The following is a 115,343-nucleotide window of genomic DNA, read 5'->3' as shown; positions in this document are numbered from 1 at the left end:
CGAATGTGGTCGTGTACGGTCCCCCGGACTCCGCCGCGGTCGGGAAGACCACCTCAGTTCGCGAGGTGCTCTCTTCAATCGATGCTGCCGAGGTCATCGAGGTCCCGGTCTATCACCAGCCGAACGATCGCCAACCGTAATCAGCGTGTTGAACCAGATACGAGCGGCCCGGGGTGGTGACCCTATTCGAAAGTCCACTGAGAAGACGGAGACCCTGTTCGATGATGCGATCGACGAGTTGGCGGCGATCGACCAACCGACGCATCTCGTGCTCGATTGCTCTACCTCCGGGGCGCCGCTTTCTTCCCCCGATTCCGACATCGATAAGACGGCTCGGCTTCCACCAATCTGGGAGTTCCTGGCCCGGAGTACGCGGGATCGACTCGACGGGGACCGTATCGGCGCGCCAGGCGCATACAGCATCACGGTCATCCTAACGGACGAAACCCAGTTCGACGAGTGCAGCCGCTTCGAGAAGTACGTCGACGCAACGGTCTATTTCGACGGCTACGACGCGGACGATCTCGAGGAGATTCTCTCGGACCGTGCAGAGGACGCATTCATCGATGGAGCCGTCGATACGGAGACGATTCGGCACTGTGCTGAGTCGACGCTCCCGTACGCCGCCAATGCGTCGCGGGCCCTCCGTCTCCTCAGAGAGGCTTGGCACTGTGCCGAGCGTGAGGATGCCGACGCCGTGCGCATGGAGCACGTCGATGCAGCCACCGAGCGGTGGGCCCTGCACGATCTCCGGGCAGTTGTCGACGGGAGTACCCCCCGACGCAGCTTCTCTTCTGGATACTCGCTACCCGTCAGAATGAGAGTGGAGAACCAGTTCGGACAGCCGAGATTCAGAACCATCGGAAGACGCTTGAAACAGACCTGGAGGGCGATCCCTGGTCCGACGCATACGTCCGGGAACGACTCAAAGAACTCGAGGAACGGTGGCCATTCCTTGAACGCGAGCAGATCGCTGGCGGCCGAGGGGAGGGGGTCTACTTCGAGTACCAGCTGCAGCCGGATTGCACGGCTGCTCTGGAGGCAATCGAGACGTACCTGAACGACCACCTCCGGAAATCCGTTACCAGCGCCGATTCCTCGGCGACTCCCAGCCACTGGCGTTCTGCCTCAGCGACGGCATCTACGGGTCCAGAGTCGGCACCATCCGGTATTGAACACGCGGAGCAACGGAAGCAAGAATCGACGAACGATCAAGGTCTGACCGACGACAAGGATGAAACCCGTTCGGTACGAGACCACCTGGAAATCCAGCACGCACTCGTCCAACTCGGACGGGCTCATCAGCACGACGTATTCGTCGCTCGGAACGACCGCAGTGAGTCGATCGACGGTAGGACGCTCGGCGAGGGTTGTGTCGACACCCTCCCGCTTCGAGGACTGCCCGAAAAGGCGGCCGAACTTATCGAGTATATCGACGTCATCTGGTTGGACGGCGATTCCATCGTCAAGATGTTCGAAGTCGAGAACTCGACGCAGATCTATTCTGGACTCCTCCGGATGGCCGATTTCGCGGCCAGTGTGCCGAATCTCATGGTCGACCTCTATGTCGTCGTTCCGGAGAACAGAGCGGAGACGGCTGAACAGCATCTGTCCCGACCGTCGTTTCAGCAACTGCTCCACGAACCGGAGCACATCACAGTCGACTACAAAACGTTCGCCGAAGTTCGACGGCTCCATGATTCGTCGTGCGAGGGTGACACCGACTTCCTTCGGTAGCGTTACCATCACTCTCTCGTGGACAGGGTCGACGTGATATCGAACTAGATGTATCAGAGGTTCCATGAGAATCTCTCGGCGCGGGTTCGCTCGACGCTGGCCGAGACGGAGATCCATTTCGCCCCCTACGATGCGGCCGAGCTCCGGGCGATTCTCGAGCAGCGGGCCACGGAGGCATTCGAGTCGGGAGCGCTTAGCGACGACGTGATTCCGCTGACGGCAGCCCTCGTGGCATCGAACACCGGGTCGGCGCGGCGAGCGATAGACATCCTTCGGACGGCTGGGGAAATGGCTCAGAAGGCAGACACTGACCAGGTGGCCGAGGAGCACGTCCGTGTCGCTCAGGAGGAGGTTGAGGAAGAGATCATCAAGTCGGAGTTGACCTCGCTCTCGAGTCATGCGCTGCTTTCTCTGTACGCGGTGGCGGTCCTCGAGATGGACGAGTCGGTCGATGAAGTCCGGACGAAGACCGTCGCGCAACTGTATCGGCGGTTCTGTGAGGCCGTCGAGATGGAGGCACGAACGACACGGACTGTCCAGAACCACCTTTCCAAGATGGCTTTGATGGGATTCCTGACCTCGACTGAGCGCAACGAGGGGAAGGGCGGTGGGAAGTTCCTCGTCCACGAACTGTCGGTCGACCCGCAGGCGGTGAAGTCGGCCATCAGCGAGGTCGATCGGTTCGAGGGGCTCGTCGAGTGAGGTGTGTTTGGCAGCCGGGTTGGGGGAGTGTCATTCAGGGGGATGTCGTTCGCGAAAGCTCTGTCAGGCGTGGTTGTCGATTTGATATGGTGCGTTCTTCGGCGACAGCGCCGGCGACGACCGATTGAAAGCCCCCGCTGGCTCGGGGTCCCGCGACTCGCTGTCGCCGAAAATCGAGGATTTTCGAGAGTGAGCGAATCGGAGATTCGCGAGCTTCGAGGGAACGAGGTTCCTCGGAATCACGAGAGAGCGTCGCTCTCTCGGACGACGGTCCTCGGTCGCTTCGCTCCCTGCGGTCCTTGCGTCGTCGGGGTGGTTCGATGAGCGAAGCTCATCGTCATCCCAGAAATCTCCGATTTCTGGAGAGGCCGCCGAGCCCGCGGCCCCTTTCAGGCCCGCCCGGGTCGGTGTTCCAGGGTCGAGTACACATCGTGCTGGCTCGGTGAGTGTGCTCCGTGGACTGGTCGCCTCGATCGTTCCCGGACGATGGCGAGGCTGAAAGCCGAGCAGTGGGAGTGGCAGCCAGAGCAAGACTCCCCCAGTCCCAGTCATCGCAGCGGCTCAGGGCGGACGCCCACGACTGCAGTCGTGGGTCGTATCGTAGATGTCGGGGACGTGCCTGCACCGTGGTCAATACCGGGTCCGCGATTCACAACAGGTGGGGTTTCTACCTCGCCGCGTCCGTGTATCACGTTTAGCTAAAAAACCAGATCGCCAGCGGACTGTTTCGTATATTCAGAAGGGGATTATTCATGATGTGCTCCTGCAGGGATAACGGCCGTGCGTGCAGGTCCGTGTCTCACACACGGCGGCGGGTTCCGTATAAAGGGCCCGCCGTTTCTCGATGTTGATATCGTGACGCTGCACCACACGCCCGTTCCCGTCTGGTGATTCGCTGTGTATACAGAATGACGGCGGAGTAATAAATCTGCGGGTGGCGTATCGAATATCATCTGACGGTTGCTCAAAACCTCTCTAACACCATGTTTGGGGCATCTGATAATAAGTAATATAAATTTCGACACTGTAGCTTCGCTAGACATGAAGTCGACGACTCCGTTATTTGGGTAGAAAGCGAAGAGACGAATCGGTGTGACATCCGAAACCTGTCTCTTCACGAGCGTGCGACCGGTTCGATGTCGAACCGCCCGAAATCTCTTCTTGTATCGGCGGCAGGAGCAGATTCCGAGTAAATTCGCTCACTGTGTGAACGGCATCTGCTGTTCTGACTGCATGACGTATCCTCGATTGTTCGGCAAGTTCGAGAGCATGAGTCGATAGTGTAGCGGGTATTTCGTGCTTACGTGCACATGAGTGTGGGCCAGCAACGGACGTGTGTAGCGTGCACAACGTCTGGCATGTATTCGTCGACGAAGGACCTGGTTTCTCGTTAGTGCGTGTTGTACACGAAACAGTGCGCTGCTAGTGCCTTCCTGGAGTGCAACTGCGATACGCCAGGTATCCAGTCATGCCAGATTATTCGGTATCTTTCGAGGCTGAGGTGGAGGACTTCGACTGAGTAGTCGGCAATGGGGAGTCCAGATTCGATATTCCGTGTGAAGGTCTGGATATCCCCTATGGGCGGGAGGTGCTCAGGGCGACAATCAGAACGGACATTCTCCGATCAATATCAGCTAAAGTCCGAAAGACCTGGCCTCCAATGTCTCTGAGTCGCGGAAGTACGCCTCTATATATGGGTGAAGGTTGTCCGGAAGCTCACTGAAAACTCGGACGGAACCATGTTGATCATCGCTAACCGTTGGTTTGTCTGTGGTCTCTACAACGAAACCGTTCGCTAAATAGTGCTTACCTCCACTGCCAGAAATCTCAGATTCGTCGTATAGGTGCTGGAAAGCCCCGAGCGATTCGACAATTTCAATTTTTATGCCGAACTCCTCATACGCAATCCGGTCTACGGCATCGTCAAGCATCTCTCCTTTATGAACTCTGCCACCCGGAACGAACCACTCCCCTTTTGCTGGATGATTCCGGCGCTTCGCGAGAGCAACTCCGCCATCAACAAGCACCACCAGATCTACTGAAACTATGGGAACATTCCGAACGATAGCTCTCCAAGTTTCCTCATCTATCCACTCTACGCGTTCGGGCTGGCCGATGGGTTCAGGCATCTAGTATTCGCTCACGATTTTGCTCGTACCATTCGATAGTTTCACGCAATCCGTCACGAAATTCTGTTGAAGCCTCCCAGTCAAATCGTTCCTTAGCACGGGAAGTATCCAGCTTGCGGCGAGGTTGGCCATCTGGCTTCGAGGTGTCCCACTCGATCTGCCCCTCAAATCCAGTGAGATTTACAATCAGTTCGATGAGATTCTGAATCGATATCTCTTCACCGCTCCCGAGATTGACCGGCTCGGAGGAATCGTATTGCTCGGTAGCGTCCAGTATCCCCTCGGCAGCATCCTTTACAAATAAAAATTCTCGTGTGGGACTACCGGTACCCCACGCAGTAATCGCGTCTTCACCGCTCTCTCGAGCCTCGATACACTTGCGGATTATTGCCGGGATAACGTGCGAAGTCTCCAGATCGAAGTCATCACGAGGGCCGTAGAGGTTGACGGGAAGGAGATAGATACTGTTGAATCCATATTGCTCCCGGTAGGCCCACGATTGTGTGTGTAGTGCCTTCTTGGCGATTCCGTAGGGTGCGTTCGTCTTCTCGGGGTACCCGTTGTACAGATCCTCCTCAGAAAATGGTACAGGTGTATGTTCAGGGTAGGCGCATATCGTGCCCAGGATGCTGAATTTCTCTATATCGTATCGACGAGCTTGTTCCATAAGCTCGATTCCCATTATCGCATTATCGTAGAAGTAGCGCCCAGGATTCTTGCGATTAGCTCCTATACCCCCTACCGTTGCAGCGAGGTGAATAACAGTATCCGCCTTTGACTCCTCGAAAGCCTGCTGAATAGCTTCACGATTGCGGAGATCGTATTCATCGCTGCGGGGGACGAAGATATCTACAGCGTCGTTCCTGCGTTCAAGTTCATCAACGAGGTGACTCCCCAGGAACCCGCTTCCACCAGTGACCATCACCGTCCGTCCGCTCCAGTAATCGTGTCCGGTCATCGCCAATCAACCCGGCCTGCCCACTTTTCTGGATTGCTCGCGTACCATTCGATTGTCCGGCTGGCACCTTCGCGCCAATCGACTTCAGGTTCCCAACCCGTCTCCTCATTAAGTTTCTCGTAGCCAACGAGTAGCTCTTCAACGTCGCTATCACCAGGACGGAATCGATCGTCGCGCTGGACGATTTCGGGGTTTTCCCAGTAGCCTTCCTCGCTACCCACCTCTAAGAGGAGATTCGCCCACTCTCGCATCGAAATGTTCTCGCCGTATCCATAGACATACTCCTCTCCGGGCTGTCCCTCAAGTGCAACGTGGAGATGTCCGCGAACACCATCGGAGACGAAACACATGTCTCGCTTTGGCGTGAGATTCCCGAGTTCGACGATATCACGTTTTAGTGCCTGAGTGATGATCGTTCCCGTAATGTAGCGAGGATTCTGCCTGGGGCCGTAGTTGTTGAACATCCGGGTTGTGACCCCCGGGACATCATACGCGTCGTGATAGTTCATTGTCAGGAAGTCCGACGCGAGTTTCGAGGTGGCGTACACTGAGGTGGGATTAACCGGTGACCGTTCACTCAGAATAACCCGTCCGTCCTCTTCGTACTCGTGCTTGTCCTCCATCTGCTGGTCGATATTCCCGTACTCCTCGCTCGTACCAGCCGTATCGAACTTGTACAGATCGAGGTCGAGGTCGACTGCAGCCTGCAACAGATTCAGTGTCCCGTTGACGTTCGTGTCGATTGTCTCGTATGGACGCTCCCATGATTCCCCAACATGGGCTTGCGCAGCCAGATGGAAGACGATGATATCGGAATACCCCGTCATCGCCTTCAGAGCCTCCGTGACCGAATGTTTGTCCCGGAGATCTCCTCGGTGAACAGTAATCTCCTCCTGGAGATGTCGAATATTCCTGAGCTCCCCACTCGAGGTTGCGCGAACGAAGACATGGACATCCGCTCCGAAATCGACCAATGTCTCGGTTAGGTGAGAGCCGACGAAACCATCTGCGCCAGTGACGAAAATCGGCCTATCATTGAGACGGGCTTCCAAGTTCATCGGATAAATAATCCACACCACTGCCAGGGCTTGTAATGTTCGGTATCAGTAACTCATGGCCTTTGGTGAAATCGTAGGATGGCAGTTATGCCAGAAAACGCTCGCCTCACCGGTTGTTTGGACGAGATCCAGGTAGACTTTGTGGAGCGTAAAGCAACACCGCGACTGTTGACGAAGCTTGGTATTCAGCTCCATCTTGCTGAACTATCACTTTTAAATACAATTTTGATACTTGAGGTATCTGGTGTTGAACGAGCGCGCTCCACCGTCCACAACTGGGTTCACAATGCCGAGTTACAGCCCGGGTCGGGCCGCTCGCCAGATCACGTCGCGGTCGACGAGACGGATATCTGGCTCGATAGCGATAAGTACTGGCTGTACGCTGCTGTCGATCCCGAAATGAACGATCTCCTCCACAAGGATCTGAAACACGTCACGACCGGCGGTCTCGCGTGGCTGTTCCTCCGCAAGCTGCGCGGCAAACATGACATATAAACCGCCGCCTTCCTCGTTGACGACAGCGATTCACTCCAACTTGCCTGCCGACGCCACCAACTCGATCTCAGATACAAGTCCGATGGAAATCGGAACATAGTGATCGCCAGAAGTATCTACTCACACTCTTCTCTGTATCTCTGAGAGACGACAGGTAACACCGGCTTTCGGCTGGTTACTCTTCAAAGACTTCCGGATTCTATTACAGCACGAACGTGTCTCCAGAAAAGTAAAACAACCAATCAATGCGTTCTCGAATATTTTCACCCAAGCTACCGCAACAACCGCAGATGAGTGGTTGCGCTCGTTCGCTTCGCATGGAATCAGCTTATCTGAACACCACCATACTACAAATTGCTAAGGACTTATACGCAAAGAGGGACCATACGTGATGAAGGTAACTTAGAATGGCGAGTTTGATAAAGAAAGGTATAAAAAATCCGGGAAGGTTCCAGGATATATAAAACGAAAGACTATTGCAAAGGCTATCGGACCGATCAGAGGTGAAGTATATCGAAATATTAACCATATAGATAAGCAAAAGCCCAAAATTGAACACTTTGTAAGTGAGAATGAATTTGTATTGATCGTTCTTGACGCATGTAGATATGATTACTTTTGCCAATACTATTCCGACTTTCTAAGCGGGGATCTTGAAGCTGTCTGGAGTTCCGCATCTTGGACCGCTGATTATGTGGAGCGAACTTGGACCGGAAATTACGATTTGACATATACCAGTGCTGCACCGCATGTATCAGACTTCTCGTTCCAGAGTCGAGACAAAGATTATCGTCCTTCTGAACACTTAGATTCGATTGTGGATGTTTGGGACACCCATTGGAACCCCTTACTTGGAACTACACCTGCAAAGGATGTTACAGATGTCTCTTTAGCTCTGGCCGCACAGTCGGATAATACTCGATTAGTAGTCCATTATATGCAACCACATTCGCCGTATATTGGGGATTCAAAAATACTTCCTTGGGGACTGGATAGTAATGAATTGGAGGAACTAGACCTCAAAAACATCCGAGAGAGCGAAGAAATCCCCGATGCTATCGATAGCGAGATGTTGTCCAGAATATTTGAAGAAGATTTGGGCGCCCGGGAATTAGAAGAAGAGGAAATGACACTTCCGACCCACACAATCAAAAATCGAATTGAAACCGGAGATATTTCGACACAAGAACTTAGAGCGGCATACCGTGACAATCTACTGTATGTATTAGAAGAGGTAAAACGTCTTGTTGAAAGGGTTAACTGTTCTGTTATTGTGACTGCTGATCATGGAGAATTTCTTGGTGAGCATAATCTGTTCTTTCACCCCCAGACCCATTATCCAGAAGGAAGACAAGTCCCTTGGTTCACGGTTGACGAATCAGTTATTGGAACTATACCTATCGAAGAGAGGTTTTATGAAAAAGCACCATTTAAGCATCAGGACAATTCTGAAGAAAATATAGAAGATAAACTGGCCGCTCTTGGGTATATTGATACAAAATAAGTAGCATTCAATGAATGTCATACGCTAATACCGATTAGTTAAAACGGCATTGTCTAGTTAGCGCAGATCGAGGAAAGAGCAAGTCGTTGAGTAGTCTGCCCAGGAAGCTCGCAGACCCTCTCAGTAGGCTGTATGATGGAGAGTTATATGAATATTGGGAGCCTGAGCGGACGGCGAAGCCCGTCAGAGCTTTCGCCGTCCGGCTCCACGCGACTGAATGTTCGCTTAGAGAAAATAGAATCGATTCTTGCATTTCTCGGCATTGAACGTTCGAACCAGGCGTTCTTTCATTGGGTACCTCGGATAACTGATATCAGTCTCGACCCACCGTGGCGACACCGTCGGCGGGTCGCGGTTGACGTGACTGCTGTCCGGATCAACGGTGAGTTGTGTTGGGGTATATGCTGCAATTGACCTCGATACAAAACTGATTCTCGATGCGCAAATTTTTGGACGTCACGGCACCAATCCAACTGCTCCGTTCCTCCACCGACTCACAGAAAACCACGATTGCTCGAAAACCACGTTTCTGACTCATTCGTTCGGCTCTCGGACTGCCCTCAATCGATCAGGGCTGGGCGGTCGGGTGACCTACACCAACCGAAACCTCATCGAAACCTGGTTTCACACCCTCAAGCAACGCATCGACCGCTTCTATCGCTCGTGGGTGGGCAGTCGGCGGAGCCTCCGGCGATGTATTTCTCACTTCGTACAATACTACAACGAACAACTACTGCACCGATCGCTCGGCGGACGAACGCCAGCTGAGGGGTTCGTAACCAGACAGTGCCGGTGAAAACGACGCCTCTCGTGGATTGCTCGACAAGGGCCATCCTCGAGGCACACTGCTCGATGAGCCTTCTACACGACACACAAATCGCGTGGCAAGTCCTCACGAGAAATCTCGACCGCTTGAGAACTGTGGTCGCCGACAAAGGCTTCGACTGGGACAAAATGCGTCACATTCTGCGGGAAGAAGGCATTAGACCCGTGATCAAGCACCGTGAATTCTACTCGGGTGCTGGCGCTAACAATGTTCGGATGGATAATGAACCGTTCCATCGGGGGTATATCGTCGAATGGATATTTTTCACGCTTCGCAAGCGATTCGGCTTGACATTTAAACCCAGAACGTGGTTCGGTCAGTTTCGAGAGATCGTCCTAAAGACCGCTGTCAGAAACATCGAATGGTCTCTCACCATCTGGACCGCGTGAATTCGAGCGTCTAAACAAGGCCCATCCCTATATTCAGGTAGAGAGGCCTTCGACTAGATTCCTTACTGCTCTCTCGTTGACAGAGGCAACTGCTTCATGCGTATTCTGGGCATTATGGGTCCCAAGAACGACGTTATCTAATTCAGTCAGTGGACTATCTGCGGGTAATGGTTCCCGCTGAAAAACATCTAGGCCAGCGCCTGCGATCGTCCCTGACTCCAGGGCGCTAATGAGGGCATCCTGATCGATGAGTTCTCCCCGCGCGGTATTGATGAGGTAGCCATCGGAGCCAAGAGCAGCCAACTCGTCATGACTAACGAGATTCCGTGTTCCATCGACAAGTGCGCAATTGAGGCTGACGATGTCTGCCTCTTCAAATAGAGTGCTACGGTCAACAGGCTCGATACCAATATCCTCGACCAGATCATCCGGAAGCGGTTGCACGTCGTTACCAATTACTTTCATTCCATGTGCGGCAGCACGTCGTGCAACTGTGGAACCGATGTTACCAACCCCAACAACACCGAACCTCTTCCCCTGAAGTGACGTTCCTCTCGGACAGAACCATTTGCCTTGACGGACCGCATTGTCGATCTGGTGGAGTTGGCGCGTCAGGAGTATTGCGTATCCGATGACGATATCAGCAACCTCGTCGGTGAACGCTCCGGGGGTGTTATACACTTCCACTCCGTGTCGTTCGGCAGCATCGAAATCGATATTGTCAGTTCCGATACCCCATTTCGAGATCACCTTGAGTCGTGGGCACGACTCGATTACTTCGGCGGAGAGCTCGTCATCTCCTGCGAGAATCCCATCGTAAGCCGGCAGTGTTTCGAGAAGTTCGTGCTCATCAAGTTGCTGGTCCACGTCGGCAATAGTGTACGAGATACCGTTCTCGTTGAGTTGCGATTGGTATTTGTCGATATCATCAAGAATCAACGGGCAGGATATCAGAACACGGTAGTCTCTATCATCTCCGGACGTGTCTGTAGTCGACTCGGCCATTGGTGTGGCATAGCCGACCCCCAGTAGATACAAAACAGTTCTCCTCTATCCAGTCTCGCGCCAGTAATTTACTATTCATACTCTAATGCATTAGCTATCAACAGCCGTCTGAAGTTCTGGATCTTCCCCGTAGCGATCTTTGTGCAGGAATTCGGCAATGCGAAAATCGATCGGTTCATCGATATCAATCGCCTCCTCCTCTTCCATCGGGAACATCATCGGTCGGTCACCGATTCGGTTCTCGCGGCTCTCGACCGAGTCCTGTGTGAATAGATATATATTCGAGTTCTCCTCATAGACGGGGTCCAGATCTTGGGTGCGCTGGAGTTGATCGCGCTCGTGATTGATAGGTCTGCAGTTGTCATCCCAGAGACGCGTCTGAAGTGAAGTCACAGAAAAGACGGAGTCGCAACTCTCATTCTCTTCTAACATCGCCACTGCATCACGAATTGTCCCTGAGCGGAGGAGCGGGTTGGTGCAGTGAGTCTGAAGATACAGGTCCGCATCTACTCTCTCGACATCATAGAGGATGATATCGTTCATCGGTACGTAGTCTCCCTGTAATTGTTCAGGTCGGTCGATTACTGTGGCGTCGAATTCTTTCGCTTCAGAGCCGATTTCGGGAGAGTCGGTATTGACCACGATCTCATCCACCTCTGGCGTGACACGCAGTGTATTCAGAATCCAGTGACAGAGCGGTCGGCCGTTGAAGTCACGAAGATTCTTGTTCGGCACACGCTCGCTGTGGCCCTTCATCGGCACGAGTGCGGCTAACCGGGGCATTACGTTCGAACACTCAGGAAAAAGAAATCAACCTTTGGATTGTCCCTCATAGTTGATCCGCTGGTTTGGACTATCGTTGGGTTGGAAGAACCCGAGGATGGTTCAGGAGTTCTGGTATTGAGCCATCGTGTCGTCCTGCATGACAGCGCCCCGCCCACCGTCAACCAGAATCGAGCTACCGGTGACGAACGCAGCGTCATCGCTTGCGAGCCACAGGACCGTGCCCGCGATATCCTCCGGTTCTCCGATTCGTCCGACCGGATGGATATTCTGGAGGTGTTCCTCCTCCTCCTTCGACAGCTCTTGCTCCGTTCGGTCGACTCGAACCCAACCCGGAGTGACGGCGTTAGCCCGAATTCCGAGTTTTCCGAGGTCGAGTGCCATCGCGCGGGTCATTCCCTCGATACCTGCTTTGACCGCGTTGTAGGGGAACATGCGTGGCATGGTGTGGTGTGCGTGGTTAGACGAGACGTTTACCACACTGGAGCCTTCGGGCATGTGTTCGACTGCGTGCTTGACTGTCAGCCAGTAGGCGCGGAAATTGGTCTCAACTATGCGGGTCCAGTCTTCAATCGTGGCCTCAGTTACAGAGGTTTCCGTCTGTACTGCCGCATTGTTCACCAGTACATCGATACGGCCGAACTGATCAACGGTCTGGTGTACCAGTCTATGGATGTCATCAGGATTCCGTAGATCGGCCGACACGAAATCGGCCGTCCCACCTGCATCTTGGATGTCGGTAACAATCTTCTCCCCCTGGGAATCTGAACGGCCAGACACCACTACTGCCCCCCCTTCCACAGCGAACCTTCTAGCTATTTCTGCCCCAATTCCTCTAGTTGAGCCAGTGATTACGATTACTGCGTCGTCGAATTCTCCGTGAAGTATTGGGGACATACCAGTATCGGGGGATGGATATCGCATGAAGATTCCCCTTGAAGTAGATTAAGACTGCCCCCAACCCGAAGTGGTATTAACTGTCCCATCGGACTATCGTTATACGTGCACTCTGTGTTTCAAAAGGCTAAACCGGGAGGTAATTGTGTAACCATGTTAGATATACTATCGATTTGAATATGGGTTTACAAATGAAACTCCGAAAGCTGGCAAGAAGGGTTATTCCGGATAGTGAGACGACCTATCCCAAGGTCAGTTTAGTTGAGCTGGAGGATTATTCCTCAGAGCCTTGTTTAGACGCTTCTGAAGAGGTCGGTCAGTAGCGATGTCGGCCAAATAGAATCAATCCGTGAGGTCCTCTCTACTGGACTTCGTTGACCGGATAGCGGCCGTAGAAGACGATTTGCACCGCGTCTAAACAAGGCCATTCCTCAGTATTTGAGGTGACGAACCCGACCGAAGAATATCGAGCGGCACAGTGATGAACTGGGTGTAAATCGGATAGAGAGCGAATCCAATCGCTGCCGCTCCGATTTTCCCGACTGAGTAGATGCTGGTCAGCCGTAGTAGATTCTTGAGCCGGTCGATTTCGAGCATTAATTACAGGTCCTTCATCTCGTCGCCAGATAGGGGAATCAACCAGGGATTGTAGATTTTCCACCAACCTTCGTCAACCCTCGATTGACTTGCTTCCTGGCAGTTCGTCCCCTTTCGGATACTCGATACGCAGATCGTCATCTTCCGAACCCCCGCCAGAGTGTTCCTCACTCGGGTATCCGTTCCTATCGGGGTAGTAGAACCGTCGCCAGAGCCGATCTGAGACGGGCTTGTCTCGTGCAAACCCTCTGTACGTGCCCCAGAACTGCATGAGCCGGAACCGAGGAATCTCGACAATACTATCGAGGAGTTTCCCCTCACGAGCCGCAGCGATGTAGTCCATCACGGTATTCGACCCGAACATCTTGAGAAAATCTCCGAAGGTGAATTCCTGATCTGGGAAAATCTGCTTGTGTGCAATCGCCTCACGCCGATATCGGTTGTAGACCTCTCGGGGGGTTTCGTCGTGGACATGGATGATCTCAGCATCACTCGCATACGAGATGTGCCATCCCGTCTCCTGGACTCTCTTGGCCCAATCTAGGTCCTCGAGCCCCGTCAGGCTCTCGTCGTACCGGAACTCTTCCCACACCGAACGGCGAATGGCGGCGTTGGCGTTGTTACAGAAGGGGGAGGACTGGTAGTCCACATCCTCCTCGGGGAACCACCGTCGGAAGACCCGCTTCTCAGGGTACTTCGTCACGTGGTTCCCGCGCTGCTTGCCGTACACCAGGGCGATGTCCTCGTCGAACTTGTCGAGCAAATTTTCCAGCCAATCGACGCGAGTCGGGTAGACGTGGGCGCTCGCGAACACGCAGAACTCACCGTTGGCCTCTTTACAGCCGTAGTTGAGCGCCCGGCCGAACGAGAACTTGTCCGGGGGTATGTAGACGACCTCGTCGATCGGGTACTGCTTTGCGACTTCGATTGTTCCATCGGTCGATCCCGAGTCGACTAAGATGACCTCGAAATCGTTCATCCGTTGTTCGAAGATTCCGTGAAGCAGTTTCTCGATATGCTCTCGCTCGTTGTAACAGCGGATGATGATCGATGCCCGGGGCGATTCCATCAACGGGCCATAACGAATGTCCGGAATTAAGCACTCCGGTACCGATAACCCATGGCGTGATTACGTCTCGAGTTCGCTCGGATCGACTCTCCGTTCAGAGAGACAGGGAATATACGAATGGGTGAGGTTGTGAAACTGAATCCCATCTTGTTCCCCATACTCGATTATCTCGGTGAGAGTCTCAACGTGCTGGTCATAGTAGTCTTCATATATCCGATCTCGGAAAAACGAAGGATGGGTTTCGGCAACCGTTTTCATAAGCTCATCGTCGTACTGGGCGGTGTCGCTGTGTTCCCAAAAGTACGACTCATTTTCTTCTCTACCATCAGCACCGACGATTCGAACATCATCCGTTAGGGCCATCGCGATTGGGAGCATGAATAACGTCATAATATTGGCTGTACCCATAACTTCAAGCCGATTTGGAGTGGGAAAGACTGGTTTGTCTGCAGAAACGCTTCTAACTCCTATTAAATGGTCACGAAATTCCGGGTAGTGACCGGCAAGCAGACTGTGATACTCTTTTGGAATGACGGCCTTGCAGTTGTATTTCCTCAATACCTTGATTGCATCCTGTCTGAACTCATGTGCATATTTACTTGGACCGAAGTGAAAGACGGGGTCAGCGAATACTAATACATCCGGCTGGAGATGTTGAAGGAGCTCATCGTCACGGACGATACTGTTGCAGATTATAGACAGTGCGTCTTCTGGGATTTCAATATCAAAAACATCATCTAAACTTGGCCCGGTCGCAAATACGAAGGATGCGGGATATTCTTTTGATGAACTCAAATCCCGATAGTTTTTTTCGGAATTATGAGCAAAAGAATTGCGAATTTTCCTGGTGACATTCTCCCAGGTGGATGATTCAACGGTGGAAAAATACTCTGGATCCACTATTTCAGTTTTTCCAATATTTCTGAGAATAGGGGAACTCCAGAATCGTGAGTAATCCCAGAGCAAAATTAGTTCAGCAACGAGATCAAACTGGATATCTTCACATGAGGTATGAAAAACAAACGGCAAATGGTTCGTGTCATACGAAGCTTGTGATGGGGGTGCGCTAATTTGCTCGTCTATCTCCGAGGAAATCACTACGTGAATTTCGCAGTTATCAAAAGATTCTGCAGGGAGATACCATCCCAAGCGGTTAGCTATATCGTAAAACTGATTTTGGCACTTGAATGGTGGCCACAATAAAACTGATTCTACTGTACCTCCGCCCTCATCAAATAAATATTGCAACCCTTTTAATAATTTAGTTCTATAATATCTATATTTAATTGAAACATAGTTCTTTGAAGCCGTTGCAATTGTATCCTCCATATTCGGACTACCGTGTTTCAATTCAGCAAACCAGGAGTATAAGCTTGTATAATTGCTGAGCAGTAGGAAGCATCGGTGTTCGGTTAAGTATTAGACGGTGTAATGAAAGCTTCAACCACGCTTTCGCGCAGTAAGAGCCGGAATTTCTCTGGCTGACGGGCATCAGGCACTGTCTAGTTAGGCCAGTTTGAGAAGTGAGCAGGTCGTTGAGTGTCTTGTCCAAAGATGCTCGCAGACCTGCTCAGCGAGGAGTATGACGGGGAGTTAGATGAATAGTGGGGGCGCGAGCGGATGGCGACGCCCGTTAGGGCGTTCGCCGTCCGGCTCCACGCGACCGGTTGTTCTCTCAGGGAAACAGAAGCAATTCTCGCGTCACTCGGCGTGGAACACTCGCATCAGGCGAACTTTCAGTGGGTACATCGGCTGACTGACAGCAGTCCCGACCCGCCGACGGCTTCGCCGTCGCGGGTCGCAGTCGACGAAACTGCTGTCCGGGTCAACGGTGACCTGTATTGGGTGTGCGATACAATCGACCTCGATACAAAGTTGATTCTCGATGCCCAGATTTTCAAGCGTCATGGTACCGATCCAGCGGCTGCGTTCCTCCACCGATTCACAGAAAACCACGACTGCTCGAACACCTCGTTTCTGACTGATTCCTACGGCTATCGGACTGACTTCGCTCGGTTAGGCGTAAGCGGTCAGGTGGATTACACCGATCAAAACCTCATCGAAAAGTGGTTTCACACACTCAAGCAGCGCATCGACCGCTTCCATCACTCGTGGGTCGGCAGTCGGCGGAGCGTCCGCTGATAGACTTCGCTTTTTGTGCAATACTGCAACGAGCAGCGACCGTACCAATCGCTCGACGGACGAACGTCAGCTGAGGAAGTGCTAAACTAGACAGTGCCTTCGGATATAAAGTGTCACCAGGATAATCTTTTCCGCTGTAACAACAGCAGGTTTATGTCTCGCTTCGCCCCCTGTTTGTGACACCAGAATGTTCGCAAGACAGGGTTGTTGCGGGGAGGAGTCGTGACCGAGGAGATGCCGTCTTCGCGGGAGCAACTTCGGGCGCTGGTGGGTGTTGCGCGGTATCGGCCGAAGTTCACGGCGGGCATCGTCGGGCTTGGGGTCGTCGTTGCCGTCTTGGAAGGCCTGGGGGTGGGATTCATCCTCCCCATCATCCAGGTAACGCAGGGAAAAGCCGAGGCGAGTGGTGGACTCGTCGGGCTATTCGCCAGTGTGTACGAGTTTCTAGGTGTCCCCTTCAAGCTGCAGTACATTCTCCTCGGCGTCGGATTGATTCTCGCTGTTCGATACACCTGTGCGTTCGTCATCGACTGGCTGACCGCGAAGCTACGGATGGACTACATGCGCTATCTGCGTACGGAGGCCTTCGAGAACGCGCTGGATGCCCGAATCTCCTACTTCGACACGAAGGGTTCCGACGAGATGCTGAACGCCATCATCACGCAGACCCACTACGCGGGGAATACAATTCAGAAGGTGCGCCGGATTCTTGAGCTTTTCCTCATCAGTCTCGCGTACCTGCTCGTCGCGTTCGCTCTCGCGCCAATACTGATGCTGGTCAGCGTCGTTGCCCTCGGCGGACTCATGTACGGGATTAGGCGCGTAGTTGAGTCAGGATTCAGCGTCGGGAGCAAGGTCGCTAACGCGAACGAGCGTGTGCAGGAGTCCGTTCAGGCAGGGATGCAGGGGATTCGGGATGTGAAGGCGTTCAACCTCCACACGGAGCTCTTCGGTGACTTCCGGACTGCAGTGACACAGCACGTTGACTCGATGGTCCACCAGCGACGGAATCAGGCCATCATCAACAACTTCAACCAGTTCATGACGGCGGCGACGGTGTTCGCACTGCTCTTCGTCGGTATTGAGGTAGCGAACCTGTCACTGGGTGCGCTCGGGGTGTTCCTGTTCGCGATGTTCCGGCTCGGGCCGAAACTCAGCCATCTGAACGATGTCGTTTATGCCGCCGAGAACGACCTACCGCATCTCGTCCGCACGCAGTCGTTCGTCAAGCGGCTGGAACAGAATCAGGAGGACGATGGGGAGGAATCGGTTCCCGTTCCCGTCGATGAGGTTTGGTTCGATGATATCGAGTTCTCGTACGAGACGACCGACGAACAGGTGCTCAACGGCGTCTCGTTCAATGTGGACCGCGGCGAGTTCGTCGCATTCGCGGGACCGTCAGGGACTGGGAAGTCTACGATTGTCTCGTTGCTGATTCGGATGTACACACCCGACGGGGGAGAGATTACTGCCGACGGGACGCCGATCGGACAGTTCGACATCCACGAGTGGCGCTCCCGCGTCTCGCTGGTTCGGCAGCACCCATTCATCTTCAACGACACCCTCCGATACAACCTCACTATCGGAAACCGAGAGGCGACAGAGGAGGAAATCGACCGCGCGGTTCGCATCGCAAAGGTGGACGAGTTCTTCGACGAGTTGCCGCAGGGATACGATACGGTTCTCGGCGATAACGGAGTCAGACTATCGGGGGGGCAGAAGCAGCGAGTGGCGATTGCTCGGGCGCTGCTGAAGGATGCGGACTTCCTGATTCTGGACGAGGCGACGAGTGACCTCGATAGCCACCTAGAGGCAGATGTCCATCGGGGCATCGAATCGATGGACCGTGATTACGGAATCATCGCAATTGCGCACCGACTCTCAACGATTACGGATGCCGATAGGATTTACATGATGGAAGATGGCGAAATTATAGAGCGGGGTCAACATTTTGAGCTTGTGGAAGAGAACGGAAAGTACGCTGATTTTTATGCGACGCAGTAACAGCCGTTTCCGTTGTGTATAATCTCTCCATGATGGCTAATCAATACTAGGGGAGCAGAGAATAATAAAATGGACGATTTCAAAAACTTCCATTTAGTACCTATTGCCCCCAAGGAAAATGGTTGGTTTCCATATTCAAAACTGATTAACATAATTAAGGCCATAATGAACTATAAATAAATGAGGACATACATGTGCATTTTCATTCTCAAAGTTGCCCGTTATCGGAATTTACTGGTCGCAACTTTCCGCGTTTGTTGCACCAGTGGTGACCCAAGAGACACGTCTTAATTTTGGATGCAGACTTCCAGAGGGATGGCCGTTCGCTCTTGTGTAGCACATTGTTGATTTTAGAGAGTCACTCTGACAGCGTGTTTGAGCGCTTCTCGTCCGGGGTTGCGATAGAGTTCTCGTCTGAGTTGGAACGCTCGGGTATACTGTGTAAGGTAATCTTTTGAGATGCCTCGATGCGGCGAGAGCCACCGTCGCGCCAGCGACGCGTGGCTCTCGCAGGTGTTCACGTGGACCGTCTCGTTGGCGTACTCGCCGTCTCCGTAAACGACGTATCCGCGGTCGAATTGCTCGTCTTCCGCAAGCGGATCGTACACATAAAATCCGTCGGCAAGACGGGGCTCCTGCTGGCTGACCGCCAGCAGGAGCCGAATCGTCGATTCGTCTGCGGATTTCACTGGCACAACGGACCACTGCTCGGTGCCGCAATCCACGAGAACGAACGGGGTGTTTGTCTGGTTCTATAGGTTCCGCGTTCGCGTCGAGCGAGGCCGTGAGAGCGCAATCAGCTGTTGCGCTCGAGGCCTTTCAAGCCGGCAGAGACGTAGAACTCGTCAATTTTGACCGCGGTCCACGGAGATTGAGTGACGGCCCGTCGAGCGCTTCGGCGAAGCGCTCGACACGCCTGTGAATTGTTTTGTAGGTGACCTCTATTTCGCACTGTATCTGCCTGTGACTGGTGTTAAACCGCAAAAGCGCGTAGATTGAGCACAACCATTTGCGGAGTGCGATCTCCGAGTGAGCGAAAATCGTGCCGGTCTTATCGTTGAACGTCCGGTCGCAATCCTTACAGAGATGCCGCTGAAACTGTCCGTAGCTACCGTTTTTTGACCGTTCGGTCAGAACAGCAGTGGGGACTGGAAACACTGTCACGCCAGCGAACCTGTTGGGGCAGGTCCGCTGCGACCGATTCGGACCCAAACACATCGAGCGGAATCATTCGTGTCGGACACCGCGTCAGCGGTGTCTTTGTCCTCTTTGACTCGACAGCGCCAGCTCAGCAGTATCAACAATCTCCTACAAAAGAGCGTTCATCGATTGCCGCCTTACCCAAACGGCGGTTACAAAAATCTCACGACCATGCTTGATAAAAGTACACATCATCAACCAAGATATTGGTAGAACTTTCAGTATTTGAGAGGACGATTGTGTCAGCACAGTTGCGATAATGTACGCCCTCGGTTGTTGAAAAGTGCTCCCAGGGGCCTGTGATCGACTGTCGTTTCCGACCGAGAAACAATAAGCAGTTGACTCCGTCTTAGAGGCCCCAGATGTCCTTATTTAGCCACACTGGAAATCGTTCGCTGTTGCGCCTGACCCCTTCGCACGGCCGAACCCTTTGATCAGCAAGGTGGTCTGGTGGGCGGGTAGCCAAAACTTGAACTCGGCCTTGTCGTCTGCCGCTATCTCCAGCAATTTCGAATCATCTATTCTGACTGTATTCAAGATGACGATAATGGTGGCTTTTAAATGAGAGCCTTGTTGTTTAAATGTGGTGCGCATATCATACAGACAGTTATTTATTGGCGTTAGCAAACAAATGTATATCCCCTGTGCGGCAAAAGTACCAATAAGCAGTTATAGATGATGATGGAACCACGCTTGTACCTCCCGTACGTCGTCGGAACGGAATCCCCAATACCGTTCTTATTTGAGAAGACAGCTCCTTACTTCGCCAACAAGTATATTATTACAATTCACTCTCAAGACGGTAAGACATTTGGTTCTAATAGAATTAGCGAAATAAAGACTCACAATGAGAGTGTTCTTGATAAAATTCTAAAATTTGGAATAAGTAGTATCAACCAGTTTGATTTGATACATACCGGAGCTGGTGGACGCCTCCACTATCATAGCGCACAGCTCGGAACAATGAGAAACCGGAATGCAAAGCATATACACACATTCCGAGTCGATATAGATCCTGAACGCTGGAATCCCGAAATACGGCGTCGTACGGCCGAGATGGCCGACGTAGTTACTGCCGTCAGCGAACACACTGCGAGGACTGCTGAGCGTGAATTTGGAATCTCACCGAAGGTGATTTATAACGGGGTTGATTTGAACGAATTCGCCCCGGATAGGGGTCCATCAAAAGTTCTCGAGGATCTTGGTATCAATGAACCCGTCTTTCTCTTTGTCGGGGCTTTCCATACAAGAAAGCGACCGCTTGACTTTGTCAAAGTAGCTTCGAGAGTGCCTGATGCATCGTTCGTCATGGCGGGAGACGGACCGCAGTTCGATACCGCGAAGCGACGCGCTGAATCGATTGACAACCTCTATCTCCTCGGTAGAGTAGAAAAATCGAAACTTCCCCCAATATACGCGGAAGCCAGTGGGTTTATTTTCCCGAGTACGCAAGAGGGGTGTCCAAACGTTGTACTAGAATCACTGGCTTCGGGTACTCCAGTGCTAGGATACGAGGCCACATCAATGCCAGAGTTGGTTGAGACAGGCCGGACCGGAGAGCTAGTTGAACCTGAGGATATCGATAGACTTGTCGGGGCTGTGAATCGTCTATTAGAAACGGATATAGAGAGTATGGGACTGAAAGCACGAGAGTATGCTGTAGAAAATCACCGCTTCAAACACATAGCCAACCAGTATCTCGAAGTTTACGAGGATGTACTCACCCAGGAGTGACTACTTGTAGCCTAGGTTTCTGAGACGTTCGGTGATATCCTCATTTAGCTCAGCTTCACTATCGTTAGGTGCACCGTTGGAGATCGACTTTCGTTGATTACTGTCGAACTCCACCCACGGCACAAGCACCAAATCTCGGAGGAACTTACCTCTAGGATGACCGTAGATTCCGAACCGGCCAAATGAGTTCCCGTGGTCGGATGTCAGTACTGACTTTCCATTTAATGAGGTAACGAGATGCCTAACGTGAGGCATTGTGAGTTCAAGATTCTCCACGTAGGCCTTGTACACCGTTTCCTTATCGACTTCACCAATTTCTAGAAGACGCCAAATAGACATTTTATCATGATCGGTATCAATCTCACCTCCCCCTGACACGGTGCGATGGTTCAGTTGCCGGCCAGTTTCGCCGATGAATGGGTAGTGGGGTTGCAAAAGATGACATATTAGTCGCTTATCAGGGTACTCCTGTTCGGCTTCCAGACTTGCCTCAACTGCAGCTTGGGGAGGCACTGTGTTTAGTTCGTCATCCCAGTGGGTCTCCCAGAGCGGGAGAAAGTCGTAGAACTGCTCATGGAGACTAGTTGAGACGAGTTGAGGTGTCGCACTTACGTAAACGGTATCCCGAAACATTCGATTTGAAAAGTTTCGTTCAAGAAACTCCGTCGTGTGTGACCCCCTTGAAATCCGTTTTTCTACTTCGAACTGACCTCCAGCTACCTCAGTGAACACATCGTACCGGCAAGCGTCAATGATGATTAGGTTATCCCAATCGTGATCCATTACTGATACTCCGTCGTACCCTCGAATTTTCCGTGCCCAGTTCCGGTGGAGCCAGAACAAAACTTCTCGTGGGTTCCGCAATCCGTATACGACATCCGGGAACTGCATCTAAACCACTCTTCGGGCTAGAATCGGAAATAGCTGTCCGGAATGGGCACAGGGGACTCAGCATACCTAGTCCACAACCGCAATAGTTAGGCGGGAGTAGGTTCACACTTGGCTATGTCAGTTGCAGCGGGGGTCCCTGTACTACAACGGACATCCGATCTGAGGCGTTTCCTTTCGAGTGCAATAGAGAGTCCAATTGATACAGTGATTGTCGCAGACAACGGGAATAGCGGCGAACGTCAATCACTCTACCAAAAATCCTATCCGTTCGATTTGGAAATTTTAGACCTCCAATATGACATTGGTATAGGTGCCTGTAGACGAGCAGTTGCCGAGGCGTGCGACGATGAGTACCTACTCGTTGTCGATAATGATATGGAGGTTCCCCACAATATCGAAATATTAGTTGACATTCTCAAGGCAGCGCCGAATCTGGGGGCAGTAAGCGGTATTCTGCTGGAGAACGAAAGAGTGAGATCCGGTTGTCGCAATCTGTTCATTGAAGAACTGTTTGGTGACAGACAGGCTCTAACACTTGACATTCGAACTCCCCCAGAAGTAGAATCGGTCGTCGGTCATCCTATTGCCAAGTTCGACTTTCTGACAAATGCTGCAATCGTCAAGAGTGAGTGCTACGCTGACTACTGTTGGGATAACGAAATGATCGATAGAGAGCACCTAGACTTCTACACAGGCCACTATTTTGAGACGAACTGGGAGTTCGCGGTTTGTCCCGCAGTAACCTTTCCACATCACAAGCAATCCAACAACAAGTATAGGTGGCAGCATAGGGACGGAACATCAAAACAAGAGAGCGCCGACGTTCGATTCAAACGAAAGTGGGGGTTCGACAAAATCTGGGGCGGAACCCGTACCGAGTGGATTGATACGCGTGATGTACCGGAGAAGGCTCCAATTTGGTTCATAAGAAGGTATATACCAACGAGATACGAGGTGCAGTTAAGTAAACTAAAGTGGTTTTAGTTTAGGCTGTCCAAACTCAATGACGCAAATACATAAAAAACAGAGACGCACGAAAACCATTGCGACCATCGTTCTTTTACTCACATCTTTCGTAGGTTTTGGGATGACCCAATTCCATGGGTCTCTTTTCCCAACTGCTCCAGTGTTCATCACACTGTTCGGTGTCGGGATGTTCCTGCTGATTACTTATTCGAATACCGACAGTAGATACATTTTACTTCTAATAATCTCGGGGGCGGTACTGTGGCGTGTGTACTTATTTACATTCCCAGCATCTCTAATCGGAATAGATCCAGATTGGTTTGCTTGGCAGGTATTCCGAGTGAGTAATACAGGAACCATCGAGCCGATACTATCTCACTTCTACGGGCGAGCACCATTATTTATAGTTTTCAGTTCGATGTTCAATCACGTAGGAGAGGTAGGAGTGTCATGGAGTCTGATTATCTATCCGTTTATACTTGGCATCGGGTTCCCGATATTTGTATATTCGATAATTAGTCAGCTGTGGGGAAATCGAAATCATGCCCTGATGGGCGCTAGTTTAATCGCAGTAGAACCGACTTCCATAGCCTGGGGAATCTACCCGATAGCCCAGAGTTTGGCGACTTTCTTTTTTGTTGCGAGTATACTATCTGTAATGAGTTTGTATGACCATAATAAATCTAGATATTATCTGGTTTTTATCACGTTCGTGCTGGCGATGACTCTCACCCACAAGTTGCCGATATTGTACTTGGTGCTATTCTTTGGATTCATTTTGATATTAATAATGACTTATAGTGTGCTGTCTTACTTTGATATAAGATTAGAATCGGAAAGAGTCGTCCAAGGGACCAATATCATCAGGACTATTCAGCTAGCAATTTTCACATCAGTAATTTTAATTGTTCAGTTTGGAATAATCACTGTATTTTTAGCCAGTATATTGCCTATCGGAACATCAAAACCACCAGCGATATCACCCGTAGTTGAAACAAAGTGGGTAGTAAACCCGATCTCAGAATACTCAAGCATCTATCATTGGTTTTGGAAGTTGGAATACCATTTGATATTTTTCCCAGCGGCCGCGCTAGGAGGGGCTTTGACACTACTCGGACACACTAGTGACCGTATCGACATGCGAACTACGTGCGTGCTTGCAGCTGCGGGAATCACCACGTTCTTATTTTCGGTTTCATTCGCTCTTCCAGAACTCCTTCCTGGTGGCAATTCAAGATGGGAATTCTTTGCAGCACCATTTGCTGTCGTGCTTATTATCGGTTTATACAGGGGGGTTACAAGTAAAACCAAGAAATCCATTCTTATTTTCATTTTATTAATCATGGTAATTTCTCAGGTTTTTAGTGGAATTGCTATCAAAGAGGGGCCGGGAACACAGCGGTATTATCTCACCGAGCCTGAAGTTAGTGCTAAGGCATTCTCGAATACCTACGTCCAACAACCTGTTTCAACTGACTCCTATCTAGCTAAGGAGAGGATACCATCTCAAATCGATTATCAGACTTCCAATCAATATAGAAACTACAATTCGAACCTGTTCAATCGCAATATCGACGCAGATAGTTTTAAGTATCTACTCTACCGGTCAGATCAAGAAATATACCGAGGAGAGCACTCATCGTGGAGACTCCGTTACAATCCACAACCAGAGATAGAAGCAAACAAGAGGATATTCAAGGTATACACGAACCGAAACACCATACTCTACCATTAAGTTATTCTAAGTAACAAAATTTCTTTAATCGGGGAACTACATTCTTTGACATCTGATGAATCATCATAGGCCATTGGAATCAGCGAGCCACGTCCTGACCGATTTTGCCCACGCCGACGGCGCCGAACGTTTTCCCACGAAGCGACGTTCCTCGGGAGGAGACCAAGTCAGCCTTGCGTAGGGCTGGTCAATCAAGTGGAGGTCGCGGGTCAGGAGTATTGCGTAGGCGATGACGCCATCGGCAACCTCATTAATGAAGGCACCGGGCGTGTTGAACATCTCGACTCCGTTGTCCGCCGTGGTGTCGGACTCGATGTTATCCGTGCCGATACCCCACTTGGCGATGACCTTGAGTTTGACACCGAGGTCAAGACCATCAAGTAGACCAATAACCTCGGCGGGGACTCTGCCGGTGGTTTCGCCGTCTTCGAGACGTGGTTATATCTGCAGATACGCATTCCGTGCTTCACTTCCGACTGGTAGATACTGTCCGTTTCATCTTCGTCATCGTAATAGAGTCACAAGTGGCGGTCTGCGCAGATCTGCACCTGCTCGGGAAGCAGTTCGGCAATATCTCGACAAAGGGGTGTTATAGACTTGTTAGAGCCTTTCCGGCCTGAAATTCGTCCGTAGATGAGTAAGAATTGTGTTCAACGGTAACGAGTCTTTGATGGAGTTGCAGTGTTGAGACGGAGTCCCGTCCGCAATCAGGCCGCCGAGGATTGTAGATGTCCTCAATACCGATTTTCAGTGTTTTTGGCAAGTTTCAAGAGAGTTTTTCATAAAGTTTTTTGAATAGGATTAAATGTGTTTATTCTTCTGAATTTCATCAACTAATTTTTCCGCCTTGAACACATCTTCATCAACAGATGTCCTAACTAACTGGTTTGTGATATACTGAAATTGATTGCTCTCCCCTCACCGGAAACTGGGAGGATTGGATGAGTTATGCCTATACGATAGGAGATATTTTAAGCAATCACGACTGAACACTTGAGTAATGACATCTGTCGGAATCCTTGAGGTCAATACACATCAAAATCTATTGCGAACAAATATCCAAACCCTGATATCAGCAGGATTTGACGTAACCGTTTTTACTACAAATGACATAAGAAGTGATATAGTTGAGGAAAACCACATAACAAGCCAATGCGACTGGAACCTAATAAAGAATAGAGAATCAATTGCAGATTATTTAGAAAGGGTAGAAGACGTATGCTCAAATTCAATAGACAACTTATTTATACAATATATATCTTCTGAGATTGATGAGCTAAAGGCATATCTAAGATTTAATCCTGATTGTAATATCGCTTGTCAATTATATAACTTAAATAATTGGTTTTCTTTTCCCCACGTTCGCTTAACTGTCGCCCCCTATATTAGTTATTTGGCAAGAAGAGTTATTCTAAGAAAATTTGACCTTATCCTTGTAGAGTATGGACCAATGAAAGAATTCTTGTGCGAGAATATTGGTCTCGGGAAAAAGGTGAAAGTATGGAGTCCATCCATCTATAATTGCGAAGCTGAACATAATAATATCCGCTCAGATAATCAAATAACTATCACTATCCCTGGACACATCCGAGACGATCGCCGAGATTACCGGCCAATATTAGATATATTCAAATTAATGTCAGACAGTTTAAACAAAGAAATCCGTTTGGTTCTCTTAGGAAACCCCCGTGGCACTTACGGAAAGGATATTGTTGATTACGCAGAAAGTCTGCAAAATAGTGGTTATAACATAACCTATTATGAGAGATGGGTATCCACGGACGAATTTAATGGTCAACTGTTACACACCGACTTTTTAATAGCTCCATTAAAATACAAAATTAATAAAGGTGGCTGGTATGAGATTTATGGGAGAACAAAGGGGTGTGGTACTGTACTTGATGCAATAAAAACGGGAACGCCTGCATTTGTACCAAGCCATTTTAATATACCAACAAATATGGAGGGGTTGCTAAATAATTATTCAAGTACAGACCGTTTGGAAAATCGTTTAACCTCCATAATTACATGTGAAAAAACAACAAAGTTGAAGAATGAAGCCAAATATATTTCACAGAACTATACGCTCCCAAAGCAATCCAAAAGATTGCGCAGCATAATATCAGAACTCGAAAGTCATTAATGATAGAGCACGGTATAGTTTTGCACCTCTCTTGATTTCATCCATCGAGCACTTGATACCGTCAATGTTCGTTGTATTATTGCAGAATAGTGTGACCACTGATTTTCCCGGTTAGGTACACTTACAGTTTGGGCGAGCCTCAGGCGGCAGGGGGCTCTTGAAACAGCGTCGGCATCCTTCAACCGTAGAAACATAAGATACGGCAGGGTTCTGTATCAAGCTATTCTTTGAATACTCTTCGATTAGCTCGTTTACGTATTACTCATTACCCCAACGCCCACCATAATTAATAAATAGGCATCGGTTCAATACCGGCACGCTCTGACGGTGTCACCAATAATATCAAACGGGAGACAATTCCCACAGTATATATTTGTGTCCGTGGCTACAAGAATTGGATAATAGCAGTGTCCAGTCTCTCGGAAGCGCTCTCAGAGCTCACCGTCGACAACGTTTATGTTTACGCCTGCGATGCGGTCCGAAGGGACTACCTTCCGAACAACATCCTAGACCTCGGTACGACAGTAAAAAAGTCGGCGCGTCGACAATGAGCGCACCCTCGTTCTCCTCCATGCTCTCGGGGCTGTATCCGACCTCTAACCAGGTTACTCGTTCAAAAACAGGCTCGGTGACGAAGTACCGACTATGTCGGACTTGGACGAAGTATCGACGGGGTTTTTGAACTCAATTTTCGAGTACGCGGCGAAAAAGCATAATAGCCTCGGCCCAATCTATCAGATGCTCGGCGTCGACCACCCTACGAGAGTCCCTGTGATAGAGAGTCGCCGTTCGTGCTCTTCGAACACGCCCCTGGCGGACACCCCCCGTACGGCGATTTCGCTAGCGGTGCGACGGAGTACTCCGAACGCCACCGGAACCACGGCGAACACGAACTCAAAGCTGACTACGAACGGTCGATCGAACTCGATGTCGACCTGTTCGAGGACCGACTCGACCTGCTCGAATCGAAGGACGTGCTAGATGACACACTTGTCGTATACACATCCGACCACGGCGAACTTCTCGGAGAGAACGGCATGGTTGGGCACAACTCACCAATGACTCCTGAGACGGCGTACGTCCCAACCGTGTTCGTTCACCCAGACCTGCCCGACGGCGCGGTCACGGATGCCGTGATGAGCCATGTGGATCTGTTCCCGACCATCCTCGATATGCTCGGTCGCTACCACGACTCAGCGTTCGATGGGGAATCCCTGGTAAGGCCTGCTTCATCAGGACCGAAGTGCTGTATCTACAACAATCGGTTCGTGTCTGACAAGTTTCCGCTGACGGATGGCCACATCCAGTACTATGGCATCTGGGATGCAGATGGAGGTTACGTCTTCCCGCGCAGTAATCTCGCCAAGCGATTATTGGTGCTCGCCGGGAAGACCTACAAGAGCCCGAAGCGCCACTACCTTCGCCGGAACGTCGGTTCGTTGTTCAGTCAGTACAGCAGGGAATCCCGCAAGTACGGAGACCCAGCGTTTAGCATCGACGACGCGAAAACTACACTCCAGCGGTTGAACGAACGCTCACCGGTCGGATTGCGACAAGAACTTGAAGCGGCGAACGCCGAACAGCTCGAAAATCTCGGATACCTGTAATCGATGCGCGTACTTAATTCAATGATTGATCCGCGAATTGGTGGCCCACAACTTCGGAGTCTTGCTGTCGCCAAACGACTCCGAGAACACGATGTCGAAACTGAATTTCTCCTCCCTGACGGTGATGATGAGTTCGTCAAGCGTGCTCGAGAAGACGAGTTCAAAGTTCATCGTCCAGGATTTTCCCGTATCCATCCACCGAAGGATATCATAAATAATAGCAAATATCTCCTCAAATTTCCTCTCGCGGTCCATCGTATACAGAGGGTAATTCAGGACCGAGAGATTGATGTTGTCCACGCGAATATGTCTCTGAACTTCGACGCGAGCATTGCCACATGGCGAAGCGACGCAGCCCTTGTTTGGCACTTCAACGATGTTTTGGTGCCATGGCCACTCACTCGTATTGCTGGACTACTATCTGGTGCGATCGCTGACGAGAGGGTTGTAGCGTCGGGAAGTGTAGCTGACCACTATTTCGCCACAACAAATGGTGTGCAGAAGTTGTACGCCCCAGTCGATATTCAGGAATTCAATCCTGACAATGTCACGGGATCCGGATTACGTGAGGAACTCGGTGTTCCAGAAGACACAATTATCGTCGGTGGCGTTGGTAATCTGAACCCGATCAAGGGCCATGAGTACATCATCCGTGCTGCAGCGCAGGTGCAATCGAAAACCGAGCACGAGATTGTTGTTCCAATCGCAGGGGGTGTTCTTGATTCACGGATGGAATATTTCGAGCACCTGAAATCATTACGTAGCGAGCTGGGACTTGAGCAGACAGTTCACTTTCTCGGCAGACGCAGCGATATCCCTCAACTTCTGTCTCAGTTCGATATCTTCGTACTACCATCAATTGCTGAAGCATGTCCGATGGCAGTATTGGAAGCGATGGCAATGAGAAAACCAGTGGTCGCAACTTCGGTTGGGGGGGTCCCTGAACAAATCACCGACGGTGAATCCGGATGGCTCGTTCCTCCAAAAGATAGCCAGGAATTGGCCAACGCGATCGTCAAGGCTGTTGAGGATGAAGGCGAAAGACATCGGAGAGAGAAGAATGCCCGTCAAAAAGCAGTAGACGTTTTCTCATTAGAACGTTGCATTGAAAGACACCTCGAAACATATTCAAAAGCTATGGAGTAGATGCTGACCCGATAATACGTTATTGGAGGTAGCCATACCCAATTACTCCAATACATTGAACTGTACTTTCATGCCAATAAACAAATACAAAAACTCGAAGGAAGAGATTTACGGGTTCCTCACAAAGCATTACACATGAACTTCTCAGAGGCGCCGGAAACGGTAGTCGCTCATCAGGTCGATAAATCCACCTATCCTGAGGACCCGCCATTTCATCCAGACACCGATTACCCTGAATACCAATTCGACGCTCTGAGTGATAAGGGGAATCCCGTATATGATGCGGTCCGTGAATGTTTTAAACAGGCTAACCTGGACTCCGAACACGTTGGCACAGCAGACTGGAATCCACTCTCTGGATTGATAGAGTCCACCGACAGGGTTCTTCTGAAACCCAACTTCGTAAAAGAGGATCACCCTCGCGACCCCGACGGGTGGAGGTACGTTCTCACCCACGGAAGCGTCATAAGAGCAATCGCTGATTATGTTCTACTTGCTCTGGGAGGAGATGGGCAACTTATCTTGGGAGATGCCCCCCAAACGGACTCATCATTTGATAAGGTGTGTGAACGAGTCGGACTGTACCATATTCAGGATTTCTACCTCAGTGAAGGCAAGTGCCTCCAAACAGTCGATATGCGACAAGAGGAATGGGAGAGCGAGGGAGGTATAGTAACTGACCGAAGGAAACTTCGTGGCGACCCCTTCGGCTACACCGAATTCGATCTCGGTGACGCAAGCGAGTTCGCTGATCACCCTGGGCAAGGAGACTATTACGGAGCGGACTACGACACGGAACACGTCAACCACCACCACACCGGTGGGCGCCATGAGTACCTCATCGCTTCATCCGCGATCGAAGCAGACGTCGTCTTCAGCCTCCCGAAAGCGAAGACGCACAAGAAAGCCGGGGTGACGCTCAGTCTGAAGAACCTTGTCGGGATCAACGGTGATAAAAACTACTTACCACACCACACAGAGGGTGACGAGGTTAACGATGAGCACCCAGATCCGGATCCGACCCACCGAGTAGAACAGGCGATAATGCCGCTGGTCAGAAAGGGAATGACGACGTTTCCTAATCTGGTACCGAAGGCTGTCTCCACCGCCAGACCAGTGTGGGAAGGTATCTTTGGGAGTACCAGCGACACGATACGTAGCGGCAATTGGTGGGGTAATGATACTGTGTGGCGGATGTGTCTTGACCTCAACAAGTTGCTGTTCTACGGAAAACCTGATGGCGAACTCCGAGATGATAATTCGGAGAGCAGAAAGCGGCACTACTCTCTGTGTGACGGTATTGTTGCTGGCGAGTCCCGTGGTCCCATGGACCCGGATCCGAAAGAAGCCGGGTTATTGGTCTTCGGTACACATCCGGCGAGCGTTGACGCGGTCACCACATATCTGATGGGATTCGACCCGGAGCTGGTCCCTATCGTCCGTAACGCGTTCCGTTGCGAAAAATATCCACTCGCAGAATGCGCTCTCGAAGATATCGCGGTTGAGAGTAACCGCCCGGAGTGGGACGGGAACCTCACGAAAATCCCAGTGGAATCGACATTAGAATTCGAGCCACACTTCGGGTGGGTGGACCACATTGAACACGGTTCCGAGCATTCTGAAGCGGAGAGCCGTGCCCAGGCTACAGCACGAACGCGTCACTAGTGATACGTTTAGCGATCTGATTCTTCGATTCGCATCGTCTTGATATCCGAGACGACAAATTTCATTTTCCCGTTGTCAGTCCGATTGATTTCATCGACATAGGTGAATTCAATTCCAATTTCTTCGCCGAGGCGAGACCGTGCATTTTCACGAAGCGCCGACTCGATTTTATCGCCGTATTCATCACCAGCGACGATTCGGAACACAACGTGCTCTCGGTCGGGTTGGTATATCTGAGCTTCGTGGACGGACTCGAAGTCCTTGAAGATGTGATCCAGCCGCCCGACTCGGGCACCATTGGGCAATACGACGTAATCGTCCTGTCGGCCAAGTAAAGAGTCAATGACTCGGCCGGGCCGTCCACAGGAACAGCTTTCGTTGGCAAGCGTAGCGATGTCTCCTGTATCGTATCGTAACAGGGGGAATGCTGGATTCGTCCAGTTGGTTCCGACGATACGGTGGCCCTCTCCATTTTCAAGCGGAATGAACTCGACGTGGGCGAAATCCTCGTCCACATGGAGGTTGCCCTCTGGGCATTCCGAGATGTTAGCGACGGCTTCTGCGAGGCCGTAGTGCTGTCGCACAGGGATACCGAACGCTTCCGAGATTATCTCTCGCTGGTGGTCAAAGAGCGTTTCCGCTCCGATTGTCGCAATTCGTAGCGTAGGCGGAGCATCTAGACCCTCGTCCAGAATCTGACTTCCGAGCAGTGCCAGTGAGGAGGGATAGCCGTGTAGCCAGGGCAGTTCGTGGTCTCGTATTCCCTGTACGTAGTGTTGAGCGTTCCTCGGTTTCAGATGGAACGAACTGAACATCACTTGGTGGTAGGGGTAGTTCACTCGCCAGAAAGGTGGGGAAGACTGATTGATTGGAACGATAGGAATCCCACCGAAGTATCCGTGCCAGGTCTCGAGATCAAGCCCATGCCATTTTCGATACCGCCACCACACGGCCCACTGCTCCCGCATAGCTCGCTTAGTCTGTGCGAATCTCAGTCCACTTCCCGTCGTGCCGCTTGTGTGGCAGGGGATTAGGTCGTCATCGGGAATCGTTTCCGGCTGAATCTGTCCCCCCGCGTCTTTCACCTCTTGCTTGGTGAGGATCGGGAGCTTTTCCAGCTGTTCAAATGGCTTGTTGGAGTCTGGCTCGACCCCGTACTCTTCAAATCGCTTGCGCCAGTACGGACTTTCCGACGCCGTACGGAGGAATTGTTGAAGCCTATCAGTACGATATTGACGAAGTTCCTCGGTCGAATAGTTCTCTCGTCTGATAGCGTCTTGTAATAAATTATTGAAGGCCCCTCCACGGCGCTTCCGTTTTAGACGCCAGCCCTTCGCCGAGACGGCCACGTGCTGCAGAAGGCGCGGAGAGCGGTCATATATGGACTTGAGACGGTTATCAATCATCAGTATGTATCCAGGGATTTCTATTGCTTATAGCGAGGACATCTTACAGGTACTCAGTCACGTCAACCTCAACCGGATCGGAACTACGCAAGGACTCGTTGACTCCGAACGTTGCTGCGGTCACCTCAACTACTTCCTCAAGTGGAATCGGTGATTTCCCACCCGAAAGTATCGATTCGACGAATGCGTCGAACTCTCGGTCATGTCCTTTGTCCTGTCCGAGGCTCAATCTCCCTCCCTTGAAATTATCGACAGTCGTTGAGCGTCCGTCTCCGAAACCCTCCACGTACTCCTTTGGAAGAGAGCTATCTCCCAAGGTAGTGTAGGTAATAGCTGCGGTACTCCCGTCCACAAACGTTACATTGACCTGAACGTTCTCGGGGAGGCCGGGGCCGGTATCCGTGGAGGTCGAATACACACGTTGGATGGGTGACTCTGCAACGAATCGCACGAAGTCGATGAAGTGACACACCTCTCCGACCACCCGGCCGCCACCCTCCGCCGGATCATGCAGCCAGTGGTCATCGGGAATCTCATCAGCATTCACCCGATAGTTCAGCATGACTGGGCTATTACTCCCCGATATCGTCTCTTTCATCTGCTGAGTCGGACCTGCAAATCGCCGATTGAACCCGACCATCAGCCGCCCTTCAGATTCCTGGGCTGTCGTAGCTACTTCGTGGAGTCCTGCCTCATCTATCGCGAGTGGTTTCTCCACGTGAACGTCCCTGTCGTTCTTGAGCGCCGCAGTTGCGACCTCCGCGTGAAGGTCATGCCGGGTGGCCACAACTACGATATCGATATCGTCGTCAACAGTGATGTCTGAATAATCTGATGTCGAGTACGAACAGTCGTGTTCGTCTGCAACTTCGGAGGCCGATACCCCCGTACCCGAACATACTGCGTGTAAGTTGAGATCATCGTTGTCGGCGATAATCGGAACCAGTGTCCCTCTTGCGAAGGTTCCTGCCCCTATCAATCCGACCGAGAGAGGTGCAGAGCGACTTTTCAGCCTGGAGCCTGGGTTGTGCTCCCGCTTCGTCGGGTGTTCACGCTCTGGATCGTACTTGAGCAGAACTCCTGTGAAATCCTCATTGTTTGGATTCTCCAGAATCATCTCGTAGGCATCGGTCGCCTCGTCGATCGAAAACTGGTGTGTCTGGAGCGCGTCGAAGTCCAAACGATCATCAGCGAGCAATCGTAGACACTCGCGCATGTTTCGGTTCTCAGTCCAGCGGACGTATCCGATCGGATAATCTAACCCATTCTCCTCGTAGGTTCTATCATAACGTCCCGGACCGTACGAACGGGAAATCAGGAAGTCCAGTTCCTTCTCGTAGTACAGTTCACGGGGGATGTCCATACCGACCTGACCGACGATGGAGACGCGTCCCTGCTTTCGCGTGATCTCTCCTGCCAGCTCGACGGGGTCGTTGCTTTTTGTCGATGCAGCCACGAGCGTTGCGTCCACCCCGTGCCCTTCTGAGAACTCCTCTGCAACGGCTCCAATGTCATCTTCGCCGATGACTGCACCCTGTGCTGCCCCCATAGCAGTTCCCTTTTCGACCTGACCAGGGTCGATATCGATACCAAGCACCGGGAACCCATATGCGTCGAGAATCTGGGTTGCGGTTTGGCCTACTAACCCGAGCCCGAGCACTGCGACTCGCTCTCCAGGCGTCAGGTCCGCGCGCCGAATCCCTTGCATAGCAATCGACCCGATGGTAACGAATGCGGCTTCGGATAGGGCGACCCCTTCTGGAACTGGTGCACAGAGGTTAGCTGGAACTGAAACCACTTCCGCATGATTGGCATACCCAGCTCCAGCACAAGCGACCATATCTCCCCTCGAAAATTCGGTGACGTCATCCCCAACAGCAATCACTTCTCCACTACAGCTGTAACCGAGGGGAGTGGCCTCTTCGAGACGGGCCATGACCGACCTGTAGGTCGAGACTAAGCCGTCGTTTCGCGCTTTCTCGAATACTTTCTTGGCGAGATCGGGCCGCTCCTTGGCCTTGCCAAGGTAGCTCTTCTGGCCCAGTTCGATCATCGATTTCTCGGTTCCCGCACTCACACAGGAGTAGTGATTCTTGACGAGGATATTTCCAGCATCGACCTGTGGCCGGGGCACATCAGCCACGCGCACATCGCCATGTTTGAAATCCTGGATTACCTGCTTCATGAGCTATCCCCACCCTGGTGAACCTTCTCGATTACTTGTTGGATAAGATCCGGCCGTTCACGTTCGTTGCTAGGCACGTTCATCTGAGTCATCTGGTTCATCAGACTTTCGACCTTGCCTGTACACACGGGTAACGAAGTGTTGGCCAGTACCGAGTTATCAGTCACTTGTGATACTGGGACCATCCGAAGGTTACCATCGTCGAAGTTCCGTATACGGTGATTCATTGTATACAATTATCTGGTGACTGGTTTGTAGTGGGCTTAATATCCTCGCTAATCTGTTGTGATGAGATTGAAATACAAGTTCGTATCTCGCTACCTTTCTTGGCTGTTACTGAAATTCGTGGCCGCATCGTTTCGGTACCGTATCGTTCGAAGTACGGGCTTTCGGATTGCTCCACAGATTGATACCCCTCTACCTGAATTGTCGATAAAATACACTCTTCATTAGAAACAGTGAAGACACCGTGTCGGACCTCTTCTAACCCAATTGTCGGAGAAAAGTGGTATCGGACGGTGAAATGGCCCTCAGCTTCTGAGTCAACGCGATCCCTGATTTTCCATCCGTTGTTGGAGATTGAGACTTCTCGGTTATGAGAATATTCAGGGCCGATCCAGGACTGCTTTTTACACTCAGCTCGGACGAATTCTGAAGTATGGTTGTGGAGGTCAGTAGTGGCGCGTCTACCCATGAGATAGCTCCCCCCGATTGGAATTGGCTCTGCATCCTCAAACTGGGCCGTGTTGTGTGCGGCGATACTTCTTGAATATTGGCGTCGAGGTGTCGGAGCATAATCATATACGCCTGTATCGGTGAGGATCGGTGAGTTGCCAATCCAGAGTAGCACGCTCAACTGATCGTTATGTGAGTGTGCTGGGAGGTGGCGGGGACCGATGTCTCCCACATCAACGAGTACCGTACTATTTGTTGATGTCAACTTCAAATAGCCGGAGCCCTTGGGATTGTCAAGTGAGGTCTGTTGAGGAGCAATACCGCATTTCTCGGCATAGCTTCCACAGGCTCTCGCAGAAATCTGTTCTCCAAGCACAGCATCGTTCAGCAGAGGTATACGTCCTTCCGGCTCCGATATCGACTCAAGATGTCCGAGAGCCTGTTTGATAGTGCTCTGTAGCTGGTCTGTCGGGTAATTGAGATGCGCCAACAGTTGGTAGGCCGTGATGAATCGACGCAAAACCATTAGATGGTACATCGGACTCCGCTCAAAATGGCCTCCATCGGTCAAGAACTGTGTCTCACCGGCGTCTTCCAGAATGTCAAGCCCAATCTCCTTCCAACCGGTTTCGTGGGAATCGAAGAGCACACCAGCAACGACGAGCGCGATAGCGTTCTCTATCAGATGGTTTCCACCGACTTCAAACTCGATATGGTTCTCGAGGAACAGAGCGTTCTTGAAAATCTGGTGGTAGAGGCGGTCGTCAACCGATAGGTTCGCCTGCTCACACCATGCCGCGTACCGTGTCCAATTGAGGATTCGAAGTGACACGGAATGTGGTATCCACGATCGCCGGAGATACTTGGTATCGCCAATGGGATTAGTTTCCGCCCAAGAGAGAAGCCATCGCTGAAAGCGGTCATGGATGTCTCCAGCCTCAGACGGATCTTCGAATCCAAGTATGGCCCATTCAAGGAACTCGAAGGACTGCAACTTGAGACGCCAGAGTAACGGGAACTCATCTAACTGTTCATGATTCCAATCGATCTCGTCACCGAAGTTGATGGACCGGTTGAGAAAGGTCAGCTTTCCATCCGTTGCGTCATTCACCCGTTGCTGATACCGTTCACGCTCTGATTTACTCAGGCTATCTCGGAGGGTCCCTGAGTTTTCAGAAATCGGTCTGGGAGTGACGACCAGCTCATCTGGAATCCGTTGCTCGTATCGCTGGTCGAAGTCAATTGGTAGGCGTGGAATGATCGCATGACGAGCTTTTCGCTCAGCGATGCCTACCAACTGCCTCGCCTTCATATTCTTCGCAGTATGGTAGAACAGTGGCCAGTTGGACGGGTCAGTGAAGAACGAGAGGCGTCCCTCCTGAGTTTCTTCGTCCGACTGATTCACGCCGCGCCCACCTCTTGTAGGGTGGCACTCAACTTCTTTGCGACGACCCCTCTGTCGTAACGCTCAATCATATGCTGGCGGCTGTTCGTGCCGAATTCTGCCCGCTTTTCGTCGTCGGCAAGGAGCGTCTCGAACGCCGAAGCTATCGCATCCGGATCGTTTGCAACGTGATAGCCACCGCCCGATTGTTCGACGAGCGTCTCGATTTCTCCAATACCCGTTGTTACGACAGGTAGTTCGTACGACATGTATTCGTACGCTTTCGTCGGGACAGCATATTCGAGGGACTCGTCGGACTTGAGCGGAGCTATTCCGATTATTGCTTCGTCGAGAATCTTCGGTACTTCTTGTCGCTCCACGAGTCCGGTGAATTCGACGGATTCATTCAGTCCCTCTTCCTGGACTAGTTTCTCGAGATCTCCTTTGATATCACCGTCGCCGACGATTTTCAATTTCGCATCAGGATGGTCTATCCGGGACATCGCTCGGATACAGGATTCGAGGTCCTGGGCGTGTCCGACGTTACCGGTATAGACAATCGTTGGCTCTGAAACGGACCCGGTGGGCTCGAATTCGTCAGTATCGACTCCATTCGGCAGGTGGACAATTATGTCCCGGTCGAGACCGTACTGTTCGGCCAGTTTATCTCCCAGCACTGACGTGGTGACTGTGATTCGGTCAGCAGTTGACAGTACCCAACTTTCGTAGCGACGACTGATTCGTTCGGCGAGTCCACCTTCCTCAATGAATCCGAGGCCGACAGAAGCGTCGATCCAGAGGTCACGAACATCGACGAGCCACGAGGTCGAACTGAAAAGCCCGAACGGAAGACCAGTAATCCCGGTGAAAATCGGCGGTGAAGAAGTAATAATCGCATCTACCCCCCGATGATTCAATAGTAACCAGATGAGTGCATGGAGGGGGAAGAGAAGATAATACGCCATGCGACTAACGAACCCTGGGTCCTCCTCAGTGGGTTGCCAGGCCCAGAGATTATGCACTGTCACACCGTCGTTTTCTCTCGTCATCTTCCGTGACCAGGATCGATCGAACTGACCGTGGGGAAACGCTGGAGGGGGGGCTAGAACGGTCACGTCCCACCCCTCTGTTACCAGGTGTTTCGCAGTGTCGTGGATTCGAGATGCGTTGCCCGATTTATCAGGCGGATAGTGCTGTGAGACAATGACGACAGACTGGGAATCTTTCCTATCAATCATCAGATGGTCACGACATCGAACCCAGCTCTCTGCCACTGCGTATCATCAATCATCGCTCGTGCGTCAACTACGACTGCCTCATCGGTTTCAATCTGCGTCGGATCAAGCGTTTCGTACTCGTCGTGATCCGTCGCGATTACAATCCCGTCTGCTTCGTTGAGCACATCGTCAAGTGACTCTAGCTGGAGGGTCTGATCGATAACGTGCGGATCGTGCAACATCACCTCTACGTCGACGCCTCCATCAACGGCCACTGCTTCGGATTCTTCTCTAGGAATCGATTGTAACTCCCGTGCCAGTTTCAGTCCTGGGCTTTTTCTAGTATCACCGACATTCCCCTTGTAGGCAACTCCGAGAATGGCAATTTTCTTTCCAGCTACCGTCCCCAACCTCTCGTTAAGAATCTCGATTATGTACTGGGACATCCCATCGTTGACTTGCCGTGCTATTTCGATTAGTTCGAGCTCGTCGGAATTTTGCCCCAAGAACCAGGGATCGATTGGCAAGCAGTGACCACCGACTCCCGGCCCCGGTTGTAGGAGATCGACTCTCGGATGCTCGTTGGCGAGGTCGATGGCCTCTCGAGAATCAATGTCGTAGTCGTGTGCCAGCTTCGCGACTTCGTTGGCTAGGGCGATGTTCGTATCCCGGAACGTATTCTGAATTAGCTTCACGAACTCGGCTGTCGTCGCGTCCTGTGTCGTTCGGATATCGGCTTCTACGAAGGAATCGTACAGACGGACAGCTGCCTGTGTCGAGACGCCATTGACCCCACCGATAATTCGGTTATTCTGTCGAAGCTCTGTGATTATGTTACCTGGTAAAACCGTCTCAGGACAGTGAACTAAGGCGAAGTCATCTCCGGCTGTAAGCCCCGATTCTTCGAGAACCGGCTGAAGAACGTTGACAGTCGTTCCAGGAGGCACGGTCGATTCGAGAATGACCGTATCTCCTGCTACAAGGTTCGGGACGATAGCTTCGCCAGCTTGTTCGATGTAGTTCAGGTCAGCTTTCTTCTTTTCGTCATCGAAGGGCGTCGGCACACAGATGATGTGATACTTCGCCTCAACGACCTCCTCTACTATCTCCAACTGGCCCGACTCGAGGGCTTGCGTGACGAACGCTCGTAGGCCGGGCTCATCTAGGTGGACTTCACCACCACGAAGCTGTTCTGTGACCTCCTCGCTGGTGTCATACCCGTAGACCTCGTGGTCGTAGTTAGCGAGCATCGCCGCCGTGGGGAGGCCAATGTAGCCCAATCCGTGTACACACACTGAACTCATCGAGTCACCTGCTGTTGTTTTGCTGTCACTATTTCGAGTATCCGGTCTGCAGCTTTTCCATCACCGAAGGGATTCTCCCATTCAGTTGGCCTTGATAGCATCGTCTGTGACTTCTCCTGTATCGATTCAGTATCGGTTCCACTGAGCAGGTTCGCCCCAACATCTACTGTCTCAGGACGTTCTGTGTTGTCCCGAAGCGTCACACAGGGTACCCTGAGTACGCACGCTTCTTCCTGCACTCCTCCGGAATCGGTCAGTATCAGACTTGCGTCTGCCTCGAGCCTGAGAAAGTCCAGGTACTCCTGCGGTTCTGTCAGTTGAATCCGGTCGGGCACGTCGATCTCGAATTCCTCAATACGATTCTGCGCTCGGGGGTGAATCGGATAGATGACAGAGACGCCGTGTTCCGCTGCCGCCTTGGAGACACCTGCGAGAAGATCGCTGAATCGCGTCTGATTGTCGACGTTCTCGGCACGATGAGCCGTCATGAGGAAGTACTCCTCATCAAGCAGATCCAACTCAGAGAGGATGTCACTCTTCTCGCGTGCGAGTTCACGGTTTCGGTAGAGCGCATCGACTACCGTGTTACCGGTCACGTAGATATCTTCCTCGGGACGGCCCTCTTGGAGCAAGTATTCCTTGCTTTGCTCTGTCGGTGCGAAGAGATAATCAGACACGTGGTCAGACACCACCCGATTCGTCTCCTCGGGCATCTCCCGGTCGAAACTACGAAGACCAGCTTCCACGTGTCCCAGATCAGCGTCCAGCTTACTCGTCGCGATAGCTCCCGCCAGTACAGAGTTCGTATCTCCTTGCACCAGAACCGTATCTGGTTGTCGATCCATCAGATACTCCTCAATGCCTTCCAGCATCTCACCCGTTTGCTGTCCGTGTGAAGCTGATCCGACCTGAAGGTTTAGATCTGGAACTGGAAGCTCTAATTGGTCAAAGAACACCGAGTCCAACCCGTCGGAATAGTGCTGCCCGGTGTGCAGCACAGAGAACGGTATGTTGTGTTCTTGGCAAGCTCGAATAACGGGAGAGAGTTTGATAATCTCAGGTCTTGTGCCGAGGATTATCACTATTTGAGGGGCTTCTTCTCTCATTATTCGGACCCGATTTCGGCAATCATGTTTCCGATCCGGTTCAGCACCAGTCCTATGAAGAGTCCCAGGGTCCCTAGAATAGTCAAGAATCCACTCACGAGGACCTTAGCTGGGAAAAATTCACCCGTGGCTCTGTATACCAGAATTGCATCTACTCCATACAACGCACCAACCCCGAAGAAAACCAGTCCCGGTAGTCCGAAGAAGAGTAACGGGTGCCGGTCACGCACTAATGTCAGTAGGAACGTCACCACACTCAGGCCATGCCGGAGCGGGTTCTGGGTCTGCCCGTCGATCCCGTCGTATCGAACGTCGATGGACCGTTCCTCGATATCCAACCCCTTGCTTGACGCCTCGCTGATCATCTCGGACTCGACGCCGAACGACTGCGAGTTGAGTTCGAGTTCTTCGACGGCCTTCGGGGAGAACGCACGGAAGCCGCTCTGCGAGTCCGTGACGTTCGTTCGAGAGGACCCCATCGTCAGCATATCGAGCACGCGCTGTCCGAACCGGCGATACCGGGGGGTTTCGTCTTCCCCGGAGTCCTCCAGGTAACGACTTCCAACCACTAGGTCCGACTCTCCCTCCGATACCGGGCCAACCACCTGCGGAATATCGGACGGGACGTGTTGCCCGTCACCGTCGATGAGGACGAGTGCATCGAACGACTGTCCGGCCACATGGTCGAAGAGGGTCTGCACGGCAGCCCCCTTGCCGGAGTTCGACTCGTGTTCGATGACAGTCGCTCCAGCTTCGCGAGCGACCTCCACAGTCTGGTCTGTACTCCCATCGTCGACGACCACAACCTCGCTGGCGTACTCGCTCGCCCGGAGAATCACGCTCCCGATGCCGACCTCCTCGTTGTACGCCGGTATCCCAACAACAATTTCTCCTTCCTCGTCATGAGTGTTGGCACGGACACCTTCTACGAAGTAGTTCGCCTGTTCCCTGAGTGCTGCCTCGCTTGCTTTGAAGTCGACCTTCGTCCGGAGCTCATCCTGCACGATGACGCCTGGATAGCCGGTACTTCGACCGATTTCCACGAGACGCTCTGTTGGTGAGACATCCGTTTCTGACGCGTGTTTCAGGACCTGCGCATCCAATTGATTAGCAAACGAGAGTGACTCTTCGGTAACACCTGCCGTCGGAACAACGAGTACATCGTACTCGCTCTGTTGTGCTCGGAGCACTGCATGGGGCAGATGCTTCGAGTTCTCTGGGGTCACTACAACCCCGACTGCAGGCCGATCTGTTGCAAGATTCGACTCTACAGCGAGTGTAGACTCCTCAGTGCCCGACATCTACCGAGCCCCCCATTTCATCTCTCCCCACGGTTGTGGGTGAGCGCTCTTCAGCGTTTCATCCACCATGCAACACTCCCCCCGACATCAGCATATCTTCCCATACATGTGCGATTATTTAAATCACGCTGCCGTAATTCTGGGACGGCAGTTCCGCTCATTTGTCTGCTACTACTGTAATGGCATAAGGATATGGTTCGGCGCATACCCAATAACGGGTAGGTCCGCATCGAACGGGTGTTTCTGCAATCTTACCCTTATCTAGACCTTGCTAGCGGTTGTGGTACCCCGCTGGAATCGGTCACGTTCACCCACAGATGCACCTATCGATACGCTCCGTCTACGTCGGGGCAGGTGGTTCCTCCCCCTCGTACAGTAGCTACACCAACCGGGGATTGTTTCCCGTCATCGTCGGCTCCACCGAGTACTGCTGAATCCACGCCTCGGTACTCTCCAGCGACGTTTCCAGCGTCAAGAGCCGTTCCTCGTGAACCGTCGTGTGTACGACGATGCCATGGCTGTTCCCCGACTAGACATGCGAGACGTACGACGTGTACAACTCGTTCTGTCAAGACGGAGTCCGAGGCTAGCGAGAGGAACGTAGAACGGAACGAGTACCGAAAAATGGCGTCCCTTTTGAGGACTGTCGAACCGCCAGTACCTCACCTTCAGTCGGCGCCCGATGAGGGCTGTTTGCAATCGATTCCCCAACCCCCCCAATCAGCGAGTGTCCATGACTCCGCTTACACGGTGGTCGCTTCCGGGAGCGGGTTTCCGCAGTTCTCACAGAAGTCCTCCTGCCACGGGACCGTGGCCCTTGGGTCCCGCTCGTCGGGAGGACAGTCACATCTCACCATCGGGTGAATATCCGAATCAAATTGGAATGAAATTGGTGCCGGGTATTTAGGGCCATTTTTGTATCTCTCGGGAGAAAGTGATGACGCGTCCACGTATCGGATACCAGTACTTGCGGGCGTCGGGAACAATCCGCCACCCTAGTCGGCACTCGAAGCCCGGCTGAGAACTTCTCGGGAGTCGCTCGTCACGTTCACCCACAGGTGGACTTCCCGATACGCCTCATCCACACTCGGCTCCGGTGGCACTTCGCCCTTGTACAGCAGGTACGTCAACCGTAGGTCCTCACCAGCCATCGTCGGCTCCACGGAGTGGGGCTGGATCCACGTCTCGTTGTCCCCGAGCGTCGTCTCGAACGTGCGCAGGCGCTCCTCCTCCAGCACCCGCGTCTCATTGTACACGGGCGTCACCGTCCCGTTCGCCGAGCGCACCCGTGACTCATTCTGCACGAACGTCACGTTCTGCAACATCACCACGACGCTGTAATCCACGGTTTCGTGCTCGTGGTTCCCGATTCCGACCACCAACTCCCGAGGCTCCCCGCGCGTGAACTCCGTGGGATACTCGTCCGCAACCAGGTCGCCCGTCTCGTTCTGGGTCAGTAGATACAGCTCGGAGAACGACTCGCCCTGCTTCGGAACCGCAACGGCGTACCCCACGCTCGACACGGCCAGCACGATACTCAATACGAGCACCACGTTCAACACAGCATCAGCCCGGTCATCCGGCTCGAGCATCTCCTCGCGACCGGCCGCCCACCACTCGCGATACGGCACCGCGAACCGCTCCTCCTCGGGTAACTCCCACCGACGAACCGCCCCCACGGCCACGGCCACGAGCGTGAACCCGCTCACCGAGACCATAATCGGCGCCAGCCGGATGCCCCACGGCGTGAAGTTCAGCACCAGCCCGATCAACGGCACGACGGCGATACTCAGCCCGAACGAGAGCGCGACCCGCTCGATACCGTCGATGCCACCGTCACGCGACCCTTCGACGTCCAGGTCTCCCTTCTCGTCATCGTCTCCGACAGGCCCCTCCCCAGCCTCGGGGAACAGCGCCGCGATGAAGGCGTACCCCGGAATGAACAGTACGAACGGCAGTCCCAGCACCACCCGCAGCGGCGTCTCCCGGACGACCGGCGCGAACACGACGAACACTGTCAGCCCGACGAGCAGCGAGACGGCCGCCAGGTCCGCGGGCAGTCGCCGCAGGGGCGCCGGGAGCAACAGCCACGGGTCGCGCCGTTGACTCATCTACCGGTCGCAAGCGAGCGAGGACCAAAAGCCGGTCGGTCGCTCGGCAGCACAGCCGGGTCCGGATGTACGAGCTCGATTCTGGATTGATACACACGTACTCAGCAGATACACTCGTGGCCCTGTCGAGATCGGCCGACGATGTACGCATGGATTTCGCAGGCGAGCGCATACATCGCTTCGGCACGGTCCGCTGAGGCAAGGCCATCCTGATAGTAGGTCTTCGCTCGGTGTTCTCGCCAGAGGTCAGCAAGATCCTCTGCTATCGACTCAGCGAAAACGCCTGTGGCTGCCGCCTCCTGATAGACGCCGGGGTGCGTTCCGGGAAGACCGTCAGGCTGCATCGTCCCCCGTTCAAGCAACCGGAACTCGACTGTGCGTTCGATAGCGACGAACGAGGCCTCGATCACGAGCGTGTAGTAGTCGGCCTCTCGCAACGCCGCGGCCCCGGCGAGCAGTCGGCAGGCCTTCCGCAACTGGAGGAGTGCTGCATCCGCCACGTCGAGCCCGGGTTCGATCTCAGTCGGCCGCCGGTCGAACGCGGCCTGTACGTCGGCGATGAGTTGCTCGATTCGCGTACTACTCATCGGACATCACCGACTTTCGAAGGGAGTCGAGCTGTTCACTTCCGTACACCGTCACGCCCTCCGCGAAGATCTCGCGGAGTTTCGACCCCGCTCTGTGCGCACTCTCGATGGATTCGACGTATGGTTCGAACGCGAACCGGTCGCCATCGAACTGTTCCTGCTGGAGTTCGGCGACAACATCCGTGATACGACGGCGGGCTGTCGTCCGGTCGCCATCCACGACGACGAAGCAATCGATATCGCTCCGACGGTCGGCCTCACCGCGGGCAACACTGCCGAAGACGATGATACCGAGAAGTTCGTCGATATCATCAGCATCGGCAATCGCATCCTGAACACGCTCCACGAACGCTCGAATCGGTGCGTGGAACTCGGACTGTGGGACCGCGAGGATGGGGTCGTCTTTCTGAAGTCGGTCCGTATCGATAGCGACGTAGTTGCGTTGCGGTGTTTCCCGGATTCGTACGGCGCCGATATCGTCGAGGAGATCGACGGCCCGCCATACCGTCGACCGGGTAACGCCGGTTGCATCGACGAGCTCCGGGATCGTGAATTCCGTTTCGTGGGCGTCGGCTAACAGCCGGAGGATATCGTCTGCGGCTCCGACGCGAAAGACCTCGGCATCCCTCTCTGGATACGCATCGATACAGACTGTTATATCTCGTATCGTCATTGTTCACACTATCTGATTCTGTGCAACGAGGTATAAAGAAGTGGCGCCGGCCGAGCTGCTGTTCGAGTACCCCGTATCAGTCGTCTCGTCTAGACCCCGACGGGCGCGTCGACGGTACCGTTCGAGGCGGTGTACTACGCGAAGGCGCCACAGCCCATATCTGGCGGAGAGAGTCGGGTTTGCGGTTTCGATCGTCGTCGGTGTCTACACTTCCTTGAAACGCGTCCATCGATGCACCAGTCCCGAGCGAACCAGCCGACCCACCCAGTAACTATCACGCACGTAACATACGGATTCTTATACGATAGCTCGCTTGGTACCGTATGCCATTGCGAAGGCGTCCACGCGAGCGACCGGGGGGTCACGCAGCGCCGGGGGGCGATTCCGACGGCCCGCGCCAGCGGGACCGGAAACGGACGGGGCGACGACAGCCGTCGCCCGGGGGGCGGTGATGTCCAGCCGTCGCGTCGCCACCCTGCTTGTGGTGGCCCTGGTGCTGACCAGCGGCTGTTCGTTCCTCGGCGGTGACACCGTCGCGTTCACGGCGTCGCCGGCCAGCGTCTGTTCGGACACGCTCTCGGCGACGGGCTACTCGACCGAGGTGTCGCGCTGGGAGAACCAGTCACGGAACGTGACCGTGGCGGGACAGACGCGGACGCTGCAACTCGACAGCTACGTCTCTGGCTACGAGCGGATCAACGCGAGCGGGCAGACCAGGGGCGGGTTCGCGCTCCTCGCGACCCCGAAGGCGTCGGTCGCCGGGCAGGCGGCCAATCCCGTCGGCGGCATGTCCGCCCGCGATATGGTGTCGACCCTGTCCGCCGAACTCGACCAGTACGGCGAGCTGTCGGACATCCAGCGGCTCGGCACGGACCAGGTGCGCGTCCTCGGGAGCGAGACCACGCGGACCCGGTTCGGCGCGACCGGAACCGACGACAACGGCGACCCGGTCGACGTGGAGCTGTCGGTGCTGCGCGTCGAGCACGGCTCGGACTTCGTCGTCGTCGGGAGCATCCACGAGCAGTCGAACCCGGGCGAGCGCGAGCGCCTCGACCGGCTCCGCGGCTGCATCGAGCACGCGGACGCCCAGCCGACCGATGCGGGGCCCACGGCCACGACGACGACCGGCCCGGACGAGAAAACGCCGACCGACACCGAGACACCGGCTGAGGCACAGCTCGCGACGGGCTTCCACCCGCCGCAGGTCGACGGCATCCTCTACGGTCACTCCGGCCAGCAACTCGAAGAGGGGTCGGCCGCCGAGTGGGCCGACGGCTCGGTCCGGTCGGTCGCGCTCCGGTCGGCCGACGGCGAGCGGACACTGGAGGGGAAACTCTACGTCAAGGAGGTCCAGGACCGGCTCTACGTCGCCCTCTCGGCCCCGTCCGTTGTGGAGTCGACGCCCGGGCGAATCGCCGTGCAACTCGACCGCGACGGCGACGGGGAGCTGTCGGCCGGTGACGTTCGTCTCCTCCGTACCCCCAGCGACGGTGACGACGCCAGGGCCAAGGAGTCCGGCGCCGGGGTGCGTATCGAGGTGTTCCGCGATGGCGACTGGGTGGCCACCGACAGCGGCGCCGGGGCGCCCGTGGCCGCATCCGCGGCCGTGTCGAGCGGCGACATCGGGAGCGACACCGACACCGGATTCGTCCTGGAGGCCTCACTCGACCGGCGGCACCTCGAGGAGGTGGCTGGGGCGGTCGATGCGGAGAACGAGCGGACCGGCGTGTGGGTCGGCCTGGAACTCGAAGGGGAGACCTACGGCGTCGAGCAGATCGACCTCAGCGACGAACTCACCGGGAACGGCTACCTCGATTACCGGGTCAGGCCGCGCCTGCAGTTGCCCGAGGACGAGGTCGGCGTCGACCACATCGAGGTGACCCAGAGCGTGCAGACGGCCAGCAACTCGCTCCGGCTCGTCCGCGAGAAGGAGACGCTCGCCCGGGTGTTCGTCACGCACGACAACAGCGACGCGACGGAGGTGACGGTCCGGCTGACAGGGTACGATGTGGGCGGCGGGACGGTCCGCACGCTCGGGACGGAGACGACGACGTTCGATGCGCCGTCGGGAACGCCGGACCGCAACGACGGCGACGACAGCGCGAACGTCGAGTTGCCGGCGAGCTGGACCGACGTAGAGGACCTCCGGCTGGAGGCCCGGGTCTACCGGCTCGGCTACCTCGACCAGACGCCCGCGGACAACAGCCAGCAGACGACCGTCTCGTTCGTCGAGACGTTCGACCCGAACATCTACTACGTCCGCCCGGACGTGCAGAGCGGCGCCGGCACCTCGCGGACCACGACGGCGACCGCGGACGCGGCCACGGCATCGCTCGCGGATACGTATCCCGTCGCGGACCCCACGTTCATCGAGCTCGCGGCGTCGAACGCCGACTTCGAGGGCGCGAGCACGAGCGAGCGAATCAACGAGCTGAACCGCGTCACCTTCGGGCTCCTGTGGGCGTCGGCCGCAACCACCGGCCCGAACTCGCCCGCCCGGCCGACGCAGGTGTACGGCTTCACGCCCGACTTCGCCGGCATCAGCGACCCGGCCTGGGACAACGGCGCCTCGTACGCGTCCATCGGTGGCCCCACCGGGTCGGCCCACCGGCGGATGGTCATGGCCCACGAGATCAACCACAACCTCGGCGATAACGACTGGGGCAAGCACGTGGGCAACCGCTCGGCCAACCGGTTCGCGAACGGCTGTACGGCCGGTGCCGACGACGAGTGGTCGAGCATCAACCCGACGAACACCTACATCCAGGAGGTCGGGTGGGACCCGTCGGTCGGCATCATCCCGCAGCAGTTCCCGGAGTTCGAGAGTTACTGTCAGATCTGGGAGGTCCGGAGCACGGTTCCGGGCTGGTCCACGAACGACCCGCCGCAGTGGATCAGCGACTACCGCTGGAAACGCCTCGCCGACCGCTTCACCTCGTGGGACGACAACCCCGCGCACCCGAACCTCCGCAGTGACGGTGGCTCCGGGTCGGCCGAGACGGCCGCCGACAGCGCGTCCGGGCGCAAACTGCTCGGGCGCGAACGGCCGACCGCGCGGCTCATCTCGGGTGTCCTCTTCCGGGAGGGCGGCGGTGAGTTGCGCCCCACCTTCGAGCAACCCGGCCGCGTCGGGCCGGAGATTCCCGGTACCGGCGTCGGGGTCGGCGCCGGCGTCGAGGACCCCCACGCCGTCCTCGTCGTGCAGTACGATGACGGCAGCGAGCGCGAGATACCGCTCGCGGGCCGGTTCGAGGACGGGCTCGAGGAGTACGGCGACGAGCCCGCGCGGCCGTTCACGGTTCCGGTCGCCGACAACGGCACCGTCAGCAGTATCACGCTCGTCGACTCCGACACGGGTGAGCCACTCGACCGCCTCGCCCCGACGGACTTCCGACTCGAGGACGCGTCGTTCGACCTGCCCGAGCGCTTCGGCCGCGACCAGCCCACGCCGGTCGCGGTCGACCTCGCGGCAGAATCCGAGGGGCCACTGTACACGCAACTCCTGTACACGCCGGACGGCACCACGCTCTACCCGTTCAGTAGCGTCCGGACCGACGGCGAGTTCACGGCCGCGTTCGACGGCCTGCCGGGCGGCGAGCGGGCGCGGTTCGTCCTCCTCGTGAGCGACGGGGTCGACACCCGGTTCGTCACCAGCGACCCGTTCACCGTCGAGCCTGCTGCGCCGGACGTGCGCATCGCCCGGAACGAGCGCTACGTCGTCGAGGGGCCCGCTCCCGAGGACGAGCAACGGGAGCGCCGACAGCTGCGTGACGACGGCGGGTCGAGCGACCGAGCCGGCGAGGAGGTCGGCGACCAGGACCTGACGACCCGGCGGGTCGGCGGGCCGGTCCGTGCGGTCGCCGGCGAGTCGGTCTCGCTGTCGGCCTCGACGCGGGACGAGTGGGGCCGGTCGCTTCCGGCGTCGGCGGTCAGCTGGCAGGCGACCGACGAGAACGGACGGACCGTGGCCCGGCAGTCGGGCACCCCGTTCACGCACCGGTTCACCCGACCGGGGACCTACGAGGTGACCGTCACGGGCACCGACCCGGACACCGGGCTGTCGGACACCGACACGATCCAGGTGATCGTGTCGGCGCCGCCACTCCCGGACGCCGGACAGGTCGACGAGTTAAACGCGGCCAAGGAGGAGGCGGCCGACCAGGGCTGAGCCGCCGGCCCGCTCCCTCGGTCGTCCGCTCGCGACGCCACACTTCTCAATCGTCCGCAGGCTCCGTGACCGAGCCGCCCTCGCGCTCCCCGAGCGCGTTCCGGACGGCCTCGACGACGGATGCTGCCTCGCTCTCGTCGGGCGCCCGTCCCGCGAAGCTCACCTGCTCGAACGCCTCGGTCACGTCACGCAGTGCCTCGAGTTGCGCCTCGGACAGCCCGGCCTCGCTGGCTCGGCGGTAGAACTCCCAGTGCGTGACCGACGACCCCTCCGTGACGGGCAGCCCACGCCGGACGGCCGCGTAGCCCGACAGCACCGCCCGGGCATAGGCCCCATCCGAGAGTGCCTCCTGTACCGCCTCCACGCCAAGTCCGTGGCCCCCGCCGCCCACCGTGCCACCGTCGTCGCTGGATTCACCGGAGTAGCCCGCTCCCACGGCCGCGTCGTCGACCGTCTCGCCGCCGTCACGCCGGCGGAGGAGCACGAACACACCGGCGACCAGCAGGATGCTCAGGATGCCCCCAGCGGCCACCACGGCTGGGTTCGACTCGACGAATCCGACGGCCCGACCGAACGCACCCTCGGACGATGCCGTCCCCCCGCTCCGCATGGTGAGTTGCTGCCGGACGCGAGCAGCCTCCAGGTTCGTTCCGGCGCCGTCGAACGCGACGACGACGCCCACCTGCTCGCTCCCGGTCGCCGGGAACGACGCGTTCGGCACCGTCACCGTCCCGCGGTAGTACCCGGTCGCGTTCGTCTCGATGGTCCGTACCAGTCGCCCGTCGACACGGACCTCGAGCTCCTGCCCGGGGACGCCCTGGCCGTCGGCCTGCAACCGGCCGACCACCCGGACCAAGCGCTCGCCGACGGCCGTCTGTACGGCCCGCGCATCGAGGGCCGTCTCGGTCGGCGCCACCCGAACCGAGCGGCGGACGGCGTCGACGGTCACCGCCCGGTTCCGCGTCGCCCCCGCGACCGTCAGCGTCCGGTCACCCGGTGCGATTCCGGCCGGAAGCCGTGACTCCAGCACCGCGGCGCCCGTCGCGTTGGTCCGTGCCTCGCCGAGTGTCCGCCCGTCGACACGGAGCCGAAGGGGTACACCCTGCAGGTCGATGGGCTCGCTCCCGTCGGTCGTGACGCTCGCCACGGCCCGCACCCTGTCGCGGTATCGGAGCGACCCGGGTGTCTCCCCGACCGAGAGCGTCGCACGGACGCCTTCGACGGTGGCGTCGACGGTTTCGTTCGCCGGGAGATACACCGAGGTCGCGGGCGGCCGATACCACACCGACAGCGTCCGGTCGCCGGTTCGGATGGTCGTCGGCCGATAGGTCAGCCGGTACGATCCGGACTCGTCGACGGTGACTCGTGTCCGGTCGACGACCCGTGACCCACGCCCGGGGCCGGTCGCCAGCACGACGCTGCCGTTCCGGACCATCGTCCCGTTGGCCATCCGCACCTGCCCCGTCACGACGAGCCGGTCACGGGCCGAGACGTTCCCCTGGGTCTCGCGGGTGGCCGTCACCGTCGTCGGGACGAACACCGCCGTGACGACCGTGTTCGTCGTGTTGGTGACGTTCGCCGTCACGGCCGCCGTGTTCTGCCTGACGGCCACGAGCGAGACGCCGGTCTGGTTGCCGATGTCGTTCGATGTCCGGGAGACGTTCGTTCCGGTCCGCTGGATGCTCCCCTGCAACTCGAGCAGCTCCCGCGCCAGCCGCCGTGCCCGAGTCGTGTTGCCGTTCCGTCGGGCCTCGCGGTACTCACGGTAGGTCTGCCGGAACTGCTGTGTCTCGTTCGCGAACTCCTGTTGCTGTTCCTGGAGGTCGCGGTACGACTCGGCCGACTCCGAGTCGTTCTCGGTGCCACCGGCATCCCGCCCGGTCACGTCGACGTACTTCGACAGCGCGTCGCTGTAGCTCCCGTTCAACTCCTCGCACGCGTCGTAGTTCCCGATGCGGATGCCTTCCGAGCAGTCGACCGTGATCTCACCCATCCGGCCGGCGAGCTGCCCGCGGACCGCGGCGAGGTCCCCGTTCTGGTCGGTCTCTTCCGGGTCGCGATGCCGAACCGCCGTCGTGTTGTTCTCGGCCTGGAGCGCCCCGACATGCGAGTCGAGGGCAGCGACCTCGCCGGGACCAGCGCCACCCGAGGTGCTCGCTCCAGCGGCGCTGACGGGTGGGACGATACTCGCAAGCGCGAGCGCGAGCACCAGCACGAGGACGACACGACGGCGCACGTTCGTCCCGACCGTGGCCCCAGGGCATCAAAGAGGCTCCGCCTCGGACTGGACCCCTCGCGAGACCCGGAGAGGGAAGCTTTCAACTCCTCCACCCCTTACCACGACGGTATGCACGCCACGCGCCGTGCCTGGGCGGTCGCCGCGACCGCACTCGTGCTGGCCGCACTCGCGGTGGCCTTCGAGCGGCCGCTCCTCCTGTTCGCCGGCGCGACCGTCGGCGCGTGGCTCCTCGCACACCAGTATCTCTTCACACACCGTGCCGCGACACTCGACGAACGCCTGACCGTCGAGCAGTCGCTCGCTCCCGGCCGCGTCGCGACCGATGACCCCGCGACCGTCACCCTCTCGCTCACCGCTCCGGATGGCAGCCCGCTCGATGTCCACGCCGAGGGGCGGCGCCCCGTCGCGGGGCGCGCGGTCGATGACGCCGACACGACGCTCGAACTGAGTCGCGGACAGACGGACGCCAGCACGACGTTCGGCGTCACCGTCCCGGTCGCCGGGGCTCACGCCGTTCCCCAGCCCACGCTCCACCTCGCGGACGGTCGCGGGCTCTTCCACGAGTCCATCGAACGCGGCCCCACACCTCGCCTCACCGTCGAGCCCCGCGCCCCCCGGAACGTCCACGTCGGTGTCGGCGGCGACTCCGTCGCGGCCGCCTACGGCGAACACGACGCTGGCCGCATCGGCTCCGGCCTCGAACCCGCGGAGGTCCGCAAGTACATCGCCGGCGACGAGGCCAAACGCATCGACTGGAAGGCGACGGCTCGCCTGAACGAGCCCCACGTCCGCGAGTTCGAGGCCGAAACCGACCGGACGACGGTACTGCTCATCGACCACCGCGCCACAACGGGCCTCGGTCGCGACGGCCAGCGCGTCCTCGATTACCTCCGCGAGGTCGCCATCGCGTATCTCGAGAGCGCCCGCGAACTGGACGACCCCCTGGGTTGCTACGCGGTCGGCGACGAGGGAATCACTGTCTCGGAGCCGCCGAACGCCGATCTCGACACCTACACGACCATCCGCGAGGCCCTGACCGGCCTCGAACCGACCGAGGCGCCGAGCGGCCACGGCCGGGCCGACAGGCCGCGGCGAGAGGCACGAACGCCGGCCACCGCCCGACGAGACGCCGTCCGGCTCGCCGACGAGGAGACGCCGTTCGCGTCGACGCTCCGGCCCTTCCTGGAGACGGCCGACCCGTACGTCGAGCGGGTGGATGCGAACCCGCTGTTCGCGGCGACCCGGAGCCGCCTCACCCGACTCCGTGGCTCGACGTGGACGGTCATCCTCACCGACGACCGCGACCGCGCGGAGCTCCGGGAGGCCGTCAAGGTCGCCCGTCGGGGTGACGACCACGTCGTCGTCTTCGTCGCGCCGCGCGTGCTGTACGAACCGGACGCGATGAGCGACCTGGAAGCCGCCTACGACCGCTATCTCGACTTCGAGGAGTTCCGGCGGAGTCTCGCCGCGCTCGACAGGGTCGAGGCCTTCGAGGTCGCACCGGGCGACCGCATCGGCGCGCTCCTGGCTCAGCAACAGCGACGCCGGCAGGCGTCCGGCGGGGCGGCCGGAACGTCGGGCGGCGAGCCGACGGCGAAGATGGGACCACCACGAGACGGCTCCGATGGTGGTCCCACAGCCCCGGGCCCGGGTGATGGCCGATGAGCGCGGAAGGTGCGACCGGCCGTCGAACGAGTCGGATCCCGCTGTTCGGGCCCGTGTTCGCGGTGGTGCTCTACTTGGCGGCCGTCGGCATCCTGCCGGGTGCGCCTTCGCTCCCGGTGTTCGGTGCACTGGTTGGTGCCTCGCTTCTCATCCTCGCGTTCTCGTTCGCCGGCACAGGGAGCGCGCTCCGGACGACGGTCGCCTGCTGGGTGCTCGCACTCGCACTGTTCGCCGTCGTGTGGCTGGCCCAGCGCGGCACGGACAGTCTGTGGCTCGTCGCGGTGACGCTGGTGGCCGTTGGCCTGCTGGTGGGCTACGGGTTGCATCGATACGAACGGGTTCAGCTGGGGCTGGTTTCGGAGGAGCCCTGAGAAGAATCAGTCCTCGCAGTTGCACCTACTCTGCGCGTCTGCGAATTCGACCATGTACCGATGGACCTCTTCGGCGAGGTCGTGCATCCCGTGAGCGAAATCCCGTCCTGGCCGATCGATATCGTAGTAGAACCGTGACCGGTGCTCGGAGCGGAAGGCATCGATTCGCCCTGCAACAGTCCTCTCGGAGAATACGTTTCGTGCTTCGATGTCGTCGAACACGTCATCGTGCGTTCGGTAGTCGGACGACTTTGCTGAGGTCATCTCAACGAGATAGAACTGGAGGGATCGCTCGATAGCGTTGAACGACAGCTCGACGATACTGATGTAGTTGTTCGTCCCTTTGCGGAGTTGCCGACACGTCCCGAGCATGGCACAGGCCTTCCCGAGTTGGATATCTGCATCGTCGGTAGCCCGCTGCCACGAGAGCGAGTCCTGCGCTGGTCCCATCTCACCATCTTCGAGTAACTGTTCGACATGTTCCAGCGCTACGACGACATCGTCAAGCCCCATCGCCAAACACCTCGTCTTTCACGGCCGCTAGTGCGGCGTTTTCTCGCAGGGTCAGCCCCTCGGCGAGGATGTTCTCGATTCGGTCGTGGCCCGGAGCAGATTCCGAAGTCTCCACCACTATATGTGCTTCGTATCGATCTCCGTCGAACTGCTCATCCGCGAACTCCTGCTCGAGCCGATGTGCCGCACGCTGTGTTCGCATCCGGTCCTCGTCGACGACGACGAACAGGTCGATATCGCTTCTCCGATCTGCCCCACCCCGGGCGACGCTGCCGAAGAGAACAACTCCGATATCGTCCGCTATCAACGACTCGAGTCGCCTGAGGAGTTCTCTGATTGGTGCATGGTACTTGGATTGCGGAACGCTGGTCACCGGGTCGTCTGGCTTGAAGAGCATTCCAGACGCAGCCCGCACCGCGTTTGCCCTGCCGGATCGGTCTACCGTGACTACCCCGAGTGCTTCGAGTGTGTCCACGGCTGAATTGATGCCACTCATCCCACGCCCGGTTACTCGTCGAAGTTCCCGGTTCGTGAACGACCGGCCCGGATTGTCGACGAGCAGATGAAGCACGTCAGCCGTTGCGCCGTGTCGGAACGCCTCCCGATCGCCGAGGGGGACTGGGAGTCGCACGTATGCGCTCTGTCTGTCGGCAGTTTTCCGAACCGCATTGCGGTTCATGAACCGTTATACGGTTCGGAGATAAATAGTGGTATCGGCTGTCCGCTTGCCCGGCCATGTTTCTGGATGCCTGGGCCCGTCTCCCGGACAAGCGCTTCCGTGTGTACCGCTGGACGCTATCCATCGTCCTTGAGACGAGCGAGTCAGTATAGTTCAGCGAAGGGGCGACTTGCACCCACCCCTCCGCTATCGCGGTGTCGACGTGCGAGTCCTCGGTATCCGAGGCGGTCAGCTCATCGTAGATGCGTTCGGGGAGCATGAACACCACGCCGTTCCGCCGGGCGAAGGTCCGGACACGCCGGTATCGCTCGTTCTCCGGCCCGCCGAGGGCGGCGATGAATCCCGTGTCCGCGACGTGGGCCGCACTCACGGCTCGTCAACGCCCTCATCGTCGATTGCCGGCTCCTCGGCGGCAACCACGTTGTCGAGTGAGGCACCGGACGGTTCGATGTCGAAGTGCTCGTGGACGACCGGACGGAGCGCCTGGAGGATGATTTCGGCAGCAAGCGGCGAGATATCGAGGTCGCGGGCCATCAAGCGGTGGGTGACCGTCCCGCGCTCCCGGTCGAGAGCGTACTCGAGCGCCGTGGCGAGGCCGGCGATTCCGTGTCGGTCGATGTACGTATCGATGTCGGCGTCCGTCGTTCGCCGTCCCACCGCGTCGACGAGTGCCGGAGTGATGTGATACTCTCCCGCATCCGTCCCGGTCGTCACCGTCAGGTCGATCGGACGGGCAGTGTACGTTCGTGGCTGCCCCTCGTCGTCCACCTCGAGAACGCCAGCCTCGGTCAACCGGTCGACATAGGCGTATGCGGTTCCCTGCGGAAGTTCGAGTGCCTCCATCAGGTCCTGTACGCTGGTCGTATCCTCCCGATGGCAGTGGGCGTACACCTGCGCCAGCCGCGGCTCCTCTAGCAGTTGCGCGACCGAGAGGAACTCCCCGACGACCTCGCCCCCGGTCCGGTCGGTAGCTCGTGACATTGATGAGTCGTAGTTACAGATTACCGTGAAGCTGTAAAGATTTTGTGCCGCTGGCCAGCAGAAGGAGTCGCGGGGCGTTGGAGGTCGTGTCGATGCTGATGCTGTCCGGTGTCGTGAAGACAGCTCGCCCGGCTTCGGTGACATCCTCCCACGACTGCTCGTGGGCTTCTCGAGGTTCCTATTCCCGTCGATTCGGATGGGTGGGAATCTAAGGTTTCTGGACAGTCAACCAGTGGCTCTGCCACGAAGCCGTTACTCATACCCCGTAGAGGGCTTCGAGTTACCTGTTTGTTTAACGACTGTCGGCGTGGTCGGCTTACTTTTTGTTAAGGCAAACGCCGAGTCAACTGCCAGTTCCCCACGCACGAGCCACATACGGCACAGATTGGTACAAATTCGTCGGATTCACCCTACGACTGAAGTCGTGGGTTTTCTCCTCGATTCTCTATAAGTGGCATCTCCCACTCACGGACACTCCGACTGGGACTCGTTTCGGAGGAGCCATGAGTCAGGAGGCGGAGACGGGAGACGAACACGGCATGTCGGGTGCGCTGGACGAAAACGAGCGCGGTGAGGCCGATGACGACAGCGGTGCCTCCGACCAGACCCCAGCGGCACAGGACGACCAGCCCGACCGCGCCACGCTCGCCGCGCAACTCGACCTGCTGCAGGAGGAGAACCGACGGCTTCGCCGCGAGTACGCCCGTGCCCGACAGCAGAGCTATCGCCGGACGGCGCTCGGTCTCGCGCTCGTCGGCGTCGTCGCGGCCGGGGCGGGCGTCCTCTTCCCGGGTGCCCGGACGGTCCTGTTCGCCCTCGGCGCGACGGGCATCTTCGGCGCACTCCTGACCTACTATCTCACGCCGGAGCGGTTCATCTCGGTCAGCGTCGGGGAAGCCGTCTACGGCACCCTCGCTACCAACGGGACCGCATTGCGCGACGACCTCGGGCTCGGGGACCCGATATACGTCCCACGCGGGGCGAGCGACGACGTGCGGCTGTTCGCCTCGCAGGCCGACGGTGGCGGCGGTGACCCCGAACTTCCGGCCGGAGCCGCCCTCGAGCCCGGCTTCGTCATCACGGACACCACGCGCGGCCTCGCGCTCGTCCCGACGGGTGACGCGCTGTTCGACGAGTTCGAGCGCTCGCTGACGGGCCCGCTGGCGGACGCCCCGAGCGCGCTGGCCGAGCAACTCGCCGACGGCCTCGTCGAGCAGTTCGAACTCGTCGACGGGGCCGACGTGGATGCGAGCCACGAGCGCGTCACCGTCGGCATCTCCGGGTCCGCGTACGGCGACGTGGGACGCTTCGACCACCCGGTCGCCTCGTTCCTCGCGGCCGGCTTCGCCCGCGGCTTCGAGGTGCCGACCGCGGCCGAGGTCACGGAGGCGGATGGTCGGGCGGACGTGGCCGTGACTGTGCGACCCGCTCGGGAGGAGGAGGCGTTCGAGACGGACACTCCGCCCACAGACCAGTGAGGGTGGCCGTAGTCAGCGTCCAGTGAGGGATAATCTTCCCCGTATCCGCCGATTATCGCCAGTCCCGGCGGCCATTATCGTGATAATGATTATCCTGATAACGACCTGCTCGTACTGCGGTAAACTGGTGGTGACGTAGGGGAAGACAGCCCGGAAAAGTCGAAGCTCGTTGTGCGCGGCGTCGCTTACCTCTCGACACCTGACCCGCCGTCGCTGACCGCCTCCTCCTCGCCTCCCTCCGTCTCCTCCAGCATCCCCTCGGCACTCGGCGGTGCCACCGACGCGACCACGTCCTGCACCACCTCGCGTGCCGTCATGTCGCTCAGTTCCGCGTCCGTACTCAACACCAGCCGATGCGCGAGGATGGGCTCTGCCAGTGCCTTCACGTCGTCGGGGATGACGTACTCGCGCCCCTCGATGGCGGCCTGTGCCTTCCCGGCGTTGAGGAAGGCCAGCGTTGCCCGTGGCGAGGCACCGTGAGCCGTGTCCGGACTCTCACGGGTCGCCGCGACGAGGTCGAGGATGTACTCCTTGACCGGCTGCTCGACGTGGATGTCGGTCACGGTCTCGCGGGCTTCCTGGAGGCCCTCGGGGTCGATGACCTGCTCGACAGCGTCCGGGCCGAGCCCCGGCTCGCTGTCGAACCGGTCGAGGATGGCCGACTCCGTCTCGCGGTCGGGCAGGTCGACGGTCAGTTTGAACTGGAAGCGGTCGCGCTGGGCCTCGGGCAGCGAGAACGTCCCCTCGAACTCGATGGGGTTCTGCGTCGCGACGACGAAGAACGGGTCCGGGAGCGAGTGCGTCTCCCCTTCGATGGTGACGGTTCGCTCCTGCATCGCCTCGAGCAGCGCGGACTGGGTCTTCGGCGTGGCGCGGTTGATCTCGTCGGCCACCACCACGTTCGCGAAGACGGGGCCCTTCTGGACCACGAACTCGCCGGTGTTCTCGCGGTAGACGTTCGTCCCCGTCACGTCGGCGGGCAGCACGTCGGGCGTCATCTGGATGCGGTTGTACTCCAGCCCGGTCGCCCGGGCCATCAGGTTCGCCATCGTCGTCTTCGCCACCCCAGGGACGCCCTCCAGCAGGACGTGGCCCCGCGTCAGCAGCGCGATGGTCAGGCGGTCGACGGTGTCCTCGTTGCCGATGAGCACCGTGCTCACTTCCTCGCGGACGGCCGCGGCCACCGACGCGGGGTCAGTCATCTGCGCCACCTTCGCCGCGTTCCGTTGAAATCCCTTGCGCAATCCGCCGGATTCGCGACTCGTCCCACTCTGGGTGTTGCTCGCGGAGGTACGCCACGAGGTCGGCCTCCGTCACGGGCGGGGCGTCGGACGGGCGCTCGTCGCGGAGCCGTGCCGCGATTGCCCCGAACCGACCGAACAAGCCGGCACCCCACGCACCGACGAGGCCGACCGCGAGGAAGCCGACGGCCGTCTGCAGCAGCGGCGCGTTCCGGACGGTCACGAGCGCGAGCGACAGCGGCGGCAGGTCGGCGGTGTGCGAGAAATCCAGCAGCAGCCGGTCCTCGCTGGCCACGAGGTTGCGAGCGAACCGGCGGTTGCCCGACCGCTCCAGCATCGTGTTGATGAACACGCTGGGGTCCGAGACGACCACGACCCGTCCCTGGCCCACGCGCTCGACCGTCGCGACCGGTCGCGAGGCCAGCCGCTCGTCGTCGTCCAGTTCACCGTTACCGTTCGTGTCCAGATACGCGAACCCGGACGAGCGAACCAGCACGGTCGTGTTGCCGTCGCCCGGTTCGACGACGCTGCCGTAGTTGAGCGTCAGGCGCTCGACACCGCGCGTCAGCGTCTCGTTGTCCGTGACGTTCCGTGCGACCGGCATCGCTGGCGAGCGGTAGTTGTGGCGTTCGTCCCGGAGGAGCGTGCCGTTGACTCGTGCCGTCGCGCCGACGCCGCCCAGGAGTTCGTTGCCACCGGCCCCCACGTCCTCGGCGACGACGAGCGTGCCGCCGCGGGCGAGGAAACCACGGATAGCCGCGAGGTCGCGCTCGGAGTAGGAGCGGTCGGGCGCGAGGACGACCGCGACCGTCCCGTCGCCGGCGCCACGATACTCGCTCACGTTCCGAGCGACCGTCGTCTCCGTCCCGGCCTCGTCGGCCACGGTCCGGAGTTCGGAGGTCCCCTCCCAGCCCGGGTTGTAGAGCCCGAACGCGGCCGAGGAGGTGCTCGCCGCGACGACGACGCCCAGCAGCGTCGTTGCGACGAGCGCCACCAGCAACACGCGGGGAACGTCCCACTCGACGCCCAGCAGTTCGCGCGCCATTCAGCCGAACACCCCCGGCGGCAGGATGGCGAGGATGCGCCGCACCACGATGTAGCCGAAGACGACCAGCCCCAGCCCGATGAGCCACTTCAGCCGCGAGCGCCACCGCGGCGTCACGTTGAACGGGGCCGTCAACTCGACCACGACGAGGAAGCCGATGAGCGAGACGACGAAGAACAGTTCGTACGAGAGCGACCCGAGCAGCGACAGGGCCAGCACCGTCGCCAGCATCCACGCCAGTTGCGCGTGGACGAACCGCTGTCGCCGTCGGGTCGCCATTGTGGGTGTGTTCGGGGGAGGGCGTTAGAAGGTGTCGGGCTTCGATGGCCGAGTGCGAACGCCCGCTGCCCCCATCCCTCGCAGCATCGACCACCGGCCTGCGCGTGGCGCGTCCCGTCACCGTCGCCCTCGGGCTACGCTCCGGTCTGGGCCAGCATCGTCGGCCCCCTTCCGGCCTCGCTGCCGGGGATTCGGACGAGACCATGGGGACCTCCGCCACAGTGATACCCTGTCGTCGAGATGGGCCGGTACGATGCCCTCTCAGGATGCCCTCCTGCTCGCCGTCTGGAACTGGCTCAACCGGATGCGTGACCGCAACCCCCGCCGACTGGCGGTCCTGCTGGTCGTGACGGGTGTCGTCCTCGCCGTCCTGGGGTGGTACTTCCGGCCGTGGCTCCACGCCGTCGTCTACGGCCTCTACACGACGCCGATAGTCCTGCCGGTCGTGGTACTCGGGCTGGTGGTCCTGGCCCTCCTCCGGCCGCGTCTCGGCACACCCGGCGCTGCCCAGGTCGCGCTGGTCCTGGCCGGCTTCATGCTCTTCGTCGGCATCGGCGGTGCCGGCCTGCTGGCCGGCGAGGAACTCGGGAAGACGACGATGACCCGCTCGGACACGGCCGGCAACCTCAGCGAGACCGACCCGGCGAAGCCGCGGGTCGTCCCGCAGAGCGTGGCGACGCGGTACGCCTCGAACACCCTGAACTTCCCACAGTACCGCATCGCCGGCGGCGACATCACCGTCCGTAACGGGACGCCGTACTGGTCGTACGCGCTCGCGCCGGACGGGACGTTCAACCATCTCACCAAGCGCCAGCACGGGACGGTGCTCGTCGACATGACCGAGCAGAACGCGGAGGTCGACACCGTCGTCGGCGACCTGCAGAAGGGAATCGGCCCAGCCTTCTACAACAACTACAGGTTCGAGACGCTGAAGCGGGCCGACTACCTCGTCCAGTACCAGGACCCGTACATGGTGGTCCACGAGGGCGAGCAGTACATCGCCGTCCCGTACACGAAACCGGAGTTCCACTGGCTCCCGCTGCCGTACACGACGCCCGAATGGGGCGGGGTGGTCCTGCTCGACCGCGACGGCACCGTCGAGGACCTCTCGCCGGCGGAGGCCCGTGACCATCCCGCGCTGTCGGGCCAGAAGCTCTACCCGTTCGACCTGACCCGCCGGAAGGTCGCGGCGACGAAGTACCGCAACGGCATCGTCAACACGTTCACGAGCCACGAGGACGAGATCGAGGTCGCGCCCGTTCCGGGCGAGGGCAACAGCCAGCCGTTCCTCGTGTTCACGGAGGCCGGCCCGGAGTACGTCGTCGCGGTCGAGCCGTACGGTCAGGCCCAGGGGCTGAAGGAGGTCTGGACGATCGACGCGCGGACCGGCGAGTACGAGCGGTACTCGCCGACGGCGTCGCTGTTCGGCGCCCGCAAGGCGACCGACTACGTCCGGCAGGCCGCCCGGACGACCGACTGGAACCGGTTCACTCCCTCCGAGCCTATCCCCGTCGTGGTCGATAGCCAGCTCTACTGGCAGGTTCGGATCGTCCCCGAGGACAGCAGTGGCATCGCGTACACGGCGTTCGTCAATGCCCGCTCCAGCGATGTCCACGAGGTCACGACGACCGCGGAGGTGACCGCCTTCCTCCGGGGCGAGCAGGTCGACGACGGGGGCGGTGACGGCCAGCCGGGTGACCGGACGCCGACCCTGGTCGTCGAGCGGGTCGCGCCGAACGGAACCGTCGTCGGGACGCTGGAGATATACGACGACGAGACCGTCCGCGTCCGGCAGGGGAACGCCACCGCGACGAACGCGACGAACGCGACGACCAGCCCGTCCTCGGGCTGAGGTCGTGGGCGTGTCCCGAACGACCTATCCACGTCCCCGCGATACGTCCGGCTGAATGTGGCCCTGGGCCCACGCCGCGCTCGGCTACCTCGCCTACACGCTGTACCTGCGTGGCCGGTTCAGCGAGCGACCGGTCGGACTTCCCGTCGTTGCACTGGGATTCGGCACCCAGCTCCCGGACCTCATCGACAAGACGCTGGCGTGGTACGTCGGCGTCCTGCCGTACGGCCGGTCGCTGGCGCACTCGCTGCTGACGGGGACGGTCATCATGCTCGCCGTCGTCGCGGCGCTCCGGCTCCGGGGGGCCGAAACCTCGGGGACGGCACTCGCCATCGGCTACGCGTCGCACTTCTTCGGTGACGCGTTCGGCTCGCTGGTGTCACTGAGCTTCGGCGACCTCGTGTTCCTGGCGTGGCCGCTAGCACCATCACCATCGACCGAGACGGTCGGTATCCTCACCCACCTCCGGGATATCGAGGGGTCACCGCTGTTCCTGTTCGGCCTCGGTCTCACGGTGGTCGGGCTCGGGCTCTGGTACCGACACGGGCTGCCCGGGCTCCGGGAGCTGGTCGGACTCCTCACGTCCGAGGGGCGGTCGCCCGAGTCGGACGTGGAGTGAGCGGTCCCTCGGGGGTATGACGAGCGGGGCACTCAGTAGGTTTCTATGGTGTCATCGTCGAGTCTCCCGAAATTGCCGCCGATTCCTCACGAAGTTATCTCGTATATATGAGACTCCTCAAAAGATATAATAGATTACGGCGACGAGTGACAGGTATGACCGACCCTGGCCTCGAATCGTGGACTGATGGGCTATCATCTCGCGAGCGTGTCAGGGAGATCGCGACGACACTCACCCGGCCCCGCTCCGTCGAGTGGGTACGTGAACAGGCACAGATCTCCTCGTGGCAGACCGCGAAAGACGAACTGGAGATGCTCGTCGAATTCGGGCAGATTCACGATATCGAGGGCGACGACGGGAACACGAAGTACGCTCCGAACTACCAGCTCCGATATTTCAACGAAGTAACCGAGCTGATCAATGACCACAGTCGCGAGGAGCTCCGTGAGGAGATTGCCACGATTCAAGCGGAGATCGACGAATGGAAGACCGAATTCGACATCGAATCACGGGACGATCTGGAATCGACGCTCACCGATGACGACCTCACCAGCGAGGCCATCCAGGAACGGAATCGTGTGCTTCGACAGTGGGAAACCTATGAGGACAATAAACGCCTGCTCAAGCACGCACTCGAACTCTACGACGATGCCCGGTCGCTCTACCCCGGACAGGACGGTTCACCGAACTCCTCGATGCCACTCTCCCAGTAGACTGTTCGATGATATTTCTCGCGAATCGCGCGAACCTCGATAAGCGAACACTTCTCAGCCGACTCCACAACCGCCTCCAGACCCAGGTCTCCACGGAGGGGTCTCCAGTTGAACAGGTCTGGTATCATATGTCTACGGGCAATAAGACCGGTGTTCGAGCGACGATTGCAGCACCGATATTCCTGACGAGGTCGTATCCTGTCGATGAGGCCGAACTTCAGATTTCGTTCGACTTCCCACAGGACTACGCGTATGATTTCTACAAGGTCCAGTGGGTCGAGCCCGAGCGTGACCTCATGATCGGATGGCACCAGGATGAAACACACATGAGTCTCGGAGAATGCCACCTCCAGATCGATCATCGAGGAGAGACGGTACAGCGAGAGGAGGCCGAGTTCCTCGATTCGCACCCTCTGAACGTGTTTGAACAGCGAATTGATGGGCTAGTTAGTGTGCTCGACGAACTACGGTGGGAAAACGACCGCCCCTCCATCCCGGAACACGCCATTCGTTGACATCCTCCCACGACTTCAGTCGTGGGCGTTCTCCTCAAATCTCTGTAATCGACACTAGCGGCTGACAATCTGCCCATCCCGCAGCGTCACGGTCCGCTCGAACCGCTCGCCCAGTGCCCGGTCGTGGCTCACGACCACGAGCGCCGTCTCCCGTGTGGCCTCGTCGAGCAGGTCCAGCACCCGCCCCTCGGTGTCGGGGTCGAGTTGCCCGGTCGGCTCGTCGGCCAGCACCACAGCCGGCCGGTTGGCCAGCGCCCGGGCGATAGCGACGCGCTGTTTCTCGCCGCCCGAGAGCGACGCCGGGTACTGGTCGGCGAGGTCGACGATGTCGAGGCGTTCGAACAGCGTGTCCAGCCACTCGCCGTCGTGGCTCCCGCCGTGTTCCTGCGGGAGCGCGGCGTTCTCGCGAGCCGTCAGGTCAGGGATGAGCTGGAAGTCCTGGAAGACGATGCCGACGTGGTCGCGGCGCAGTGCCGCCCGCTTGCGCTCCGGGAGCGAGGCAGCGTCCGTCCCGCGGACGAGGATACGGCCCTCGGTCGGCGGTTCGAGCAACCCGAGGACGCGAAAGAGCGTCGTCTTCCCGGCGCCGCTCGGTCCGCGGATGAGCAGTCGGGCCTCCGGCGGCACCGCGAGCGAGACATCCGTGAGGACACGGGTGTCGCCCCGGTCGACCGAGACACCCTCGGCGGCCAGCACGGGCTCGTCGGGACTGCTCGCATCCGTCGACTCCCGCCCCTCCGTTGTCATCGCTTCCGCTTCTGCCGACGGGGGCCTAACGGTGTCGACTCGATTCGAGCGTTCCTCAGTATCCAGTAATACTCTGTATTTTTACCGGAAATGTGATATAGTGACAATATTGGGGATTTAATTCAGCAATCCTTGCTGCTGGCTCTCGGGACCACCAGCGTGTGGGAGTCGACGCCGCCGGAGTGGTAGACCACGTGTCGTCGTTCGAGGAATCCTTCGTAGCGGTCGCGCGACAGCGTCTCGGGGGCCGTGGGGTACAGGTGTGCTCCGGCGGTGACCCAGTCCTCCGCCACCAGAACCGGACAGGTGGGCGGTGGTCCGCCCTGGAGCCAGCTTCGGATGGGGATGACCTGAACGGTGGCACCGGTCTCGGTGTAGTAGTGGATGCCCACCCGGGACAGTGCGTGGTCGGTCGCATAGGAGCCGTTCACGTACCGCTCCGCGAATGTCACCCCCTGGAACTCACCGGGCGTGGTCGTACTGGGCATCGCGCCGGTGTCGAGGTCCACGTACCCGACAGGAAGGGTGGCGGCCAGCGCTATCACGAAGATGAGCGTGAGAGCCACACGCCCTGCGGCCCCTAGCCACGACGGGATTCGTTCGGAGCCACTGGCACCGGTGACGCCGCCGTCGGCCGCCACGCCCGGAATCGAATCAGAGACACCTCGTACTGCGGGCTCTGCTCGAACCAGCACCGCCCCGAGTGCGACGCCGACGAACACGAACGCCGGCAGATGGGCGAACGACTGGACGCGGATGAGCAGGTCGAAGAACTGCGGCGTGAGCGTCGCGGTCAGCGCGTAGTAGGTGAGCGCGACGGGCGCGAGGAGCGCAGCCAATGCCGGCGTCCCACTCCCTGCACGACCCGCAGGGAGCCCGACACCGACCAGCACGACGGGAACGACGTACGCGCCGATGAGCAGCGCGACGAGGTTCGGTGACGGAACGGTCCCCGGGTAGATGGTCACGACCGTGTTCACGCCGACGAGGACGAACCAGCCACCGACCGGGAGCAACCAGGCCAGTCGGAGCGCCGTAGGCGACGCCGACCGACTCCACACGGCGAGGATGCCGACCGCGACGACCCAGGCGACGAACAGGCCGAGGGTCCCGCTCAGGAGGCCGCTGTAGGTGAGGTCCAGCCCCACCGCGGGTGCCGTAAGCGCGTAGCCGAAGTAGACGGTCCAGTAGCCGAGGCCGATGGCGAGCGCGGCGAGCACGTCCCAGCGGTCACGGCTCCGGACGAGCGCGGCCGTCGCCACGCCGGTCAGCGTCATCCCGGCGACGAGGCCGCTCATGTTGTGGAGCAGTGGCATCGTCAGCGTGAGCGCGACGGTCGGTATCCACCACGCCGGGCGTCGAGTTCGGAGTGCCTGCCACGCCGCCAGCGCCAGCAGCGGCACCACCAGCAGTCCGAACGCCTCCTCGTCGGGCACGCCCGAGCGCCGGAGGTAGAGCCCCTCGACGGCGATACCGAGGCCCGCCGTCGTGGCGGCGATGCGCAGCCGTCGCGTCGACCAGTCCCGCTCACGGCCGATGCGAACCACGAGTGCGACGGCGGTCAGGCAGGAGGCCCCACCCGTGACGGCGACCATCGGCTGGGCGATCCGCAGCGTCGAGACGCCGGTGACGGCCGCCAGGAACCCGTGGACGATGGTGAAGACGAGCTCGTCGGCCTGGAGCGTGGCTATCGGGAGCGCACCTCCGGTCGTCGCCTCCGCGAGTCGGGCGTACCGGAACGCGTCCAGCGTCGCCGGGTACGGGCTCCAGTACAGCGGCCACGCTCGCGTCGCGATGCCCACGGCGAGCGTTGCCAGTGCGACGAGGGCCAGTCCACGGCGGCGGTCAGTCATCGTCGTCACCTCCGACGGGCTCGGCGCGGGGACTCTCCCCGACTGAATGGGACTGCCGGGTTCGGCTACGGCCGTTCATTCCCGGGGGGTGCGGTCCGGAATCAGCGAGCAGCGAGGCCGGTGGCGCCCGGAGCGTCCCCACCAGCGCGAGGCCGGCAGCGACCAGGGTCAGCAGCACCGCGCCCACGGCACAGACGACCAGCACGGCCAGCGTCGGGAACCCGATGCGGACGCCGAAGACGACGAGCAGGTCTGCGGCGCCGAGTCCGGCGAGCGCGACCGACGCCAGGACGACCGCCAGTAACGCGGCGACGATACCGATCCGGAGTGCGTCGGAAAGCACCAGCCGCGCGACGCGAGCGGGCGTCGCACCCGTCGCGCGGAAGACGCCGAGCGTTCGCCGGCGGGCAGCGACAGCAGCCGCGAACGCGGCCGTCGTCCCGCCGACGGTCATCAGCGCCGCGAGACCAACCAGGGTCCCGACGAGCAACCCGAAGTTCCCGAACGCCACCTCGATGGCCTGTCCGATACCGCTCGTCCCCGTCCGGCCGCTGGTCGCCAGCGCCGCGACGATGCGGTCGTCGCCGGTCACCCGGTAGGTGGCGTTCAGCGCGGTCGCATCGGTTCCGGACCCGACGCTCGCGGTGACGGTGTACTCGCCCGGTGGCTGCCTGCCGAGACGGCTGTCGAGCGCCGTTCGTTGCCCGGGCGTCAGCTGTACCTCTCGGTCGAGTGTAGCGCCAGGACCCGACAACTGCACCCGTCGCGTCAGCGTCCGGTTCCACGGGTTCGACAACCGGAGTGTCGCCGTGGGCCGGACGAGCGTGCTGGGAGTGTCCGGTTGGACTGCCAGTCGCGTCTCCACCTGCCGGGTCGCGTTCGCCGCGACGGTCACCGTCACCTCCGCGGCCGTCGCCCCTTCTGCAGTTGTCCGCACAGTGTAGGTGCCGGGCGTGGCGGGCAGTGCGAGTCGTGTCCGACCGTTGCTCCCCGTCGAGACCGAACGGTTCCACGGCCCGTTCGTGACCGTCAGCGTCGCTCGCGTCGGTGCGCCCGAGGCGTTGACGACCCGGACCAGTGGCTCGGACCGAGGTGGTGCCCGCTCGGGGACGCCCTCGAGTGCGAGTGCATCGCGGGGCACGACCGTCACATCCCGTCTGGCGTCACCTGCCTGCACGGTGGCCGTCCCGGCCGCACCCGCGGGGAAGGTGACGGTCCGCGTCGTCGAGCGTAACGGCGCTAGCGTCACCTCGATGGTCCGCGTCGTGCCACGATACGTGACGGTGATTCGCTCGGTTCCCTCCGCGGGTGCGTCGTTTCGAACGGTTACGTCGACCCGGAGCTGTCCCTCCGCGGGCACTCGACCTGGTGTCGAGAGCCCGGTGACACCGATGCCGCTCCCGGTGCCCGGCGCCACGGCCGGGAGGTCGGTCGCCCGGATGAGGTTCGCCTGCCCCTCGCGGACGCTGGTCAGCGACCGCGCCGTCGCCAGCGGGACCACGACCTGATCGTCGAACGGGCCCGCGGCCTCGAACGTCCCGACCAGCCGGACCTGCGTGACTGCGGGCTGGGTACTCCCACCCAGAAGCACCTGCTCGCCGACGGCGAGGTCGAGCGTGGCGGCTGCGTCGGCGCCGATGACGGCCTCGGAGGCGTTCCGCGGTGCCCGGCCCGCGACGAGGTCGGCGTCGGTCACCCGCGAGAAGGCGGTGTAGTTCGCCCCGCGTGCCGGCACGGGCTGGCCGTCGACGACCTCGAACAGGAGGATTTCCGGACTCGCATTCGCGCCGCGTGCCCGGAGCGCGTCGGCGTAGCCGGCCGGCAACTTGCTACTCACCGGATGGGTGCTCCCGGGCTGGACGATGGTCGTCGTCTCGACGGCGGTTCCGCTGTCGACCAGGCCGTCGAGCGGTCCCGCGCCGCCCGCGATGGGTGCGGCGACGCCGGCCAGCCCCGCGGCGAGTCCGACGAACAGGACGAACGCCGTCAGTGTCGCCGCGGTCGGAACCAGTGGTCGCCAGCCCAGAATCCGGGGCCGGGCGGCCGCCCGGAGCCGGGCCACGAGACTCGAGCCCGTGTCGGCACCGGACCGCCCGCTCACGGGGTCGGTCAGGCTCCCGGGTGGGGCGCGAGCGGCACTCCACGACGCGATGACGCCACTGCCGATTCCGACGCCGATCAGCGCCGCGAACAGCGGCACCAGCACCCGGACAGCTCGTGGTGACACCTGCACGGCGAGCGATGTCGGCAGCCCGGCCACGACCGCGACGTTCACGGCCGCGTTTGTCGCGATGACGCCGATAGCGTAGCCCAGCGCCACGCCGACCGCGGTCAGCAGTCCCGCACGGGCGGCGAACAGGCCGAGGACCGTCCGGGGACGCCCGCCCGTGGCCCGCACCACGCGGATGGTCGGGCGCCGGTCCCGGACGCTCATGCGCGTGACACTGTAGGTCGTCACGCCGACCAGCAGTCCTCCGCACGCTGCGGCCACGCCGACGACGACGAGTGCCTGCTGCGTGCCGGCGACGAAGAACGCCAGCGCGGACAGCAGGGGGACGCCCTCGTTCGGAACGGCTGCGGCGATTGCCCCGTCGACGCCGGTCGCGTTCGCTCCCTCTCGTGTATCCACACTCCGGCCATCGGGGTGGACGGCCAGCGCCGTGCGTGGCGACCTCACCTCATCTGGTGTAACGACCTGCCACTCTGGGGGCACGGCATCGCGGAGCGCCACGCCCCCGACGGAGGCGTTCTCGGGGATGCCCACGACAGTCGTGCCGTTCGCGTTGCCGAGCGGCAGCACGACGGCGTCCGGGTCGTTCGCGGCCGCGGCTGCGGGCGACTCGTGGGCCGTCACCGACCCGGGCGAGTCGAACTGCGCGGCGATGGTGGCGGTCTGTGCGCCCGCGGCGAAGACGAGCAGCGTCGTCCCGACGAGGAACGCGACGGTCACGGCGACCACCAGCACCGCGAGTCGGTCTCGGCGTGACCAGCGCGTGAGAAGTGCGCGACGGTAGCTCATCGGCTCACCTCGACGGGCGGCGTGTAGCGCCACTCGTAGATCTGCTGCCGGATGTCGTACATCGACTCGGCGATGTAGCACGCCGGCTCGCGCTCGTCTCGCGTCGCTCCCGGGCCGTCGTACGACGAGGTAGCGCGGTGAGCGACGAATCGGATCATTGTCGAGAGAGGACAGCCAGCGGGTCGATGCTCGCGGCCCGCCAGCCGGCGACGAGCGAGCCGAGCGTTCCCATCGAGAGCGCCAGCCCCAGCCCCACGCCGTACAGCCAGAGCGGTGTCTTGATGAGCTCCGTGAACCCCGTCAGGTCGGCCACGAAGCCGTTGACGACGCTCACGAGCGGCGGGACGAGCAGACAGCCGACGGCGCCGCCGACGAGGCCGAACAGGACCCCCTGTGTCCCGACCATCACGCCCAGCGTGCGGCCACGCATCCCGACGGCCTTCATCGCGGCGAGCGCCTCGCGCTGGTGGTAGACGACGAGCGCGAGCGTGTTCAGCACCAGCGCGATGCCGGCGACGACCGCGAGCAGGACGAGCGTCCCCGCCCCGGCCAGCACGGAGGCCTGTCGACCGATGATGGCGCCCACCTGTTCGTCGTTGGTCCGGAAGTCGAAGTCAGCGTACTCCCGTTCCAGTGCTCGCTGTGAGCGTTCGGTCCCGTACCCCTCGGCGAGACTGACGCCGACGATGCTGGCGCGGTCGCTCCCGGTCGTTCCCGAGACCTCGTGGAGTTCGCTCAGATGCACTGCGACTGTCGGAACGCCGAGGAACCGCGAGAACGAGCGCGTCACCCCGACGATGCGGAACTCGTTGCGTTCGGCCTGGTAGATGGTGCCGCCGACGTACAGCGTGTCGTTGACTCCCACGTCGTACCGCTCGGCGGTCCGCTCGTCGATGAATATCTCGTGGGTCATCGGCCCGTCGTAGCTCCCGTTGGCGTAGTGGACATCGCCGGTGGAGAACCCGCCCCCACCGACGACTCGCGACCCGTTCCCGGTCAACCCGACACCGGCGATAGTATCGAAGTTCGACGGGCTATCGCTCACGTACACCGTCTGGAATGCCAATGCCTGTGCGTCCCGGACCCGTTCGTTCGATTCGAACTCCTCGGTCGTCCGATGGGCCTGCGGGATTGGGTTGGCGACGCCACCGATACCGGCCGGATTCAGCTCCACCTGGCCACTCGTCGCCCAGAGGTCGTGGTCGAGGTAGTCGATTGCCTCGTCACCGGTCGTCGTCAGGCCGTAGCCCAGCCCCGCGAGCGAGACGACCAGCACCACCCCCAGCGCGATACCGACCACCGACAGCACCGACCGGACGCGGTAGTGCCGGACCTGTGACAGCGAGATACCCACCGCAGCGCGGGCCCGCGTCCCGGGAAGCCACGACGGGGCTGGTGATTCGTCCCCCTCGGAATCGCCGTCGGGGCTCATCGAAGCACCTCCCGGACGGCCCGCGTCCGGCGACTCACCACGACCAGCGGCGGCAGCGCCACGAGGCCGACACCGAGCGCGACCAGCAGTCCGTACAGTCCGAACACCGGCCGGACCGCGAACGGCACCGCGGTTCCGAACACTCCCAGGAGGGCGACGACGGCCGCGGCGACGAGCCAGCAGCCCACGCCGACGAGTCCGCCCACGCCCGCGGTCGCCAGTGTCTCGCCGGCGACCAGCGTGGCCCGTGAGGTGCCGGAGACGCCGATAGCCGCGAGGACCGCCCTGTACTCGGCGTCCGCGAGGACCGAGAACCCGACCGTCGTCACGAGGAACAGCGTTCCGACGACGACGGCGACGACCAGCGCCGCGGCGGCCATCGCCACCGGCAGGCCGCTCTGCTGTGCCCGCGAGGTGAGCAACTCGCCGCGAGTCAACACCTGGGCGTTCGGGTACACGCCATCGAGGTCCTCGGCGGCGACCGAGCCGTCCGTCGAGACGAGGATCTGGTCGGCCACGTCGCCGCTCGTCCCGCCCGTGAGCCGCTGGAGTTCGGCGAGGTGGACGACTGCGACCGGCAACTGCCCGATTCCCGGGCCGTCGGTGGTCGCGATTGTCGAAACGGTGAACCCCTCGTCGAACTCCGTCCCGGCGACCTGCAGGCTCGTTCCGGGTTCGACCTGTCCGCCCTCGGAGCCCAACGTGCTCGCGGCACTCTCGGAGACGACCGCCTCGCCGGTCCACGTGCCGTTGTACGACCCGTTCGCGTAGTAGGGGTCGCCCGGCGACAGGGCGTCCGTCGGCAGCCCGGCGACACGCTGCTCGCTCGCCCCCGGAAGCACGCCGAGGACGACGACGTACTGGGGCTCCACGTCGCTGTCTGCTGGCCCGAGCCGAAGCACGCCGGTGAGCACGGGCGTCGCGTCGGTGACGCCCGGTCGGGCGGTGAGGCGTTCGGTCACCGGATGGACCTGCCCGAGTCGCTGCCCCTCGACGGCCGTCACGGCACTGCCCGCGGAGCCCTCCGGGAGGATCCAGTAGTCCGTCTCGTCGGTGCCGACTGTCGTCCCCGTCACGAGGCCGGCGCTCACGCTCGTCACGACGAGCAGCAATGCGACCGCGACGGCGACCCCACCGACGCTGAGCAGCGTCTGTCCGTCCCGCTCGCGGAGTCGGTGGCCGAGCCGCGCGGCGGCCAGCCCCGCGAGCCCGCGGAGTCTCCCGCGGTGTGTCCCCGAGTCCACTCCGACCGGGGGCGGCTCCTCATTCATCTCTGTGACCCCGGTCGGCGCCGCCGGCGTCGATGCGGCGCCCATCGCGTAGCTCTATCACGCGGTCGGCGGCCTCGGCCACGGCATCGTCGTGTGAGGCGACCACGACCGCCCGGTCGTCTGCCGCCTCGCGGAACAGCTCCAGCACCCGCTCGCCGGTCGCGGTGTCCAGTTCCCCCGTCGGCTCGTCGGCGATGACGAGCGCCGGGTCCAGCACCAGCGCCCGGGCCACGGCGACACGCTGTCGCTCGCCGCCGGAGAGCTCGTCGGGCCGGTGGTCGAGTCGGTCGCCCAGCCCCACGCGTTCGAGCAACTCGTCGGCCCGCTGATGGCGCGCTCGCCGACCGATGCCGGCCTCGACCAGCGGCAGCGCGACGTTCGAGCGGGTGGTCAGCGACGGGAATAGGTGCATCCGCTGGAACACGATGCCGATGTGCTGGCGTCGGAGTCGCGTCCGGCCACGTCGGCCGACCGATTCCGTGTCCGTCCCGGCGATGCTGACACTGCCGGCCGTGGGCGTATCGAGCGCCGCGAGGAGGTGCAACAGCGTCGACTTGCCGCTCCCGCTCGCGCCGACGACGGCGACGAGTTCGCCGGCCTCGACGGCGAGCGAGACATCATCCAGTGCCGTCACCGTCGGCCCGCTGTCGCCCCGGCGGTACTCGCGGCGCACCGAGCGACAGACGACCGGCGGGTCGGTGTCGGCGGATGGAGGAGCGGCGACCGTTTCGGAGGGCTCTGACATCGGGGAGTCTGTCGGCTATGGGCGCAGTTCGGACAAAAAGCCACCGTCGTCGGTCGGATATCGAGCGGGCGAGTGTCGGGGGGCGTCGCTATGCCCCGCCGGTGTTCCCGTCCTCGTCCTCGCGGGCGAGGTAGAGCGCGGCACCCGCACCGGCGATCAGCAGGAGCAGGATGAGCGCTCCGAGCAGGATCCCCGTGTTGTCGCCACCGTCACCGGGCGGCGACGTCTCCGTCGGCCCTGTGGGCGAGGGGGTGTCCGTCGGCGTCTCGGGCGTCGGGGTCGCCGTCGGCGTCTCGGGCGTCGGCGTGACGGGGGTCGGGGTCGGCGTGACGGGCGTCGCCTCCTGTCCCGTCACGGCGAACAGCGAGAAGCCCGGCGTCTCGGACTCGTAGATCAGCGTCCCGCTGGACTCGCGGACGAGCGTGGTGTCGAGCGGCTGCCACTCGCCGTCGTTGAAGCGGTACATCCGGATGGTCTCGGCGTCGGCACCGAGGTCGGCGAGCTGCGACCGCTCGACCTCGAACTGGATGGTGGCGCCCTGGTCGCGGAGCTGTTCGGGCACGGTGATATCATAGTTCCGTACCGAGAGGCCCGGAGGCTGTGGCGTCCCCCGCGGCAGCCGGTTGAGCTGATCGACGTTCGCGCGGCCTTCGGCGGCCTCGGGGAACGTGATCTCCCGGACCGTGGTTCTCGGGAACCGGACCTGCACGCCCGGTTTGCGACTGTTCTGGTCGAAGACGCGCGAGGAACTCCGGTCCTCGACATCCTGGGGGAGGACCGTGACGAGTCCGGCGGACTGCCCGTTGACACTCACCGGGAAGCGGCCCTCCTCGGTGAACGTTAGCGGAATCTCGACGGTTCTGGTTTCCCCGGCGCCGAGCGAGATCGTTCTGGTCGCCCGCCGGTCATCACCGACCCTGACGGCGATTTTCTTGCCCAGTAGCGCCGAGTTGGCCCGGTTGTTCCGGACGGTCACCGTCACCGTGGTGGTGTTCCCCGGAGCGATTCGGTCCGGGTTCACCGAGATATCGACCACGACGAATGGTGAGCTGGGCTGGGGAGCGGGGGCAGCACCGCCTCCGCCACCACCACCGGTTCCATCATCCCCATCGTCCTCATCATCCCCATCCTCGCCACCGGTGTCCGGTGCTTCGATGGTCACCGTTCCCGTGTCCGTGCTGAAACTCCCGTAACCGCTGCCCTGCTGGGCGAGGTAGACGAACTGGTACGTCCCGGGCGCGAAGTTCTCGTCCGTGGCAACCTGGACGGTCGGGGCCGAACCTGCCGGGGCAGAGGTCGAGTTCCCCGAGGCGTTCACTACGGTAGTCACCGACTTCGCCTCGACGTACTCCGGGCCGAGCAGCGACTGCTCTCCCTCCGAAACCCCGTCGAGAGTGAGATCGAGCGTCTGCCCGTAGAGCGTCTCGTCGACCGATATCGGCTCCTCGAAGTTGATGGTCCCGCTGATTGCCCGGATGCTGGTTTTGACCGTCACGTCGGACGTCGAGACCGACTGTGAGAGTACGTCATCGAGTGTGACACCCGAGTCGAGGATGACATCCACGAATGCGTCACTGACCGCGTCACGGTCGTAGACGGCGATTGCGTGGGTCGTCTCTTCGTTCCCCGTGAGCCCCGAGTCGAGCGTGAATTCGACCGAGTCACCTGCGGTCACCGTCGACGATGCCGGTGTGGCACTTCCCTGTGCCTCCTGTACGGGGACGACCGTCGTACCGATGATATCGATACCGCCCTGGATCTTGACCTCGTTGTCCGTCGGGTCCGGGTCGGTCAGCCCCTCACCGAACTGTGGCTGGACCAGAACGAACGCGACCGGGCCCGACGATGGCGGGTTGTACGTCGGGTTGGTAGCGAACGTGCCGTCAGACTGGATCGTGAGGGAGCTCCCGTACAGTTTCGCGTTCGTCGCATCCGTTTGCAGCGTCACGTTGCCAGTCGCGTTGTCGAAGGACCCTCCGGTCAACAGGTCGGACTGACTCGTCGAGCTGACACCCTCGAGAATCAGCAGCTGGGCTGTGCCGGAGCGGTCGGTGGTATCCGCACCGTCGACGTTGGAATATTCGAGCGTAAGCGGCTGACCCTTCTGATAGACGGTTAGCTTGTTCTTGTTGATCTCCACAGCAGTCCCACCTTGCTGCTTGACGGAGATGGTCGGAATCGGAGCACTGGTCGCCGCCGAGCCGGTCGTTCCACGAAGGGGCAACCCTGCCCGGTTCCACACACAGGTCGGGAGCGCTGCCTCGACCGAGACGCCACGGATCTCCGTGGGATAGTTGTCCAGTTCCGAGGAGAGCGAGTCGAACGCGCTCGTGAACTGACCGCCGCTACAGACGTTCGACTTGCCGAGCCACGGGTCGAAGAAGACGGCACCGGAGCCGGTCGTCGCAATCGCCTGTCCGTTTCCGTCAGCGGTTTCGGAGGTCCGGGGATCGGAGATGATGCCACCGGGACCGCTATCGGAACCGAAGTAGTTCTGCCGGGCGACGAGATCGGTCTCGGCGTTGTTCTCGATCGCAGTCAGCGTCGACGAGGCGTCATCCTGGAAGAAATTGAATGCAACCCGCGTCTCACTGATATCCGAGACGGAACTCGCGATAGTTACTCCCTTGCTGCTATTACTGATAACGTTCAGATAGATATTCGCGTCCTGGGTTCCATCATCCTCGAAACTAGCTTCATTGAGGCTGATGCCGGTAGAATCGGGATTATTGTTCTTGTTATCCCTTCCGTCGAGAACGTTCTCGGTGATGGTCAAGCCGCTTATATCGTTGGGGCTCCCTGCGATTATGCCGACTGCATCGTAATCTACTATCTTGTTCCGCTCGATGAGGATGTTGTTCCCACTCGTAACCTGAACTCCGAATGAGACATCTCCGATTTCATTGTCAACTATCTTCCCGTTCTGTCCGGTATAAGAGATTCCAGAGTCAGCGTTCACCATCCCGTTGTTCCTGATATCCGAACCATCTGAGGAGACAAGATTGATCGCGATGGAGTTCGAATTAGAAATCTTGCTGATATTGTTGTCCCTGATGGTTATGCGGTCAACCCCTACTGCGTTGATTCCGTTCTCCTGGTAGCCGGTGATGTTGAATCCCGCGTTCCCGGCGTTATCGCTTGCACCGATGGTGACATCTGAGACGCCGACTTCGATCGCGGTGCTGTAGGTCGTCTGCGTGTTGCCGACCATTTTGACGCCACTTTCGTACGTGAGGAGTTCGACGGACCTGTCGACGGTGACCGCTTCGTTGTACTCCGAAGCACAGACGAACACCGTATCACCGCCGGTTGGGTCCGCATTCCCGACAGCAGCGTCAATCGTATCGTATTCATCCCCACTGGCTACCCCCTGAACGGAACATGAACCATCCGGGTCGACGACCAGTGTATTCCCTCCCCCGCCTTGCGCCGCCACGTGGCCCGCACCGAACGCGAGCACCCCAGCGAACGCGGACACGAGGAGCAGGAAGGATAGCGTAACTGCTCTCAGACGAGACATTTTCGAAATATAGGTCAGAAGGCTAGTAGAAAACAGTTTGGGTACGACAGGCGCACACTTGTTCTATCGCCCCCGAAGCAGGAGCAATACGATTCGCGGTTACGCCGTTTGCCGAGAGCGACAGAGTAGATTTATGCCCCCGACGGCATCCAGAAACACGTGATGAGACGAGTCCCCGTCCTCCTCACTGTGGCGGTTCTGGTGATCGCTTCGGTCTCCGGAGCGAGCGCCGCCCTCCAGCAGACCTCCACGGCGAGCATGGCATCTCCGACAGTCAGCACCCAGTCTGGTACGTACGACATCGATGTCGCCGGAAGTACGGACATACCGACGCGAGAGGTCACGGTAAGCGGGTCGACGTACACCGTCGATGCGATTGCACAACAAGAGAGTGAGGGAAGTATTTCCATATCGATCACTGCTGAATCTGATCAGTACGATATCATCTTGAAGAGGGCAGACAATACAAATATCGAGAAAATCGGCGATGAAAATGATGGTTCGAACATCGACTATACTCTTCCGGATCTCGGGCCCTCGACATACTACATCGTAATCAACTCCGATAGTAAGACGCAGGCGATTCACCCGCTCGTCGTCAAAGGGTACTCGGTCACAGCATCGGCAGCAGATAACTCCGTGGAGCGGGGCACCTCGGTCGACGTAACTGTGGATATCGAACAGGTCGACCCCGATGCAGCGGCTCCCCACGCTGTCCAGGCCGTTATCGGGAACGAGACGGACCTGGTTCGTGTCGAGGCGACGGAACAGACAGGAACGACCTACGAAGCCACGGTCCCCACCGATGAGCTATCTTCGGGGTCCTATGCGTTGTATGGCGTCGTCCGGGGACCGAACACCACCAGCTCGGGTGACCAGGAGGCGCTCGGCGTCAGCGACCGTCACGACGTGACCATCGAGTCGACTGCAACGCCGACGGATACGCCGACCGACGCGCCATCGTCCGGTGGTGGCGGCGATTCTGACGGCAGCGATTCGGACAGCGGTGGTTCCAGCGGCGGCGGCGGCTCGTCGGGCGGCTCATCCGGTTCCGATGCGACGCCGACGGCGACACCGACGCCGACCGACAACGTGACGGTGACGCCCACGGAGACGACCACGCCGACGCCCACCTCCACGGCGACGGCGACCGCAACCCCCACGCCGACCGCCACGGCAACTCCCACCGTGACCGCGACGGCGACCGCGATCCCCACACCGACCGACGACGGGGTCATCACCCCCGCGACGCCGACCGAGGACGGACCCGGGACGGAGACGACGACCGACGGTCAGCCCGGCTTCGGCGTTATCGTCGCTGCCGTGGCGCTGCTCGCGGGTGCGCTGCTGCTGACGCGTCGCCGGACGGAGTCCTGATCCACAGTCAGGGCCGTGCGTCGACAGTATTCCGCCAGCTCCACCATCCGTGCTCGACCGGGGACCTGTAATTAATGTTAAATAAATGTAATATAACAGTTTCGTAGATATGAGGGTATGACACAGGACGGGGAAAACCCGCTCCCGGTATCACGGCGGAGTTTCGTCACGGCGACCGCGGTGGTCGCGACCGCGACGGCGGGCTGTGGGGACCCGACACAGCAGTCGTTCGAGGCGTCGGCCGTCGGGCTTCCGGACACCCACCACGAGCCGCTAGAGGTGACCGAGACGGCGCTTGAGGACCTGAGCATGTCGTTCGACGGGCCGGCCGGGAGCCGGGTCGAACTCACCAACTACGCCGGGGTCTACGACCGGACCGTCGGGACGGGGGGTGAGTGAGATGGCGGACCGACACGGGCCCCTCCGGACCGGCCGGTTCGTGGTCGAGATCGACGGCGTGCAGGTGGATGGGTTCCAGGTGGTCGACCTCCCGGCACGCTCCACCAAGGAGACGGAGTACAGGGAGGGCTCTGACCCGGACCACCAGCGCAAACTCGCCGGAGGGACGGAGTACGAGGACCTGACGATGGAGCGTGGGGCGAAGAAGAACGATGCCTCGCTGTACGAGTGGCGCAGATCCATCGATCAGGGGAAGATGGAGGAGGGTCGGAAGGACCTCGCCGTGGTCCTGCAGGACGAGAACGGTGAGGCGGCGATCCGATGGGAGTTCACGAACGCGTGGCCCAAACGGTACGACCCGCCGACGCTCGACGCGACCGCCGAGGGCGGCGGTGTCGCGACGGAATCGGTCACCATCGTCTTCGACGAGATGCAGCGACCGGAGTAGGGAGAATCGTGTACGCCAATCGCCCACGCGCAAGGACCGCGGCCGGTCCCACGCGATACGACGCCGACACGGAGCACGCATGACAGAGGACCCAGCACACCGTCGGACGATGCAGGCGTCCGGAACCGCGCCGTTCGTCGGCCACGCCGCGGACAGGCCACGGGCGGAGCGGGCCCGGTCGCTCGAAGCGCCGGACAGACATGGCCCGCTCAAGACCGGGCGGTTCACCGTCGAGATCGGCGGCGTCGAGGTGGCCGGCTTCCGGACCGTCGACCTCCCGGCACGCTCCACCGGGCTGGCGGAGTCCGGGGAGGGCGCTGACGGTGACCAGCAGCGCCAGCTCTCGGGACGGACGGAGTACGAGGACCTGGAGATGGAGCGCGGGATGCAGGCCGGCGACAGCACGCTGCACGACTGGCGCGCGGCCGTCGACCAGGGCAAGATGGAGGAGGCAGGGAAGCGCGTCGTCGTCTCCGTGCAGGACGAGACCGGAGCGTCGGTGCTCACGTGGCGGTTCACGAACGCCCGGCCGCTCGCCTACGACCCGCCGACGCTCGACGCGACGGCCAGCGGCAGCGGGGAGATCGCCACGGCATCGGTCACCGTCGACTTCGAGGGCGTCGAGCGCATCGCCGACAGCGGCCCGGTCGAGCAACAGCAGGGGCGGGAGGATTCGGGCGTGTTCCGGTACGTCCGGACGGCGAACGGCGGCCGGATCGAGAACGGCGCGGTCGTCACCACGGCCAGCGATGTCGGCATCGACGGCGTGACGCTCGACTGGCTCGACGCGTCGGCGACCGCCGACGGCCAGCACGTCGGCCTGCTCGTGCCGGAGGGAGCCCGCGGCAGCGGTGACGCGAGCGCCCTGTGGCTCCTCCGGGGCAGCGATTTCGACGAGGGGGCCGGCCGCACCGTCAGTTCGGGCGCCGCGGGGCGCCTGTACTGGGTGCCCGGCCGGGCGTTCTTCCACGACCGGGCCTGGCGGACGGGCACCGGGGAGTCCGAGTCGTCGGGGGGCGAGTCGTCACCCGAGTGGTCGGTGCCGGGGTGGCCGACGGGCGACCCGTCGTCGGTCCAGGTGCTCGTGGATACCGGCGGGCAGTCCCTGGAGGGCGCGTTCGGGATGGCCGCGGGGTCCGACGCGGCCCAGAGTGCGGGCGTGCAGTCGGCCGCGGCGGGCGACACCGTCGACCCGGCATCGACCGTGTTCGCGGTGGTCGGGCCCGCGACGGCCCCGTTCGAGTCGCCGTCGCTGCAGGTGAGCGGCTCCGGCCCGGGGCAGGTCGCCGACCTGCTCGATGCGGGGCGTCCCGCGCCGCTGGCCGGCGCGACGTTCGGGCTGGCGACCTTCTCGACACCGAACGCCTCCATCGCCGGGCAGTCGGTCAACCCCCTGGTCGGGATGGAGACGACGGCGTTGCTGGAACACGAGACCGCCAGGCAGGTGCTCGGGCAGGCCGGTATCACCGACATCGAGACGGTCGAGTGGCTCGACGGCCCGCGGTCGACGGGCGCGGACGCCAGCACCTCGATACAGATGCTCGGAACGGGAACGACGGTCGAGAGCTACGAGGGCGTCGTGAGCGGGCGGGACGGCCCCTGGGCCGTCGTCGTCCACGTCGCCCGCATCACCGACGACTCGCACGTCATCGCGGCCGGCGCGCATCGCCAGCCGTTCGGGACGGAGTCGGGACCTCCGGGAGCGGCGGGCTGGCAGCGGGTCGTCACCCGGGGGCGACGCTTCACGGCGGAGACAGCCAGCCGACTGGAGTATCTCTAGGGCGGTGGGTCGTCGCCCGACGCCGGATCACTCGTACATCCGGCCGTCGAAGTCCGGGAAGTCGAGGTCACCGTTGCCCATGCGCTCCCGGATGCGGCTCTGGTACAGCGCCATCGCGACCTGCGGGACGGCCTGGGGCGGCACGGGGACCTGCTGGTCGAAGGCGTCCTCGGCCCACTCGTTGTAGTCGGCGACGATATCCATCCCGTCCTTGAAGCTACGGAACATCAGCTCCTTGTGGGTGTCCTGCATTGTCCGCGTTTCAGGACGGAGGCTGGAATACCTAGCGACTTCGCTCGGCACGGGCGAAGCGATATGACGGTGAGCCGGTGGCGTCCTCAGCCGAGGAGCGGCCCCGTCAGCAGACCGCTGGTGAACAGGCCACCGAGGACGGCGAGGATGCCCAGCAGGACACACACCACCCAGAACGCGACCCGGCGGACGATGCCCATGAGCCCGCCGATGGTGGCGTAGCCGACGACGGCGCTCGTTCCGAGTGCGAGCGCGGCAGGGGCCGGACCGATGGTCGGGAGCCCCGTATCCAGCAGCACGAGAACGGCCGCACCCAGCGCGGCCGGAATGGAGAGCAGGAAGGAGAGCCGGAAGGCGATCTCCTCCTCGAAGCCACGCAGGAGGAGCGCCGAGACGGTGGTGCCCGACCGTGAGACGCCGGGCAGGATGGCGAGACCCTGGAGCACGCCGACGAGCAGGGCGTCCGGGACGTTCGCGATGGCACGCTCACCGAACGCGGTGTCGAGGCCGCCCGGCGCGATGTTGCCGCCCGTGGCCGTGCCGCCGTCGGCCTGCGTCGTGTCGTTGCCGCGCGTCGCGGTCCACTGGACCACGCCCGTCCCGACGAGCAGGACGCCGATGAGGGCCACGAACGCGCCGCCGGCCACGGCGTTCACGATGGCATCCAGGGCGAGGTAGGCGACGATGCCGACGAGTGCCGAGGTGATGGTAGCGACGACCAGGAAGGTCAGGTCGGCGTGGTCGCGGTCGGCGAAGGCCATCCCGGGCCCCCAGCCGGGGAGCGTCCGGAGGACCGTTCCGACCTCCTCGCGGTAGTAGACCGCGGCCGCGAGCGCCGTGCCCGCGTGCAGGAAGAGCGCGTACTGGACGGCGGCGCCCTCCGGGAGCCCCTCGACGACGGTCAGGTAGAGCGCGACGTTCCCCTCGCTGGAGACCGGGAGCCACTCGAACACCCCCTGCAGGATACCGATGACGACGGCCAGACGAAGTGCTTCTCGCATTGTCTCCGAGTGACCAGTGGTGGGGTGTATGCGTTGCGGTCCGGGATGGGAGTCCCGAGCCGGATGCTCCCGGATCCAGCACCGCCAGTCGGAAGGCACAAGCGCCGGCCACGACCACTCCCACCCATGACTGACGCGGACGCCGGCGACGGGGGCGGGAGCGATGATCCGGAGCCGGACGTGGACGTGCTGGTGGTCGCCCGCCGCGCCGTCGCCTCCGGGCCGGTGTGTGACGCCTGCCTCGGGCGGCTGGTGGCCGACCGGAGCTTCGGCCTGCGCAACGAGGAGCGGGGGCGGGCGCTCCGGACGACCATCGCCCTCGAGGACGACGAGCCGTACGAGTCGCCCGAGGTCGCCGACTGCTGGGTCTGCGAGGGGCTCTGCGGCGAGTTCGACGCCCTCGCCGAGCGCGTGGTGGCCGAACTGGAAGGCATCGAGTTCGACACCTACCAGCTCGGCAGCCGGGTGCCGCCGCTGCTGGAGGAGAACGAGCAGCTGCTCCGCGAGGAAGTGGGGCTCGACCCCGTCGATGGCGCCCACGGCGAGGACCTGCGCAAGGAGCTGAATCGTGAGGTCGGCCGGCGGGTCGGCGCCCGGACCGAGACCGAGGTCGACTTCGGGCGCCCCCAGGTGCAGGTGACGCTGGACGTGGCCGTCGGCGACGAGACCACGGTCGAGGTCGACATCAACTCGCTCGCCATCTACGGGCGCTACCGCAAACTGAAGCGGATGGTCCCGCAGACGGAGTGGCCCTGCTCGGCCTGTGGCGGCTCGGGCCGGCAGCACGGCGTCGGCCCCTGTCCCGAGTGCGACGGGACGGGCTACCGCTACCGGACGAGTGTCGAGCAGGAGGTCGCCCCCGTCCTCGTGGAGGCCCACCGCGGCCGCGAGGGCGTCTTCCACGGCGCCGGTCGCGAGGACGTGGACGCGCTGATGGTCGGCACGGGCCGGCCGTTCGTGCTGGAGGTCGAGGCGCCCCACCGTCGGCGGACGGACCTCGACGCACTGGAGCGCGAGATCAACGAGGCGTCCGAGGACATCGAGGTCGTCGGCCTGCGCTACGCGACCCACGACATGGTCGAGCGGGTGAAGGAGCTGGAGGCGACCAAGACCTACCGGATGGTCGTCGCGTTCGAGGAGGCCGTCGACGAGGCCGACCTGCAGGCCGCGCTCGACGAGCTGCGGGGCGCGACCGTCGAGCAGCGCACACCAAATCGGGTCGACCACCGGCGGGCCGACCTCGTGCGGACGCGCACGGTCCACGACATCTCCGGGTCGACGACCGACGACGAGCACGCGACGCTCGTCGTCCACGGCGACGGCGGCCTGTACGTGAAAGAGCTCGTCAGCAGCGACGAGGGGCGCACCGAGCCGTCGCTGGCGGGGCTGCTCGGCGTCGACGCCGAAGTGACTGCTCTGGACGTGATGGCCGTCACGGGTGTCGAGGAGCCGTTCGAGGACCCGGACTTCCTCCTCGACGAGGACGCCGTGAACGGAGCCGGCGGGCGCGACCCGGACGCCTGGACCGAGGGCATCCCCGAGGGCCGTGCCTCGTCGGTCGTGACCGACCGCGCCAGCACCGAGGACGCCATCGATCCGGTCGAGCCCGGTGCGGAGGAGGACCCGTCCGAGTGATGGGTCCCCCTCACATGGGAGGTACGCGAAAGGTTGATTAGCCGACCCGTCCCGGTCCGGAGCATGCGCTTCGGGGTGGACGAGGCCGGCAAGGGGCCCGTGCTGGGCTCGATGTTCGCCGCCGCCGTCCGGGCGCCGGCGGTCGCGATTCCGGCGGGCGTCGACGATTCGAAGCGGCTCCGCCCCGAGCAGCGCGAGGCACTCGCGGCCACGCTCCGGGACGACGACCGCGTCGACGTGGGGGTCGCCGAGGTCCCGGTCGAGCGCATCGACGGGGACGTGGACATGAACACGCTGACCGTCGCGGCCCAGGCCGAGGCACTCGCGAAGGTCGCTCGCGACGGCGACGGCGGCATCTGCGACGGCGGGGACACGGACGCCGACCGCTTCGCACGCCGGGTACGGGAACGCCTCACCGCCGACGTGGAGGTCCGAGCCGAACACGGTGCCGACGAGACGTACGCGCTGGTCGCCGCCGCGTCCGTCATCGCGAAGGTGGAACGCGACGCCCACGTCGAGGGCCTGGCTGACCGGTACACCTCGATGGGCTTCGAGGACCTCGGGTCGGGCTACCCCTCCGACCCGAAGACGCGCGAGTTCCTGCAAGCGTTCCTCGAGCGCGAGGGCCACCTGCCCGACTGCGCGCGGAAGTCGTGGGGGACCTGTGACGACCTGCTGGCCGCACAGGAGCAGGCCGCGCTCGAGGATTTCTGAGATACTGGGCTCTTCTGGAGAAGCAGTGTCGAATTATTGAATGATTTGTCACTCACGACAGTAGTCTCCCGTCTCTGGCGGTTAGGGGCTGCATAACAATCCGCTGGTGGGGTCGTTGTCTTCCTATGCCGGAGTGTAACTGCTCCCCGGGGGAACGGGATATCGTGTCGACGGTGCCGTGGCAGTCCGATTTCTGCGACAACTGCGGGAACGACCTCGCGGAGAGTGAACCGAATGAGGTCTGACGGCGTCAGCACCGCTCACCGCGCCCCTCCTCGCTTCCGGACCGGCGGGCCGGTACTGAGATCCGTCTCGACCACGCTATCTGACAGCCATCGAGACTCCAGTCAGGCGGTCTGTCTCGTCTCCGCCTCGGCTGACCGGACCGGGGCCGACCAGCAGAAAGATGAGTGTCGGCGGTCGGTCCTTCGACATGACCGCAGAGGACGCTGCTGCCGGGGGACGCCGGAGCAAAGTCCAGCGACTCATCGAGGAGTACGGGCTCGAGGGGCTCGGTGCGGAACTGGAACGGGCCTGGACGGCGGAGGACCCCGACGAGCGAAGGAGCCTCCGTGACCTTGCGACCTACTTCAACCAGCAGTTGCTGGAGCAGGCACTCCGGGACGCCGGCGCCACCGTTCTCGACGGAGAGGTCGAGAACACCTACCGGCTGCTGACCGACGACGATGTCAGCACGGGCGACCGGACGCGGACCGAGCGCCAGCTCGAACGCGAAGATATCGACGTGGACAAACTCCGGTCGGATTTCCTCTCGTACCAGGCCATCAGGACGTACCTCAAGAAACACCGCGACGCCGAGCACACGACCGCCGACCGGGACCGGGGTGCGAGTGCCATCGAGACGGTCCAGCGACTCCGGAGCCGGCTCATCACCGTCGCCGAGAACCGGCTGGAGGGGCTCCGCTCTGCAGGTGAACTCACGCTCGGCGAGTTCAGGGTCATCCTCGACCTCCGGGTCGTCTGCGAGGAGTGTGGCACCCAGCAGGACTTCGTCACGCTCGTCGAAGACGGTGGCTGCGAGTGCTCGAACTGATCCGTCGGGGTCGGGACAGAGACCGCCCGTAACGACCGTTCTTCCGGGTCTGACCGCCGAGAGCACAGGTCTTACATAGGGAACCGGTGTAGTTCGGACCGATTGATGGCTCCCGGACAGACCCAGCAGGAACGAGCAGCCCTCCACGTGGAGAACATCGGAGGGATCGACGAAACCGACGTCACCTTCTCACCCGGTGTCACCGTCCTGTCGGGGCGGAACGCGACGAACCGAACCTCACTGCTCCAGGGACTCATGGCCGCGCTGGGGAGCGACAACGTGTCCATCAAGGGCGGTGCCGAGGAGGCCGAGGTGACCCTCGACCTCGGAGACGAGTCGTACACCCGGCGCCTGTACCGCCACAACGGGGGAGTCGCTTCCGACGGTGACCCCTATCTGGACGACTCGACGGTGGCCGACCTGTTCGCGTTCCTGCTGGAGTCGAACGAGGCTCGCAAGGCTATCAGGCAGGGGCAGGACCTCCGCGAGATCATCATGCGGCCGGTGGACACCGACGAGGTCCAGACGGAGATCGACCGGCTCGTCCGGGAGCGCAAACGTATCGAGGAGGAACTCGAGGACATCGACTCGCTCAAGGGGAAACTCCCGAAGCTCGAGGAGCGCCGGACATCGCTCCAGAACGACATCGAGGAGAAACGAGAGGAACTGGAGGCCAAGGAGTCAGAACTCGAGGACGCCGACATCGAGGAGACGCGCGAGGAGAAGGAGGAGCTCGAGGGGGAGCTCTCGGAGCTTCGGCGCAAGCGCTCGACGCTCGAGGACATCCGGTACGACATCGACACCGAGCGCGAAACCATCGAGTCGCTCCGCGCCGAGCGCAACGAACTCGAGTCCGAGCAGGCGACACTGCCGGAGACGCCGATGGGTGACATCGACGAGCTGGACTCGCGCATCGAGCGGCTCCGCGACGAGAAGCAGGCCATCGAGGGCGAGATCAACGAGCTCCAGAGCATCATCAGCTTCAACGAGGAGATGCTCGAGGACGCCGACACCGACGTTCTCGCGGCGCTGCAGGAGGGGTCAGACGGGCCCCTGACCGACCAGCTGCTCGAGGCCGAAACAGTCACCTGCTGGACCTGCGGGAGCGAGGTCGAGGAGGAGCAAATCGAACGGACCATCGGCCAGCTACGGGAGTTGAGCCAGGACAAGTTCGGCGAGATCAGCGACATCGAAAGCGACCTCGACGAGCTGACGGACCAGCGCCGGGAACTGAAGGAGACCCAGCGCGAGCGCGACCGCACCGACCGTCGCCTGTCTGAGCTCGAGACGGAGCTCGAGGAGAGCCAGGCCGAACTCGAGCGCCTGCAGGAGCGCCGCGAGGAGCTCACAGACGAGATCGCTGACATCGAGGAGACCGTCGAGGAGCTCGAGGGCAAGTCCTACAGCGACATCCTCGACCTCCACAAGGAGGCGAACCAGCTCGAGTACGATCTCGGGCGTCTCGAGAACGACCTCGATAGCGTCGAGACCGATATCGAGCGCGTCGAGGACCGGATCGGAGAGCAGGAAGACCTGAACGCCGAACTGGAGTCCGTCGAGGCCGAGATCGAGTCCCTCCGAGCGAAGATCGGGCGCATCGAGGAACAGGCGACCGAGGGCTTCAACGAGCACATGGACACCGTGCTCGAACTGCTGGATTACGAGAACCTCGAACGCATCTGGATCGAACGCAAGGAGCGAGAGGCCCGCGAGGGGCGGCGGAAGGTGCAGAAGACGACGTTCGAGCTCCACATCGTCCGCAACACGGCCTCGAACCAGACCTACGAGGACACCGTCGACCACCTCTCCGAGAGCGAGCGCGAGGTGACGGGACTGATCTTCGCGCTCGCCGGCTATCTCGCCCACGAGGTCCATCAGAAGGTGCCGTTCATGGTGCTGGACTCGCTGGAGGCCATCGACGCCGACCGCCTCGCGGTTCTGGTCGACTACCTGAACGACTACGCTGACTACCTCGTCGTCGCACTCCTCACCGAAGACGCCGCCGCGCTCGACGAGGGCTACGACCGCATCACGGATATCTGACGCTCGTAGCGCGCCAGCTGCCGAGTTCTCCGCCCATGTTGAATTATAAAATTACGGTAAAGAATCGAAATTAACAATTATTGTACAGGAGGTGGTGGGAAGATGTGGTTTATCGGTGCCTGACAAATCGTTTGGTTAGAGCAGCCTGTAGGCAATTAAACCGGAAGTTCGGATGTATCTGGGCTCCGACACCACTCTGTTAAATAAATCAACTATATGACGAAGAAATAGATTACTTCTGGATTATCTCACTATTATTATTAATATTGGGTGGATTTAACGATAATAATATCAAAATACGGGAACAGGGATTCAAATCGATGTGTAGCAAAACTATACAATAATCAAAATTATATCATATATGTGTAGGTGATATATCTGGTGAAGATTGCCGGCCAATGATTCGAAGGGGGCGATTGTTGATGACGAAATAGCAGGAAAGAATTCGTGGCAGCAACACGTATTTGACAGCGGGGGAAGAAGCCGCACCGGGAACAGCCAAGACGCAGTTGGCGTTCGATATCGGCAGCTACCGCAGTCGCTCCGCCGGAGTACTGCTCGCAGGCGACCCCGGTGGAGCGTGAGCGCGAGTAACTGGCACGTGGGGCACACCACGGCACAGCCGGAGAGCGTCCCGCAGCGTGGCTATTCCCGACCCTGTGCGGCTTGATTCCCCCGTCTCGTGGGGAGCCAGCGGCAGCTACCGGACCATGACACTGTACAACCGCAACGTCAGGCAGGACGTGAGAGAACTCGGTGAACTGCTCGGGGAGGTCCTCGAGGAACAGACGTCGGCAGCGGCGATGGACGCTGTAGAAAAGTGTCGCACGTCGGCGATCGCGTATCGGGCGGGCGATATCGACACGCGGGACCCCATACGCGAGGCGCTCGCGAGCGACCCGGTCGACCATCAACAGACCGTCGCACGCGCGTTCACGACGTACTTCGAACTCATCAACCTCGTCGAGGAGCGCGAACGCATCCGGTCCATCCGCCGGGACTCTCAGGACGGGACCCTCGACGGCGACCTCGAGAGCGCCGCGGCTCAGCTCGCCGAACTCGACCCGGAGACCGCACAGCTGATTCTGGACGAGACGCTCATCGAGCCGACGTTCACCGCCCACCCGACGGAGGCCCACCGGAAGACGATCAAGGCCAAACTTCGGGAGATCGCCTCGGACCTGGAGACGCTCGACGAGCGGCTGCTGACCGACAAGGAGACGGGGCAGGTCTGGCGGGACCTCCGTGCCGAGGTGACGAGTCTCTGGCAGACGGCGCAGGTCCGGGACCACAAGCCGGCACCCGAGGACGAGGCCCGGAACGTCCAGTGGTACCTCGAGAACACGCTGTTCGACGTGGTCGCCGAGGTCTACGACGAACTGGAGACCGCGCTGGACGAGGGACTCGATGCGCCGGTCGATATCCCGAAGCTGTTCGAGTTCCGCTCCTGGGCCGGCAGCGACCGGGACGGGAACCCCTACGTGACACCGGGAGTGACCACGGCAACCCTCCAGCGACAGCGCCGGGTCGTGCTCCAGCGGTACGCCGAGGAGCTGGAGTCCCTCCTCGGTGCGCTGAGTCAGAAGGCGGCCCAGCTCTCGGCCGGGTCGGCGTTCGAGTCCACGCTCGAAGCGGCGCTCGACGAGTTCCCCGGCCGGACCCAGGAGATACGCGAGCGGTACAGCGGGGAGCCGTACCGGCAGCAGCTCGCGCTGATGCGGGCCCGCATCGAGCGGGTCGACGACGTCCGCCCTGGCGGCTACGCCGACGCCGAGGCGTTCCGCCGGGACGTCGAGCGACTCGAGGAGAGCCTCCGAACCACCGGCGCCGAGACGGTCGCAGATGCGCACGTCCGGCCACTCCGGCGCCAGGTCGAGACCTTCGGATTCTCGCTCGCCGGGCTCGACCTCCGGGACCACCAGCAGAATCACACGGAGACCCTCGTCGAGGCCCTCGCCCGCGAGGGCATCGAGTACGGTTCCTTCGACGAGGCCGAACGCGTCGAGTTCCTCACCGACGCCATCCTGCAGGACGAACCCGTCATCGACCTCGGTGACACGACTGGTCTCTCGGAGACCGCCGCACGTGTACAGACCCGGTTCGACCGACTGGCGGACTGGCAGGACCAGTACGGCGCCGAGGCCATCGACACCTACTGCATCTCGATGACCGAGGAGCCGAGCCACGTGATGGAAGTGCTGTTCCTCGCGGACCAGGCCGGGGTGGTCTCCCTGCCGGAACACTGTGGGCTCGACGTGGTGCCGCTACTGGAGACGGAGTACGCCCTGTCGGGGGCCCGGCGCATCATGGGGACGCTGTTCGAGAACGAGGCGTATGAGGCCGCCCTCGACGCGCGCGACGGCGTGCAGGAGATCATGCTCGGCTACTCCGATTCGAACAAGGAGAACGGCTTCCTCGCGGCCAACTGGTCGCTCTACCGGAACCAGAAGCGCCTCGCGGACATCTGCGAGGCGCACGGGGTCACGATGCGCCTGTTCCACGGCCGGGGCGGGTCGATCTCCCGCGGTGGCGGGCCGATGAACGAGGCGATGCTCGCACTCCCGAACAGCACCGTGACCGGACAGATCAAGTTCACCGAGCAGGGCGAGGCCATCGCCGAGAAGTACAGCAACCCGCGCATCGCCGAGCGGAACATCGAGCAGATGGTGAACGCCCAGCTCCGGGCCCGCCAGCGGAGTCTGGAGTCCCCCCGGGAGGAGGTTCCCGAGGACTGGCGGTCGGCCATGGAGACGATGGCGACAGCGGCGCGGGAGGAGTACCGTGACCTCCTCGACACGGACGGCTTCGTGCAGTACTTCGAGCAGGCGACCCCCATCACCGTCATCGAGGACCTCAACCTCGGCTCGCGGCCTGCGTCCCGTTCGGACGAGCGGACGGTTGCGGACCTGCGGGCGATTCCCTGGGTGTTCTCGTGGACCCAGTCACGCTGTATCATGACCAGCTGGTACGGGCTGGCCACCGGCATCGAGACGTATCTCGACGACGGGGGGTCACTGGAGACGCTGCAGACGATGTACGATGAGTGGCCGTTCTTCCGGACGACGCTCGACAACGCGGCGCTCTCGGTCGCACGGACTGACCTCGAGATCGCCGCCGAGTACGCCGCCCTCGCGTCCTCCGACCTCCGCGAGCGGTTCTTTCCCCGGCTATCCGCCGAGTGCGAGCGCGCAGGTGACATCATCAAGCGCATCAGCCAGCGCGATACGCTCCACACGCGCGACTGGCTGGGCGAGAACCTCGACCGGCGGAACCCGTACGTCGACCCGCTGAACCTCCTCCAGGTCCGCCTCCTCGGGCAGGAGGACAGGGACGAGGGCGAGGAGCGGACGCTCCGGCTGACGGTCAAGGGTATCGCCGCGGGCATGAAGAACACCGGGTAGGGCAGTCCGGCGTGCCGAGCACTCCCGAGTTGCCGGCGTTGCCGTCCGTCTAGCCGGTATTTTTAATTGCTGCCCCGAACTACGCGTTTACGGTATGAGCCTCGATAGTTCGCAGCTTGAGCGCTTCGCAGACGACCTGTACGAAGCATACAGTACGGGGTCGCCGATTCCACCACTCACGGACGAGACCGAGTTCTCCGTCGAGGAGGCCTACGATATCCAGTCCCGGTTCGTCGACCGCATCGGCGACGGTGACCCGGCCATCGCCGCCCACAAACTCGGCCTGGTGAGCGAGGCCAAGCAGGAGCAACTGGGCATCCAGGAGCCCATCTTCGGCTACGTGACCGAGGAGACGGTCCTCGACGAGCCCGTGATTCCGACCGACGAGATCATCTCGCCTCGTATCGAGGCCGAGATCGGCCTCCTCCTCGATGAGGACATCGCCGCGCCAGCGTCGACGACGGACGTGCTCCGCGCGACGGCGGCGGTCGTCCCCGTCATCGAGATCCTCGAGAGCCGGTTCCAGGGCTGGACGATCCCGAGCGCCCAGGACGTCATCGCCGACAACACCTCCGCCGGGCGCATCTTCGTCGGCGAGTCGCTCACCGACGTGACCGACGTCGACATGCCGACCGAGAGCGTTCTGGTCTCCGTGAACGGGGAGGTCGAGACGACGGGCACCGGTGCCGACATCATGGGCCACCCGGCTCGCGCCGTCAGCTGGCTCGCGAACCGGCTGGAGCAACGCGACGACCGGCTCCGGGCGGGTGAACTGGTCATGACCGGCGGCATCACGGCCGCCATCGACATCGAACCCGGCGACGTCTACAACGTGACGTTCGGGAGCATCGGGTCCATCGACCTCCGCGCGGAGTAATCTCCTCTCGGGGCGGCGAGGACTACTCGCTGACCCGGGCCGTCACGGTGCCGAGCGACGTGAACTCGACCGTGAGCGTGTCGCCCGGATGGAGGTCGATGGCCGGGATGAACGACCCGCTCAGCACGAGCTGCCCCGGCTCGAGCCGTTCGCCGAGGTCCGCGAGCGTGTTCGCCAGCCATGCGACGGCGCGAGCCGGATGCCCGAGCACGGCGGCGCCGACGCCACCGTCCTGGTACGCCCCGTTCCGGTGGACCTTCACGCCCTCCAGCGAGAGGTCGAGCCCGTCGACGGCGTTCGTCTGCTCTCCGGCGAGGTACATCGCCGACGAGGCGTTGTCGGCGATCGTGTCCTGGATTCCGATGTCCCAGTCCCGGACCCGGCTGTCGATGACCTCGAGGACGGGGACGACTGCCCGCGTCGCGCGGAGCACGTCCAGGTACGTGACGGGTGGGTCGAGCGCTTCTCCCATCACGAATCCGATCTCGGGCTCGACGCGGGGCTGGATGAGTTCCTCGAACGGCACCGAACCGTCGACGAACATCGTGTCGAGCAACCGCCCGAAGTCGGGCTCGTCGACGCCAAGCTGTTCCTGGATGCCGTCACTCGTCAGGCCGACCTTGTGTCCCGTGACTGTCGCGCCGTCAGCCAGTCGACGGTCGACGAACTTCGACTGGATGTCGTAGGCGTCGGCCTTCGTCAACGACCGCCCGTCGGTGAGCGGCGCGATCGGCTCGCTGGTTTCGTGGGCCTCGTACAGGGACGCTGCCAGTTCGTCGCGGGTATCGTCATCGAGTTCCATGGGTGGTCATTCAGAGGGGGTGGCAAATAGATTCGGTCTCCGTGTCGCGTGTGAGTCGACAGGGCTGGCCGCCGCGGGTCAGCGCTGGTAGCAAGCGGGCGCCGTGCATCAGAACGGGTAGCCCCGTTCCTCCCGCTGCACCGACGTCCACTTCGTCGTCGTGAGCTCGTCGATTATCCAGTCGCCGTTGTACCGGCCCACACCGGAATCCTTCACTCCGCCGAAGGGCATGTGGGGTTCGACGTGGATGGGCTGGTCGTTGATGTGCATCATGCCGACGTCGATCTGGTCACCCACGTCCCGCGCGCGTCCACGGTCCGCGGAGTGGACGGACCCAGCGAGGCCGTATGCCGTCCCGTTGGCGAGTTCGACCGCCTCCTCGTCGCTGCTGAACGGGATGACCGGCGCGACGGGGCCGAAGTGCTCGTTGCAGGCGGCGGACATGCTGTTCTCGACGCCCGACAGGACGGTCGGCTCGACGAACAGGCCATCGTTCTCCCCGCCGGTCTCGATGGTTGCGCCCTGCTCGGCCGTCTCCTCGATGAAGGTCATGATCTGGTCGCGCTGGCTCTCGTTGATGATGGGCCCGACGATGGAGTCCTCGTCGCGCGGGTCGCCCACTGTCAGGTCCGCAGCACGCTCGGCCAGGCGCTCGACGTACTCGTCGTAGATGGACTCGTGGACCAGGTGCCGGTTGATGGAGATGCAGACCTGACCCTGGTTCCAGAAGCTACCGAAGACGCCGGCGTCGACCGCGGTGTCGAGGTCCGCGTCCTCCAGTACGACGTGGGCGTTGTTGCCGCCGAGTTCGAGGGCCGGGAACGCGAAGTGGTCGATGGCATTCTCGCCGACCAGTCGCCCGGCCTGCGTCGAGCCGGTGAACGCGATGACGTCGCTGTCTGGATGGGCGGCGACCCGGTCGCCGGCCGTGGACCCGTGTCCCGGGACGACGTTCAGGACCCCGTCCGGCAGGCCGGCCAGCTCGAACAGGCGTGCGAGCAGGAGCCCCCCCGAGATGGGCGTCTCCGCCGGGGGCTTCAGCACCACGCCGTTACCGACCGCGATGGCCGGCCCGGCGGCCCGCATGGCGAGCTTCAGGGGGACGTTCCACGGCGTGATGACGCCCACGACGCCGGCGGGCTCGCGCCTGACCATGTTCTCCTTTCCGGGGACCTTCGAGTCGGCGTGTCGGCCAGACACCCGGAACGGGAACTGGGCCGTATCGTAGACCAGCGTCACCGTGCCGCCGAACTCGATGTCCTGCTTCGGGACGGTGCTGCCGCCCTCGACGGCGAGTATCTCGCGAATCGCCGCCTCGTGTTTCTCCATCAGTTCTCCCACACGGCGGACGATTCGGGCCCGCTCCTGGGGTGGCGTCTCGGCCCAGTCCACCTGCGCTGCCGTGGCTGCCTCGTAGGCGTCGTCGACGTCCTCGACTGACGCCGCAGGAACCTCCGTGATGTGCTCTCGGGTCGCCGGGTTCTCGACCTCGATGCGCTCACGCTCCTCGACACGACGCCACTCCCCGCCGACGTACTGGCGGTCCCAGTCGGCGTCGATCGATATCTCTGGCCCACGGACGGTTGGCTCTTGTCGACTCATCGGATACCGAGTGGAACTGCTGTCGGCGCTGATAAAAATCTATCGCCCCCGGGGGTGCGCCTCGATCACCGATTGGTATATTACACACATCCGTCAATGACGAGTATGGAGGTACTCCACAGCGCCCTGTGGGTGTCGGACCTCGAACGGACGCTGTCGTTCTACGTCGACACCCTGGGACTCGAGAAGACACACGAGTTCGAGAGCGGCGACGGCGCGACGAACGTGTACGTGGCGGGCGAGAACGGGACCGAGATCCAGTTCAAGTACGACCCCGACCGCGACCCGCCGTCGACGGGTGGGTTCGACCACATCGCCCTCTCCGTGCCGGATACCGACGCTGCGGTCGAGCGACTCGTGGAGAACGGTCCGTGTACGCTCCGTCGGGGACCGCTGGACTCCGATGCGGTGAACGCCCGCATCGCGTTCATCGAGGACCCCGAGGGGTACGGCATCGAACTGATAGAAGACCACGACTGAATCGGTCCGCCGACGAAGCCGACTCCTCGTTGGCGACGGCTACCCAGCCAGCAGTGGATGGCGTCAGTCGTCGTCCTGTGAGGCCTCGGCGGCCGCGCTCCCCTCCTCGGCCATCCGGGCGGCCACGTCCGTGATCATGTCCTCCTGGCCGCCGACGACGCCCATCTCACCCAGTTCGACGAGTACGTCCCGGGGGTCGAGGCCGAACTCGTCGCTGACGCGGCGGGCGTGCCGGAGGAACGACGAGTAGACGCCAGCGTAGCCGAGCACCAGCGAGTCGTTGTCCAGTTCCGGCATCGTCTCCTCGTCCAGCATCGGAAGGAGCGCTTCCTCGGCCGCGTCCATGGTCCCGAAGAAGTCCGGGTTGACGTCGTAGCCGGCCTTCATCAGCGTTCCCACGAGCACCTCTAGCTGCGCGTTACCCGAGCCGGCGCCCAGGCCGCGGAGGCAGCCGTCGACGGTGACCGCGCCCGCGTCGACGGCGGCCAGCGTGTTCCCGATGGCGAGGCCGAGGTTGTTGTGTGCGTGGAAGCCGACATCGATGGAGAGCTCGTCGACGAGCAGCTCGACCCGCTCACGGGCGTCACTGGGGAGCATCGCTCCCGCGGAGTCCATGACGTAGACCGCGTCGGCGCCGTACTCCTCCATCAGCCGGGCCTGTTCGAGGACCTTCTCCGGCGGCTCCATGTGCGAGAGCATCAACAGTCCGTTGGCCTCGAGTCCCAGCTCGTCGACGTACTCGAAGTGCTCCTGTGAGATGTCCGCCTCCGTGACGTGGGTGGCGATGCGGCAGATGTCGGCTCCCTTGCTGGCCGCGAGTTCGAGCTCCTCGACGGTGCCGATGCCGGGCAGCAGGAGGACCGAAAGCTCGGTGTCGGTGAGCGCCGGGGCGACCGCCTCGAGGTACTCCTCGGTGTCGGCAGCCGCGAAGCCGTAGTTGATGGATGACCCACCCATGCCGTCCCCATGGGACATCTCCACGACGTCCATCTCGGCCTCGTCCAGCGCGCCGGCGACGTCGGCCATCTGCTCGGGTGTGAACTGGTGGTCGACGGCGTGCATCCCGTCGCGCAGGGTCATGTCGACCAGCCGGAGGTCCGCGTCCGTCATCAGTCGTCACCCCCGAGGGCACCGGCGGCGGACGGTTGTGCGGCGATGCGTTCGGCGGCTCCGAGTGCTGCGCTCGTCATGATGTCGAGGTTCCCGGCGTACGGTGGGAGGTGCTGGCCCTCGCCCTCCACCTCGATCATCGTGGTAACGATGACGTCCCCGTCGAGGTCGAACCCGACTTCGTCCTGACCCTTGACGGTGGGGTCGAGCGTCACCTCGTAGCCCGGGACGTAGGACTGGATCTCGGACTCCATGTCGTAGATTGAGTCCCGGACCTCGGCGATGTCGACCGTGTCGGGGACCATGGCGTAGATGGTGTTGCGCATCATGATCGGCGGCTCGGCCGGGTTGAGGACGATGATGGCCTTGCCCTCGTCGGCGCCCCCGACAGCCTCCATGCCGGCGGACGTCGTCTGGGTGAACTCGTCGATGTTGTGGCGTGTCCCGGGCCCAGCGGACTTCGAGGCGATCGTCGACACCATCTCCGCGTACCCGACGTCGATGACGCGGTCGACCGCGTGGATCATCGGGATGGTCGCCTGCCCGCCGCAGGTCACCATGTTGATGTTGTCCTCGCTGTGGACCACGTCGTCGAGGTTGACCACCGGGACGGTGTACGGACCGACGGCGGCAGGGGTGAGGTCGATGGCGAACAGCCCGAGATCCCGATACACCGGCGCGTTCTGCGAGTGGACCTTCGCGCTCGTCGCCTCGAAGACCACGTCGAACTCGTCTGCGTGTTCTCGAACACTGTCGATGCCCTCGGTCCCGACGTCGACACCTTCGTCGACGGCGGCCTGGAGTCCCTCCGATTCTTCGACCGGGAAGATCCCGATCATCCGCTCTAGCTCGACTGCGTCACCACGGGCGAGTATCTTGTACATCAGGTCGGTCCCGATGTTACCTGGCCCTACAATTGCAGCTTTCACCGTCATATTGACCAGAGATTGACTCCCAGATATTAAAACTGCCGCTCGTCGGAATACTGGTTCTGCAAAATTCAGATACCTGCACGTGGGCGCATGCTCAATCCGATGGCTGTCGAGGGACAGGAGTCGGAGTGAGCGACGGTTCAAGTTCGTTTTCAAATACTAAACACCCGTTCTGCGCTGGATGCGCTACCGGCCTCCCCTCCGTCTCCACAGGGGGCGAGCCAGGGTTCTCTCACGGACCGGCGTTCTGAAACCGAAAACAAACTATTTGCCGGTGGCCTCTGGAGACGGGAGTATGAACGAAGGAACGAATCACCCGGTCAAAACGACCGAGAAATCGCTGGAGCTGGTCTCGAAACTCCGGGACCTGGATGGGGCCCGCATCCACGAGCTCACCGACGAACTGGACATGACGAAGGGGGCGATCCACAACCACCTCAGTACCCTCCGTCAACACGGCTTCGTCCAGCAGGAGGGGAACGTCTACCACCTGACCCTCCAGTTTCTCACGCTCGGTGGCTACGTCCGGGACAACATCCCCCTCTACCAGACGGGGCGGCCCAAGGCCATCCAGTTGGCCGACGACACGGGGATGCTGGTCAATCTGGCGACGGAGGAGAACGGGAAGGGCGTCTACCTCTACCAGGCTCGAGGGGAGTACGCGGTCAACCTCGACACCCACGTGGGCTACCGAATCCGGCTTCACAACATCGCGGTCGGGAAGGCCATCCTGGCGAACCTGCCCAGAGAGCGCATCGACGAGATAGTCGACACCTGGGGACTCCCGGGGGCGACGGAGAACACGATCACCGAGAAGGAGGCGCTGCTAGAGGAACTGGAGACGGTGCGTGAGCGCGGGTACGCGATTGACGACGAGGAACGGACCAGGGGGCTGGCCTGTATCGGCGCCCCCGTTCAGGTGGACGACCAGGTGCTCGGTGCCATCAGCGTCTCGGCACCGACCAGACGGCTCGGCGATGGAAACTTCGACGGGGAGATTACCGGAAAGGTTGTCAGCACTGCGAACGAGATCGAACTCGACCTGAAGTACAATTGACGCCTCCACAGTCCGGTACTGTCTGCCTCCTGGGGCCAGGAACGGTGGAGTGAACGACGGGTACTGGTGGGTCGTAGCTATCGAGATCGGCGTCTCTCATCCTCCGACAACGCAGATACTGTTTGTGATTATCAAACTTCCTGTCTCAGGGGTATCTTCCCGACGTTTTGCCGCACTGGTTGGTGTGCCGGCGTACTCTCCTGTGCGGGGAGATAGATGTGGGTGACGTCCCTGGATAGCTCCAGGGCTGTCTCTCCGCGAACCGATGGGACAGTTGAGCGACGCGGCTACCTTGTCATGCCATCTCACTTCAATGAGTCCCCTGGATTGCTGGAGGGACGCGACCGGGTCCGGTGTCGTTCTAACCTGGTCTTGTAACAATAGTATGTTTGTTATTGCTCTCGCTCCCTCTCCTACGATTCCGTCTTGTGTCTCGACCGCTTAGGTATAACAGCAGTACAGATGTTATACACTCGGCGCCGGAGGTAGGTGGCGTGCAGTCTCAGTAGCAGCCACGGCTGTCCGTCGGAACGACGGAAAATGGCAGAAGGGCGGTGGAATCAGCAGTCAACAGTCGGTCGTATTCGCCGTTTGAGATATACGAACAGCCGATTCCGTCGAGATAATCGATGAAACGGGGTTGAACGGCGACACGTTGCTTCGGCATCCGGATTTCTGACTCAGTAGTTGTATATGTGTCATTCTTGGCCAAAAAGTTCCACGTTTGCGCGTTCGGGAGCCCGTCGCGTCGTGTGGGACGAACGCTTATACTACATCGGTCGTACGTGGGACCATGACTGAGGAACACACGCCCCGAACGATCAAGGCGGTGGAACGCGCTTCTACGATCATCCATCTCCTCGAGGACGAGGGGAAGATGACCCTCACCGAGATCGCGAACGAGCTCGATGTCTCCAAGAGTACTGTTCACACATATCTAAGGACGCTCTCGCAGGAGGGGTTCCTCGCGCGGACCAGCGACACGTACCGGCTGAGTCTGCGACATCTCAGCCTCTCAGAGCGCGTGAAGAACCGCATCTCCATCTACGACGACATGAAACACGAGGTCGACGCGCTGGCGGAGAAGACGGACGAGCGGGCCCAGTTCGCGAAGTTAGAGGAGGATATGGTGGTCTTCATCTACCGGGCGATGAGCGAGAACGCGATTCCGACCACGCTCTCGCTCGGAGAGTACGTCTACCCCCACAGCGTGGCAGCCGGCAAGGCGATGATCGCCTATCTCCCCGACCACCGGGTCAACGAGATCGTCGAACGGAACGGGTTGCCCAAGCAGACCGAGAATACGGTCACCGACCTGGACGAACTCAAGCGCCGCCTCGACAAAGTCCGGGAACGGGGATACGCCTTCAGCGACGGAGAGCGACTTCGTGGCGTTCGATGCATCGGAACGCCCATCCGCGACGATTCCGGTCGAGTCCTCGGTGCTATCAGCGTCTCGGGACCGGCCCGGCGGATGACGGACGAGCGCATCGACACCGAACTGGAGGACATGCTGCTCGAGTCAGCAAACGTCATCGAGGTCAATGTGAAGCTCTCCTGACCCCGGTTCGGCCGCGCCAACGGCTCACCGTCGACATCGACCTCCCGATAGCTGCCTCATGTGTGACTCGTTCACAGGGTGTGTTTTCAGTTGCTAAACTTCGTGGTCGATGGTCGTCGGCCGGTTATCGAACGTACTGTCCCCGAAACCGTTGATATCGGTCCGTTCGGGCCGCCGAGCAGCAGTAAAATCAGGTACCGGCAAAATCTTTATTACGACCGTTCAAGTGAGTCCTCGTATGGGTATCGCAACCCTAGCGCACGCAGAGCTGTACTGTCCGGACCTGGAAGCGTCCCTCGAGCACTTCCGGGACACGATGGGAATGTACGTCAGCCACGAGGAGGACGACGCGTACTACCTGGCGGCCTACGGTGACTGGCAGGACTACACCCTCATCCTCCGCGAGGGGGAGGACTGGGGCTGTCGCCACGTGGCCTGGATGCTGGAGGACGAGGACGACTTCGAGGAGTTCGAACGACGGATCGAGGAGTCGGGCTACGACACCGAGTGGGTGGAAGAAAGCGACGAGCCCGGTCAGGGGAGCGCGCTCCGGTTCGACTACCCGGGCGACGCTCCCGAGTACTTCGAGCTCGTCTACGACATCGACCGGGGGTTCGACACGGTCGCCGAGGAGGACCGTTCCCGCCTGAAGAACCAGCCCCGGAAGAAGCCCGAACGTGGCGCCGGCCTTCGCCGCATCGACCACGTCAACTTCAACGTGCCCAACGTCGCCGAGTGTACGGAGTGGTTCCAGGATGTCCTTGGCTTCAAGCTTCGGGAGGAGGGGATCGACCCCGAGGGTAACCAGGCCGGCACCTGGCTGAGCGTCTCGCCGCTCGTCCACGAGATCGCGTTCGTGCGGGCTCCCCCGGACGCGAACGTCAATGGGAAGATCGACCACGTCGCGTACTACATGGACGGTGGACAGGCGGGTGAACTCGAGCGAGCTGCCGACCTGCTCCGGGAGCGCGGCATCGAGATGGTCGGTGGACCCGCCCGGCACGGCATCAGTCAGGCCCACTTCAACTACTACCTCGAGCCGTCGGGGAACAAGGTCGAGATCTTCGCGGGTGGCTACCTCATCTTCGACCCCGACTGGGAGCCCATCACGTGGACCCCCGAGGACGGCTCGGACGGGTTCGTCTGGTGGGGCGGCAAGGCCGGGTCGCACGCCCGCCGCCAGTACGACTACATCCCGACCGACGAGACCGACTGGAGCGACCAGGGTGGCGAGCACCTCCACTGCCGTCCCCTCCGGGAACGCCACCAGAAGCAGGAACCGGAGCCAGCGGAGGCCGACGACTGATCCAGCAGCCAGACGCCGGGCTGGCGCGTCGTTCGGACCGGTCGACCCCGGTATCATCGCTGGATTCCTCCGTCTTTCCCGCTCGGCTACCGCACAGCCGCGGGGGTTCTGCCCGAGAACAGCCGGCGAGAGCCCTGTTTCATACCAGATACCCTTCATCCACCGGTAAATATATGTAAGGCGATTGTGATAGGGTGAGTTGTATTCCCATGGCAGAGTTTCCACTGCTCGTCCGGTTCAGAGAAGACGACTATCCGACGCTCGTCCCCGTCGATTCCGAGGATACGGTGACGGAGGCGGCGGAGAAGATCACCCACGTCGTCGACAGCAGAGTCCGTATCGACCACGAGCGTCCCCTCGAGGTCGTCTACGAGGGTCGGGTCGTCGACGGTGACGCGACAGTTGCCGAGTCCTTCGAGCCCGTAGACTACATCGAGATCCAGTACGAGGGCGAGGAGATCCCCGAGGGATTCGGCGAATCGCACCCCGCGTGGAACGACCAGAGTGCGCTCGAGGCCCACCCCGAGCACGCGAAACCCCAGTGAACAATGTCCGACGCAGCCAACGAAGCCGGTGGCGAGAAGCACTACGTCTGTGACGACCACGACCTCTGGGCCGACGAGATGACGTTCTTCGAGGTGGACCAGCGGAAGGTGATGGTCTGGCGGGATCTCGAGGAGGAGGTCCACGCGTACAACGCTACCTGTCCACACCAGGACCGCGACCTGGAGGAGACCGGGAAGCGACAGTGTGTCTGTGGCCCCCACGACGACACGACAACCCTCACGTGCTCAGCCCACAGCTGGGAGTTCGACCTGGAGTCCGGGGAGGGGCTCAACCCGACCGGGACCCATCTGAACGAGTACGAGACGGGTATCGAGGATGGACAGATCTACGTGGTCGTCCCGGAGGGGAGCTGACGATGAAGGTCGGCCCCGTCCTCCGGAACAACCGCGAGACCGAAGCCATCGTCGAGGCCATCAAGCAGGACACCGAGGGCCACGTCGAGGTCACCGACCGGCGCGCGTACCTCCGCGTGGAGGCCGAGGACCACTGTGTCGTCACCAGGCAGACCCTCGACGAGATTCTAGGGAAGGGGGCCATCGAGGTCCCCGGCGGTATCGAGGAGAACCTGTCCTCGTTCAAGGGCTACATCAAGCCCCAGTCGGACAAGGTCGAGTTCGTGAGCGACATCAAGGATACCCACACGCAGGACTGAGACCCAATGAGCAAGGAATACCCGATGAAGGACAAGGCGAACACGTACCGCACCTACAGCACCTGGACCCAGCGACGGGTCCCGACCACCTACGACGTGGCCACCCACCGGACGAACTACGATATCGGGGAACGCTACGACGGCGTGGTTCCCCGACTGGCCACCTCACCGGACCTGCCACTCCCGAAGTGGTATCGGAAGTATCGAGAGGGGAGTGTCGTCCAGGGGGAGTATCCCGACGACTTCGACGACTGGCGGGACCCCCGCGAGCTCACCTACGAGAAGTACAACAAGCTCATGGACCAGCGGGAGCGGACCATCGACACGCTCTACGAGCAGGCCGAGGTGCTCGAACGGGAGACCGAGCGGAGCGACGACCCGTGGCTCGAGTTCCAGCACCGGGCCTTCCTCCCACTGCGCTACCCGTTCCACGGGCTGCAGATGCTCGCGTCGTACCTGACGATGGTCGGCCCGTCGAGCACCATCACCAGCGCGACCACGCTCCAGGCGACCGACGAGATCCGACGGCAGGAGCGACTCGCCCGGCGGGCGACACAGCTCCAGAAGGAGTTCCCGGGCCGTGGGTTCGCGGAGACGGAGGGGGATGTCTGGGAGGATGACGAGATGTGGCAGCCCCTCCGGAAGGTCACCGAGCAACTCCTCGTGGAGTACGACTGGGGGCGGTCCTTCATCGGGACGAACCTCGTGTTGAAGCCGCTGCTGGACGAGCTCGTGCTGGCGCAGTACTCGGACCTGTTCAACAAGAACGACTCCGAGCTCTACGCGCAGGTTCTGGACAACTTCTACCTCGACGCCGACCGCCACATGGAGGTGGGTGTCTCGCTCGCGGACTACATCATCGACATCGACGAGGCGAACCGCGAGGTCGTCCAGGACGTCATCGACGAGTACTATCCCGCGGCTCACGAGGCCATCGAGGCGTTCGAGCCGGCGTTCGAGTCGATTCCGCCCGAGACGATGGCGTTCGACGACGTGCTCGACGCCGTCGACACGAAGTACGAACGGCGGCTCTCCGACCTCCCGGTCTCGGTTCCCTCGTGACCCTCGACTGATGACTGCTTCCCTCCGAGCCGGTTCGACACTCCTTCGGTGACCGCAACAGTTGCTGTCGGCCCGCGTCGAGGGCCACCGTCGCATTGGTGGTCACGACAGCCACCCTGGACGCGGTCGATTCACCCGAGTAGCGGTGCCTCAGTATACCAGAAACCCGTTCATCCCCGGTACATTTATTGTAGTCCGGACACAGCCTTCTGGTGTCCATGTTACCAAACGTGAGGCGTGAGGATTGGTACCATACTGCCACGAATACGAACTGGGACCCGGACTACGTCGACGAGGAGGAGCTGTTCCCGCCGGAGATGTCTGGGCAGGACGCGTACGACGTGCCCGAGGGCGGCTGGGAGGCGTGGGAGGAGACCTACAAGCAGACTGCCCGCGAGTACTTCGAGACCCAGCACGAGAAGGACGGGAGCGTCTACTCCGTCAGTTCCGCGATGGACCAGTCGGACCTCCCCCACTCGATCGGGATGGGCTGGGAGGACGTTCTGAAGTTCCACTTCGCCGCCGTCCCGCTGCTGGAGCGCGCAGCCGTGACGGCCGAGTCGCAGTACGCCCGGTTCGCACCGGACAGCTCGTGGCGCCACATGGCCCAGTTCGGTGCCATGGACGAACTCCGCCACACGGAGCTCCAGTTGCGCATCCCGCACAGCTTCGTCAAGGAGGACGCACAGTACGACTGGGCGAAGAAGCTGTACCACACCGAGGACTGGGCCTCCGTCGCCGCCCGGCACCTGTTCGACGACTTCAAGGCCTCGAACGCCGTCGACTCGGCGCTCCAGATCACGTTCGCCTTCGAAACTGGGTTCACCAACATGCAGTTCCTCGCACTGGCGTCGGACGCCGCCGACGTCGGTGACATCGAGTTCTCCGAGGCCATCTCGTCGATCCAGACCGACGAGGCACGCCACGCACAGCAGGGCAACGCCATCATCGAGATTCTCAACGAGTACGACGACCTCGACCGGGCGCAGTACCTGGTCGACAAGTCCTTCTGGCGCTGCTACAAGCTGTTCGCGGCTCTCACCGGTCCGAGCATGGACTACTACACGCCCGTCGAGGACCGCGAGATGTCCTGGGGCGAGTTCATGGAGGAGTGGATCGTCGACCAGTTCCTCGACAGCATCGAGAACACCGAACTCGAGAAGCCGTGGTACTGGGACCAGTTCATCGAGCTCGTCCGCAAGGGCGACACGAGCCACTACATGGCGGGTGGCCACTACCACTGGCGACCGACCCTCCCCATCGCGCCGCCCGGCGTGACCGAGGAGGATCGCGAGTGGCTCGAGGAGAAGTACCCCGGCTGGGAGGACCGCTGGGGCTACAAGTGGGACCGCCACGCCGAGATGATGCGGGAGGGCAACGAAGACAAGACGGTCGCGGACGACCTCATCCTGCTCTGTGACCTCTGCCAGCTGCCGGCCATCCACGGCGACCCGGACAGGGAGGTCAACCGGCCACGCGCCCACGAACACGAGGGTGAGCAGTACTACTTCTGTTCGGAGCCGTGCCAGTGGATCTTCGAGAACGAGCCCGAGCGGTACAAGGACCACCAGTCCATCCTCCGGCGGTTCCTCGCTGGCGACATCCAGCCCCCGAACCTGGAGGGTGCGCTGAATCATATGGGGATGACCCAGGACAACCTCTTCGAGCGCGGCATCGACTTCCGTGCTCCTGAGTGGGGCGACGACTGGGCCGGCTGGAGCCCGCCGTCGGCCGACTCGCCCACCGCAGCCGATGACGACTGATACGGTCCAGAACCGCCCCTCATATTAGCCCATATCGCTGCATCGCCGGTCGCCTTTTCCGATATACTTAATTGGTCAGGAACTGTACGCTGTGTCAATGGCTCCCAATAGCCAAGAGACCGAATCGCTTGGGACCTGCCCCGGCTGCGGTCACCGATTCACTGAAGAAGACGTGCTCGACGGAACGCCACCGCTGTACGGTGAGCCGACCGTTCGCTGTCCGAACTACGACGGGACCGACCCGACGGACCCACACCGGGAGGTGTTCGAGGACCTCGAGGGGACACCCCACTCGATCCGTGTCTCGAATCTCGGAACCGTCGAGACGGAGTAGCGCGAGTATCCAGCCAGACCTCCCGCATCCCTTCAGACGCATGCCCGTAGTGAACTCCACGAGATGACCGCCCGAACGAGCGTGACCGACGAGCGACTCGCGCGCCTCATTCAGGTCGGTTTCGTGCTGGAAGCGATCGTGGAGGAGCGCAGCGACCGGCACAGACACGCCCTGGCCCGGGACCGCCCCGGGGCCGACCTGGTACGACACCTGCTCGCCGAGGCACACGAGGAATCCACCTGCCATCGTGAGCAACTCGCCTCGCTCCTGGGGGCGCTCGGAGCGGATGCGCCGTCCGCGGAGACCCTCTCGACTCTCGCCGAGACGGACTCCGGGTCGGTGCCCGCAAGCACCGAGGCGGCCCTCTACGACCAGTTGTGGAGCGAACTCGCGGCGTACCGGTTCTACGACGCTGTCCACGAGCGCCTCGTCGTCGCGGAGTCCCTCGACCTCTCCGTGCCGCCTCCAGCGGTGGCCGCCGTCGTCGAGGAGTTCCGACTCGAGGAGCGGCAGGGAGTGTACGAGGTGATGGCCGCACTCGACTCGCTGGACGTCCAACCAGCTCCCCAGCTCTCCCAACATCTGGAGTCGAGCCGGTCCCCGCTGTCGCAGTTGTACTGATATGTTTTCTCGATTATCGGGTTAATGAGGACAAACTATTTACGGCGTGCTATGCATGTGCCTCCCATGCGTGAGAACGAGTTCCACCTGTCAGATTGCTGTGTGAAGTGCCCGCACTTCGACGAGTTCCGGCGGACGTGCACGCACAACCTCCGCCAGGCCATCATCCAGGAGATGGCCGACGAGAGCAGGCCAGCCTGCCCGGTATTCCCGGGAGTCCGGGCCCAGTCGATGCAGGAGCTCGAACGAAAGCTCTCCCCGTGAGTACCCGCCGTCCGCACGCGACATCTCGGTGCTGTCGACGAACTGGCCCGCGGCCCTGCGCGTAACGAGTCCTGGGAGTGGGGCAGAACGCTGCATGTTCGCGCCGCGGTGGGTGGCTCGCTGTCGATGCCGAGCCCGGGCCGGTGGTGTCGGTTACAGTTTGGGGGGTCGCTCGCCGAGGATGTCCTCGATGGCCTGCCGGAACATCTTGATGTTCTCCTTGGAGTCGACGGCGGTCGACGCTTTCGTCTCGGGGAGGTTCGTCTCTTTGGCGAGCTGGATCTTGCCCTCGAGACCCTCCTGTTCCTCGATGTAGCTGTAGTACTCCATCAACTTCTCGCCCTTGAAGAAGTCCATGATGGCACGGATGTACGGCTCGGCCTTCTCGTCCCACTCGTCGATGGGTTTGACCTCCCACTTGCAGACGTCCGCGCCCATGCCCGCACACTGGTGTTCCATCGCCAGGACCGGCGTCTGGGCGAAGCCACTGCACCAGGAGGAGGCGTAGCCGATGAGGTTCCAGCAGACGGGGTCGTTGGCCTCTCCGTTGTGGATGATGTGCTGCTGGGCCTCGAAGGAGTTGTGCCAGGTCCCCGAGAAGTAGAACTCACCGTTCTCCCTGTCGTACTCGATCTCGTCGGTCTCCACGCCGACGATACCCTTGTCGGTGTGTATCCTCGGCCCGGCTTTGAGGAGTTCCTCGGGCGACTCGAAGTCGTAGTTCTTCTCGATGGAGAGGTAGTCGGCGTACCCCGACTGGTAGCCCGACCGGAACAGGGTCTTGCGGGCCTCCTCGACCCCGAGTGTGTCGATCAACTGCTGACGCAGGAGCCCCATCGATTTCGCGTTGAATATCAGCATCCGGTTGTTCCGGAAGGAGTTGACGCCGTCGGCAGACCCGTATTCGAGGTCTTCTTCGAGATCGAAATCGTCTGCGTGCATCCTGAGGCGTGATAGGATTGCGTGATTAAAAAACCATGCGCCCACGGCTATCTGCAGGGGCATTGCATGAGGAACGGTGCTGTAGCTAGCGTTGCTCTCCAGGGGGGAGCAGACGGCGCTTCCTTCGGACGGTTCACGGAGTTGTCTTCACGCAGTCAGCTGGCGCTGGTCGCGGGCCTCGTGTGTCGGCCGACCGCACGCTGTTGATATGGGTTGGCCGGGTCCCCGTTCACTCTCGTGGAGAATTATAATAAATCTGGTATTATAATATTACAAAATCTGATACTTTTGGCAAATGTCTGCTCAGCGGCACGAGTGCAAGAAGCCGATAGTGGCTGGAATATGGAGTTATAGAGTCGTAAATTAGCACATCTAGGTTCCATCACTCGAGTTCTTGTCGGTGTATGGTTCAGTGGTTATTTTTTGGTCTTAATAAGATTATGGTGGGTTGAATGTGGAAAATTTCGGTGTTAGATGTATAAATCAAATTCTCCGATAATGATATCAGTATATTACTGAAATAAGGTCCACATGTTTTTGCCGGAACTAATAACAGTTATCTGAGTAAAATATAATAGAAGATTTGATATATTGTCTATGGCTCTTCCTCACGTCCGCCGGCCGATGAGCGCGATGACCAATGGTTCCCCCCGAACACTTACAGTTACTCAGATTCTGGGTAACTCCATGAGCCTCGATACGGCCGTCGTTCTCGCGGGGGGTGAAGGCCGCCGCCTCCGGCCACTCACGAAGAACCGGCCCAAACCCATGCTGCCCGCGGGCAACCGGCCCATCCTCGAACACGTCCTCGATACGCTCGTCGACGCCGGGGTCGAACGAATCGTCCTGGTTGTCGGCTACAAGCGCGACCGCGTACAAGAGCACTTCGGGCCGACGTACCGCGATGTGCCTCTCGAGTACGCCGTCCAGGAGAAGGAACTGGGGAGCGGTCACGCCCTCCTGCAGGCCCGCGAGTACGTCGACGAGTCGCTGCTCGTGCTCAACGGTGACCGCGTCATCGACCCGGGGATCGTGACCGACGTGGCCGACGCGTTCGGCGACCGCGGGGAGCCCACTATGGCCGTCATGGAGCACCCCGAGGCACACACCTTCGGTGCCGTCCGACTCGACGGTGACCGGGTGACCGAACTCGTCGAGAAGCCGCTCGCCGGCGAGTACCGCCTCATCAACGCCGGCGTGTACGCGTTCACGCCCGACATCTTCGACGGGCTCGCGGAGACACCCAAACGCGAGGGCGAGCTCGACCTGACCGCGGCCATCTCCCGTCGAATCGACGCCGACGAGCCGGTCTGGGGCGTCCGAACGGACGGGCTGTGGGCCGATGCCACGTTCCCGTGGGACCTCCTCTTCATCACGCGAAGCGTCCTCCACACGGACCGCGTCACCGAACCCGAGTCCGAGGACACCCTCCACGTCGCGCCGTCGGCCATCGTCCACCCGGACGCGACGCTGCGGGCGCCGCTCGTGGTCGGCCCCGACTGCGAGGTCGGGCCCAACGCCGTCGTCGGACCGGACAGCGCGCTCGGCCGCAACGTCACCGTCGGGGCGAACGCCACTGTCGAGCGCTCGGTCCTCGATGCCGACACGCGCGTCGGTCCGGGCTCGACCCTCGTCGAGTGTGTCACCGGCGAGGACGTGAACCTCGGGGCGAACACGACCGTCCCCGGCGGGCCGGCGGACGTGGCGCTGGACGACCGCGTCTACCGCGACCAGCAACTCGGTGCCGTCTTCGCCGACCGCGTCGACGCTCGCGGCGGCGTGACGGCGGAACCGGGCGCGCTCGTCGGGCCGAACGCCACGCTCGGGACCGGCGTCAACGTCCGCGGCCGGGTCGACGAGGACAGCGAGGTGGTCCGCTGATGTGTGGTATCATCGCGTGCGTCGGTTGCGGCGACGACACGCTCGACACGCTCGTCCACGGGCTCTCGAAACTCGACTACCGCGGCTACGACTCCGCGGGCGTCGCGCTCACCGCGCCCGGCGACGAGACCGTCGCGGTCGTCAAGCGCGAGGGGAAACTGGAGCGGCTCCGCGAGGCGCTCGACCAGGCGGACGCCGCGGGGACCGCCCCCAGCGGCACCGTCGGGATGGCCCACACCCGCTGGTCGACCCACGGCCCGCCGTCGGACGCGAACGCACACCCGCACACGGACTGTTCCGGCGAGGTGGCCGTCGTCCACAACGGCATCATCGAGAACTACCAGACGCTTCGCGACGAGCTGGAGGCGGCGGGCCACGAGTTCCGCTCGGAGACGGACACGGAGGTGATCCCACACCTCATCGAGGACCTGCTCGCCGGTCCGGAGTACGACCACGCGGACCCGGAACCGGCCATCCGCGAGGCGATGACGCGTCTGGAGGGGAGCTTCGCGGTCGTCGTCTCGGTCGCGGGCGTCGAGACGCTGTTCGCCTCCCGACAGGACAACCCGCTCGTGCTGGGGGCGTCGCCACGCGACGCCGAATCGGCGAGCGGTGAGCGCAGCGAGCCGCGAGCCGGCGCGACCTACCTCGCCAGCGACGTGCCCGCCTTCCGGGAGTTCACCGACCGCGTCGTCTATCTGGAGAACGGCGAGTTCGCCCGCATCGACACGGACGGCTTCACCATCACCGACAGCGACGGCGGCGTGGTCGAGAAGACGGTCGAGACGGTCGACTGGGACCCCGAGGACACCGGCAAGTCCGGCTACGACCATTTCATGCTGAAGGAGATCTACGAGCAGCCCCGCGCCCTGCGCCAGTGTCTCCAGGGCCGCGTCGACGAGATGGGCGGCCGGGTCACGCTCGACGTGGACATCGAGCCCGAGCGGGTTCAGTTCGTCGCCTGCGGCACCTCCTACCACGCGGCGCTGTACGGCGCCGAGCTGTTCCGCGAAGCGGGCGTCCCTGCCCAGTGCTTCCTCGCCAGCGAGTACGCCACCTCGACGCCGCCCGTCGACGACGCCCTGGTCGTCGGTGTCACGCAGTCCGGCGAGACCGCGGACACGCTGAGTGCGCTCCGCGAGGCCCGCTCCCGTGGCGCCCGCACGCTCGCGTGCACGAACACGGTCGGCTCGACGGCCGCCCGCGAGTGCGACGAGGCGCTGTTCATCCGCTCGGGCCCGGAGATCGGCGTCGCCGCCACCAAGACCTTCGCCTCCCAGCAGACCGCGCTCAACATGCTCGCGCTCTCGGTCGCTCAGCAGCGCGGCCGCGCCGGGACGATGCGCGAGTCGCTCTCGGCGCTGCGCGACCTCCCGGGCGAGGTGCAGGCGATCCTCGACGAGTCCAGCGCCGAGGCCGTCGCCGAGGAGTTCGTCGACGCGCCCTCGTACTTCTTCATCGGCCGGGGCGTCCACTACCCGGTCGCGCTGGAGGGCGCCCTGAAGCTGAAGGAGATCTCCTACAAGCACGCCGAGGGGTTCGCATCGGGCGAACTGAAACACGGCCCGCTCGCGCTCGTCACGGGGGAGACGCCGGTCTTCGCGGTCGTCACGGGCGACGGCCCGCTCGCGACCAAGACCATCGGGAACGTCAAGGAGGTCGAATCACGCGACGCGCCCGTGGTGGCCGTGACGGACGGGCGCAGTGACGTGGGGAGATACGCCGACCACGTACTGGAGATCCCCGAGGCGCCCCCACGGACTGCGGCCGTGCTCGCGAACGTCCAGTTGCAGCTGGTGGCCTATCACGTGGCCGATATGCTCGGCCGTCCCATCGACAAGCCGCGCAACCTCGCGAAGAGCGTGACGGTGGAGTGAGATGACGGGCGATACCTCCACGGACGACGGCGACCGGACGGTGCTCGTCACGGGCGGCTGTGGCTACATCGGCAGCGTCCTCCTCCCCCTGCTCCGCGAGGACGACCGGGTCGACCACGTCCGGGTGCTGGACTCGCTGGAGTCGGGCTCGCCGCGGGCGCTTCGCGGGCAACTGGGCGGCGACGACCTCTCCTTTGCGCGCGGTGACGTCCGCGAGTACGGCGATGTCGAGGGTGCCACCCGCGGCGTCGACACCGTCATCCACCTCGCGGCCATCACCGGCGCCGCCTCCACTCACGACCGCCGGGACGAGACGTTCGCGGTCAACTACGACGGCACCGAGAACGTCCTCCGCGCCGCCGGGAAACTGGACATCGACAATGTCGTCTTCGCCTCCTCCTGTAACGTCTACGGCCGGGCGCCCAGCACGGCGATGGACGAGACGACCGACCCGGACCCCATCAACCCGTACGCGGAGACGAAACTGCAGAGCGAGGCCCTCCTCCGCGAGTACTGCGAGGACCACGGCATGGACGGGACCGCGCTCCGGATGGCGACCGTCTACGGCGACGCGCCCGGGGTCCGGTTCAACCTCGTGGTCAACTACTTCGTCTTCCGGGCGCTCACCGACCGCGCGCTGACGGTGTACGGCGACGGCTCGAACTGGCGGCCGTTCGTCCACGTCCGGGACTCGGCCCGGGCGTACGCGAGCGCCGCGCTCGAACCCGGGAACTGGGACCGGCTGGTCTACAACATCGGCTCGAACGATGGGAACTTCCAGATCAGCGACATCGCCGAACTCGTCCGCGAGGAGGTCGGCCCCGTCGACGTGACCTACCTGGAGGACGAACATCCGGGACCGTCGTACAACGTGAGCTTCGACCGGCTCGCCGAGACCGGCTTCGAGACCGAGTGGGCGCTCCGCGAGGGCGTGCGAGACATCGCCGAGGCGTTCCGGGGGGCGGAGTGACGAGGACGATCAGCCGTACAGCGGCGCGACCAGTTCCGGGACGACATCCTCGAAGAGCCGGGCGAGCAGTTCCCAGAGGATGCGCGGCGGCGTGGTCGGCTCGACCGTCGCCGCCTCGTACACCGGATCGTCGAGCCCGGGATGGTCGTACTGGAGATGCAGCGGCCCGTACTCCGGGTGATCGTCGTCGCGGTGCCACCCGCAGTGGAAGTCGACGTTCGGGTCGGCGAAGTCGACCCGGTACTCGTCGTACGGTGGTTGCCGACTCCACCGGACTGTCACCAGCGGCGGGTCGGGGCCGACCACGTCGTCGACGCGCTCGGGTGCCACGGTAGCCTCGAGATACCGTTTCTCCGCGACAGACGGTCGGTACCGAACGGTCTCTGTGAGCGGATGCCGGTCGAGGACGCGCTTCAGCGGCCGATACGGGTCACCACGGAACGCCGGGTCCGGCGGCACGGTTACGCCGGGACGGGCTCGTTCGGGAATCGATCGTAGAGTTCGAGCGCGTCCTCGAGGACATCCTGCCGAGTCGCGAGGTGTTCCCACTCGATGGCGACCTCCCGCCTGCGCTCCGCTGTCTCGCGATCGACCCCGGCCACCGTCGCCCGGAGTTCATTCGGTGAGGCCACGTCGAACTCGTCGCGCCACGCGGACAGCTGCTCGCGGATGTCGCTCAGCGCCTCCGCGAGCTCGTCGGCGGTATGAGCATCGTACGCCTCTCGGACCTCGTCCAGATACTGTGAGACGCGGTCGGGCGCGTACAGAGTCCGCTCGCCGTCGTCCACGCGTCGTAGTCGCCGGTCCTCCGCCAGCCGTTCGAGGTATTTCCGGGCCGTCGCCGGGGAGACATCGGCCTCCGTGGCTACCCAGTTGGCCGTTCGGGGCTCCCCGAGCGACTCGGCGACCCAGCGGACCCGGTCGGCCGCGGGCTGGTCCGTCCATGCCATCACCCCGACCTACGTCCCGTTCTCATAAATAATTCCGGATAGCTGGAAACTTTCGGAGGTCTAGCCGGAGTGCGACCACATCAATTATTCACTACCGCAGCGAGTAACCAGGCATGAACGAGGCGCCACACGTCGCCGTCACGGGCGCGGCGGGGTACATCGGCAGCCGGGTCGTCGCAGATATCCAGGAGATCCATCCGGACTGGGACGTAACTGCTATCGACAACTTCTATCTCGGCGATATCCGGGAAATCGACGGCGTACCCGTCGAACACGTCGACATCCGGAACCGCGACCGGCTGGAAGCAGCGCTCTCGGGCGCCGACGTGGTGCTCCATCTCGCGGCCGTCTCCGGGGTGGACGACTGCGAGAACAAGCCGGACCTGGCCTACGAGGTGAACGTTCAGGGCACCAACAACGTGGCCTGGTTCTGCCGGAAGACCGGCGCCGCGATGGCCTTCCCGTTCTCGATGGCCGTCATCGGCGACCCCGACGAGTTCCCCATCACGACCGACATGGAACGCGACCCGCTGAACTGGTACGGCCGGACGAAGGTGCTCGGCGAGCGGGCCGTCGAGACGATGGCCGAGGGCGCCTTCCCGGCCCACCAGTTCATGATCTCCAACCTCTACGGCGGCCACTCCGTCGACGGCCGGCAGGTCTCGAAGGGGACCGTCATCAACTTCTTCGTGAATCGCGCGCTCGCGGGCGAGTCGCTGACGGTGTACGAACCCGGCGACCAGGCGCGCAACTTCGTCCACGTCCGGGACGTGGCCCGGGCGTTCCTCCGGAGTGCCGAGGCGCTGCTGGAGGAGCGCGATGCAGGCGAGACCGGCAACACGGAGTACGAAGTGGCGACCGACGAGGACCCCGGCGTGATGACCATCGCCGAACTCGTCCAGCGGATCTGCGTCGAGGAAGGCGGCCCGGAGGTGGATATCGAGTTACTGGAGAACCCCCGCGACGAGACGCTGGTCGACGAGTTCGGTGTGGATACGTCGCGGGCGCGGGCGGAGTTAGGGTGGGAGCCGGAGGAGAGCGTCGCGGCGACGGTACGAGAGCTGCTTCGGGACGGGCTGGACGGTCAGGAGTAGCTGGCAGCCGCACCTACGCGTCGCGGGCGGCCAGCAGGTCAGCCGCATAACGCCGCACGTACTCGTGGTACGACTCGTCCACGTTCTCGGGCTGGGCGAACCGGACGGCGTCGTGCTGCTCGTCCAGCGTCACGTCGGCCGCCGAGAGGTCGGCAGTCGCGGCACGTGCCCGGAAGACGATGTTGATTGTGTGTCGGCTCGGTCCGGGGGCGCTCGTCTCCCACCGATGCTCGTAGACACCGAGCCGGTCGCCGATGGTGAGGTCGAGGCCGAGTTCTTCCCGGCCGACCCGGCGGGCGGCATCTTCGAGGTGCTCCCCCTTGTACAGCCGGCTCCCCGGCCAGAACCACTCGCCCTCCACGGGCTCGTTCGTTCGGCGGGCGAGCAGGACGGCGCCGTCGGACCGTTCGACCACTGTCTCCACACAGACCTGTGGCATCCGCTCGATGAACTCGCGGAACGTCTCTTCGGGGACGAACTCGTCGTGAACGTCCATGGATCACGCCGCCTCCGTCACGGTGCCGGTGAACTCGTAGTCGTTCGGTGCGACCCACACCTCCGCGCCCGGCCGGACCTGCTGGGTGCCGTAAAGTGGCTCGTCGTCGGTCACGAGTACACGGAGTGAGACCGTCGCCTCGACCCGCGTCCGCTCGTCCGCCGTCGGCTGGCGGTCGACGGCTGTCACCTGAGCGATCTCGCGGCCCGCGACGCGCTGGATGTCGCCGGCCTGGATTCGCTCCGCGACCGACGGCGGCAGACGGGCCACGACGGTGGCGTTCACCGTTCGGACAGAGAGGCCGTTCCCGGAGCGGCCGACAGAGTGGATATACCCGGTGTAGTGGGTCTCTCTGGCGTTCAGATCGACCTCCTGCCCGACGAGGTACGTCTCGCCGCCTGCGACCAGCCGGCGGTCGGTGGTTCGGTCCGCGACCGACACGGATACGTCGACCCGGATACGGGCGACCGTCACGAAGCCGCTGTCTCCCGTCGGGGCGATGTACGTGTCCGTGATACGCCCGTCCGTCCCCCCGATCTGGACTGGACCGTCCGGCATGGCGACGGAGTCACTGTCGAGTGTGGGAACCGAGCCACCCGGCCGCTCGTCGAGGACGACCGTCAGGTAGCGCTGTTCGGTCGGTTCGGAATCGTCGGTCAGCACGAAGACCGCACCCGAGGCGAGTGCCGCCAGCACGACGGCCGCGACCACCAGGTCGATGACGTTCACGACGCCGAACAGGCGTCCCTCCTCGTCGACGATGCCCATCTTGTCTCGAACCGGCGTCGGTCGGGCCCAAATCGGTTCCGGACTGCGGCCCGCGGTGGACAAGATTCTTGTACGAGTGGAGTTACTCGGAGAGTGAGTAACCAATGACCATCGTCGTCACCGGCGCGGACGGCTTCATCGGATGGCCCACCGCGCTCCGCATCGCGAACCGCACGGACGAACGAGTCGTCGGCGTCGACAACCTCGCCCGCCGCCAGTGGGTCGAGGAGATCGGCTCGAAGAGCGCCACGCCCATCGCGAGTATCGACCAGCGGCTCGCCGCGGCCGAGGAGCAGGGCTACGGCAACCTCTCGTTCGTCGAGGGCGACCTGGCCGAGCGGTCGTTCGTCGACGAACTGCTGCAGGTCCACGAGCCCCGCGTCGTGGTGCATGCGGCAGCCCAGCCCAGCGCACCATACTCGCAGATCAACGGGGAGCGCGCCAACTACACCCAGCACAACAACATGCAGGCCACCCGGAACCTCGCGTTCGGGCTGGCCGAGAACGGGCTGAGCGATACGCACCTCATCGAGACGACCACCACGGGTGTGTACGGCGCGCCCGAGTTCCCGATTCCGGAGGGTGGCGCGACGATGGAGAACCAGGGCGAGCGCGACGAGGTGCCGTTCCCGGCGATGGCGGGGAGCTGGTATCACCTCACCAAGAGCCACGACGCGGCGAACCTGCGGCTGGCGAACAAGCAGTTCGACATTCCGGTGTCGGACGTGCGGACGGCCATCACGTACACGACCGAGACCGAGGAGACGGCGGCCGACGAGCGGCTGGCGACGCGCTTCGACTTCGACTACTACTTCGGCGTCGTCTCGCACCGCTTCTGTGCCCAGGCCGTCGCCGAGTACCCGCTCACGGTGTACGGGAAGGGCCAGCAGCGCAAGCCGTTCATCTCGCTGGAGGACGCCGTCGAGGGACTGGCACGGCTGGCGCTGAACGACGTGGACGAGCGGCCGTCGGAGCACGTGGTCTACAATCAGGTT

Annotated in this window: 95 protein-coding genes and 7 pseudogenes (2 of these 102 cut by a window edge); 53 read left to right on the top strand and 49 right to left on the bottom strand. The window is 61.2% G+C overall.

Annotated elements, in window-relative coordinates; translation table 11 throughout:
- The 4 genes in view from NL114_RS01290 to NL114_RS01275 are tightly spaced (at most 48 nt apart) and all read left to right on the top strand, a layout consistent with a single transcriptional unit that may run on beyond the window.
- A protein-coding gene (locus NL114_RS01290; protein WP_254822999.1) for an AAA family ATPase crosses the window boundary here: on the top strand, positions 1–140 show its end. 166 nt of this gene lie to the left of the window's left edge; the window shows 140 of its 306 coding nt (coding positions 167–306); its start codon lies beyond the left edge, outside the window; its stop codon occupies positions 138–140.
- 8 nt (positions 141–148) lie between these two features.
- Entirely contained in the window at positions 149–1,060 is a 912-nt protein-coding gene (locus NL114_RS01285; protein ID WP_254822998.1) for a Cdc6/Cdc18 family protein, read from the top strand.
- A complete protein-coding gene (locus NL114_RS21855; protein ID WP_491543637.1) occupies positions 970–1,737 on the top strand; it encodes a type II restriction enzyme NmeDI-related protein in 768 nt (255 codons plus the stop codon). Before NL114_RS01285 ends, NL114_RS21855 begins: the two co-directional genes overlap by 91 nt.
- Before the next feature lie 48 nt (positions 1,738–1,785).
- On the top strand, positions 1,786–2,439 hold the full coding sequence (locus NL114_RS01275) for a Cdc6/Cdc18 family protein (RefSeq protein WP_254822996.1): 654 nt from the start codon (positions 1,786–1,788) through the stop codon (positions 2,437–2,439).
- A gap of 1,634 nt (positions 2,440–4,073) precedes the next feature.
- Here NL114_RS01275 and NL114_RS01270 read toward each other — a convergent pair.
- The 3 genes from NL114_RS01270 to NL114_RS01260 are packed head-to-tail and all read right to left on the bottom strand — an operon-like array spanning position 4,074 to position 6,584.
- Positions 4,074–4,568: an NUDIX domain-containing protein gene (locus tag NL114_RS01270; RefSeq protein ID WP_254822995.1), complete on the bottom strand. Its 495-nt coding sequence runs from the start codon at positions 4,566–4,568 to the stop codon at positions 4,074–4,076.
- Complete coding sequence (locus NL114_RS01265; protein ID WP_254822994.1) at positions 4,561–5,526, bottom strand: GDP-L-fucose synthase family protein; 966 nt, start codon at positions 5,524–5,526, stop codon at positions 4,561–4,563. Before NL114_RS01265 ends, NL114_RS01270 begins: the two co-directional genes overlap by 8 nt.
- Positions 5,523–6,584 (bottom strand): GDP-mannose 4,6-dehydratase, encoded by a 1,062-nt coding sequence (locus NL114_RS01260; protein WP_254822993.1) that lies wholly within the window; start codon positions 6,582–6,584, stop codon positions 5,523–5,525. The genes NL114_RS01265 and NL114_RS01260 overlap by 4 nt, the downstream gene beginning before the upstream one ends.
- 87 nt (positions 6,585–6,671) lie before the next feature.
- Here NL114_RS01260 and NL114_RS01255 point away from each other — a divergent pair.
- From NL114_RS01255 to NL114_RS01235, 5 genes and pseudogenes are all read left to right on the top strand, one after another.
- Positions 6,672–7,181 (top strand): annotated as a pseudogene (locus NL114_RS01255) (transposase domain-containing protein); the annotation flags it as partial.
- 109 nt (positions 7,182–7,290) lie between these two features.
- Positions 7,291–7,415, top strand: a pseudogene (locus NL114_RS01250) (IS6 family transposase); the annotation flags it as partial.
- A 358-nt stretch (positions 7,416–7,773) separates the two neighbouring features.
- Positions 7,774–8,583 (top strand): sulfatase-like hydrolase/transferase, encoded by an 810-nt coding sequence (locus NL114_RS01245; protein ID WP_350355440.1) that lies wholly within the window; start codon positions 7,774–7,776, stop codon positions 8,581–8,583.
- A 95-nt stretch (positions 8,584–8,678) separates the two neighbouring features.
- A pseudogene (locus tag NL114_RS01240) lies at positions 8,679–9,379 on the top strand (IS6 family transposase).
- Positions 9,376–9,798 (top strand): annotated as a pseudogene (locus NL114_RS01235) (transposase); the annotation flags it as partial. The pseudogenes NL114_RS01240 and NL114_RS01235, both read left to right, overlap by 4 nt.
- A gap of 33 nt (positions 9,799–9,831) precedes the next feature.
- On the opposite strand, the gene NL114_RS01230 reads toward NL114_RS01235, so the two are convergent.
- The 5 genes from NL114_RS01230 to NL114_RS01210 all read right to left on the bottom strand — a co-directional run bounded on the left by NL114_RS01230 (position 9,832) and on the right by NL114_RS01210 (position 15,478).
- Positions 9,832–10,803 carry a phosphoglycerate dehydrogenase gene (locus NL114_RS01230; protein ID WP_254822991.1) on the bottom strand — a complete coding sequence of 324 codons (972 nt, stop codon included), beginning with the start codon at positions 10,801–10,803 and terminating at the stop codon, positions 9,832–9,834.
- 90 nt (positions 10,804–10,893) lie between these two features.
- Complete coding sequence (locus NL114_RS01225) at positions 10,894–11,586, bottom strand: acylneuraminate cytidylyltransferase family protein (protein WP_254822990.1); 693 nt, start codon at positions 11,584–11,586, stop codon at positions 10,894–10,896.
- A 102-nt stretch (positions 11,587–11,688) separates the two neighbouring features.
- On the bottom strand, positions 11,689–12,483 hold the full coding sequence (locus NL114_RS01220; protein WP_254822989.1) for an SDR family NAD(P)-dependent oxidoreductase: 795 nt from the start codon (positions 12,481–12,483) through the stop codon (positions 11,689–11,691).
- 670 nt (positions 12,484–13,153) lie between these two features.
- The gene (locus NL114_RS01215) at positions 13,154–14,149 is read right to left on the bottom strand and encodes a glycosyltransferase family 2 protein (protein ID WP_254822988.1); all 996 of its coding nucleotides are present in this window, start codon (positions 14,147–14,149) and stop codon (positions 13,154–13,156) included.
- A 60-nt stretch (positions 14,150–14,209) separates the two neighbouring features.
- Positions 14,210–15,478 carry a hypothetical protein gene (locus NL114_RS01210; protein ID WP_254822987.1) on the bottom strand — a complete coding sequence of 423 codons (1,269 nt, stop codon included), beginning with the start codon at positions 15,476–15,478 and terminating at the stop codon, positions 14,210–14,212.
- A gap of 225 nt (positions 15,479–15,703) precedes the next feature.
- On the opposite strand from NL114_RS01210, the pseudogene NL114_RS01205 reads away from it, so the two are divergent.
- A pseudogene (locus NL114_RS01205) lies at positions 15,704–16,381 on the top strand (IS6 family transposase).
- A 144-nt stretch (positions 16,382–16,525) separates the two neighbouring features.
- Positions 16,526–18,295 (top strand): ABC transporter ATP-binding protein, encoded by a 1,770-nt coding sequence (locus tag NL114_RS01200; protein ID WP_350355439.1) that lies wholly within the window; start codon positions 16,526–16,528, stop codon positions 18,293–18,295.
- Between the two features lie 350 nt (positions 18,296–18,645).
- On the opposite strand, the pseudogene NL114_RS01195 reads toward NL114_RS01200, so the two are convergent.
- Positions 18,646–19,526: pseudogene (locus tag NL114_RS01195) on the bottom strand (IS1595 family transposase).
- A 644-nt stretch (positions 19,527–20,170) separates the two neighbouring features.
- Between NL114_RS01195 and NL114_RS01190 the strand changes: the two are divergent.
- Entirely contained in the window at positions 20,171–21,229 is a 1,059-nt protein-coding gene (locus NL114_RS01190) for a glycosyltransferase family 4 protein (RefSeq protein WP_254822985.1), read from the top strand.
- Here NL114_RS01190 and NL114_RS01185 read toward each other — a convergent pair whose 3' ends face one another.
- Entirely contained in the window at positions 21,230–22,012 is a 783-nt protein-coding gene (locus NL114_RS01185) for a hypothetical protein (protein ID WP_254822984.1), read from the bottom strand.
- Positions 22,013–22,234: 222 nt separating this feature from the next.
- Here NL114_RS01185 and NL114_RS01180 point away from each other — a divergent pair, with 222 nt between their 5' ends.
- Together NL114_RS01180 and NL114_RS01175 are read left to right on the top strand one after the other, a co-directional pair.
- The gene (locus NL114_RS01180) at positions 22,235–23,104 is read left to right on the top strand and encodes a glycosyltransferase family 2 protein (RefSeq protein ID WP_254822983.1); all 870 of its coding nucleotides are present in this window, start codon (positions 22,235–22,237) and stop codon (positions 23,102–23,104) included.
- Positions 23,105–23,246: 142 nt separating this feature from the next.
- Positions 23,247–24,821, top strand: a complete 1,575-nt coding sequence (locus NL114_RS01175; RefSeq protein WP_254822982.1) for a phospholipid carrier-dependent glycosyltransferase — start codon at positions 23,247–23,249, stop codon at positions 24,819–24,821.
- Between the two features lie 63 nt (positions 24,822–24,884).
- Here the strand turns inward: NL114_RS01175 and NL114_RS01170 are convergent, their stop codons facing one another.
- Positions 24,885–25,211, bottom strand: coding sequence for a Rossmann-fold NAD(P)-binding domain-containing protein (locus NL114_RS01170; RefSeq protein ID WP_286671112.1), 327 nt, complete (start codon positions 25,209–25,211; stop codon positions 24,885–24,887).
- Between the two features lie 131 nt (positions 25,212–25,342).
- Positions 25,343–25,566 (bottom strand): annotated as a pseudogene (locus NL114_RS21800) (ISH3 family transposase); the annotation flags it as partial.
- Positions 25,567–25,821: 255 nt separating this feature from the next.
- On the opposite strand from NL114_RS21800, the gene NL114_RS01165 reads away from it, so the two are divergent.
- From NL114_RS01165 to NL114_RS01150, 4 genes are all read left to right on the top strand, one after another.
- Complete coding sequence (locus NL114_RS01165; RefSeq protein WP_254822980.1) at positions 25,822–26,964, top strand: hypothetical protein; 1,143 nt, start codon at positions 25,822–25,824, stop codon at positions 26,962–26,964.
- 791 nt (positions 26,965–27,755) lie between these two features.
- Positions 27,756–28,571 (top strand): sulfatase-like hydrolase/transferase, encoded by an 816-nt coding sequence (locus tag NL114_RS01160; protein WP_254822979.1) that lies wholly within the window; start codon positions 27,756–27,758, stop codon positions 28,569–28,571.
- Between the two features lie 3 nt (positions 28,572–28,574).
- The gene (locus NL114_RS01155; protein ID WP_350355386.1) at positions 28,575–29,717 is read left to right on the top strand and encodes a glycosyltransferase family 4 protein; all 1,143 of its coding nucleotides are present in this window, start codon (positions 28,575–28,577) and stop codon (positions 29,715–29,717) included.
- A gap of 135 nt (positions 29,718–29,852) precedes the next feature.
- Positions 29,853–31,382 carry a DUF362 domain-containing protein gene (locus tag NL114_RS01150; protein WP_254822978.1) on the top strand — a complete coding sequence of 510 codons (1,530 nt, stop codon included), beginning with the start codon at positions 29,853–29,855 and terminating at the stop codon, positions 31,380–31,382.
- 8 nt (positions 31,383–31,390) lie between these two features.
- Here NL114_RS01150 and NL114_RS01145 read toward each other — a convergent pair whose 3' ends face one another.
- From NL114_RS01145 to NL114_RS01100, 10 genes are all read right to left on the bottom strand, one after another.
- Positions 31,391–32,788, bottom strand: coding sequence for a phenylacetate--CoA ligase family protein (locus tag NL114_RS01145; RefSeq protein WP_254822977.1), 1,398 nt, complete (start codon positions 32,786–32,788; stop codon positions 31,391–31,393).
- A 43-nt stretch (positions 32,789–32,831) separates the two neighbouring features.
- On the bottom strand, positions 32,832–34,973 hold the full coding sequence (locus tag NL114_RS01140) for a bi-domain-containing oxidoreductase (protein WP_254822976.1): 2,142 nt from the start codon (positions 34,971–34,973) through the stop codon (positions 32,832–32,834).
- A 223-nt stretch (positions 34,974–35,196) separates the two neighbouring features.
- Entirely contained in the window at positions 35,197–37,053 is a 1,857-nt protein-coding gene (locus tag NL114_RS01135) for an alginate lyase family protein (RefSeq protein ID WP_254822975.1), read from the bottom strand.
- Positions 37,050–38,270: a glycosyltransferase family 4 protein gene (locus NL114_RS01130; RefSeq protein WP_254822974.1), complete on the bottom strand. Its 1,221-nt coding sequence runs from the start codon at positions 38,268–38,270 to the stop codon at positions 37,050–37,052. Before NL114_RS01130 ends, NL114_RS01135 begins: the two co-directional genes overlap by 4 nt.
- The gene (locus NL114_RS01125; protein WP_254822973.1) at positions 38,270–39,553 is read right to left on the bottom strand and encodes a nucleotide sugar dehydrogenase; all 1,284 of its coding nucleotides are present in this window, start codon (positions 39,551–39,553) and stop codon (positions 38,270–38,272) included. Before NL114_RS01125 ends, NL114_RS01130 begins: the two co-directional genes overlap by 1 nt.
- Positions 39,550–40,659, bottom strand: coding sequence for a non-hydrolyzing UDP-N-acetylglucosamine 2-epimerase (wecB, locus tag NL114_RS01120; RefSeq protein WP_254822972.1), 1,110 nt, complete (start codon positions 40,657–40,659; stop codon positions 39,550–39,552). The genes NL114_RS01125 and wecB overlap by 4 nt, the downstream gene beginning before the upstream one ends.
- Positions 40,659–41,960, bottom strand: coding sequence for a glycosyltransferase family 2 protein (locus tag NL114_RS01115; RefSeq protein WP_254822971.1), 1,302 nt, complete (start codon positions 41,958–41,960; stop codon positions 40,659–40,661). The genes wecB and NL114_RS01115 overlap by 1 nt, the downstream gene beginning before the upstream one ends.
- Positions 41,961–42,955: 995 nt before the next feature.
- Positions 42,956–44,071 carry a DUF1616 domain-containing protein gene (locus NL114_RS01110; protein WP_254822970.1) on the bottom strand — a complete coding sequence of 372 codons (1,116 nt, stop codon included), beginning with the start codon at positions 44,069–44,071 and terminating at the stop codon, positions 42,956–42,958.
- A gap of 101 nt (positions 44,072–44,172) precedes the next feature.
- On the bottom strand, positions 44,173–44,658 hold the full coding sequence (locus tag NL114_RS01105) for a DUF8154 family protein (RefSeq protein WP_254822969.1): 486 nt from the start codon (positions 44,656–44,658) through the stop codon (positions 44,173–44,175).
- Positions 44,651–45,331: a nucleotidyltransferase domain-containing protein gene (locus NL114_RS01100; protein WP_254822968.1), complete on the bottom strand. Its 681-nt coding sequence runs from the start codon at positions 45,329–45,331 to the stop codon at positions 44,651–44,653. The genes NL114_RS01105 and NL114_RS01100 overlap by 8 nt, the downstream gene beginning before the upstream one ends.
- Before the next feature lie 451 nt (positions 45,332–45,782).
- Between NL114_RS01100 and NL114_RS01095 the strand changes: the two genes are divergently transcribed.
- Entirely contained in the window at positions 45,783–49,499 is a 3,717-nt protein-coding gene (locus NL114_RS01095; RefSeq protein WP_254822967.1) for a DUF6517 family protein, read from the top strand.
- A 46-nt stretch (positions 49,500–49,545) separates the two neighbouring features.
- Here NL114_RS01095 and NL114_RS01090 read toward each other — a convergent pair whose 3' ends face one another.
- Complete coding sequence (locus NL114_RS01090) at positions 49,546–51,735, bottom strand: DUF4129 domain-containing protein (RefSeq protein ID WP_254822966.1); 2,190 nt, start codon at positions 51,733–51,735, stop codon at positions 49,546–49,548.
- Positions 51,736–51,846: 111 nt separating this feature from the next.
- On the opposite strand from NL114_RS01090, the gene NL114_RS01085 reads away from it, so the two are divergent.
- On the top strand, positions 51,847–53,403 hold the full coding sequence (locus NL114_RS01085) for a DUF58 domain-containing protein (protein ID WP_254822965.1): 1,557 nt from the start codon (positions 51,847–51,849) through the stop codon (positions 53,401–53,403).
- The gene (locus tag NL114_RS01080; protein ID WP_254822964.1) at positions 53,400–53,774 is read left to right on the top strand and encodes a DUF8163 family membrane protein; all 375 of its coding nucleotides are present in this window, start codon (positions 53,400–53,402) and stop codon (positions 53,772–53,774) included. Before NL114_RS01085 ends, NL114_RS01080 begins: the two co-directional genes overlap by 4 nt.
- Before the next feature lie 6 nt (positions 53,775–53,780).
- On the opposite strand, the gene NL114_RS01075 is transcribed toward NL114_RS01080, so the two are convergent.
- The 4 genes from NL114_RS01075 to NL114_RS01065 are packed head-to-tail and all read right to left on the bottom strand — an operon-like array spanning position 53,781 to position 55,947.
- Positions 53,781–54,287: a DUF8154 family protein gene (locus tag NL114_RS01075; RefSeq protein WP_254822963.1), complete on the bottom strand. Its 507-nt coding sequence runs from the start codon at positions 54,285–54,287 to the stop codon at positions 53,781–53,783.
- Positions 54,277–54,966: a nucleotidyltransferase domain-containing protein gene (locus NL114_RS01070; protein ID WP_254822962.1), complete on the bottom strand. Its 690-nt coding sequence runs from the start codon at positions 54,964–54,966 to the stop codon at positions 54,277–54,279. The genes NL114_RS01075 and NL114_RS01070 overlap by 11 nt, the downstream gene beginning before the upstream one ends.
- Positions 54,860–55,336: a PIN domain-containing protein gene (locus NL114_RS21850; protein ID WP_491543634.1), complete on the bottom strand. Its 477-nt coding sequence runs from the start codon at positions 55,334–55,336 to the stop codon at positions 54,860–54,862. Before NL114_RS21850 ends, NL114_RS01070 begins: the two co-directional genes overlap by 107 nt.
- Positions 55,333–55,947, bottom strand: coding sequence for a winged helix-turn-helix domain-containing protein (locus NL114_RS01065; protein ID WP_254822961.1), 615 nt, complete (start codon positions 55,945–55,947; stop codon positions 55,333–55,335). Before NL114_RS01065 ends, NL114_RS21850 begins: the two co-directional genes overlap by 4 nt.
- A gap of 503 nt (positions 55,948–56,450) precedes the next feature.
- Between NL114_RS01065 and NL114_RS01060 the strand changes: the two genes are divergently transcribed.
- Positions 56,451–57,425: a DUF7982 domain-containing protein gene (locus NL114_RS01060; protein WP_254822960.1), complete on the top strand. Its 975-nt coding sequence runs from the start codon at positions 56,451–56,453 to the stop codon at positions 57,423–57,425.
- Between the two features lie 185 nt (positions 57,426–57,610).
- Here the strand turns inward: NL114_RS01060 and NL114_RS01055 are convergent, their stop codons facing one another.
- From NL114_RS01055 to NL114_RS01045, 3 genes are read right to left on the bottom strand one after another with little or no spacing between them, the layout of a single operon-like run.
- On the bottom strand, positions 57,611–58,627 hold the full coding sequence (locus tag NL114_RS01055) for an AAA family ATPase (RefSeq protein ID WP_254822959.1): 1,017 nt from the start codon (positions 58,625–58,627) through the stop codon (positions 57,611–57,613).
- Complete coding sequence (locus tag NL114_RS01050) at positions 58,620–59,711, bottom strand: DUF4350 domain-containing protein (protein WP_254822958.1); 1,092 nt, start codon at positions 59,709–59,711, stop codon at positions 58,620–58,622. The genes NL114_RS01055 and NL114_RS01050 overlap by 8 nt, the downstream gene beginning before the upstream one ends.
- Positions 59,712–59,990, bottom strand: coding sequence for a DUF8044 family membrane protein (locus tag NL114_RS01045; RefSeq protein ID WP_254822957.1), 279 nt, complete (start codon positions 59,988–59,990; stop codon positions 59,712–59,714). It abuts the gene before it with no gap.
- Between the two features lie 253 nt (positions 59,991–60,243).
- Here NL114_RS01045 and NL114_RS01040 point away from each other — a divergent pair, with 253 nt between their 5' ends.
- The 4 genes from NL114_RS01040 (at position 60,244) to NL114_RS01025 (ending at position 63,689) form a co-directional block, all read left to right on the top strand.
- Positions 60,244–61,842, top strand: coding sequence for an ABC transporter permease (locus NL114_RS01040; protein WP_254822956.1), 1,599 nt, complete (start codon positions 60,244–60,246; stop codon positions 61,840–61,842).
- Between the two features lie 55 nt (positions 61,843–61,897).
- Positions 61,898–62,461, top strand: coding sequence for a metal-dependent hydrolase (locus tag NL114_RS01035; protein WP_254822955.1), 564 nt, complete (start codon positions 61,898–61,900; stop codon positions 62,459–62,461).
- A 155-nt stretch (positions 62,462–62,616) separates the two neighbouring features.
- On the top strand, positions 62,617–63,174 hold the full coding sequence (locus tag NL114_RS01030; protein WP_254822954.1) for a DUF7342 family protein: 558 nt from the start codon (positions 62,617–62,619) through the stop codon (positions 63,172–63,174).
- Between the two features lie 8 nt (positions 63,175–63,182).
- The gene (locus NL114_RS01025) at positions 63,183–63,689 is read left to right on the top strand and encodes a hypothetical protein (protein WP_254822953.1); all 507 of its coding nucleotides are present in this window, start codon (positions 63,183–63,185) and stop codon (positions 63,687–63,689) included.
- Between the two features lie 54 nt (positions 63,690–63,743).
- Here NL114_RS01025 and NL114_RS01020 read toward each other — a convergent pair whose 3' ends face one another.
- The 8 genes from NL114_RS01020 to NL114_RS00985 form a co-directional block, all read right to left on the bottom strand.
- The gene (locus tag NL114_RS01020; RefSeq protein WP_254822952.1) at positions 63,744–64,436 is read right to left on the bottom strand and encodes an ABC transporter ATP-binding protein; all 693 of its coding nucleotides are present in this window, start codon (positions 64,434–64,436) and stop codon (positions 63,744–63,746) included.
- A 122-nt stretch (positions 64,437–64,558) separates the two neighbouring features.
- Positions 64,559–66,289, bottom strand: coding sequence for a sodium/phosphate symporter (locus NL114_RS01015; protein WP_254822951.1), 1,731 nt, complete (start codon positions 66,287–66,289; stop codon positions 64,559–64,561).
- Complete coding sequence (locus NL114_RS01010; protein WP_254822950.1) at positions 66,282–69,308, bottom strand: FtsX-like permease family protein; 3,027 nt, start codon at positions 69,306–69,308, stop codon at positions 66,282–66,284. Before NL114_RS01010 ends, NL114_RS01015 begins: the two co-directional genes overlap by 8 nt.
- On the bottom strand, positions 69,305–69,466 hold the full coding sequence (locus NL114_RS01005; protein WP_254822949.1) for a hypothetical protein: 162 nt from the start codon (positions 69,464–69,466) through the stop codon (positions 69,305–69,307). The genes NL114_RS01010 and NL114_RS01005 overlap by 4 nt, the downstream gene beginning before the upstream one ends.
- Positions 69,463–70,740, bottom strand: a complete 1,278-nt coding sequence (locus NL114_RS01000; RefSeq protein WP_254822948.1) for an ABC transporter permease — start codon at positions 70,738–70,740, stop codon at positions 69,463–69,465. The genes NL114_RS01005 and NL114_RS01000 overlap by 4 nt, the downstream gene beginning before the upstream one ends.
- A complete protein-coding gene (locus tag NL114_RS00995) occupies positions 70,737–71,984 on the bottom strand; it encodes an ABC transporter permease family protein (RefSeq protein WP_254822947.1) in 1,248 nt (415 codons plus the stop codon). The genes NL114_RS01000 and NL114_RS00995 overlap by 4 nt, the downstream gene beginning before the upstream one ends.
- Before the next feature lie 19 nt (positions 71,985–72,003).
- A complete protein-coding gene (locus tag NL114_RS00990; protein WP_254822946.1) occupies positions 72,004–72,756 on the bottom strand; it encodes an ABC transporter ATP-binding protein in 753 nt (250 codons plus the stop codon).
- A gap of 88 nt (positions 72,757–72,844) precedes the next feature.
- Positions 72,845–76,051, bottom strand: coding sequence for a PGF-pre-PGF domain-containing protein (locus NL114_RS00985; protein ID WP_254822945.1), 3,207 nt, complete (start codon positions 76,049–76,051; stop codon positions 72,845–72,847).
- Positions 76,052–76,945: 894 nt separating this feature from the next.
- On the opposite strand from NL114_RS00985, the gene NL114_RS00980 reads away from it, so the two are divergent.
- The 4 genes from NL114_RS00980 (at position 76,946) to NL114_RS00965 (ending at position 80,280) form a co-directional block, all read left to right on the top strand.
- Entirely contained in the window at positions 76,946–77,653 is a 708-nt protein-coding gene (locus tag NL114_RS00980) for a PGF-CTERM sorting domain-containing protein (protein WP_254822944.1), read from the top strand.
- A 117-nt stretch (positions 77,654–77,770) separates the two neighbouring features.
- Complete coding sequence (locus NL114_RS00975) at positions 77,771–78,052, top strand: hypothetical protein (RefSeq protein ID WP_254822943.1); 282 nt, start codon at positions 77,771–77,773, stop codon at positions 78,050–78,052.
- Between the two features lies 1 nt (position 78,053).
- The gene (locus tag NL114_RS00970) at positions 78,054–78,500 is read left to right on the top strand and encodes a phage tail protein (protein ID WP_254822942.1); all 447 of its coding nucleotides are present in this window, start codon (positions 78,054–78,056) and stop codon (positions 78,498–78,500) included.
- Between the two features lie 79 nt (positions 78,501–78,579).
- Positions 78,580–80,280 (top strand): DUF6517 family protein, encoded by a 1,701-nt coding sequence (locus tag NL114_RS00965; RefSeq protein ID WP_254822941.1) that lies wholly within the window; start codon positions 78,580–78,582, stop codon positions 80,278–80,280.
- A 27-nt stretch (positions 80,281–80,307) separates the two neighbouring features.
- Here NL114_RS00965 and NL114_RS00960 read toward each other — a convergent pair whose 3' ends face one another.
- Both NL114_RS00960 and NL114_RS00955 read right to left on the bottom strand, forming a co-directional pair.
- A complete protein-coding gene (locus tag NL114_RS00960; protein WP_254822940.1) occupies positions 80,308–80,532 on the bottom strand; it encodes a hypothetical protein in 225 nt (74 codons plus the stop codon).
- Between the two features lie 86 nt (positions 80,533–80,618).
- Positions 80,619–81,533 carry an undecaprenyl-diphosphate phosphatase gene (locus tag NL114_RS00955; protein WP_254822939.1) on the bottom strand — a complete coding sequence of 305 codons (915 nt, stop codon included), beginning with the start codon at positions 81,531–81,533 and terminating at the stop codon, positions 80,619–80,621.
- A 180-nt stretch (positions 81,534–81,713) separates the two neighbouring features.
- Here NL114_RS00955 and NL114_RS00950 point away from each other — a divergent pair, with 180 nt between their 5' ends.
- The 6 genes from NL114_RS00950 to NL114_RS00925 all read left to right on the top strand — a co-directional run bounded on the left by NL114_RS00950 (position 81,714) and on the right by NL114_RS00925 (position 91,257).
- Positions 81,714–83,168 carry a tRNA pseudouridine(54/55) synthase Pus10 gene (locus NL114_RS00950; protein WP_254824756.1) on the top strand — a complete coding sequence of 485 codons (1,455 nt, stop codon included), beginning with the start codon at positions 81,714–81,716 and terminating at the stop codon, positions 83,166–83,168.
- Between the two features lie 63 nt (positions 83,169–83,231).
- Positions 83,232–83,882 carry a ribonuclease HII gene (gene rnhB, locus NL114_RS00945; protein WP_254822938.1) on the top strand — a complete coding sequence of 217 codons (651 nt, stop codon included), beginning with the start codon at positions 83,232–83,234 and terminating at the stop codon, positions 83,880–83,882.
- Positions 83,883–84,315: 433 nt separating this feature from the next.
- A complete protein-coding gene (gene rdfA, locus NL114_RS00940) occupies positions 84,316–84,936 on the top strand; it encodes a rod-determining factor RdfA (protein WP_254822937.1) in 621 nt (206 codons plus the stop codon).
- A 105-nt stretch (positions 84,937–85,041) separates the two neighbouring features.
- Positions 85,042–86,979, top strand: coding sequence for an archaea-specific SMC-related protein (locus NL114_RS00935; protein WP_254822936.1), 1,938 nt, complete (start codon positions 85,042–85,044; stop codon positions 86,977–86,979).
- Positions 86,980–87,689: 710 nt separating this feature from the next.
- Complete coding sequence (gene ppc, locus NL114_RS00930; RefSeq protein ID WP_254822935.1) at positions 87,690–90,380, top strand: phosphoenolpyruvate carboxylase; 2,691 nt, start codon at positions 87,690–87,692, stop codon at positions 90,378–90,380.
- Positions 90,381–90,474: 94 nt separating this feature from the next.
- Positions 90,475–91,257 carry a 2-keto-4-pentenoate hydratase gene (locus NL114_RS00925; RefSeq protein WP_254822934.1) on the top strand — a complete coding sequence of 261 codons (783 nt, stop codon included), beginning with the start codon at positions 90,475–90,477 and terminating at the stop codon, positions 91,255–91,257.
- 22 nt (positions 91,258–91,279) lie between these two features.
- Here NL114_RS00925 and NL114_RS00920 read toward each other — a convergent pair whose 3' ends face one another.
- Complete coding sequence (locus tag NL114_RS00920) at positions 91,280–92,059, bottom strand: 2-keto-4-pentenoate hydratase (RefSeq protein ID WP_254822933.1); 780 nt, start codon at positions 92,057–92,059, stop codon at positions 91,280–91,282.
- Positions 92,060–92,167: 108 nt separating this feature from the next.
- Positions 92,168–93,661 (bottom strand): aldehyde dehydrogenase family protein, encoded by a 1,494-nt coding sequence (locus tag NL114_RS00915; RefSeq protein ID WP_254822932.1) that lies wholly within the window; start codon positions 93,659–93,661, stop codon positions 92,168–92,170.
- A 105-nt stretch (positions 93,662–93,766) separates the two neighbouring features.
- On the opposite strand from NL114_RS00915, the gene NL114_RS00910 reads away from it, so the two are divergent.
- Positions 93,767–94,141: a VOC family protein gene (locus NL114_RS00910; RefSeq protein ID WP_254822931.1), complete on the top strand. Its 375-nt coding sequence runs from the start codon at positions 93,767–93,769 to the stop codon at positions 94,139–94,141.
- A gap of 63 nt (positions 94,142–94,204) precedes the next feature.
- Here NL114_RS00910 and dmpG read toward each other — a convergent pair whose 3' ends face one another.
- Together dmpG and NL114_RS00900 are read right to left on the bottom strand one after the other, a co-directional pair.
- Entirely contained in the window at positions 94,205–95,251 is a 1,047-nt protein-coding gene (dmpG, locus tag NL114_RS00905; RefSeq protein WP_254822930.1) for a 4-hydroxy-2-oxovalerate aldolase, read from the bottom strand.
- Positions 95,251–96,186, bottom strand: a complete 936-nt coding sequence (locus tag NL114_RS00900; RefSeq protein ID WP_254822929.1) for an acetaldehyde dehydrogenase (acetylating) — start codon at positions 96,184–96,186, stop codon at positions 95,251–95,253. The genes dmpG and NL114_RS00900 overlap by 1 nt, the downstream gene beginning before the upstream one ends.
- 292 nt (positions 96,187–96,478) lie before the next feature.
- Between NL114_RS00900 and NL114_RS00895 the strand changes: the two genes are divergently transcribed.
- The 11 genes from NL114_RS00895 (at position 96,479) to NL114_RS00845 (ending at position 105,370) form a co-directional block, all read left to right on the top strand.
- Complete coding sequence (locus NL114_RS00895) at positions 96,479–97,240, top strand: IclR family transcriptional regulator (RefSeq protein WP_254822928.1); 762 nt, start codon at positions 96,479–96,481, stop codon at positions 97,238–97,240.
- Positions 97,241–98,033: 793 nt separating this feature from the next.
- Positions 98,034–98,801 carry an IclR family transcriptional regulator gene (locus NL114_RS00890; protein ID WP_254822927.1) on the top strand — a complete coding sequence of 256 codons (768 nt, stop codon included), beginning with the start codon at positions 98,034–98,036 and terminating at the stop codon, positions 98,799–98,801.
- 238 nt (positions 98,802–99,039) lie between these two features.
- Positions 99,040–100,107, top strand: coding sequence for a VOC family protein (locus NL114_RS00885; protein WP_254822926.1), 1,068 nt, complete (start codon positions 99,040–99,042; stop codon positions 100,105–100,107).
- A 209-nt stretch (positions 100,108–100,316) separates the two neighbouring features.
- The gene (locus tag NL114_RS00880; RefSeq protein WP_254822925.1) at positions 100,317–100,652 is read left to right on the top strand and encodes a toluene-4-monooxygenase system B family protein; all 336 of its coding nucleotides are present in this window, start codon (positions 100,317–100,319) and stop codon (positions 100,650–100,652) included.
- 3 nt (positions 100,653–100,655) lie between these two features.
- Positions 100,656–101,027: a Rieske 2Fe-2S domain-containing protein gene (locus NL114_RS00875; protein WP_254822924.1), complete on the top strand. Its 372-nt coding sequence runs from the start codon at positions 100,656–100,658 to the stop codon at positions 101,025–101,027.
- Positions 101,028–101,029: 2 nt separating this feature from the next.
- Positions 101,030–101,326 carry an MmoB/DmpM family protein gene (locus tag NL114_RS00870; protein ID WP_254822923.1) on the top strand — a complete coding sequence of 99 codons (297 nt, stop codon included), beginning with the start codon at positions 101,030–101,032 and terminating at the stop codon, positions 101,324–101,326.
- A gap of 6 nt (positions 101,327–101,332) precedes the next feature.
- A complete protein-coding gene (locus NL114_RS00865) occupies positions 101,333–102,388 on the top strand; it encodes a ferritin family protein (protein ID WP_254822922.1) in 1,056 nt (351 codons plus the stop codon).
- A gap of 218 nt (positions 102,389–102,606) precedes the next feature.
- Positions 102,607–104,151, top strand: coding sequence for a YHS domain-containing protein (locus tag NL114_RS00860; RefSeq protein ID WP_254822921.1), 1,545 nt, complete (start codon positions 102,607–102,609; stop codon positions 104,149–104,151).
- Positions 104,152–104,248: 97 nt separating this feature from the next.
- A complete protein-coding gene (locus NL114_RS00855) occupies positions 104,249–104,485 on the top strand; it encodes a hypothetical protein (protein WP_254822920.1) in 237 nt (78 codons plus the stop codon).
- Between the two features lie 63 nt (positions 104,486–104,548).
- The gene (locus tag NL114_RS00850) at positions 104,549–105,106 is read left to right on the top strand and encodes a hypothetical protein (protein WP_254822919.1); all 558 of its coding nucleotides are present in this window, start codon (positions 104,549–104,551) and stop codon (positions 105,104–105,106) included.
- A 66-nt stretch (positions 105,107–105,172) separates the two neighbouring features.
- Positions 105,173–105,370 (top strand): hypothetical protein, encoded by a 198-nt coding sequence (locus NL114_RS00845; protein ID WP_254822918.1) that lies wholly within the window; start codon positions 105,173–105,175, stop codon positions 105,368–105,370.
- A gap of 153 nt (positions 105,371–105,523) precedes the next feature.
- On the opposite strand, the gene NL114_RS00840 is transcribed toward NL114_RS00845, so the two are convergent.
- Positions 105,524–106,312 (bottom strand): XylR N-terminal domain-containing protein, encoded by a 789-nt coding sequence (locus NL114_RS00840; protein ID WP_254822917.1) that lies wholly within the window; start codon positions 106,310–106,312, stop codon positions 105,524–105,526.
- Between the two features lie 687 nt (positions 106,313–106,999).
- Here NL114_RS00840 and NL114_RS00835 point away from each other — a divergent pair.
- From NL114_RS00835 to NL114_RS00825, 3 genes are read left to right on the top strand one after another with little or no spacing between them, the layout of a single operon-like run.
- Positions 107,000–108,193, top strand: a complete 1,194-nt coding sequence (locus tag NL114_RS00835; protein WP_254822916.1) for a sugar phosphate nucleotidyltransferase — start codon at positions 107,000–107,002, stop codon at positions 108,191–108,193.
- Positions 108,193–110,070 (top strand): glutamine--fructose-6-phosphate transaminase (isomerizing), encoded by a 1,878-nt coding sequence (gene glmS / locus NL114_RS00830; RefSeq protein ID WP_254822915.1) that lies wholly within the window; start codon positions 108,193–108,195, stop codon positions 110,068–110,070. Before NL114_RS00835 ends, glmS begins: the two co-directional genes overlap by 1 nt.
- A 1-nt stretch (position 110,071) precedes the next feature.
- Entirely contained in the window at positions 110,072–111,040 is a 969-nt protein-coding gene (locus NL114_RS00825; protein WP_254822914.1) for an NAD-dependent epimerase/dehydratase family protein, read from the top strand.
- Positions 111,041–111,049: 9 nt separating this feature from the next.
- Here NL114_RS00825 and NL114_RS00820 read toward each other — a convergent pair whose 3' ends face one another.
- Both NL114_RS00820 and NL114_RS00815 read right to left on the bottom strand, forming a co-directional pair.
- The gene (locus NL114_RS00820) at positions 111,050–111,499 is read right to left on the bottom strand and encodes a hypothetical protein (RefSeq protein ID WP_254822913.1); all 450 of its coding nucleotides are present in this window, start codon (positions 111,497–111,499) and stop codon (positions 111,050–111,052) included.
- A 2-nt stretch (positions 111,500–111,501) separates the two neighbouring features.
- Positions 111,502–111,990 (bottom strand): DUF7342 family protein, encoded by a 489-nt coding sequence (locus NL114_RS00815; RefSeq protein WP_254822912.1) that lies wholly within the window; start codon positions 111,988–111,990, stop codon positions 111,502–111,504.
- Positions 111,991–112,103: 113 nt separating this feature from the next.
- Here NL114_RS00815 and NL114_RS00810 point away from each other — a divergent pair, with 113 nt between their 5' ends.
- A complete protein-coding gene (locus tag NL114_RS00810) occupies positions 112,104–113,084 on the top strand; it encodes an NAD-dependent epimerase/dehydratase family protein (RefSeq protein ID WP_254822911.1) in 981 nt (326 codons plus the stop codon).
- Positions 113,085–113,097: 13 nt separating this feature from the next.
- Here the strand turns inward: NL114_RS00810 and NL114_RS00805 are convergent, their stop codons facing one another.
- Together NL114_RS00805 and NL114_RS00800 are read right to left on the bottom strand one after the other, a co-directional pair.
- Positions 113,098–113,580 carry an NUDIX domain-containing protein gene (locus NL114_RS00805; RefSeq protein WP_254822910.1) on the bottom strand — a complete coding sequence of 161 codons (483 nt, stop codon included), beginning with the start codon at positions 113,578–113,580 and terminating at the stop codon, positions 113,098–113,100.
- A 3-nt stretch (positions 113,581–113,583) separates the two neighbouring features.
- The gene (locus NL114_RS00800) at positions 113,584–114,348 is read right to left on the bottom strand and encodes a DUF4330 family protein (RefSeq protein ID WP_254822909.1); all 765 of its coding nucleotides are present in this window, start codon (positions 114,346–114,348) and stop codon (positions 113,584–113,586) included.
- 104 nt (positions 114,349–114,452) lie between these two features.
- Here NL114_RS00800 and NL114_RS00795 point away from each other — a divergent pair, with 104 nt between their 5' ends.
- Positions 114,453–115,343 carry the 5' portion of an NAD-dependent epimerase/dehydratase family protein gene (locus NL114_RS00795; protein WP_254822908.1) on the top strand. The gene runs 285 nt beyond the window's last position, so the window shows 891 of its 1,176 coding nt (coding positions 1–891); its start codon is at positions 114,453–114,455; its stop codon lies beyond the right edge, outside the window.

The organism is Haloglomus halophilum (assembly GCF_024298885.1).
GTDB classification, from domain to species: domain Archaea; phylum Halobacteriota; class Halobacteria; order Halobacteriales; family Haloarculaceae; genus Haloglomus; species Haloglomus halophilum.
Note: the sequence above shows the minus strand (reverse complement) of the source record. Positions and strands in the feature narration are given on the sequence as shown.

Bases quoted from the DNA above. Each gene is read 5' to 3' on its own strand.
- NL114_RS01275 (WP_254822996.1), top strand. From the start codon at position 1,786: ATGTATCAGAGGTTCCATGAGAATCTCTCGGCGCGGGTTCGCTCGACG.
- NL114_RS01270 (WP_254822995.1), bottom strand. From the start codon at position 4,568: ATGCCTGAACCCATCGGCCAGCCCGAACGCGTAGAGTGGATAGATGAG.
- NL114_RS01265 (WP_254822994.1), bottom strand. From the start codon at position 5,526: ATGACCGGACACGATTACTGGAGCGGACGGACGGTGATGGTCACTGGT.
- NL114_RS01260 (WP_254822993.1), bottom strand. From the start codon at position 6,584: ATGAACTTGGAAGCCCGTCTCAATGATAGGCCGATTTTCGTCACTGGC.
- NL114_RS01230 (WP_254822991.1), bottom strand. From the start codon at position 10,803: ATGGCCGAGTCGACTACAGACACGTCCGGAGATGATAGAGACTACCGT.
- NL114_RS01225 (WP_254822990.1), bottom strand. From the start codon at position 11,586: ATGCCCCGGTTAGCCGCACTCGTGCCGATGAAGGGCCACAGCGAGCGT.
- NL114_RS01220 (WP_254822989.1), bottom strand. From the start codon at position 12,483: ATGTCCCCAATACTTCACGGAGAATTCGACGACGCAGTAATCGTAATC.
- NL114_RS01215 (WP_254822988.1), bottom strand. From the start codon at position 14,149: ATGGAATCGCCCCGGGCATCGATCATCATCCGCTGTTACAACGAGCGA.
- NL114_RS01210 (WP_254822987.1), bottom strand. From the start codon at position 15,478: ATGGAGGATACAATTGCAACGGCTTCAAAGAACTATGTTTCAATTAAA.
- NL114_RS01200 (WP_350355439.1), top strand. From the start codon at position 16,526: ATGCCGTCTTCGCGGGAGCAACTTCGGGCGCTGGTGGGTGTTGCGCGG.
- NL114_RS01190 (WP_254822985.1), top strand. From the start codon at position 20,171: ATGATGATGGAACCACGCTTGTACCTCCCGTACGTCGTCGGAACGGAA.
- NL114_RS01185 (WP_254822984.1), bottom strand. From the start codon at position 22,012: ATGGATCACGATTGGGATAACCTAATCATCATTGACGCTTGCCGGTAC.
- NL114_RS01180 (WP_254822983.1), top strand. From the start codon at position 22,235: ATGTCAGTTGCAGCGGGGGTCCCTGTACTACAACGGACATCCGATCTG.
- NL114_RS01165 (WP_254822980.1), top strand. From the start codon at position 25,822: ATGACATCTGTCGGAATCCTTGAGGTCAATACACATCAAAATCTATTG.
- NL114_RS01155 (WP_350355386.1), top strand. From the start codon at position 28,575: ATGCGCGTACTTAATTCAATGATTGATCCGCGAATTGGTGGCCCACAA.
- NL114_RS01150 (WP_254822978.1), top strand. From the start codon at position 29,853: ATGAACTTCTCAGAGGCGCCGGAAACGGTAGTCGCTCATCAGGTCGAT.
- NL114_RS01145 (WP_254822977.1), bottom strand. From the start codon at position 32,788: ATGATTGATAACCGTCTCAAGTCCATATATGACCGCTCTCCGCGCCTT.
- NL114_RS01140 (WP_254822976.1), bottom strand. From the start codon at position 34,973: ATGAAGCAGGTAATCCAGGATTTCAAACATGGCGATGTGCGCGTGGCT.
- NL114_RS01130 (WP_254822974.1), bottom strand. From the start codon at position 38,270: ATGATTGATAGGAAAGATTCCCAGTCTGTCGTCATTGTCTCACAGCAC.
- NL114_RS01125 (WP_254822973.1), bottom strand. From the start codon at position 39,553: ATGAGTTCAGTGTGTGTACACGGATTGGGCTACATTGGCCTCCCCACG.
- wecB (WP_254822972.1), bottom strand. From the start codon at position 40,659: ATGAGAGAAGAAGCCCCTCAAATAGTGATAATCCTCGGCACAAGACCT.
- NL114_RS01115 (WP_254822971.1), bottom strand. From the start codon at position 41,960: ATGTCGGGCACTGAGGAGTCTACACTCGCTGTAGAGTCGAATCTTGCA.
- NL114_RS01110 (WP_254822970.1), bottom strand. From the start codon at position 44,071: ATGAGTCAACGGCGCGACCCGTGGCTGTTGCTCCCGGCGCCCCTGCGG.
- NL114_RS01105 (WP_254822969.1), bottom strand. From the start codon at position 44,658: ATGAGTAGTACGCGAATCGAGCAACTCATCGCCGACGTACAGGCCGCG.
- NL114_RS01100 (WP_254822968.1), bottom strand. From the start codon at position 45,331: ATGACGATACGAGATATAACAGTCTGTATCGATGCGTATCCAGAGAGG.
- NL114_RS01095 (WP_254822967.1), top strand. From the start codon at position 45,783: ATGTCCAGCCGTCGCGTCGCCACCCTGCTTGTGGTGGCCCTGGTGCTG.
- NL114_RS01085 (WP_254822965.1), top strand. From the start codon at position 51,847: ATGCACGCCACGCGCCGTGCCTGGGCGGTCGCCGCGACCGCACTCGTG.
- NL114_RS01080 (WP_254822964.1), top strand. From the start codon at position 53,400: ATGAGCGCGGAAGGTGCGACCGGCCGTCGAACGAGTCGGATCCCGCTG.
- NL114_RS01075 (WP_254822963.1), bottom strand. From the start codon at position 54,287: ATGGGGCTTGACGATGTCGTCGTAGCGCTGGAACATGTCGAACAGTTA.
- NL114_RS01070 (WP_254822962.1), bottom strand. From the start codon at position 54,966: ATGAACCGCAATGCGGTTCGGAAAACTGCCGACAGACAGAGCGCATAC.
- NL114_RS01065 (WP_254822961.1), bottom strand. From the start codon at position 55,947: ATGTCACGAGCTACCGACCGGACCGGGGGCGAGGTCGTCGGGGAGTTC.
- NL114_RS01060 (WP_254822960.1), top strand. From the start codon at position 56,451: ATGAGTCAGGAGGCGGAGACGGGAGACGAACACGGCATGTCGGGTGCG.
- NL114_RS01055 (WP_254822959.1), bottom strand. From the start codon at position 58,627: ATGACTGACCCCGCGTCGGTGGCCGCGGCCGTCCGCGAGGAAGTGAGC.
- NL114_RS01050 (WP_254822958.1), bottom strand. From the start codon at position 59,711: ATGGCGCGCGAACTGCTGGGCGTCGAGTGGGACGTTCCCCGCGTGTTG.
- NL114_RS01045 (WP_254822957.1), bottom strand. From the start codon at position 59,990: ATGGCGACCCGACGGCGACAGCGGTTCGTCCACGCGCAACTGGCGTGG.
- NL114_RS01040 (WP_254822956.1), top strand. From the start codon at position 60,244: ATGCCCTCTCAGGATGCCCTCCTGCTCGCCGTCTGGAACTGGCTCAAC.
- NL114_RS01035 (WP_254822955.1), top strand. From the start codon at position 61,898: ATGTGGCCCTGGGCCCACGCCGCGCTCGGCTACCTCGCCTACACGCTG.
- NL114_RS01030 (WP_254822954.1), top strand. From the start codon at position 62,617: ATGACCGACCCTGGCCTCGAATCGTGGACTGATGGGCTATCATCTCGC.
- NL114_RS01025 (WP_254822953.1), top strand. From the start codon at position 63,183: ATGATATTTCTCGCGAATCGCGCGAACCTCGATAAGCGAACACTTCTC.
- NL114_RS01020 (WP_254822952.1), bottom strand. From the start codon at position 64,436: ATGACAACGGAGGGGCGGGAGTCGACGGATGCGAGCAGTCCCGACGAG.
- NL114_RS01015 (WP_254822951.1), bottom strand. From the start codon at position 66,289: ATGACTGACCGCCGCCGTGGACTGGCCCTCGTCGCACTGGCAACGCTC.
- NL114_RS01010 (WP_254822950.1), bottom strand. From the start codon at position 69,308: ATGAGCTACCGTCGCGCACTTCTCACGCGCTGGTCACGCCGAGACCGA.
- NL114_RS01005 (WP_254822949.1), bottom strand. From the start codon at position 69,466: ATGATCCGATTCGTCGCTCACCGCGCTACCTCGTCGTACGACGGCCCG.
- NL114_RS01000 (WP_254822948.1), bottom strand. From the start codon at position 70,740: ATGAGCCCCGACGGCGATTCCGAGGGGGACGAATCACCAGCCCCGTCG.
- NL114_RS00990 (WP_254822946.1), bottom strand. From the start codon at position 72,756: ATGTCAGAGCCCTCCGAAACGGTCGCCGCTCCTCCATCCGCCGACACC.
- NL114_RS00975 (WP_254822943.1), top strand. From the start codon at position 77,771: ATGACACAGGACGGGGAAAACCCGCTCCCGGTATCACGGCGGAGTTTC.
- NL114_RS00970 (WP_254822942.1), top strand. From the start codon at position 78,054: ATGGCGGACCGACACGGGCCCCTCCGGACCGGCCGGTTCGTGGTCGAG.
- NL114_RS00965 (WP_254822941.1), top strand. From the start codon at position 78,580: ATGACAGAGGACCCAGCACACCGTCGGACGATGCAGGCGTCCGGAACC.
- NL114_RS00960 (WP_254822940.1), bottom strand. From the start codon at position 80,532: ATGCAGGACACCCACAAGGAGCTGATGTTCCGTAGCTTCAAGGACGGG.
- NL114_RS00955 (WP_254822939.1), bottom strand. From the start codon at position 81,533: ATGCGAGAAGCACTTCGTCTGGCCGTCGTCATCGGTATCCTGCAGGGG.
- rnhB (WP_254822938.1), top strand. From the start codon at position 83,232: ATGCGCTTCGGGGTGGACGAGGCCGGCAAGGGGCCCGTGCTGGGCTCG.
- rdfA (WP_254822937.1), top strand. From the start codon at position 84,316: ATGACCGCAGAGGACGCTGCTGCCGGGGGACGCCGGAGCAAAGTCCAG.
- NL114_RS00935 (WP_254822936.1), top strand. From the start codon at position 85,042: ATGGCTCCCGGACAGACCCAGCAGGAACGAGCAGCCCTCCACGTGGAG.
- ppc (WP_254822935.1), top strand. From the start codon at position 87,690: ATGACACTGTACAACCGCAACGTCAGGCAGGACGTGAGAGAACTCGGT.
- NL114_RS00925 (WP_254822934.1), top strand. From the start codon at position 90,475: ATGAGCCTCGATAGTTCGCAGCTTGAGCGCTTCGCAGACGACCTGTAC.
- NL114_RS00920 (WP_254822933.1), bottom strand. From the start codon at position 92,059: ATGGAACTCGATGACGATACCCGCGACGAACTGGCAGCGTCCCTGTAC.
- NL114_RS00915 (WP_254822932.1), bottom strand. From the start codon at position 93,661: ATGAGTCGACAAGAGCCAACCGTCCGTGGGCCAGAGATATCGATCGAC.
- NL114_RS00910 (WP_254822931.1), top strand. From the start codon at position 93,767: ATGGAGGTACTCCACAGCGCCCTGTGGGTGTCGGACCTCGAACGGACG.
- dmpG (WP_254822930.1), bottom strand. From the start codon at position 95,251: ATGACGGACGCGGACCTCCGGCTGGTCGACATGACCCTGCGCGACGGG.
- NL114_RS00900 (WP_254822929.1), bottom strand. From the start codon at position 96,186: ATGACGGTGAAAGCTGCAATTGTAGGGCCAGGTAACATCGGGACCGAC.
- NL114_RS00895 (WP_254822928.1), top strand. From the start codon at position 96,479: ATGAACGAAGGAACGAATCACCCGGTCAAAACGACCGAGAAATCGCTG.
- NL114_RS00890 (WP_254822927.1), top strand. From the start codon at position 98,034: ATGACTGAGGAACACACGCCCCGAACGATCAAGGCGGTGGAACGCGCT.
- NL114_RS00885 (WP_254822926.1), top strand. From the start codon at position 99,040: ATGGGTATCGCAACCCTAGCGCACGCAGAGCTGTACTGTCCGGACCTG.
- NL114_RS00880 (WP_254822925.1), top strand. From the start codon at position 100,317: ATGGCAGAGTTTCCACTGCTCGTCCGGTTCAGAGAAGACGACTATCCG.
- NL114_RS00875 (WP_254822924.1), top strand. From the start codon at position 100,656: ATGTCCGACGCAGCCAACGAAGCCGGTGGCGAGAAGCACTACGTCTGT.
- NL114_RS00870 (WP_254822923.1), top strand. From the start codon at position 101,030: ATGAAGGTCGGCCCCGTCCTCCGGAACAACCGCGAGACCGAAGCCATC.
- NL114_RS00865 (WP_254822922.1), top strand. From the start codon at position 101,333: ATGAGCAAGGAATACCCGATGAAGGACAAGGCGAACACGTACCGCACC.
- NL114_RS00860 (WP_254822921.1), top strand. From the start codon at position 102,607: ATGTTACCAAACGTGAGGCGTGAGGATTGGTACCATACTGCCACGAAT.
- NL114_RS00855 (WP_254822920.1), top strand. From the start codon at position 104,249: ATGGCTCCCAATAGCCAAGAGACCGAATCGCTTGGGACCTGCCCCGGC.
- NL114_RS00850 (WP_254822919.1), top strand. From the start codon at position 104,549: ATGACCGCCCGAACGAGCGTGACCGACGAGCGACTCGCGCGCCTCATT.
- NL114_RS00845 (WP_254822918.1), top strand. From the start codon at position 105,173: ATGCGTGAGAACGAGTTCCACCTGTCAGATTGCTGTGTGAAGTGCCCG.
- NL114_RS00840 (WP_254822917.1), bottom strand. From the start codon at position 106,312: ATGCACGCAGACGATTTCGATCTCGAAGAAGACCTCGAATACGGGTCT.
- NL114_RS00835 (WP_254822916.1), top strand. From the start codon at position 107,000: ATGAGCCTCGATACGGCCGTCGTTCTCGCGGGGGGTGAAGGCCGCCGC.
- glmS (WP_254822915.1), top strand. From the start codon at position 108,193: ATGTGTGGTATCATCGCGTGCGTCGGTTGCGGCGACGACACGCTCGAC.
- NL114_RS00825 (WP_254822914.1), top strand. From the start codon at position 110,072: ATGACGGGCGATACCTCCACGGACGACGGCGACCGGACGGTGCTCGTC.
- NL114_RS00815 (WP_254822912.1), bottom strand. From the start codon at position 111,990: ATGGCATGGACGGACCAGCCCGCGGCCGACCGGGTCCGCTGGGTCGCC.
- NL114_RS00810 (WP_254822911.1), top strand. From the start codon at position 112,104: ATGAACGAGGCGCCACACGTCGCCGTCACGGGCGCGGCGGGGTACATC.
- NL114_RS00805 (WP_254822910.1), bottom strand. From the start codon at position 113,580: ATGGACGTTCACGACGAGTTCGTCCCCGAAGAGACGTTCCGCGAGTTC.
- NL114_RS00800 (WP_254822909.1), bottom strand. From the start codon at position 114,348: ATGGGCATCGTCGACGAGGAGGGACGCCTGTTCGGCGTCGTGAACGTC.